General features: G+C 57.5%; 106 protein-coding genes and 3 pseudogenes (1 of these 109 cut by a window edge). 49 read left to right on the top strand and 60 right to left on the bottom strand.

Annotation, left to right across the window (positions count from 1 at the left end; genetic code table 11):
* From GV827_RS15730 to fliF, 5 genes are all read right to left on the bottom strand, one after another.
* Nucleotides 1-380: the 5' end (the start) of a flagellar motor switch protein FliG gene (locus tag GV827_RS15730; RefSeq protein ID WP_235930385.1), read on the bottom strand. The gene continues 652 nt to the left of window position 1, outside the view; the window shows 380 of its 1,032 coding nt (coding positions 1-380); it begins with the start codon at nt 378-380; the stop codon falls past the left edge of the window.
* 94 nt (nt 381-474) lie between these two features.
* On the bottom strand, nt 475-1,296 hold the full coding sequence (fliP, locus tag GV827_RS15725) for a flagellar type III secretion system pore protein FliP (RefSeq protein WP_164354766.1): 822 nt from the start codon (nt 1,294-1,296) through the stop codon (nt 475-477).
* A 1-nt stretch (nt 1,297) separates the two neighbouring features.
* A complete protein-coding gene (locus GV827_RS15720; RefSeq protein WP_235930384.1) occupies nt 1,298-1,669 on the bottom strand; it encodes a FliM/FliN family flagellar motor switch protein in 372 nt (123 codons plus the stop codon).
* Nucleotides 1,670-2,323 carry a FliH/SctL family protein gene (locus GV827_RS15715; RefSeq protein ID WP_164354765.1) on the bottom strand — a complete coding sequence of 218 codons (654 nt, stop codon included), beginning with the start codon at nt 2,321-2,323 and terminating at the stop codon, nt 1,670-1,672. It abuts the gene before it with no gap.
* A complete protein-coding gene (gene fliF, locus GV827_RS15710; RefSeq protein ID WP_164354764.1) occupies nt 2,320-4,023 on the bottom strand; it encodes a flagellar basal-body MS-ring/collar protein FliF in 1,704 nt (567 codons plus the stop codon). Before fliF ends, GV827_RS15715 begins: the two co-directional genes overlap by 4 nt.
* 134 nt (nt 4,024-4,157) lie before the next feature.
* Here fliF and GV827_RS15705 point away from each other — a divergent pair, with 134 nt between their 5' ends.
* From GV827_RS15705 to GV827_RS15690, 4 genes are read left to right on the top strand one after another with little or no spacing between them, the layout of a single operon-like run.
* A complete protein-coding gene (locus GV827_RS15705; protein ID WP_164354763.1) occupies nt 4,158-4,889 on the top strand; it encodes a flagellar basal body-associated FliL family protein in 732 nt (243 codons plus the stop codon).
* Nucleotides 4,890-4,900: 11 nt separating this feature from the next.
* Nucleotides 4,901-5,854, top strand: coding sequence for a flagellar motor switch protein FliM (locus GV827_RS15700; RefSeq protein WP_328823163.1), 954 nt, complete (start codon nt 4,901-4,903; stop codon nt 5,852-5,854).
* Nucleotides 5,838-6,203: a flagellar motor switch protein gene (locus GV827_RS15695; RefSeq protein WP_164354762.1), complete on the top strand. Its 366-nt coding sequence runs from the start codon at nt 5,838-5,840 to the stop codon at nt 6,201-6,203. The genes GV827_RS15700 and GV827_RS15695 overlap by 17 nt, the downstream gene beginning before the upstream one ends.
* Nucleotides 6,204-6,215: 12 nt before the next feature.
* Entirely contained in the window at nt 6,216-6,866 is a 651-nt protein-coding gene (locus GV827_RS15690) for a MotE family protein (protein ID WP_164354761.1), read from the top strand.
* 12 nt (nt 6,867-6,878) lie between these two features.
* On the opposite strand, the gene flhB is transcribed toward GV827_RS15690, so the two are convergent.
* The 8 genes from flhB to GV827_RS15650 are packed head-to-tail and all read right to left on the bottom strand — an operon-like array spanning nt 6,879 to nt 13,068.
* Nucleotides 6,879-8,006 (bottom strand): flagellar biosynthesis protein FlhB, encoded by a 1,128-nt coding sequence (flhB, locus tag GV827_RS15685; RefSeq protein WP_164354760.1) that lies wholly within the window; start codon nt 8,004-8,006, stop codon nt 6,879-6,881.
* A 1-nt stretch (nt 8,007) separates the two neighbouring features.
* Nucleotides 8,008-8,763 (bottom strand): flagellar biosynthetic protein FliR, encoded by a 756-nt coding sequence (locus tag GV827_RS15680; protein ID WP_164354759.1) that lies wholly within the window; start codon nt 8,761-8,763, stop codon nt 8,008-8,010.
* 3 nt (nt 8,764-8,766) lie between these two features.
* Nucleotides 8,767-10,869 carry a flagellar biosynthesis protein FlhA gene (gene flhA / locus GV827_RS15675; RefSeq protein ID WP_164354758.1) on the bottom strand — a complete coding sequence of 701 codons (2,103 nt, stop codon included), beginning with the start codon at nt 10,867-10,869 and terminating at the stop codon, nt 8,767-8,769.
* Nucleotides 10,870-10,871: 2 nt separating this feature from the next.
* Nucleotides 10,872-11,654: a lytic transglycosylase domain-containing protein gene (locus tag GV827_RS15670; protein WP_235930383.1), complete on the bottom strand. Its 783-nt coding sequence runs from the start codon at nt 11,652-11,654 to the stop codon at nt 10,872-10,874.
* A gap of 1 nt (nt 11,655) precedes the next feature.
* Nucleotides 11,656-11,925, bottom strand: coding sequence for a flagellar biosynthesis protein FliQ (gene fliQ, locus GV827_RS15665; RefSeq protein WP_164354757.1), 270 nt, complete (start codon nt 11,923-11,925; stop codon nt 11,656-11,658).
* A gap of 36 nt (nt 11,926-11,961) precedes the next feature.
* Nucleotides 11,962-12,276, bottom strand: a complete 315-nt coding sequence (locus GV827_RS15660; RefSeq protein WP_164354756.1) for a flagellar hook-basal body complex protein FliE — start codon at nt 12,274-12,276, stop codon at nt 11,962-11,964.
* A 9-nt stretch (nt 12,277-12,285) separates the two neighbouring features.
* Nucleotides 12,286-12,696 carry a flagellar basal body rod protein FlgC gene (flgC, locus tag GV827_RS15655; protein WP_164354755.1) on the bottom strand — a complete coding sequence of 137 codons (411 nt, stop codon included), beginning with the start codon at nt 12,694-12,696 and terminating at the stop codon, nt 12,286-12,288.
* Nucleotides 12,697-12,714: 18 nt separating this feature from the next.
* Complete coding sequence (locus GV827_RS15650; RefSeq protein ID WP_164354754.1) at nt 12,715-13,068, bottom strand: flagellar basal body protein; 354 nt, start codon at nt 13,066-13,068, stop codon at nt 12,715-12,717.
* 75 nt (nt 13,069-13,143) lie between these two features.
* Here GV827_RS15650 and GV827_RS15645 point away from each other — a divergent pair, with 75 nt between their 5' ends.
* A complete protein-coding gene (locus GV827_RS15645; protein WP_164354753.1) occupies nt 13,144-14,535 on the top strand; it encodes a FliI/YscN family ATPase in 1,392 nt (463 codons plus the stop codon).
* A gap of 119 nt (nt 14,536-14,654) precedes the next feature.
* Here GV827_RS15645 and GV827_RS15640 read toward each other — a convergent pair whose 3' ends face one another.
* From GV827_RS15640 to GV827_RS15625, 4 genes are all read right to left on the bottom strand, one after another.
* Nucleotides 14,655-15,479, bottom strand: coding sequence for a flagellin N-terminal helical domain-containing protein (locus GV827_RS15640; protein ID WP_164354752.1), 825 nt, complete (start codon nt 15,477-15,479; stop codon nt 14,655-14,657).
* Between the two features lie 129 nt (nt 15,480-15,608).
* Complete coding sequence (locus GV827_RS15635) at nt 15,609-16,094, bottom strand: flagellar biosynthesis protein FlgI (RefSeq protein ID WP_164354751.1); 486 nt, start codon at nt 16,092-16,094, stop codon at nt 15,609-15,611.
* A complete protein-coding gene (locus tag GV827_RS15630; protein ID WP_164354750.1) occupies nt 16,091-16,405 on the bottom strand; it encodes a rod-binding protein in 315 nt (104 codons plus the stop codon). Before GV827_RS15630 ends, GV827_RS15635 begins: the two co-directional genes overlap by 4 nt.
* Entirely contained in the window at nt 16,405-17,589 is a 1,185-nt protein-coding gene (locus tag GV827_RS15625; protein WP_164354749.1) for a flagellar basal body P-ring protein FlgI, read from the bottom strand. Before GV827_RS15625 ends, GV827_RS15630 begins: the two co-directional genes overlap by 1 nt.
* Before the next feature lie 159 nt (nt 17,590-17,748).
* On the opposite strand from GV827_RS15625, the gene GV827_RS15620 reads away from it, so the two are divergent.
* Nucleotides 17,749-18,453, top strand: coding sequence for a response regulator transcription factor (locus tag GV827_RS15620; RefSeq protein WP_164354748.1), 705 nt, complete (start codon nt 17,749-17,751; stop codon nt 18,451-18,453).
* On the opposite strand, the gene GV827_RS15615 is transcribed toward GV827_RS15620, so the two are convergent.
* From GV827_RS15615 to GV827_RS15600, 4 genes are all read right to left on the bottom strand, one after another.
* Nucleotides 18,454-19,536: a flagellin N-terminal helical domain-containing protein gene (locus tag GV827_RS15615; protein WP_164354747.1), complete on the bottom strand. Its 1,083-nt coding sequence runs from the start codon at nt 19,534-19,536 to the stop codon at nt 18,454-18,456. It abuts the gene before it with no gap.
* 10 nt (nt 19,537-19,546) lie between these two features.
* Nucleotides 19,547-20,965 (bottom strand): flagellar hook-associated protein FlgK, encoded by a 1,419-nt coding sequence (gene flgK / locus GV827_RS15610; protein ID WP_164354746.1) that lies wholly within the window; start codon nt 20,963-20,965, stop codon nt 19,547-19,549.
* 23 nt (nt 20,966-20,988) lie between these two features.
* The gene (locus GV827_RS15605; protein ID WP_164354745.1) at nt 20,989-22,290 is read right to left on the bottom strand and encodes a flagellar hook protein FlgE; all 1,302 of its coding nucleotides are present in this window, start codon (nt 22,288-22,290) and stop codon (nt 20,989-20,991) included.
* A gap of 126 nt (nt 22,291-22,416) precedes the next feature.
* Entirely contained in the window at nt 22,417-24,219 is a 1,803-nt protein-coding gene (locus GV827_RS15600; RefSeq protein WP_164354744.1) for a hypothetical protein, read from the bottom strand.
* Between the two features lie 129 nt (nt 24,220-24,348).
* On the opposite strand from GV827_RS15600, the gene GV827_RS15595 reads away from it, so the two are divergent.
* Genes GV827_RS15595 through GV827_RS15575 form a run of 5 tightly spaced genes read left to right on the top strand, consistent with a single transcriptional unit; the run spans nt 24,349 to nt 27,796 of the window.
* Entirely contained in the window at nt 24,349-25,083 is a 735-nt protein-coding gene (locus GV827_RS15595; RefSeq protein ID WP_235930381.1) for a flagellar hook-basal body complex protein, read from the top strand.
* Nucleotides 25,084-25,103: 20 nt separating this feature from the next.
* Nucleotides 25,104-25,889 carry a flagellar basal-body rod protein FlgG gene (gene flgG, locus GV827_RS15590; protein ID WP_164354742.1) on the top strand — a complete coding sequence of 262 codons (786 nt, stop codon included), beginning with the start codon at nt 25,104-25,106 and terminating at the stop codon, nt 25,887-25,889.
* A gap of 12 nt (nt 25,890-25,901) precedes the next feature.
* Nucleotides 25,902-26,591 carry a flagellar basal body P-ring formation chaperone FlgA gene (gene flgA / locus GV827_RS15585; protein WP_235930380.1) on the top strand — a complete coding sequence of 230 codons (690 nt, stop codon included), beginning with the start codon at nt 25,902-25,904 and terminating at the stop codon, nt 26,589-26,591.
* On the top strand, nt 26,588-27,319 hold the full coding sequence (locus GV827_RS15580; protein WP_164354741.1) for a flagellar basal body L-ring protein FlgH: 732 nt from the start codon (nt 26,588-26,590) through the stop codon (nt 27,317-27,319). Before flgA ends, GV827_RS15580 begins: the two co-directional genes overlap by 4 nt.
* Before the next feature lie 12 nt (nt 27,320-27,331).
* Complete coding sequence (locus GV827_RS15575; RefSeq protein WP_164354740.1) at nt 27,332-27,796, top strand: flagellar biosynthesis protein FlgH; 465 nt, start codon at nt 27,332-27,334, stop codon at nt 27,794-27,796.
* A 4-nt stretch (nt 27,797-27,800) separates the two neighbouring features.
* Here the strand turns inward: GV827_RS15575 and GV827_RS15570 are convergent, their stop codons facing one another.
* The 4 genes from GV827_RS15570 to GV827_RS15555 form a co-directional block, all read right to left on the bottom strand.
* Nucleotides 27,801-28,472: a flagellar hook assembly protein FlgD gene (locus GV827_RS15570; protein WP_164354739.1), complete on the bottom strand. Its 672-nt coding sequence runs from the start codon at nt 28,470-28,472 to the stop codon at nt 27,801-27,803.
* A gap of 14 nt (nt 28,473-28,486) precedes the next feature.
* Complete coding sequence (locus GV827_RS15565; protein ID WP_164354738.1) at nt 28,487-30,169, bottom strand: hypothetical protein; 1,683 nt, start codon at nt 30,167-30,169, stop codon at nt 28,487-28,489.
* A gap of 6 nt (nt 30,170-30,175) precedes the next feature.
* Entirely contained in the window at nt 30,176-30,856 is a 681-nt protein-coding gene (locus tag GV827_RS15560) for a sigma-70 family RNA polymerase sigma factor (protein ID WP_164354737.1), read from the bottom strand.
* A gap of 295 nt (nt 30,857-31,151) precedes the next feature.
* The gene (locus GV827_RS15555) at nt 31,152-32,138 is read right to left on the bottom strand and encodes a response regulator (RefSeq protein ID WP_164354736.1); all 987 of its coding nucleotides are present in this window, start codon (nt 32,136-32,138) and stop codon (nt 31,152-31,154) included.
* Nucleotides 32,139-32,800: 662 nt separating this feature from the next.
* On the opposite strand from GV827_RS15555, the gene GV827_RS15550 reads away from it, so the two are divergent.
* The 4 genes from GV827_RS15550 (at nt 32,801) to hemF (ending at nt 36,999) form a co-directional block, all read left to right on the top strand.
* On the top strand, nt 32,801-33,733 hold the full coding sequence (locus tag GV827_RS15550; RefSeq protein ID WP_164354735.1) for a Hint domain-containing protein: 933 nt from the start codon (nt 32,801-32,803) through the stop codon (nt 33,731-33,733).
* A gap of 376 nt (nt 33,734-34,109) precedes the next feature.
* Nucleotides 34,110-34,508 carry an IS200/IS605 family transposase gene (tnpA, locus tag GV827_RS15545; RefSeq protein WP_164354734.1) on the top strand — a complete coding sequence of 133 codons (399 nt, stop codon included), beginning with the start codon at nt 34,110-34,112 and terminating at the stop codon, nt 34,506-34,508.
* Nucleotides 34,509-34,655: 147 nt separating this feature from the next.
* Nucleotides 34,656-35,480 (top strand): flagellin N-terminal helical domain-containing protein, encoded by an 825-nt coding sequence (locus tag GV827_RS15540; RefSeq protein WP_164354733.1) that lies wholly within the window; start codon nt 34,656-34,658, stop codon nt 35,478-35,480.
* 637 nt (nt 35,481-36,117) lie between these two features.
* A complete protein-coding gene (gene hemF, locus GV827_RS15535) occupies nt 36,118-36,999 on the top strand; it encodes an oxygen-dependent coproporphyrinogen oxidase (protein ID WP_164354732.1) in 882 nt (293 codons plus the stop codon).
* Nucleotides 37,000-37,088: 89 nt separating this feature from the next.
* On the opposite strand, the gene GV827_RS15530 is transcribed toward hemF, so the two are convergent.
* The 6 genes from GV827_RS15530 to GV827_RS15505 all read right to left on the bottom strand — a co-directional run bounded on the left by GV827_RS15530 (nt 37,089) and on the right by GV827_RS15505 (nt 42,481).
* On the bottom strand, nt 37,089-38,051 hold the full coding sequence (locus GV827_RS15530) for an ABC transporter ATP-binding protein (RefSeq protein ID WP_164354731.1): 963 nt from the start codon (nt 38,049-38,051) through the stop codon (nt 37,089-37,091).
* On the bottom strand, nt 38,051-39,031 hold the full coding sequence (locus tag GV827_RS15525) for an ABC transporter ATP-binding protein (protein ID WP_164354730.1): 981 nt from the start codon (nt 39,029-39,031) through the stop codon (nt 38,051-38,053). Before GV827_RS15525 ends, GV827_RS15530 begins: the two co-directional genes overlap by 1 nt.
* Before the next feature lie 69 nt (nt 39,032-39,100).
* Nucleotides 39,101-40,063, bottom strand: a complete 963-nt coding sequence (locus GV827_RS15520; RefSeq protein ID WP_204325917.1) for an ABC transporter permease — start codon at nt 40,061-40,063, stop codon at nt 39,101-39,103.
* A gap of 1 nt (nt 40,064) precedes the next feature.
* Nucleotides 40,065-41,045 carry an ABC transporter permease gene (locus GV827_RS15515; RefSeq protein WP_164354729.1) on the bottom strand — a complete coding sequence of 327 codons (981 nt, stop codon included), beginning with the start codon at nt 41,043-41,045 and terminating at the stop codon, nt 40,065-40,067.
* 148 nt (nt 41,046-41,193) lie between these two features.
* A complete protein-coding gene (locus GV827_RS15510) occupies nt 41,194-41,646 on the bottom strand; it encodes a hypothetical protein (RefSeq protein ID WP_164354728.1) in 453 nt (150 codons plus the stop codon).
* 337 nt (nt 41,647-41,983) lie between these two features.
* On the bottom strand, nt 41,984-42,481 hold the full coding sequence (locus tag GV827_RS15505; protein WP_164354727.1) for a flavodoxin domain-containing protein: 498 nt from the start codon (nt 42,479-42,481) through the stop codon (nt 41,984-41,986).
* 357 nt (nt 42,482-42,838) lie between these two features.
* Between GV827_RS15505 and GV827_RS15500 the strand changes: the two genes are divergently transcribed.
* Together GV827_RS15500 and GV827_RS15495 are read left to right on the top strand one after the other, a co-directional pair.
* Nucleotides 42,839-44,209, top strand: coding sequence for an aspartate aminotransferase family protein (locus GV827_RS15500; protein ID WP_164354726.1), 1,371 nt, complete (start codon nt 42,839-42,841; stop codon nt 44,207-44,209).
* Nucleotides 44,210-44,311: 102 nt separating this feature from the next.
* A complete protein-coding gene (locus GV827_RS15495; RefSeq protein ID WP_164354725.1) occupies nt 44,312-45,112 on the top strand; it encodes a hypothetical protein in 801 nt (266 codons plus the stop codon).
* A gap of 14 nt (nt 45,113-45,126) precedes the next feature.
* On the opposite strand, the gene GV827_RS15490 is transcribed toward GV827_RS15495, so the two are convergent.
* The 3 genes from GV827_RS15490 to GV827_RS15480 form a co-directional block, all read right to left on the bottom strand.
* The gene (locus GV827_RS15490) at nt 45,127-45,981 is read right to left on the bottom strand and encodes a DMT family transporter (RefSeq protein WP_164354724.1); all 855 of its coding nucleotides are present in this window, start codon (nt 45,979-45,981) and stop codon (nt 45,127-45,129) included.
* A 128-nt stretch (nt 45,982-46,109) separates the two neighbouring features.
* On the bottom strand, nt 46,110-47,666 hold the full coding sequence (locus GV827_RS15485) for an AMP-binding protein (RefSeq protein ID WP_164354723.1): 1,557 nt from the start codon (nt 47,664-47,666) through the stop codon (nt 46,110-46,112).
* 457 nt (nt 47,667-48,123) lie between these two features.
* Entirely contained in the window at nt 48,124-48,588 is a 465-nt protein-coding gene (locus tag GV827_RS15480) for an MAPEG family protein (protein ID WP_164354722.1), read from the bottom strand.
* A 101-nt stretch (nt 48,589-48,689) separates the two neighbouring features.
* Between GV827_RS15480 and GV827_RS15475 the strand changes: the two genes are divergently transcribed.
* Nucleotides 48,690-49,274 carry a TetR/AcrR family transcriptional regulator gene (locus GV827_RS15475; RefSeq protein ID WP_164354721.1) on the top strand — a complete coding sequence of 195 codons (585 nt, stop codon included), beginning with the start codon at nt 48,690-48,692 and terminating at the stop codon, nt 49,272-49,274.
* A 188-nt stretch (nt 49,275-49,462) separates the two neighbouring features.
* Nucleotides 49,463-50,260, top strand: coding sequence for an SDR family NAD(P)-dependent oxidoreductase (locus GV827_RS15470; protein ID WP_164354720.1), 798 nt, complete (start codon nt 49,463-49,465; stop codon nt 50,258-50,260).
* 146 nt (nt 50,261-50,406) lie between these two features.
* On the opposite strand, the gene GV827_RS15465 is transcribed toward GV827_RS15470, so the two are convergent.
* On the bottom strand, nt 50,407-51,795 hold the full coding sequence (locus GV827_RS15465; protein ID WP_328823162.1) for a hypothetical protein: 1,389 nt from the start codon (nt 51,793-51,795) through the stop codon (nt 50,407-50,409).
* Nucleotides 51,796-51,883: 88 nt separating this feature from the next.
* Between GV827_RS15465 and GV827_RS24200 the strand changes: the two are divergent.
* Nucleotides 51,884-51,989: pseudogene (locus GV827_RS24200) on the top strand (helix-turn-helix domain-containing protein); the annotation flags it as partial.
* Nucleotides 51,990-52,028: 39 nt separating this feature from the next.
* Here the strand turns inward: GV827_RS24200 and denD are convergent.
* Complete coding sequence (denD, locus tag GV827_RS15460; protein WP_164354719.1) at nt 52,029-52,994, bottom strand: D-erythronate dehydrogenase; 966 nt, start codon at nt 52,992-52,994, stop codon at nt 52,029-52,031.
* A gap of 211 nt (nt 52,995-53,205) precedes the next feature.
* Here denD and GV827_RS15455 point away from each other — a divergent pair, with 211 nt between their 5' ends.
* The 6 genes from GV827_RS15455 (at nt 53,206) to GV827_RS15430 (ending at nt 59,557) form a co-directional block, all read left to right on the top strand.
* On the top strand, nt 53,206-53,967 hold the full coding sequence (locus GV827_RS15455) for an SDR family oxidoreductase (RefSeq protein WP_328823161.1): 762 nt from the start codon (nt 53,206-53,208) through the stop codon (nt 53,965-53,967).
* Nucleotides 53,964-55,763: an IlvD/Edd family dehydratase gene (locus GV827_RS15450; protein WP_164354717.1), complete on the top strand. Its 1,800-nt coding sequence runs from the start codon at nt 53,964-53,966 to the stop codon at nt 55,761-55,763. The genes GV827_RS15455 and GV827_RS15450 overlap by 4 nt, the downstream gene beginning before the upstream one ends.
* A gap of 14 nt (nt 55,764-55,777) precedes the next feature.
* Nucleotides 55,778-56,626 carry a fumarylacetoacetate hydrolase family protein gene (locus GV827_RS15445; RefSeq protein WP_164354716.1) on the top strand — a complete coding sequence of 283 codons (849 nt, stop codon included), beginning with the start codon at nt 55,778-55,780 and terminating at the stop codon, nt 56,624-56,626.
* The gene (locus tag GV827_RS15440) at nt 56,619-57,542 is read left to right on the top strand and encodes a 2-hydroxyacid dehydrogenase (RefSeq protein ID WP_164354715.1); all 924 of its coding nucleotides are present in this window, start codon (nt 56,619-56,621) and stop codon (nt 57,540-57,542) included. Before GV827_RS15445 ends, GV827_RS15440 begins: the two co-directional genes overlap by 8 nt.
* 12 nt (nt 57,543-57,554) lie before the next feature.
* Complete coding sequence (locus GV827_RS15435) at nt 57,555-58,163, top strand: LysE family translocator (protein WP_164354714.1); 609 nt, start codon at nt 57,555-57,557, stop codon at nt 58,161-58,163.
* A gap of 191 nt (nt 58,164-58,354) precedes the next feature.
* Entirely contained in the window at nt 58,355-59,557 is a 1,203-nt protein-coding gene (locus GV827_RS15430) for an acetate/propionate family kinase (protein WP_164354713.1), read from the top strand.
* Nucleotides 59,558-59,659: 102 nt separating this feature from the next.
* Here the strand turns inward: GV827_RS15430 and GV827_RS15425 are convergent, their stop codons facing one another.
* Nucleotides 59,660-60,241 (bottom strand): HdeD family acid-resistance protein, encoded by a 582-nt coding sequence (locus tag GV827_RS15425; RefSeq protein ID WP_164354712.1) that lies wholly within the window; start codon nt 60,239-60,241, stop codon nt 59,660-59,662.
* 104 nt (nt 60,242-60,345) lie between these two features.
* Nucleotides 60,346-60,831: an Hsp20/alpha crystallin family protein gene (locus tag GV827_RS15420; protein WP_164354711.1), complete on the bottom strand. Its 486-nt coding sequence runs from the start codon at nt 60,829-60,831 to the stop codon at nt 60,346-60,348.
* 165 nt (nt 60,832-60,996) lie between these two features.
* Here GV827_RS15420 and GV827_RS15415 point away from each other — a divergent pair, with 165 nt between their 5' ends.
* Nucleotides 60,997-62,445, top strand: a complete 1,449-nt coding sequence (locus tag GV827_RS15415; protein ID WP_164354710.1) for a M81 family metallopeptidase — start codon at nt 60,997-60,999, stop codon at nt 62,443-62,445.
* Here the strand turns inward: GV827_RS15415 and GV827_RS15410 are convergent.
* Nucleotides 62,442-63,857, bottom strand: a complete 1,416-nt coding sequence (locus GV827_RS15410) for an amidase (protein ID WP_164354709.1) — start codon at nt 63,855-63,857, stop codon at nt 62,442-62,444. The genes GV827_RS15415 and GV827_RS15410 overlap by 4 nt on opposite strands.
* A gap of 335 nt (nt 63,858-64,192) precedes the next feature.
* Here GV827_RS15410 and GV827_RS15405 point away from each other — a divergent pair, with 335 nt between their 5' ends.
* From GV827_RS15405 to GV827_RS15395, 3 genes are read left to right on the top strand one after another with little or no spacing between them, the layout of a single operon-like run.
* Nucleotides 64,193-65,365, top strand: coding sequence for a M20 aminoacylase family protein (locus tag GV827_RS15405; protein WP_164354708.1), 1,173 nt, complete (start codon nt 64,193-64,195; stop codon nt 65,363-65,365).
* A gap of 3 nt (nt 65,366-65,368) precedes the next feature.
* On the top strand, nt 65,369-65,590 hold the full coding sequence (locus tag GV827_RS15400; protein ID WP_164354707.1) for a hypothetical protein: 222 nt from the start codon (nt 65,369-65,371) through the stop codon (nt 65,588-65,590).
* Nucleotides 65,575-65,712, top strand: coding sequence for an amidase family protein (locus tag GV827_RS15395; protein ID WP_328823160.1), 138 nt, complete (start codon nt 65,575-65,577; stop codon nt 65,710-65,712). Before GV827_RS15400 ends, GV827_RS15395 begins: the two co-directional genes overlap by 16 nt.
* A gap of 102 nt (nt 65,713-65,814) precedes the next feature.
* On the opposite strand, the gene GV827_RS15390 is transcribed toward GV827_RS15395, so the two are convergent.
* Together GV827_RS15390 and GV827_RS15385 are read right to left on the bottom strand one after the other, a co-directional pair.
* Nucleotides 65,815-66,144 (bottom strand): VPLPA-CTERM sorting domain-containing protein, encoded by a 330-nt coding sequence (locus tag GV827_RS15390; protein WP_164354705.1) that lies wholly within the window; start codon nt 66,142-66,144, stop codon nt 65,815-65,817.
* A 319-nt stretch (nt 66,145-66,463) separates the two neighbouring features.
* A complete protein-coding gene (locus tag GV827_RS15385; protein ID WP_164354704.1) occupies nt 66,464-68,125 on the bottom strand; it encodes a caspase family protein in 1,662 nt (553 codons plus the stop codon).
* 292 nt (nt 68,126-68,417) lie between these two features.
* On the opposite strand from GV827_RS15385, the pseudogene GV827_RS24195 reads away from it, so the two are divergent.
* From GV827_RS24195 to GV827_RS15370, 3 genes and pseudogenes are all read left to right on the top strand, one after another.
* A pseudogene (locus GV827_RS24195) lies at nt 68,418-69,051 on the top strand (IS6 family transposase).
* 289 nt (nt 69,052-69,340) lie between these two features.
* Nucleotides 69,341-70,540, top strand: coding sequence for a calcium-binding protein (locus GV827_RS15375; protein ID WP_164354703.1), 1,200 nt, complete (start codon nt 69,341-69,343; stop codon nt 70,538-70,540).
* A 296-nt stretch (nt 70,541-70,836) separates the two neighbouring features.
* A complete protein-coding gene (locus tag GV827_RS15370; RefSeq protein WP_164354702.1) occupies nt 70,837-72,156 on the top strand; it encodes an ArgE/DapE family deacylase in 1,320 nt (439 codons plus the stop codon).
* Here the strand turns inward: GV827_RS15370 and GV827_RS15365 are convergent.
* A complete protein-coding gene (locus GV827_RS15365) occupies nt 72,136-74,430 on the bottom strand; it encodes a penicillin acylase family protein (protein ID WP_164354701.1) in 2,295 nt (764 codons plus the stop codon). The genes GV827_RS15370 and GV827_RS15365 overlap by 21 nt on opposite strands.
* Nucleotides 74,431-74,443: 13 nt before the next feature.
* Nucleotides 74,444-75,256 carry an IclR family transcriptional regulator gene (locus GV827_RS15360; protein WP_164354700.1) on the bottom strand — a complete coding sequence of 271 codons (813 nt, stop codon included), beginning with the start codon at nt 75,254-75,256 and terminating at the stop codon, nt 74,444-74,446.
* Between the two features lie 102 nt (nt 75,257-75,358).
* Here GV827_RS15360 and GV827_RS15355 point away from each other — a divergent pair, with 102 nt between their 5' ends.
* The 10 genes and pseudogenes from GV827_RS15355 to GV827_RS23620 all read left to right on the top strand — a co-directional run.
* Nucleotides 75,359-76,945, top strand: coding sequence for a M81 family metallopeptidase (locus GV827_RS15355; RefSeq protein WP_235930379.1), 1,587 nt, complete (start codon nt 75,359-75,361; stop codon nt 76,943-76,945).
* Nucleotides 76,946-77,012: 67 nt separating this feature from the next.
* On the top strand, nt 77,013-78,635 hold the full coding sequence (locus tag GV827_RS15350) for an ABC transporter substrate-binding protein (RefSeq protein ID WP_235930378.1): 1,623 nt from the start codon (nt 77,013-77,015) through the stop codon (nt 78,633-78,635).
* Between the two features lie 65 nt (nt 78,636-78,700).
* Nucleotides 78,701-79,645 (top strand): ABC transporter permease, encoded by a 945-nt coding sequence (locus GV827_RS15345; RefSeq protein WP_164354699.1) that lies wholly within the window; start codon nt 78,701-78,703, stop codon nt 79,643-79,645.
* Nucleotides 79,642-80,535: an ABC transporter permease gene (locus GV827_RS15340; protein ID WP_164354698.1), complete on the top strand. Its 894-nt coding sequence runs from the start codon at nt 79,642-79,644 to the stop codon at nt 80,533-80,535. Before GV827_RS15345 ends, GV827_RS15340 begins: the two co-directional genes overlap by 4 nt.
* On the top strand, nt 80,532-82,160 hold the full coding sequence (locus GV827_RS15335; protein WP_164354697.1) for an ABC transporter ATP-binding protein: 1,629 nt from the start codon (nt 80,532-80,534) through the stop codon (nt 82,158-82,160). Before GV827_RS15340 ends, GV827_RS15335 begins: the two co-directional genes overlap by 4 nt.
* Nucleotides 82,161-82,174: 14 nt before the next feature.
* Nucleotides 82,175-82,468 carry a zinc-binding metallopeptidase family protein gene (locus GV827_RS23425; protein WP_204325916.1) on the top strand — a complete coding sequence of 98 codons (294 nt, stop codon included), beginning with the start codon at nt 82,175-82,177 and terminating at the stop codon, nt 82,466-82,468.
* A gap of 12 nt (nt 82,469-82,480) precedes the next feature.
* Nucleotides 82,481-83,617: a M20/M25/M40 family metallo-hydrolase gene (locus GV827_RS15325; protein ID WP_164354696.1), complete on the top strand. Its 1,137-nt coding sequence runs from the start codon at nt 82,481-82,483 to the stop codon at nt 83,615-83,617.
* A 228-nt stretch (nt 83,618-83,845) separates the two neighbouring features.
* Nucleotides 83,846-85,378, top strand: a complete 1,533-nt coding sequence (locus GV827_RS15320) for an acyl--CoA ligase (protein ID WP_164354695.1) — start codon at nt 83,846-83,848, stop codon at nt 85,376-85,378.
* A gap of 4 nt (nt 85,379-85,382) precedes the next feature.
* Nucleotides 85,383-86,360, top strand: a complete 978-nt coding sequence (locus tag GV827_RS15315; protein WP_164354694.1) for a 2-dehydropantoate 2-reductase — start codon at nt 85,383-85,385, stop codon at nt 86,358-86,360.
* Between the two features lie 153 nt (nt 86,361-86,513).
* A pseudogene (locus GV827_RS23620) lies at nt 86,514-86,710 on the top strand (IS6 family transposase); the annotation flags it as partial.
* Nucleotides 86,711-86,873: 163 nt separating this feature from the next.
* On the opposite strand, the gene GV827_RS15305 reads toward GV827_RS23620, so the two are convergent.
* Together GV827_RS15305 and GV827_RS15300 are read right to left on the bottom strand one after the other, a co-directional pair.
* Nucleotides 86,874-87,122, bottom strand: coding sequence for a hypothetical protein (locus tag GV827_RS15305; RefSeq protein WP_164354692.1), 249 nt, complete (start codon nt 87,120-87,122; stop codon nt 86,874-86,876).
* Between the two features lie 46 nt (nt 87,123-87,168).
* Complete coding sequence (locus GV827_RS15300; RefSeq protein ID WP_164354691.1) at nt 87,169-89,019, bottom strand: Na/Pi cotransporter family protein; 1,851 nt, start codon at nt 89,017-89,019, stop codon at nt 87,169-87,171.
* A 173-nt stretch (nt 89,020-89,192) separates the two neighbouring features.
* On the opposite strand from GV827_RS15300, the gene GV827_RS15295 reads away from it, so the two are divergent.
* Together GV827_RS15295 and GV827_RS15290 are read left to right on the top strand one after the other, a co-directional pair.
* A complete protein-coding gene (locus GV827_RS15295) occupies nt 89,193-90,758 on the top strand; it encodes an inorganic phosphate transporter (protein WP_386334476.1) in 1,566 nt (521 codons plus the stop codon).
* Nucleotides 90,759-90,864: 106 nt separating this feature from the next.
* Nucleotides 90,865-91,740, top strand: coding sequence for a lysophospholipid acyltransferase family protein (locus GV827_RS15290; RefSeq protein WP_164354815.1), 876 nt, complete (start codon nt 90,865-90,867; stop codon nt 91,738-91,740).
* 309 nt (nt 91,741-92,049) lie between these two features.
* Here the strand turns inward: GV827_RS15290 and mazF are convergent, their stop codons facing one another.
* The 14 genes from mazF to GV827_RS15220 form a co-directional block, all read right to left on the bottom strand.
* Nucleotides 92,050-92,376, bottom strand: coding sequence for an endoribonuclease MazF (mazF, locus tag GV827_RS15285; RefSeq protein WP_164354690.1), 327 nt, complete (start codon nt 92,374-92,376; stop codon nt 92,050-92,052).
* 1 nt (nt 92,377) lies between these two features.
* Nucleotides 92,378-92,620, bottom strand: coding sequence for an AbrB/MazE/SpoVT family DNA-binding domain-containing protein (locus GV827_RS15280; protein WP_164354689.1), 243 nt, complete (start codon nt 92,618-92,620; stop codon nt 92,378-92,380).
* Between the two features lie 141 nt (nt 92,621-92,761).
* The gene (locus GV827_RS15275; RefSeq protein WP_164354688.1) at nt 92,762-94,039 is read right to left on the bottom strand and encodes a branched-chain amino acid ABC transporter permease; all 1,278 of its coding nucleotides are present in this window, start codon (nt 94,037-94,039) and stop codon (nt 92,762-92,764) included.
* Nucleotides 94,040-94,123: 84 nt separating this feature from the next.
* A complete protein-coding gene (locus tag GV827_RS15270; RefSeq protein WP_164354687.1) occupies nt 94,124-94,540 on the bottom strand; it encodes a VOC family protein in 417 nt (138 codons plus the stop codon).
* Between the two features lie 174 nt (nt 94,541-94,714).
* Nucleotides 94,715-98,605, bottom strand: coding sequence for an acetoacetate decarboxylase family protein (locus GV827_RS15265; RefSeq protein WP_164354686.1), 3,891 nt, complete (start codon nt 98,603-98,605; stop codon nt 94,715-94,717).
* Between the two features lie 365 nt (nt 98,606-98,970).
* Nucleotides 98,971-99,726 carry a tyrosine-protein phosphatase gene (locus GV827_RS15260; RefSeq protein WP_164354685.1) on the bottom strand — a complete coding sequence of 252 codons (756 nt, stop codon included), beginning with the start codon at nt 99,724-99,726 and terminating at the stop codon, nt 98,971-98,973.
* A 10-nt stretch (nt 99,727-99,736) separates the two neighbouring features.
* Nucleotides 99,737-100,543 (bottom strand): metallophosphoesterase, encoded by an 807-nt coding sequence (locus GV827_RS15255; RefSeq protein ID WP_164354684.1) that lies wholly within the window; start codon nt 100,541-100,543, stop codon nt 99,737-99,739.
* On the bottom strand, nt 100,540-101,310 hold the full coding sequence (locus tag GV827_RS15250) for an ATP-binding cassette domain-containing protein (protein WP_164354683.1): 771 nt from the start codon (nt 101,308-101,310) through the stop codon (nt 100,540-100,542). Before GV827_RS15250 ends, GV827_RS15255 begins: the two co-directional genes overlap by 4 nt.
* Nucleotides 101,307-102,257 (bottom strand): ABC transporter ATP-binding protein, encoded by a 951-nt coding sequence (locus GV827_RS15245; RefSeq protein WP_164354682.1) that lies wholly within the window; start codon nt 102,255-102,257, stop codon nt 101,307-101,309. The genes GV827_RS15250 and GV827_RS15245 overlap by 4 nt, the downstream gene beginning before the upstream one ends.
* A complete protein-coding gene (locus tag GV827_RS15240) occupies nt 102,254-103,072 on the bottom strand; it encodes an ABC transporter permease (protein WP_164354681.1) in 819 nt (272 codons plus the stop codon). Before GV827_RS15240 ends, GV827_RS15245 begins: the two co-directional genes overlap by 4 nt.
* Nucleotides 103,069-104,013, bottom strand: coding sequence for an ABC transporter permease (locus tag GV827_RS15235; RefSeq protein WP_164354680.1), 945 nt, complete (start codon nt 104,011-104,013; stop codon nt 103,069-103,071). Before GV827_RS15235 ends, GV827_RS15240 begins: the two co-directional genes overlap by 4 nt.
* A 46-nt stretch (nt 104,014-104,059) precedes the next feature.
* Entirely contained in the window at nt 104,060-105,553 is a 1,494-nt protein-coding gene (locus GV827_RS15230; RefSeq protein WP_164354679.1) for an ABC transporter substrate-binding protein, read from the bottom strand.
* A gap of 180 nt (nt 105,554-105,733) precedes the next feature.
* Nucleotides 105,734-105,949: a WGR domain-containing protein gene (locus GV827_RS15225; protein ID WP_164354678.1), complete on the bottom strand. Its 216-nt coding sequence runs from the start codon at nt 105,947-105,949 to the stop codon at nt 105,734-105,736.
* 564 nt (nt 105,950-106,513) lie between these two features.
* On the bottom strand, nt 106,514-107,557 hold the full coding sequence (locus tag GV827_RS15220; RefSeq protein WP_164354677.1) for an acetoacetate decarboxylase family protein: 1,044 nt from the start codon (nt 107,555-107,557) through the stop codon (nt 106,514-106,516).
* Between the two features lie 288 nt (nt 107,558-107,845).
* On the opposite strand from GV827_RS15220, the gene GV827_RS15215 reads away from it, so the two are divergent.
* The 3 genes from GV827_RS15215 to GV827_RS23870 all read left to right on the top strand — a co-directional run bounded on the left by GV827_RS15215 (nt 107,846) and on the right by GV827_RS23870 (nt 110,063).
* Entirely contained in the window at nt 107,846-108,256 is a 411-nt protein-coding gene (locus GV827_RS15215) for a transposase (protein WP_386334496.1), read from the top strand.
* Nucleotides 108,257-108,391: 135 nt separating this feature from the next.
* Nucleotides 108,392-109,303 carry a hypothetical protein gene (locus tag GV827_RS15210; RefSeq protein ID WP_164354675.1) on the top strand — a complete coding sequence of 304 codons (912 nt, stop codon included), beginning with the start codon at nt 108,392-108,394 and terminating at the stop codon, nt 109,301-109,303.
* 631 nt (nt 109,304-109,934) lie between these two features.
* Entirely contained in the window at nt 109,935-110,063 is a 129-nt protein-coding gene (locus GV827_RS23870; RefSeq protein WP_268895744.1) for a hypothetical protein, read from the top strand.
* Between the two features lie 90 nt (nt 110,064-110,153).
* Here GV827_RS23870 and GV827_RS15205 read toward each other — a convergent pair whose 3' ends face one another.
* On the bottom strand, nt 110,154-111,116 hold the full coding sequence (locus tag GV827_RS15205) for an IS630 family transposase (protein WP_164354674.1): 963 nt from the start codon (nt 111,114-111,116) through the stop codon (nt 110,154-110,156).
* Between the two features lie 110 nt (nt 111,117-111,226).
* Here GV827_RS15205 and GV827_RS15200 point away from each other — a divergent pair, with 110 nt between their 5' ends.
* Nucleotides 111,227-112,261 carry an IS110 family RNA-guided transposase gene (locus GV827_RS15200; protein WP_164354673.1) on the top strand — a complete coding sequence of 345 codons (1,035 nt, stop codon included), beginning with the start codon at nt 111,227-111,229 and terminating at the stop codon, nt 112,259-112,261.
* The last annotated feature ends 333 nt before the right edge of the window (nt 112,262-112,594 follow it).

Here is a 112,594-nt window from a genome sequence, read left to right as displayed (position 1 = left end):
TCGACCAACTGTTTTGCGTCCAGTTCCGAAAGGTCTTTCCAGACATTGCCGACAGTGTTGCTGCCGATCTCATCAAGGATTTCGGCCACGCGTTCTTCAGGCAGGAACTCTTTCAACAGACCTCGCGCCGCTTCGATGGAGCCGACAACGCCCCCGTCGTGGCTGATCTTCTCGTCGAATTCGAGCAGGATTTCCTCGACGATGCTCGCGTCAATCTCGCCCATCGTTGAGATGGCCGTGGTGATGTTGCGGATCTCTGACACATCAAGCTGCTGCATCAGCGCCCCGCCGCGTTCTTCGCCCAGACACAGGAACAGGATCGCGGATTTCTGCGCGCCTGACATGCGACGGTGTTTGCGGAAGGGGACGAACTGGTTCATCTGACGGCGATTCCGGGCTTTGGGCGTTTCGGGTTAGCTTAAGGATAAATTAAACTATCCTTGAATAACATATCTTTCTTCATGATCAGGCGTATTATCCACCCAGATATGACCCGATCAGGGACCCGGCCAGCATGTACCACCCGTCGATGAGAACAAAGAAGATCACCTTGAAGGGGAGGGACACCAATACGGGCGGTAACATCATCATGCCCGCGCTCATCAGGACAGAGGCGACGATCAGGTCGATGGCGACAAAGGGCAGATAAATCAGGAAGCCGATGGTAAAGGCCGACCGTAGTTCTGAGATCATGAAGGCCGGGATCAGGGTGCGCCAGCTGGGTGGGGCATCGGGGTCATCCGCGGGTGTGGCTGTTTCGCCGGATATGTCCTGAAACAGCTGAAGGTCCTTGTCGCGCACATTGACCATCATGAATTCGCGGAAGGGTTCGGCAATGGCCATCATGGCCTGTTCTTCGGTGATTGCATTGGCGACCAGCGGCCGCACACCGCCGTCAAAAGCATCTTCGAACACGGGTTGCATGACAAAGAAGGTCATGAAAAGCGCCATGGCATTCAGCACGATGTTGGGCGGTGTCTGGTTCAGGCCCAGTGCCAGGCGCAGCATGGAAAAGACGATGACAAAGCGGGTGAAGCTGGTCATCACGACCAGCAATCCCGGGGCCACGCTGAGCGCGGTCAGCACCGCGAAAAGCTGGATCAACCGACCGGATAGGCTGGCCCCCTGATCACTGCCGGGGGTGACACCGCCCAGTTGCGAGGACAAATCGCGGATCAACCCGCCAATCTCTGTCTCCTGCGCCAAAGCGGCGCCGCTGCCGGCGATGATCACCAGCAGGGCAACGCTGACAAGCGCCGCTGAACGACAGAAATAGGGCAGGGGACGGGTGATCATTTCAGGTTTCGGACACGAAATCTTTGACGATTTCACGCAGAGCAACGCCCAGCATATCGCCCTGTACCCGCACCAGATCGCCACGCGCGACCATGCGGTCGTTGATCATCAGATCAACCGGTTCGCCCACCCGGCGGTCCAGTTCGATCACAGAGCCTTTGGTCAGGTTCAGGAGTTCCGAAATAGGCATCCGGTTGCGTCCCAGAACCACACGAACCTCCAGCTTGACGCCAAAGATCGCATCAAGGCTCTTTCCGCCGTCCTTGGCCTCACCCTTGGCAATTTCCTTTGGCTTCGCTTTGGATTGAGCGGCGTCGCCCTGAGCGTTTTCTGGCTTTTCGTCGGGGGTAGTCTCTTGTTCGTTTTCCAACATTTACCCTGCTTTCTGAGTGGCTTTTTCGTAGTCTTCTGCGGCCTTGGCCAATCCCTTGAGCATGGCAAGGCTTGCAGCCTGGATGTCATAGTCCAACCGTCCGCCCTTCCAGCGCACCTGCGCGGCCCCGCGGTTCATGGACGGATCGGCCTGTAAATCAATCTGTGTGTTGCGCGACGCGTTGCTGAGCCAATCGGGCGCCTCGTTCTGTAGAACGGCAATCACGTCCGGGCAGGCGCGAACAATCAGAACCGGATCGGTGCGCGATTGCTGGACGCTTTGACGGATCCGCGCGATGGCCAGATCGACGCCGTAGGTGTCCAGAAGTTCGGGCACCAGACGTTCGGCAATGCCCGAGAACAGCTCGATGATGTCGCGCTCGGTATCAAGGCGGAGCTGGGTGTCAGATGCGGCAAGTGCCTCGAGTTGTGTACGAATGGCCTCGCGTTCCAGTTTCAGGCGTTCGGTCTCGGCGGCGTCGAACTCTGCTTTGGCGTCCTGTTTCCCGATGGTGCGGCCTGCGTCGAACCCTTCTTGGCGGGCGGCTTCCAATTGGGCCTTGAGATCGGCAATTGCCTCTGCCGCGGCGCTGGCGTCTCCGTGGACAGACCGTTTGGCATCGGTGTCAAAGTTGCGCTGAAAGAGGTCGATCATGCCTCAGCCTCGGTCTTGAGCCAGGATCTGAGGACACGCAGCACCTCGTCCGGTTTTTCATCGGCAAGGCGCTGGATCCTGTCGATTTTCTTTTTGTGCAGATTGCCGCGAATGCCTTGCTTGGTGACATATTCGGGCACGTCATCACCATAATCGGACTCAATGATCCCGACTTTGCTGGGTAGCGGGTCCTGACCATCGACCCCACTGAGAGTCTGCGCGTTGGGCAGCATTCTGGGGCCATCCTGACCTTCTGCGCGGTCAGGGTTGTCCTGAGCGGCGGCGGCCAGGTCAGGAGCATTGCTGTCCTCTGGCGGGGGCAGTTGTTCAGGTTCGGCAAGGCGGTTCAGGACAGGCCGGACACCAAGGATCAGCGCCAGACCAACGATCAGCAGGGCAAGCACGCCGCGCAGGATCGGGACGATGCTTTCGCTGAGCCGATCCATCATCGACATTCTGAGCGGATCCCCCAGATCCATGGAGTAATCCATGAAGCGCATGCTATCGACTGAAACGCTGTCGCCGCGTGCCTCTTCAAATCCGACGGCGGATTTTACCAGTTCTTCGAGCCTTGCAAGCTCGTCTGGTGTGCGTTCGGCATAGGCGACGTCAGAGCCGTCGACGTTGTAGATCCCGTTGATCAGCACGGCGACGGTCAGCCTGCGGACCTCGCCTGCCTCGCGCACGATTTCACGGCGGGTATTGCCGATTTCGTACTGGACGACTTCGTCCGTTTCCGAACGGGTGTTCGTCGCACCGGCTTCACCATCGGTAAGGGCAGCGGGAATGTTGTTCTCGACCCCGACATTGCCACCACCTTCGTTGCCGCTTTGGTTTTCGGACTTGGTTTCAGTAGAGCGCACCACCTGCTGATCGGGGTCAAAGCTTTGTTCGATGATCACTTCGCGCTGGGTGCTGAGTTCAACGTTGACCCGGACGCGGGCGTTCCCGGCGCCCACACGCGCCGTCAGGATGCTCTCGATTTCCCGCGATAGCCGGTCCTCGATATTGGACTTGGCCGTTTGCATGGTGCCCTGGCCTTCGCCATCGGCCCCTTCGGCCAGAATGGTCTCACCGTTCGCGGAAAGAACGGTCACGCGTGACAAATCAAGCTCTGCCACCGCCGAGGCGACAAGGTTCCGCACGGCAATGGCCTGCTTGCGGTTGACTGCGCGACCCGGTTCGGGGCGGATGATGATGGAGGCGCGTGGGGCAGGGGCCTCGCGCGAGAAAGGTTCCCGGTCTGGCAGGACAAGGTGCACGCGCGCGGTTGAGATGCCGTCGAGTGTCTGGATGGAGCGGGCAAGCTCTCCTTCCATGGCGCGGGTGCGATTGATCTTTTGCAGGAAGGAATTCATCGCAAGGCCGCTTTTCTCGTCGAAAAGCTCCCAGCCTGGATCGCCGTCGATTGATACACCGCTTTCCGCCAAGACCATTCGCGCACGGGCCGCATCCGCGCGGGGGACCGAGACCGAAGATCCGTCTTCGGAGACCGTGACGTTAAAGCCGGCGTTCGCCAGCGTTGCCTCAATCGAACTGGCGGATGTCACCGACAGGTTGGAATAGATCGGTGCGTAGTCTGGCCGGGACAAAGTCCCCAGACCTAAAAGCATGACGGCGATCACGGCAATGGCGGTCCCGCCAAGGACCATCAGCCTTTGCCGTCCCAAGGCACTTAGATTTTCAAATAATCCTTGCACAGAGCACTCCGTGGATTGTCTTTTGTACTATACATCATTAAAGGAAGGTTAAGAGCAAGTATAGATAGAAATATAAACTTGTAATCAATGAAGAACGCGATGATTATTCTTGCGTAGGAGATATCGAGACAGCCATGGCCAAGAAACCGAAGGCGAAGGCAAAAGAGGCAGCAACTGACGAGGACGCCGGTGCAAAGCCGCGCGGGTCACGCAAGCTTCTTTTGGCTGCGGCGTTGATGTGCCTGTTGTCGCTTGGCGGCGGATTCTTTCTGGCGCGCATGGCCTACATGCAGGATGCCGAAGCCTATGCGCCTGATTACAAGAGCGAAGAGGAAGACCACGGCGATGGTCAGGGCGACGATCACGCAGAGGCCAAGGATGACGATCACGCAGAGGCCAAGGATGATGGTCATGGTGGAGAGAAAAAGACCACGTTGCGGACCGATATCACGGACCCTCTGGCCAAGGCTGGCCATGATGCCGAGAAGGCATATGCCCTGCAGGCAAAAGAGGATGAGTACGGTGGCGACAAAGGTGACGTGCTTGACACCGGTTTGCTTAACTTCGGGGACATGACGACGAACATCCAGAGCTTTGATGCGCAGGGGTTCGAGAAAACGGCGTTTCTGAAGATCAACCTGGTGGTGGCCTATCGGCCCGACGAGGGATCGGGTGCGCTGATGGAGGAACGTGAACCGTTCATGCGGGACCTGTTCAACGGATACCTGCGGGGTCTGTCCGAAGCCGATGTGCGTGGCATGGCGGGGATTCTCTACATCAAGGGAGAGCTTTTGAAACGCGCGCGGGCGGCAGTGGGCAGTGATCTGCCGCAGGAAATCCTGATCAACGACTTGATCGTGCAGTAGGAGATGTACCGGTGAGTGAGGTGCTGTCAGAAAGTGAGATTGAGTCAGAGGGCGCCAGCCTGATCGATGAGATCATCCGGCTGTCAGACTTCACCTTTGACCGGCTTCCGATGCTTGACATCATCGGTGAGCGGCTGGTTGAAAATCTGTCTGTCTCGCTTCCTGATCTGACCCGCGCCATCTGCGAGTCGTCGCTGATGTCACTGGACTATGTGCCGATGGGCCAGATCATCGAAACCCTTCCGTCACCTGTCTTGCTGGCTGTCAGTACGGGCGTGCCGTTCGAAGGCGAGATTCTGTTAGTCATCGACCGGACGCTTTTGCTGACGGCAACGGAACTGATGCTGGGGGGCAGCGCAAAGCAGCTCAAAGAAGATGAAACTGGCGAATTCACAGCGATCGAGCTTGGCTTTGGCGAACGGGTCGCGGCTGCGATCCTTGCGGAGTTACAGCGGGCGCTGTCTGTTGTTGGCTCAGCTGAATTGTTGTTGGACCGGGTGGAAACCGATCCCGATAGTGCCGGCATCGTCAAGAATGCCAGCTTGTGCGCCCGGATGAAATTCTCGGTCGCGATGGCGGGGCATGTTGGCATTCTGGAGGTTGTGATCCCTTATGACGCGCTGGAACCGATCCGGCCCGCCCTGAGCAAGATCTATTTTGGCAACCGGGGTGAAGACCAGCGGACATGGCACGATTTGATCAGTGGCCAGATCGAACGCGCGCACATGGATCTTGAGGTTGTTTTGGCCGAAGAGGCGATCCCCATTCAAAAGATCATGTCATGGCAACCCGGCGATACCATTGATTTTGGTATCGAGGAGGGAGAGCAGGCGACGCTTGTCGGCGCGGATGAGCCGATGTTCAAAGTGTCACTGGGCAAACGAAATAACGGCTTTGTCGCCGTTCAGATTACCGAGAAGATTTCAAAGAAAGAGGAGCTGGAAGAAGATGGCAGCGATAATTGACGGTGTAATCATTGTGCTTTTGATCGGCAGCATCACCTACGGCTATCTGGTCTCTCGCAAGGTTCGGTTGCTGATGGCAACGCTTCGGGAGCTTGAGCCGCTGGTCGATGAGTTTTCTTCTGCTGTTGATAAGTCGCAAACCTCTGTGGCGGAGATGCGCAGGAACATCGAAGTTGCCGAAGAGGCACCACAACCACAGGCGGCCCCGGCGTCCGCGCCCGAAGAAGCGGCGTTTTCGTCGCGTCGGGCGGCGCCACCGGCGCCCGAAATCCCCGGTCTTCGCAGGGTGCGTGACAAGAAGGAATTGGTCCGCGCATTCTTTGATTCAGCCGATACGGCGAGGGTCTGATCCGTGCGTAACATGCTAAGTGGGAAGTTGATTGTTGGCGGTTTGGGGCTGACCTTGTTTGCCAAGGCGGCGATGTCGTTTCCGGAACTGCCGATGTTTCAGGGCACCGGTCCTGTTAATGACCAGATTGTTGTTCTGGCTGCTGCCGGCAGCGGAGACAAGGCCTCCCCGGAGCCAGCTGACGACATTCCACCTTTGGTCGAAGACCTGCCGGAGAAGACCGACAATTATGACGCGCCCGAAGAGGTTTTGAGGTCTTTGAATCGCGAGCGGGAGCTTGTCGAGCTTCAAAAACAGGAGATTGAACAGCGAAAGTCAGAGCTGGCGCTGGCGATGGAGCGCCTGGAGATCGAAAAAGCGTCACTGACAGAACTTCAGACATCAATCGAGGAATTGTTGGCCCGGGTTGAGGCATCGCAGACCGAGGATTTGAACCGCCTGATCGAATTCTACAAGAACATGAAACCCGCAGATGCGGCGAGGATCATCGATGATCTGGACATCGAGACAACGATCATGATCCTGGGCGAGATGAATCCACGCGCGGCGGCGCCCATTCTTGCAAAGGTGTCGGATGTTCGGGCGCGGGCGATTTCCAAGATCATTCTTGAGCGGTCTCAACTGCCCGGCGATCAGGACCTGAACGGGATCAGACTGAAATAGCCCTTCCTGAGTTTACTGAAGCGACGTTTGCAGCACAGAGCCCTCAGGAGGTTTGCGCCGAATGTTCTTCTTGAGGTCAAAGACAAAGCTGATGATCTCGGCCACGATCTCCCAATGCTCGACGGGCACGGCCTGATCAACCTCGACCGTATCATACAGAAGGCGTGCCAGCGGCTTGTTCTCGACAATCGGGATATCGTGTTCGAAGGCGATCTCGCGGATGCGCAGGGCGACCATATCAGCACCCTTGGCGATACAGACCGGTGCCATGTCCCGCGCTGGATCGTATTTCAGTGCTACGGAATAGTGGGTCGGGTTGGTCAGGATCACATCAGCAATCGGAACGACCGCGATGGTGCGCTGCTGGGACAACTCGCGCCGACGGCGGGCACGTTTGTTGCGGATTTCCGGGGATCCTTCGCTTTCCTTGATTTCGTCCTTCAGGTCTTTCTGGCTCATCCGCTGCTTTTTGCGCCAGTCAAAGCGGCGCCACAGAATGTCGGCAATGGCGACGGGGAGCAGCAGGATGGCGGCGGCCATCAGAAGTTTCTTGGCCGCTTCGACAAGGTAGCCGGGCAGGTATTCGGGTACGAATCCGGAGGTGTTCCAGATGTCACGCACCGCCTGATTGGTGAACCAGATCGCCAGGAACCCGATGGCGAACACCTTGACGATGCTTTTCAGGAATTCGACCAGTGAATTTGCCGAGAACAGACGCTTGAGACCCTCGGCAGGGGAGATCTTGGACAGCTTCGGCTTGATCCGTTCGAAGGCAATTACGGTTTCGCCCTGAACGATCGCACCGATCACCGCACCCAACAGCAAGACGCCGAACAGCGGGGCGATACCCCAGACCAGGTTCAGGGTGAATTCACTGGTGATTTGACCCAGTCGCACCAGCCCCGGCGCACCCGTGGCAACCGTCATTGTGCTGGCCTGTTCGATCAGGCTGGACAGAGCATCGACCACACGAGGCGTCTGAAACGGCAGGACAAAGGCAATGATGCCCAGAAGGGCGATGACCACGACCATGTTCCCGGTTTCCTTGGAGGAGGGAACATCACCCTTTCGGCGGGCATCTTTAAGCCGTTTCTCAGTCGGTTCTAGGGCTTTTTCCGTGCTGTCGTTGTTCTCTGCCATGTCAGAACCTGAAGCCCACAAGCCATTCGCTGAACCGGTCGATAAAGAAATCAAGCACGGCAGGCATGGACACAGCCAAGATCAACAATCCCGCGCCAATCAGCAATGAGGCGGCGACAAAGAAAACCGGCAATTGGGGCATCATCCGGTTTGCCAGACCCATACCTAGGTTCAGAACCACGCCCATGACAAAAAAGGGTGCCGCAATGGCCGTCCCGATATAAAGGCTTTGCGATCCGGCCTGCAGAATCTGGTTTGTCATATCGGCCAGCATGACCTCACCGGGGGGAAAGATCATGTAGCTGGACATGAGCGCGCGCAGGATGATGTGGTGGGTGTCGGTGATAAAGATCATCGCAACCGCGCTGATCATCATCAGGGTTGCGACCATCGTGGCCCCTTCGAACGATCCGAAAGAAGGACCAAAGGCGTTGGCAAGGCCGGAAACTTGCCCGGCCTGAAAGCCCGCAAATTGCAGGGCGGCCAGCAGGATCCGTGCGGTAAGTCCGATCCACAGACCAATCGTCACCTCGGCTCCCAGAAGCAGCACAAGGGCAATGGGATCTGAGGGCATTGCCGCCTGTACCGGTGTCGCGGGCAATAGAGCGGCGCACATCACCAGCGCGAAGGACAGCCGCGCCCGGATGGGTATCTGCACCTCACCAAAAGACGGCATGAAGATCAGAGCCGATCCCAGCCGCGCAAAGACCACGAGGTAGGAAAAGAACAGCGTGCTGACATAGGTCTCAAGCGACATGGGTCACTGCCCCACTGTGCCGACCGTCCGCAGCGATGCTTTGCGGTGCACCTCGTTGTGCGAAATGACCTGTGTCATCGGGCTGACCCGCTCAAGGATTGAGCGGACATAGGGTCGGGCCTGTGGTGTCACGAGGATGGCGGGCCATTCATCAGCAGATGAGAACTTCTGGATTTCCTTGCGCATCGCCAGCACGAACTCTTGCACGCGGGAGGGTGACATGAGGAAGGTTTCCTCCCCATTGGAGCTGGAGATCGAGGATGTCAGCTCACTTTCCCATTCGCCCGACAGGTTGATCACGGGGACATAGCCCTGTGCGTCTTTCAGCGACTGGCAAATCTGCTTGGACAGCTTGCCACGTGCGTGTTCGATCACGGCACGGATGTTCTTGGTATTGGCGCTGGCTTCGGCCACCGCTTCGATGATCTTGGGCAAGTTGCGGATGGAAACCCGCTCGGCCAGAAGCGCCTGAAGGACATGTTGAAGCATCACGGCGGGGCTGTTGTTGGAACTGTCGGCCAGCAGCTTCTGGTAATCCTTGTCCTGCCCTTCGATCAGTTCCTGTGTCGCGGCATAGGTCAGGATTTCCGGCATATGCTCCTTGATCACCTCGGTCAGGTGGGTCGTGATGACGCTTTCAGGATCGACGACCGTCATGCCCAGCAATTCCGCTTCGGAGGCGCGGGCCTCATCCACCCAGATCGCTTCAAGCCCGAATGTGGGCTCGCGGGTACGCTTGCCGGGCAGGTCGATGTCTTCGCCCGTGGGGTTGATGACCATCATCATCATCGGTTCAATCTCGCCCCGCGCGGCCTCAACCCCCTGCAGTGAAATGGCATAGGTGGTGGCGGGCAAGTCGGCATCATCCTTGATGCGCACTCCGGGCAGGACAAATCCGAAATCCTGAATAAAGAGGGACCGCAGGCTTTTGACCTTGCCGGGCAGGGCGGCATCGACAGAGGTGATCATCGGCACAAGCGCCGTGCCCAGATCAAGGCGCACGTCATCGACACGCAACATATCGGCGACGGGATCACCTTGCACTTCGTCTTTTGCAATCGCGGCATCGGCCTCGTGTTTTTCGTCGGCCAGGCGCTCCGCAGCCTGCTTCTGCATGAAGTAGCCGAAGGCAGCCATGCCCGCCGACAGCGGCATGAAGATCATCAGCGGGAAGCCAGGCAGCCAACCGATGGCGAACATCAGCGCTGCAGCCATGTAAAGCGCCTTGGGGAAGTTGCTGAGCTGGCCCAGCACCGCCTCGTTCGCGGCGCCGTGCGTGCCACCCTTGGTCACCAGCAGCCCGGCGGCCAGCGACACGATCAGCGCGGGAATCTGGGTGACCAGACCGTCACCGATGGTCAGCACCGTGTAGTTGTTCATCGCCTGCCCGACGCTCAGGTCATGGCTCATCATGCCGATCAGGATGCCGCCGAAGACGTTGATCAGCACGATGATCAGACCGGCTACCGCATCGCCACGCACGAACTTGGAGGCACCGTCCATCGCGCCGAAGAAAGAGCTTTCTTCTTCCACGGTCTTGCGGCGGGTCTTGGCTTCTAGCTCGTTGATCACCCCGGCGGCAAGGTCGGCGTCGATCGCCATCTGTTTGCCGGGCATCGCGTCCAGAGAGAAGCGCGCGGCAACTTCGGCAATCCGGGTCGAACCCTTGGTGATGACGATAAAGTTGATGATAACGAGGATCGTGAAAACGATGATCCCGATCACGAAGTCCCCGCCGACGATGAACCGGGCAAATCCTTCGATCACATTGCCCGCAGCCGCAGGTCCTTCGTGGCCGTTACTCAGGATCAGGCGTGTGGACGAGACGTTGAGCGCAAGCCGCAACATCGTGACGACCAGCAACAGGGTCGGGAAAGAGTTGAACTCTAGCGGGGCACCGATCCAGAGCGCCACCATCAGGATCAGCACCGACAGTGACAGCGATATCGCAAGCCCCAGATCAAGAAAGAACGGGGGCAAAGGCACAAAAAGCATGGCCAGAATTAGGACCATTCCAATCGCAAAACCGATGTCACGGTTGCTGTGCCCCAGCTTGGCAAAGCTAAAGACAGGGCGGCCTGTGATATTGGTGTCCGGCGTCGCCATGTTCAGTTCGCCTCGACGTAGTTGGGCAGGATCGGTTGCAACGGGGTTGCGGAATAGATTGACACGACCCTGCGCATGACCTGCGCACCGCTACCGGTCATGTCAGAACTCCAATGGATGCCGGGCTGCTTGCGCGTTGATTGCGCGCGTATCGGTGCCTGCCCTTGCAGGTCGGCCAGCTGCGCAAAACTGGCATTGGCGAGCCGCTGGTTCTGCGCCAGTTTCCTCAGGTAGATGTCCTTGAACTCTTTGGTCGAGGAATGATAGCGGCCTGCCGCCTCCCACCAATCGCCGGTCTCAGCGTGCAGTCTGCGCAGAAAGCGGGCGGCGTAATCAACGTTTGCCGTTGGATCGGTTGCCTCTGAAAGGGATGCAAAGTGATGCGCGTGCCATTTCTGGTTCACCTGCATACAGCCTACGTCGATGGACCGTTTGCCGGTTGATTGCGTCTTGCGCACCCAGTCTTCCAAGGCATCCTTGCTGTCAAAGAACGCGCCCCGACCATCTGAATTGGCAGTCCATGGCCAAACGGTCAGCTTGCCGTTGACCTGACGGCCCGCTTCCTGAATGCCGATCGCGAGCAGCAGATTGTCAGGGATGCCATGCCGATCTTGCGCCTCAAGGATGGCCCGCAGGCAGATGTCTGCGCCGCCGGGAGCGGTTCGGTGTGCGGGCGATGTGCTTGGAAGATAAAACCCGGCCCAGTTCTCTGACCCTGCCGCGTCGGCGGTCAGAGTCAGATAGAGGATACCCAAGCCAACCAGGATCATGCGCGCGCGCTTCATTCTAGATCCCGCCACTGGAGATCAGGTCAAAGACGCGATCTGACAGCTGGGTCAGGGTTGAGAAGATAAACGGCAAAGACAGGGCTAGCGTCACAAAGATTGCCGCGATCTTGGGCACGAAGGTCAGGGTCATTTCCTGGATCTGCGTCAACGCCTGGAAGAACGCGATCACAAGACCCACGCCAAGGGCAACAATCAGAACGGGCGCCGAGGATATCAGCGTTGCCATGATGGTCTGGCGGATCAGTTCGTATGTGGTGACCGGGTCCATGCGGTGTCCCTGCTTGCTGAAAAGAGTTGCCGCGGCCTAGATCGGCATTCTCATGACGTCCTGATAGGCTTCGACCAGCTTGTCGCGCAGGGCGACGGACACTTGAACCGTGCTTTCCATCGCCATGGTCGCCTCGACCACCTGCTGCAACCCGGCCTGACCGTTCAGACCGGCAATCGCCATCGTGTCACCGGTACGAACCGTTTCGACGGCCTCTTGCGCGGCATTGGCGACCATTGTCGAAAAATCGGGGCCTGCTGGTTTGACATCGGCCGCGGCAGGTTTGTTTTCAGCCGCCTTGGAATAGGCAGCCTGCACATAGGAAGACCGGATGGCAGAGAAATCAGTCATATCAGTCCCTTACCGCAACATATCGACAAGCTGACGACGCATATCGCGCGCATTTTCGACCATTGATAGGTTTGCCTCATAGCTGCGGGACGCCTCGCGCATGTTGCTCATTTCGATCAGGGGGTTCACGTTTGGCAGCTTGATGTAGCCGTTCTCATCCGCGGCAGGATGCGAAGGGTCAAAACGAAGGGTGAAAGGGGCTTTGTCGCGGTCGATATCGCCTGCGGTCACAATGGCGGCCCCGGTACGTTCGTCAGTGGAGGAGTCGAAAGAGATCGTCTTGCGCTGGTAAGGGTCACCGCCCGGCTCCTGCGCGGTCGAGCTTGAGTTCGCTACGTTCTCTGACACGATACGCAAACGCTCGGCCTGCGCCCGCATCCCGCTGGCTGCTGTTGTGCTGATACTGCTGAGAGGGTCCATTCGTCAGTTTCCTTGGGCTTAGCGGCGGCCGGCCACGGTGTGCAGCATCTCATGCGCCTTGCGGTAGAGACTTGCCGCAATCCTGAATTGGCCAGCGGTCGCATTTGCTTCCATGATTTGCTCTTCCAACACCACGTTGTTGCCTGACATGTCCTCACCCCAGTTCACCTCGGCTTCGGTCACGTCCGCATCCGGCAAACCACCAGAGCCCCGCGCGTCGTCGAGGTAGCTGGCGAAACTCTCGATATCCTTGGCCCGGTATTCGGTCACATCGGCGTTTGCGATGTTCTCGGACACGACCTTTTGCCGGGTGGCGAGCCACTGCAGGCGCTTGGGGGCGAGGTCAAAGATTGATGTTGGTTCTGTGTTCATCATGGACTCATTATTTATTCTTGGTATATAGCAAGAATAGCAAGAATAGCAAGATTAAGGAAGGTTTAAATCCTGATGTCAACGTTTTTAGATTTGCAGGATACCATCTATTCATCCTCCAGCGCAAAGACCGTTGGCAGCGTCCGCGCCATCGTCGGATTGACCCTGACCGTGAACGGGCTTGAGGCCGTTGCCGGGATCGGCAGCCGCTGCCGGGTGCAGGGGCGCAAGGGCTTTATTGACGGTGAGGTGGTTGGCGCGCAGGGGTCAGACCTGTGCCTTTTGCCGTTTGGCAACTGGGAAGGCGTCGCTGTGGGTGATCCGGTCGAGCTGCTTGAGCTGGATGACATGGTTTTCCCCGACGAGAGTTGGATCGGGACGGTTGTCGACGCCCTTGGCAGACCGTTGTCAGAGTATTCGCGCCTGCCACGGCCGCGCAGGAAATCCTCGGTCAAGGCGCATCCTCCGGGTGCCTTTGAGCGCAAGCAGGTGGGGGCAAAGCTGGAGACGCAGATCAAGTGCGTCGATGTCTTTACACCCATCTGTCAGGGTCAGCGCATGGGTGTTTTTGCCGGATCGGGCGTGGGCAAGTCCACGCTTATGGCGATGCTGGCGCGCAACACGGACGCCGACGTGATCGTCATCGGCCTGATCGGTGAACGTGGGCGCGAGGTGCAGCAGTTCATCAAGGAAGATCTGGGCACCGAAGGGATGGCGCGAGCCGTTGTCGTTGTGTCGACCGGTGATGAGGCACCGCTGTTGCGCAAGCAGGCGGCGCTGACCACGACGACGATTGCGGAGTATTTCAAAACCCAAGGCAAGCAGGTGCTGTTGCTTTTGGACAGCGTGACTCGGTTTGCGATGGCGCAGCGCGAAATTGGTCTGGCGCGGGGCGAGCCGCCGACGCTTCGGGGATACCCGCCGTCCGTATTCAGCGAATTGCCGCATCTGCTTGAGCGCGCCGGGCCGGGCCGGGAAGGGGAGGGCGACATCACCAGCCTTTATACGGTGCTGGTGGATGGTGACGATATGAACGAACCGATCGCGGATGCGGTGCGTGGCATCGTCGATGGCCATTTGGTGTTAGACCGCCGGATTGCCGAACAGGGGCGGTTCCCGGCGATTGATCTGCAGCGGTCGTTGTCGCGGATGCTGCCGGGCTGTCATTCCCCTGAGGAGTTTGAGATCACGAAGGCCGCACGCAAGGCTTTGGGACGTTATGCTGATATGGAAGATCTGATCCGGCTGGGGGCGTATAAAGAAGGGTCTGATCCGCGTACCGACGAGGCCGTCCGTTTTTTCCACGCGGCCAGTCCGTTCCTGTCGCAGCAGCGTGGAGAAATGATACCGGCAAGCCAAAGCTTTGCCGAAATGTACCGTATGGTGCTGGAAGCGGGGATCGAGGATCCTCTGAAAGAGTTCTTCGAGGCAGCTGAACGGGCGGCGCTCGAAGCCCCGGTGCAATAGAAAACCGGCCATCTTTGCAGATGACCGGCTGAATTCAGGGAGGGGGTCGTCATAACTCCGCCCGGTTTGGATTACGTTCGCAGGGCAAACCTACCTGGTTATCTCAGCCTTGCTTCGAATTAACGGAACAGGCTCAGGATGTTCTGTGGAGACTGGTTCGCAATGGACAAGGACTGCGTCGCGAGCTGCTGCTGGACTTGATAGGCCTGCAGGCGTGCCGCTTCTTCTTCCATGTCCGCATCCACCATGGAGCTGACGCCGGAATCCAGTGTATCGGTCAGGCTGTCGAGGAACTGCATCTGACCTTCGAGGGTGTTTTCAGTCACACCAAGCGATGTCGCCGCCGCAATGGCGTTCTGAAGCTCGGCTTCGGCGGTGACCAGATCGGCCTCAAGGTCAATTGACGCTACCAGATCAATGGCTGCAAGATTTGTCTGAATAGTTTGTAGGTCAACTGAAGTGAATGAGATCGTTGTTGTTGCGAATGTTGGGCCTGCGCGAGAAATTCCTGTCACAACGCTCACGGATGCGGCGGCACCGCTTACAAGATCATCACCGTTGAATGTCGCCTGGTCAATCGCAGATTGCATGTTGTTGACAAGAGCATCGAGTTCTGTCTGAACAGCGTCTTTGTCGATACCGTTGCTTTGAGCAAAGGCGATACGCTCGACTATCTGCTGTGCCAGATCGCTGACTGTTTCGGCACCAAGGCGGGCTGTAGCAACAGAATTCTTTGTTGCTGTCATGCCTTCGTTGATGGCCTTGAACATGCCGCTGTCGCCCTTCATCGTCTCAGAGATGGCGAAGTAGGCGGCGTTTTCTTTACCGGAACGAATTGCGAGGCCGCTGGAAACACGGTTCTGGGTCTCGTTCAGACCACGGTTAATATCATTCAGGGTGGCAAGGGCCACCATTGCGGAACTATTGGTGAGAATGGACGCCATTTAATGCTCTCCTCGTTTCTCTTATTTCTTCAGGCTTCTGACTGAATGTGGCTCTGCGGCCATCAGGGGCTAAGTAGCTGCTGAGGTTAAAGGCAGGTTAAAGAAAATAGAGTTTTCGGAAAAAAGCGATCAGAGTTCTTCGTCCACGTTGATCCTGCCGCCCGAAGCGTTACCGATCTTTTCGCCTGACTTACCGTATACACCACCCAAGGTATTGCGATTGTTTATTTTTTCGATCTCGCGCAAGACCGTCCGAGCGGCGACAGCCATGCGTGACAACATGGCACCATCTTCTTCAATATATTTTCGCAACTCGATCAAATGGCCTTTGATATTCAATTTTTGCGCGAATTCGTGGTTCAGAAATGGCTCAACCAGCGGTGTGCGCAGTTCGAGCCATTTCAGCACTCTGGATTTTTCGTCAAAAAGGTTGCTGACCGCCTCAAGCTCCCCTTCCTTGATCGCGTTCATTTCCTTGCGGAGGATCGTAACGGTCTCTTTGATCTTGATGACATAGGCGTCAAGGTTCTGTTCGTCCTCCGCTGTCAGCTGAATTTGCGCCGAAGGTTTGCTGGCGTCCCGTTCGCCAAAGCGGAATTTCTTGCGTGGGATCATGGCTCCTGACCTTTTGTCGGTGTCTGCACATAGGCGTTGATCATCTTTTCAACGTGACCTGTCAGCCCAAGGCCACCCTGTTCCACCAGATGCTTTGCCACGGCTTCGGACATGAACGACCGCCACATCTCGGCCTGCTTTTCTCCGCCAAAAGCGGTGTCGCCCGTCGTTTTCATCATCTGGTCTACAAACTGGGTCAGAAAGACCGCTTCGAAATCACGGGCCGTTTCGACGGACTTGGCGGCGTCAAGACTGCCCTTCTCCTGCAGGGGCAGGGGGGCTTGCCTGAAAAGGTCGACAGGGTTTGTCATCAGATGATCTCCAGATCTGCATGCAAAGCACCGGCGGCCTTGATGGCCTGAAGGATCGCGATGGTCTGCCGCGCGCCCACACCGATGGCGTTCAACCCGTCCACCAGTTCCTGAAGGCTCACGTCACCGCGCAGGATGGTAAAACTGCCGTCGATTTCCTCGATCTCAATTTCGGTCTCTGGCACAACGACGGTGGTGCCGCCGATGTTGATCGGGCTGCCGGAGATCACGGTTGTATCTCCGCCAACACTGATTGGACCGGGCTGGCTGACCTGATAGTTCTCTTTCACGCGCACGGTCAGGCCACCCTGGCTGATGGCGACCTGCGCGATACGGACGTCCGCCCCCATGACAATGGTGCCTGATTTTTCGTCCACCACAACACGTGCGATGCTATCAGGCGTGAGCGTCAGATTTTCGACGGCAGTAATGGTGCCGGGGACATCGCCCTTGTCCCCGATCCAGACCTCGACAGTGCCTGAATCCAGCACCTCTGCCGAACGCGGCCCCAGCTTGGCCACAATCGCGTCACGCATCCGTGCTGCCGTTGTGAAATCAGGCGTCCGCAAGGCGATGCGGACACTGTTCATCTGGTAGAGATCGAAATCGACCTCGCGTTCCACGATTGCCCCGTTCTCTATCTTTGCGATGGTCGCCACACCCTCGACAACCGAAGCCGCGTTGCCTTCGACATTGTAACCTGACGTGGCAACCGCGCCTTGCGCAACCGCATAGACCGCGCCATCAGCCCCGGTCAGGGGCGTGACCAGAAGCGTACCGCCCCGCAGGCTGGTCGCATCGCCCAAAGATGACACAGTGATATCGATCGGTGAGCCGCGTCGCGCGAAGGGAGGGAGTTTGGCCGTGACCATCACAGCAGCCGTGTTTTTTGTCTTGAGTGTGTCGCCTTCCAGATTTGCGACGCCAAGGCGTTCCAGCATGCCGCGAATGGATTCGCGGGTGAACGGGCTTGAGCTGAGCTTGTCGCCGGTCCCAAGCAGGCCAACAACTAGACCGTAGCCGATCAGGTGGTTTTCGCGCACGCCTTCAAAGTTTGCGATGTCCTTGATCCGCACCTCTGCCGTCGCAGGCACTGCAAGCCCCAAGACAGCACAGGTCAATACAGCCAATTTCAGACTGTGGAGCCATCGCAAGGCGCTCAGATCAATCCATCGTCCAAACATCATCAGGATCCGAAAGTTAAAGTACAGTTTACTCTGTTTTTGTACATCAGTTATTAATTCATGGCAAACATCAAAATTAAAGAATAATTAAGGATTGATTGCATAATCTTTCCTTGCTAACACTCAAGGATAGAAAGAATTGGGCAGGGTTGGCAAATTATGCGTGTGTATGTCTTCGAACAGCAGGAAGAGCGGCGCAAAGGATTGGCGTCAGAGCTCCGCAGCGTCGGCATTGAAGCCCAGTTCGTTACGGCAGAATTCTTTCAATCGGGCTTGGGCGCTTTGCGGCAGCCGGGGCAGGAAATTTACTCTGTGTTTCTGGGCGAAAGCGAAGATGTACGCGACCATATACGTGCAATCCGCAATGCAGGTTGCGCCAATCCGGTTATCGTGCTGCGGAATTTCCGCAATGCACAGGATACTTCCGAACTTCTGAACCTCGGTGCCGACGATGTGATCGTCAGCCCTATCCGGGGTACCGAGCTTTTGTCACGGACAAACTCGATCATTCGCAGGCTGTGTGGACACGCCGCAGATAGTGTCGTTCTGGGAGAGCTGACCGCATATTTTGACGGGCGTGACCCGGTGGTATCCGGCAACCGGATCAAGCTGTCCAAGCGCGAACACTCTGTGTTTCAGCACCTCGCGCTGAATTCCAACAAGGTGATCTCAAAGGACGCGATCTATGACGCCGTTTATGGTGCCAGCATAGATCAGCCCTTTGACAAGGTGATTGATGTCTACATCTGCAAACTGCGCAAGAAATTCGCATCCGCATCTGAATGTGGCTGGCAGTATATCGAGACGGTACACGGTCGCGGCTACAAGCTGAGCGTGCCGGAGCCGATGTCCGAGGCGGGTTGATCAGCGCAGGAAGTTGAGGATGGACAGACCTGACAGCCTTGATGAAACTTGGTAGCTTGCCTGAAGCTGTGTTTCCAGACTTTGCATGCGGGTGATTGCCTCGTAGGGGTCGACGCTTTCGTAGTCAGATATTTGCGTGCGCCTGACCAGTGACAGGTCAGTCAGCTGCGATTGTGTGGTTTCCACAACCTGCTGGTTGAAACCAACGCGGGCAGAAACACCCAGCATGCCTTCCTGGGCACTGCTTAGCGCGTCGACCACACGGTTCATCCATGTGCTGTAAGCGGCCTCGTCCATTTGGCTCACATCCGTGACAGCCAGCATCGCAAGTCCCTTGATCGCCTCGCGGAAGGGTTCGTCATTTGCCCGCGCGCCATAAACAACTTCCTGGCCGTTGTTCACCCATGCATTCACCTGCTTGGTCGGCTGACCGCCGCCATCCAGTTCCGGTGATCCATTATAGAAGGTGGCCTCGTAATTGCGGGCAGGGTTGCCGGTGTCGTTTGACGCAAAGGCCTGATCGATCTGATCCGCTATCGCCGTGGCACTTGCGGCATCCACAGGTCCACCTCCAAAGATTGAGGTCATCGCATCCTCTGGTGACAGACCAGTGGTCGCATTGATCTCGGACCAGCGAACCAGCGGCGGGGTATCAGATTGCAGACCCGCAAACAGGTGATCGCCGTTAAAGCTTGTGTTAAGTGTGGAAATCACGCTCTCAAGCGCGGACTTTGCCTGATCCTGCAAAACCGCGGCTCCGTTCTGAGGGGTGGCCACATTTGCAATTGCTGTCTGCAACACGCCCTGCAAACGATCGCGGGCAGAATCGATTGTGGTCAGCATTGCTTGCAGCTTGTTGCCCAAGACATCGTTCGACTGCATGAATGTCTGATTGTCCGCCTCGCTTGCCCTCAAGCGCATGACAGATGTGGATCGCGGTCCCAGATCGGCATAGATATCCGCCTTGCGCCCGGTCGACACCTCTTGTCCAGCGCGCTGAAGCTCAAGCGAAGTGCGCTGCACGTTCTGGCGACTGAACAGATTGAACTGATACGAAGAAGTGCTGGCGACGTTCCAAACCATAGTGCGACCCTCAGAATGAAGCGATCAGCGTGTCAATCATCTCGGATACCGTGGTCAGGATCCGGGAGTTTGCCGCATAGCTTTGTTCAATCAGCAACAATTGTTGCATTTCATCGTCGATGTTCACGCCTTCCGTGTTGCGCCGTGCGGCCAGAACCACCTCTGCAGCAGAGCTTGCGGCATTAAAGTCGTTCTCGGCGCGGGCGCGTTCGCTGGCCTGACTTGTCACCATCTCAGCGCCAAAATCGCGCAATGTGACGGTGACCGGAATGCCAGTATCGACGGCAGCACCAAGCGGGTTGTTCAATGCCGCGACAAAGGCTGAAATTTGCGCTGAATCCGCGACATCGCCCGGTGCGGCGGCACCAAGGCCGTCCCGGATGCGCCAAACCTCGGCATCACCCTGCAGCGATATCTGGTCGTTGACCTGAAGCCGCGCGGCCAACCCGTCAAGGTTTGCAGGGTTGAACGCCATACCATTGTCCGTAAACAGACCGGGTTGTCCTGCTGTGACGGTCGCATCAGCGTTTTCAAAGGTTTCAATCAGGCCGCGCGCGTATTCGTCCAGTTGCAGCTTGAACCGCGGGATCACCTCGCGCTTCAACTCAGACAAACCCACAAGGCTGCCTTGTTGAAGGCCACGGACTCCGTCCTTGAACGGTGTGATGTCCTGCATACCGGCCATCAGCGTGCCATCGCCCTGATTAAAGGTCACATCCTGGACCTGATCCCCTTCAATAAGAGCGGCCCCGCCCCGGGTATAGATGCTGACCGATCCATTGGATGACACGGTAGACCGAATGTCTACGATGCCCGAGATCTGATCGAGTACAAGATCGATTTGTTCATCGTATTGTGCGGATTCCAGCGTCCCCGGACGAAAATCACGCCGCTGGATGTTCAGCTCGCGCATTTGATAAAGCGCCTGGTTCAGATCCGCGACTTCGTAGCGTATTTCCATGTCCACTTCCGTGGCCGTGGTCCCAAGAGTCTGTGCAGCATTGCGGATCGAAAGCGCAAGGTCTTCGGCCGCCAGAACCGCCCCCGATTGCGCCCCGTTTGATGATGGCATGTTCACAAGCGTCGTCAGGCTGTTCTGAAATGCGCTGAACTTGTCAGCGGGTGAAGACCCGTCGCCGGGTTGGCCAAGGTATGCGGTGTAGCTGCGTAAACCTTCCTGAACCACTTGATAGCGCGCCATCTTGCCGGTTTCGTGTCGCGACATCCGTTGCAGGGACGCGTTTACCTCGCGGCGGATCTCACTCACCATTGCACCGCTTTGGTGGGTGCCTGGTGTCACCAGCAAAGCGCGACGCCGCACATATCCCGGGTTTAGCGCGTTGGAGACATTGTCAGCCGCCACGCGCGACAGGGTCTGCGTTGTCCGCAAACCCGACGTCGCTGAATTAAGGGCTCCAGTCAGACTCATCTATTGCTCCGGCGATACCAAACCTAGCGCTTCAATCTGGTTGTTTCTTCCATCAGTTCGTCTGCGGTTGTGATGATTTTGGCGTTCGTTGAAAACGCGCGTTGCGCCTTGATTAATTCGGTCATCTCTTGCGCGATATCCACGTTGGCGGACTCTAGAGCACCAGCGTTGATCGAACCAACTGTTGAAGATTTGGCCTCAAGCGCTGAGAACGAGCCACTCTCACCAGATAGCTTGTAGGCGTTGCCCTTGGCTTCGATAAGTCCATTGGGATTGTCCACGATGGCGACAGGAATCTGATACAGCGCCCGCCGCATCCCGTTGTCAAAAACGCCAAAGAGTGTGCCGTCTTCGGAAATCTCGCTGCGCACCAGCTCTCCCACGCTTGAGCCGTCGCGGTCGAACGATAGGCTGAAGTCCCCGGCAAACTGCGTGATCCCATCGAAGGAGTTTGGCGCGCCAAGATTGATATCAAGGACCTGCGGCACGGTCCCGTTGTTCAGGGTGATCGTTGCAGCGCCGGTCAGGGGGTCAAACACAAAGTCCGCAGGTGCCGTGGCCACAGATGCAGCGCCGGTATAGGCAAGTGGCGAGCCGGCCTCTGGTCCTGAGTCATTGAATTCAACTGATACCGTTCCAAGTGGGTCGCCGTTCTGATCCGAGATCGACAAATCCCACATGTTGGCCGTCGTGGTGGGAGCCCAGGAAAAGGAAATTCTCTGGCTTTCGCCGAGAGGGGTAAAATACTCTGAAGAGGTAGCAAAGGGCGCGCCGGGTGTTGCGATGCCGGTATCTTGCGACGGCAGGTTGCCGAAGGCAGAGATTTCTGTCGAGACACCGGCGGAAATATTAAAATTGCCGATGTTCACGGTTTCCATCTGATCAAACGAGCTGCGGTCAACAGATCCGATTGTTCCGTCCAGCCCAAAAGGGAAACCCGCAAGATAGTATCCGGCGGCATTGCGCAGATCGCCGTTTGCATCCGGCAGGAAAGATCCCGCGCGCGTCAGCAGATAGTTCGTAGAAACAGTTTCGTTCGGATTCATCGAAACGGCGAAAAACCCGTTGCCGCCAATCGCCATATCGGTCGCTGAATTCGTGGAGATCAGGCCGCCCGCAGTGGACATGTCCAGTTGGCCCACCGCAGCGACTGACAGGACGCCATCACCATTTACGCCCGATGCCGTTGTCGTGACCATATGCGCAAACCCGCGTCGATATCCGACGGTATTTGCGTTCGCGATGTTCTCAGAAATGCTTCCAACAATCTTCGAGTTGGCCTGAAGACCGCTCACACCTATCTGAAGCGCGCTTGAGATGCTCATTGTACCACCTTTATTGTTTTTTTCTGCCTCACCGATAGACATACACAGATGGGTTTTAAGGAAGGTTAAAGTTCAATGAATTATTTTTGTTTTTGAACTTGGTGTAGTATTTTTCTCATCAAGTTTTCAGGGTGATATTCCGGAATTTTTGATGCTTTCAAAAGCCTCGTCCAGCTTGTCCAGACGCGCGGCGGCCTGATCGTGGCTCAGTAATAGAAGGGTTGGTACTTCGGCACTCAAACTTTCAGCCAGTTCAACTAATGTTTTGTTATTTGTCAGTCCCGGAAAGGCCCGGATGACCCTGTCTCGGGTCTGCGCGTCGTTGGATCTGTTCGCCGCGATCAGCAGATGCGTGGCATCCTGCACCGAAAACGCGCTTGGCTGCTGGGCCCAGAACTCCGCCAGAATGTCGCGCGATTTATCCCATTGACCCTCTTCGGCCAATGCCATCGCCATTCTACGCTGATGATCAGAAGATGGTGTCGGAACCACCGTATCCAGTAGCGCCTGCCTGTCGCCCAGTTCGGCGAGCACAGACGCCTTGATCGTGGCGTGATCTTGCGCGTTCTGCGGGCCGGGCGCCACATCCATCAGCTCAAGGGTGGTGCGTGCGTCTTGCGGGAGACCCCCGCGCATCTGTGCGGTTGCCAGCTTTAAGTTAAGACGAAACAAATCTTGCAGCGCTGTCTCTGATGCGGCGCTCTCCACTTCCTGCAAAAGCCGGATTGCGCGCTGAAACTCCTTTGCGGCAAGGTCGGTGGCACCAAGCGCCAGAAGGTAGTCGGCAAAGGTTTCTGTGTGGCGGGCAAAGTCTGGCAAGGTGCGAAAGAAAGGCAGAAATTTCAGATGCGCCTTCATCCAGTCGGCCAGCGCATACTGCCCTTCGCCGCCTTTGCTATAAAGTTGCTCCAACAACTTTTGTACCTCAGCTTTTGCAACCTCGGCTTCCTTCGCAGCAGGAAACCGCGCGATCAGTTTTCCAAGTGTGAGAAGGCCTGCGACATCGTCCCGGCGTGCAGAAAGAACCCGCGCAAGGCGCTTGAGGATCTCCACCTCGTGCTGGCCCCCACGCCACGCCTCAAGTCCGTCGGCCAAAATGCTTTGTGCCGCCAGAAGCGCCCCATCAGTGCCATCGCTCAAGGACATATCTGCGACGGCAAGCCGTGCGCGGGCCGCGTACTGATCCCATCCTTTTGCGGCTTCAAAATATGCCGTAAGCGCAGAAGAATTGTTGCCCTGCCTCTCTTCTTGACGGCCTCTCAGAAAATAGCCTGTCGGTGAATAATCCAGATCCGGCAGTTCATACATCAGCTTCAGCGCTGCCTCAGCATATCTAAAGTGTTCTGTTTCAATCGCAGCTTCGATAAAGACAGGAAGCATGGCGCGCAGAACCGCGCGGGATTGCAGGCCAAGACCAGTAAAGCTGGCCTCGATGTTATCGTTCAGCATCCCGACATCCCCGACAGCGATCGCCTGAAGAGCACGCCAGAAAGCACTGTCAGGCCGGTCCGGATCTGCCAGCGGCGAGGCATCAAACGAAGAAACCGCCTCGCCGCCCAGCAAGGTCTGCGCATGGCTTAACGCAACATAGCGCCTCGTATGGTCAGGAAGGGTCGGATTGATCCCGGCAAGCGTCGAAGATGTTTCGTAGAGCAGCATGTGTGTCAGGTAGAGCTCTGCGGCATCAAGCATGACGCCAATCCGCTCTGATCCATGCGCAGCGCTCAGGTTCTGAATTGTCTCGACCAGATCACGATGAAAAGTACCGGTCGACCAGTGCTGCAAATCAAGGTCGCCACGCCATCCGCCTGCTCGGGCGGAGGTGCGCGCGACAGGGGCGGTCACGGCCTCTTCTTTTGTTGCCGCGCCTGCATCGATTCCCGCAAATGCAAGAACTGTCGCCGCGATAAAGAGTGATATGGTTTGCATGCTCAATTTTATTCTTGGTTAAAGACAATATAACTTGCCTTATCCTTGTAGATATGAAAATTTGTTTTTGCAACAGACTGCCATCTGACCCAAACACCTCCGGCACCTGCTCCGCCGATGGAGGCCTTAATGAGCAACATCAGCTATGTGTCCCTGTCACAAGCGACGGCGCTTGAGCGCAGCTTGAACATGACCGCGCACAACCTTGCCAACGCCTCTACGGCGGGTTTCAAGTCAATCAACCCGCTCCTTGAATCGATTGAGGACAGCTCGACCACCCGTGACATCAGCTATGTTCAGGATCGCGGCACATATCTTGATCTGAATGCAGGAACGCTGGTCCCAACAGGCAATCCGTTTGACATCGCTTTGGGCGGGGACGGCTGGATGTCCTTTCAACTTGATGGCGGCGGAGCAGGCTACAGCCGTCATGGCCGTCTGATCCTGGATGTTGACGGCCAGCTTAAGACAGCAAGCGGTCAGCCACTGCTGGATGCGGGTGGCGGACCAATCACCCTGCCTGACGATGTCGGGCAGGACATAACCATAACCACCGGCGGCACCATAACCGACCGGACCGGCGCCGTGCTGGGCACCATCGGCGTAGTAACAATCGAGCACGGGGCAGCAATGCTGTCCCTGGGCGGCGGCATGTATCATCTCCCAGACAATGCCGCCGCCCCACAACAGGCAACCGATCCCAAGGTCAAACAGGGCTTTGTCGAAAACAGCAATGTCGAAGCAGTTCTGGAAATGACCCGCCTGATCGACATTCAGCGCGCATATGAAAATTCAATCAAATTGATGAACCAGGACGACGACCTGACAAAAACCGTGATTCAGCGGCTGGGTCGTAGCGGCTGATCTGGCGGTAGGAGCATGAGATGAAGGCACTTGGCATTGCAGCAACAGGTATGTTGGCGCAACAGACAAACGTCGACGTGATCGCGAACAACATCGCCAACGCGAACACGACAGGATTCAAGAGCGGCCGTGCGGCCTTTCAGGACCTGATTTATCAAAGCGTGCACAACGCGGGCACGCTGACCTCCGAAGAGGGTACGGCACGGCCAGTGGGCACCGACATTGGTTTGGGCGTTCAGGCGGCGGGTGTCATCCGGCACAACACCCAAGGCGGTCTGATCCAGACAGAGAACCAGATGAACCTGGCCATCGACGGGCGTGGATATTTTGTAGTGAACCGCCCGGATGGGTCTCAGGCCTATACCCGCGACGGCAATTTCCAACTAAGCGCCGAAGGTCAGATGGTTACCCTGAACGGCTACGAGATCGAGCCCGCCATCGTCGTGCCAGAGCTGACCCGGCAAGTTGAGGTCAATCAGTTTGGCGTCGTCATGGCCTATATCGAAAACGATCCCAACCCGGTGGAGCTGGGCCAGCTGACCTTTGCGACATTCCTGAACGAAGCTGGTTTGAAACCCGTCGGGGACAACCTGATGGAAGCCACAGGCGCGTCCGGTGAACCGGTCGAAGCGACGCCGGGTTCTCCCGGCGTGGGCATCACCCGCCAAGGGTACCTTGAGAATTCGAACGTGAACATCATTCAACAGATCACGGATCTGATTTCGGCCCAGCGGGCGTATGAGATGAATTCCAAGGCGATCGAGACCGCAGACCAGATCATGACCACCACCAACCAGATCAAGTAGTGAGGCATTGAGATGAATATGCGCCACGCTTTGTTGACCGGTTTCCTGAGCGCGCTTCTGACCGCTTCGATCCTTGCCGCGCCACCCGCGATGGCCAGCGTCGAAAAGGTGACGGACCTGATTGAAGAACGTGCGCTTGAAGAACTGGAGCAGATCATCCCCACGAACGGGCGCATTGACGTGCGACTGGCCGATGGCGTTTTGCGCGAAGGCACATTCATTCAGGAATTCTGGATTGATCCAAAGACCGGCCAATTCATCGCCAACATCATCTCTGAATATGGTGAAACACACCGTGTCTGGGGCCTTGCCGTGATGACGGTCAAAGTCCCGGTTCCCGCACGCCGGTTGCTGCCCGATGAAATCGTACAGGACAGCGACATTATGATGATCGAACTTCCCATTCAGCGGCTTGGTGTCTTTGCCATTCAGGATGTGGATGATCTGGTCGGGCAGCAGGTCCGCCGCATGTTGGTTGCCGGCAGGCCCGTACCCAGACAATCCGTGATCCCGCCGCGGATCATCGAACGCGGTGACAAGGTCAAAATCCTGCTGACCCACGGTGGGCTGTCGCTTTCTGCGACGGGCCGGGCGATGGCAGATGCGCACGCGGGACAAACGTTGCGGGTTGTGAACCTGTCCAGCAACAAGGCGATTTCCGCCGTCGCAACCGCAGAAGGTATTGTCGAGGTAGAGCAATGATAGCGCGCGCTCAACGCACCGCTGCAGCCCTTGGGCTCGCGTTTTTTGCAATCGCGGGCTGTTCCGAACTGGCCGATGTACGCAATCCGCAAGTCAGTGATCTGGTCCTTGACCCTGCCGCCATGAACGAGGTCAACCGCATCAGTGTGCCGATGCCAATGGTTGAACCGAAACCTGCGCCCAAACGCGCGGAAGCCTCAAGCCTTTGGTCATCTGAGACCACTAGCTTTTTCCGGGACCGGCGCGCGCAGAACGTCGGCGATCTTGTCACAGTCCTGATCGACATTAACGACCGCGCACAGCTGCAAAACGCTACCGAACGCAGCCGCGATGCCAAGCAGACAGTGGCCGACCCGGACTTTTTCAATCTGGATTTTTCAACCGACAGCGGTACCGCAATTGGGCTGGAAAGCAGTTCTGAAGCCGCAGGCGCGGGCAGCATTCGGCGCAACGAAAGCATCCGACTGCGCGTCGCTGCGCTGATCATTCAGGAATTGCCGAACGGTAATTTCGTCATTGCGGGCCGTCAGGAGGTGAAAGTGAACGCAGAACTGCGTGAGTTGCGCATCGCTGGCATCATCCGCGAATCTGACATCGATGTGGACAACACCATCGATTACGACAAGGTCGCCGAAGCGCGTATCTCGTACGGGGGTCGCGGGCAGATTTCCGTCGTGCAGACCGCGCGGCCCGGTCAGGACATTCTTGAAATTCTCTTACCCTACTGAAACGAGGTTCTGATGATCAAACTCCTGATCATCGGTGTTTTCGTCGCCGGTGCCGGCGCACTGGGATATTTTGGCGAGCGTTTCATGCGCCCGACCGATGCCCCCGTTCCCGAAGGGACAGTTGCGGAAACCAAGCCAGAGCATCTTTTCAAAATGCCGTTAGGCAAATTCACCATGCAGCTTTTGCAGCCCAGAAGCACTTTGCACCTTGTCTTTGACATCGATGTCTACGTGATGGGGTCAGCAGCCTTTGAGGCCATCAATGGTTCGGTTGGCCGCGCCAGGCTGCGCGACGCCACTGTCACTGCGATTGCTGAACTGGCCGAAACCGACCTGAGCCTTGCAGCTCCGATGGACGCAGAAGAACGCAGGAAAAAACTCGCCGCTCAGATCGTGCGCAAGCTGTACGTGGACTTTCCGGTGATCAGGACAGCGCGGATCAACACGTATAAATCAAATCTCAGTCTGCGCGATTGAAATCTCAGCTGGCCGAAAGCACGGTTACGGACGATACAATTTCATCCCCTGTCAGGGTAAATAAAATCTCGCCATTCTGGAAAATGACCTCTTTCACCTCGGCTGTGCGCGACACCTCTGCGCCAATCGGCTCACCTTTTTCATCCGTCGCGAACAGTTGCACGGTGTACTTGCCTTCAAGTTGAGGCTGGCCTGCATCGTCTTTTCCATCCCACACCAGCGGGAACTCCTCAAACGGTTCAGATGACAGACCCTGTATCGTGCGCACGACGCGCCCCAGAGGATCTGTAATCTTGGCCTCAACCTTCACCGCGCCATCCGCAACCGCATAGGTGGAGTTGATGCCTCCGTCTTCCAGCCAGACAACATTCGAACTTGTCTTGACGTCTCGTCCGATCAGATCAGTGCCGCTCAGGTTCATCAACCCGGCAACCTGATTGGTCAGCATTTCAATCCGTTGATTTGTCTGAACCGCCTGTTCAACCTGTGACAACTGGGCCAGTTGCGCGACGAACTGAGTGCTGTCGACAGGTGCAAGCGGATCCTGGTTTGATATCTGGGCGGTCAGCAAGGTGAGGAACTTGTTGTAGTCATCCCCCAGCTGCGACAGGGAGTCGTTGCTGCTTGCCTGATTGGCGGTATTCACATTGTTCAGCAGGGCCGGGGTGGTCAACATGATCTGGTGCCTTCCTAGGTGAGAATATCTAGCTGACCGTGATCAACGATATCGCGGCGCTCGCGGTGCGCCTCTTCCGTGCCGGAGCCGTCAAAGACACCGCCAGATTTTGCGCCCTGATCCTGTCCGCCATCAGATTGTGTCCCGGTTTCGTTGTCTCGGAACTCAAGAACGCTGCTGTCTGCCACGCCAATGGTGTGGGCCAGCAGTTGGCGTTCATCGCGCAGCGCCTGCAGAACCGCAGGGTTTTCAACCCGAACAACGACCTTGGACGCCAGATCTTTTTCGCCAATCACTTCAACTTCGATCGTACCCAGACCGCGCGGGTGCAAGTTTACGACGGTCCTGTTCTGGCTGACGTCAACCGATTTGATTTGTGAAATAAGGGCGTCCGCAAATGGTTTGGGGGCTGCTTTCGGACCTGCGTCTTCTGCCCTTGATGCAGAGGCCACAGCAGAGTTTTCCGCGCGGTGCGGCGGCGACGTGTCAACAGGGCGTGCGGCAGGGACATCCTGCAGATGTTCATGAACCGGTGCGCCGACAGGTGCGGCTGCTTTGGTGCCCGGCTGATCTGTTAGAAAAGTGGGTCTGACACCCTCTGACACCTTCACCGTCTCTGGTCTTGTCTGATCAGCCAATGGCAGTGTCTCTTGCTCTGCCTGAGTGGCCAAAGGTACGACCGCACTTTTTGACGAGGCAGCAGGGGAGAGCGCAGCGGTTTCGGTTTTAATCTGTGCCAAGCGTGATTTCAGATTTGTCCGGCGCGGATCAGCGCCAGCCACATCCACCGCCACATCAGGTACAACTATAGTGGCCGCTGTCTGTGCGGTTTTCACCGGACTATCTGGAACACCTTGCTGAGCGGGTGAAGGTCCGGTTGATGCCGAAGGAACTGGCGGCATTTCTGTCTTGACGGAAGCCGTCTGGGCAGGCTTGTCCGCCGGTACAGGCGTTTGCTTCACTTCAGTAGTGACCAGTTTAGCTACATTCTGATCTGCCGTTTCAGCACTTGGCATCATTGGTGATGTACCGCCCGTGTTCTGCGCGCTGGCCTCTCTTCGTCCCGACGTCAAAATGCCTGCTGTTGGCTCAACATTTTGCAACCCGTCAGGCTGAACTGAAATGGCGGCCGAAGGTTGCGATACCTGTACCGTGGGCGAGGGGCCAAAAGTGACGACCGACTGCCCGCCATTGCTGGCAAGCGCAGTCGCAGGTTGAACAGCCGGGCCGCCGTTCTGAAACTGTGGCGGCCCTTTATCCGCTGGCGCTGACGGAACAAGCTGTTCAGCCACTGTTTTTACCACGGCACTCAATACTGAACCCGCAGCGACAACTCCTTTGCCATCCGTCGGCGCAGGCGCGGGCAGGACCGCTGCCGGAACTCCGGTAACAGTGCCGGGATCAACCACACCCAAAGCATCACCAGAAGCAAGAAGTTCATCCGTGGCTTCGGTTGGTTGCACGGCTGCCAGTGTCGATCTCTCTTCACCAGAACCTGAAAGCGACGCCAGCAATTGCGCCCCGCTGTTGTTGTTGATTGGCGTCTGACCTTCAGACACGACAGACATCATAGCTGCCGGGCCTTTCACAATGGCACGCATCAGCAAGGCAAATCCATCCGGAGCCTTGCCGCCGCCCTGTGGTGCCGCAGCCTGCGCGGTCGTCGAATTCGGGGTCATTGGAAAAAGCAGGTTCATTCGTTCTCAAACCCTGCTTGTCATGACGCCACGGGCGATCAGTTCGTATTTAAGCCGCGCCATCGCACGACGCTCAAGCTGCCGCAATTTACTGGTATTCATACCCAACCGGTTCGCCAGATCACTGATCGTGTCGGGGGGTTGTTTGAGACTGCGGCAGGTCAGCACCTCGCGGTCAATATCGTTCAACCCGGTCATTGCGTCCGTGATCCGACGGCGCATCGCATCACGAGAAGATTTCGCAATCATGTGTTCTTCGGGCGTCGGATCATCCGACACCAGCCCTTCAAAGTTGTCCTCGTCATCAATTGATCGGTTGATTTGCTGGGGTGCGGACTTGCGCGCATTCGCCGGGGTCTCAACAACAGATCGAAGACGGTCAAGCGCTGTCAGGACACTGTTCTTGACCCACCAACGCGCATATGTCGAAAACCGAACCTCGCGGGTGACATCAAACAAGTCAGCAGCGCGGATCAACCCGATGATACCTTCAGACACAAGCTCTTCTTGTTCGACCTTGTCCCGGCTCAGTTTCCTGGCCCAGTAGTGGACGATCCGCGCATGCGAAAGCACCAAAGCCTCAAGGGCATTGGCATCCTGTCGCAACTGCCAATTCTCGATCAACAGGCGTTCGTCCTCCCATTCCAGAAGGGGCGCGCTCCTTGCGGCCGCGTAAGAATAAGTCATGGTCCTGCCCAATAGATTTATTATTTTTTTTGACCCAAGCATAAATTCATGGGAAGGCAAAGATTAATCTGATTAAAGCTGGGTTAATCTAAGTATATACAGGCCTTTAGACTGCTCTTTCTCAACAAGATTTATGGAGCAGGGGGTCAAGTCATGAAAAGGCCAAAGAAACCGCTTAGGCAGATCTTGAGGTATCAAGGCCGCTCAGCCACCCGGTCATTTGAGAGGATGCCAAAACCAAAACATCGTGCCATCCGAAATGTGCACGTTTAAAAAGGTTCTGAGGGTCGGGTGGTCAGGCGCTGTTCTGGGTCATCCAGATACTGCCGCGCTCACGCTCTTTGCGGATTGCTGCTTCTTCGGCGCTGTTGTGTGCTTCGGCCAGTGCTGAATAAAGTGAGTTGCCCGATTTCCAGACCAGCCGAACCGCGTCTCCCGTAACAACACGCACATCAAGCCGGTCACCGCTGTTGTTGTAAAGCTCGGTCCGAACAAAGGCGAGGTTCACATGATCGGTCAGTCTGTCCATCTCGGGGCGCCAGCCGCTTTCGGTGACACACACAAATATTCCGTTACCGGCGTAGGACATCAAGAACTGGTGGCCATGCATCGTATCAGAAATGACTTCGGCCGCATCTGAAATCAGGCTGCAAAATTCGAAGGGGCTGAGGGTCTCGAAAAACCTGTCTGCGCCACGGATCGCAAAAGCAAAGAGTGTCGAACCGAAGAGCGAACTTCTTGAAAGCTGTGCAAGGTAATTCTCGAATGCGGTGTGGTCGATGACATTCTCAACATCGTAGATTGAGATCGGTTCATAAAGCTCAAACTGTGGCTGTTCAGCGGGCAAACCGCCGTCGCCCAAGGCCTGCGCCGCAAAGATCTTCTTGGCATGAGGCTGGCGTTTCTGGGCAAGCGTTTGCAACAGGTTCAGACGAGTCTCCAGTTCCGAGACCTCGAATGGTTTCGTCACGTAATCGGTCGCGCCGAACGCAAAGGCACGGTCAATGTACCGCTTGTCCGACATCGCCGTCAGCATCAGCACAGGCGTGTCGAAATAGTCATCAATCGACCGCACCCGCTTGACCAGTTCGATGCCATCCATGTTGGGCATTTGGATATCAAACATAAAACAATCGAAGGGAGCGCCTTCGTTCTGAGCAATCACATCCAACGCCTCGGCACCGGATTCCGCCATGGTCAACTCGTGACCACCCAGCGCCAGAATGATCTGATCGAGCAACTTAAGAATGATTGCGTCGTCGTCGACTGCCAGGATTTTCATCTTTCGCTCCAGAGTTTTCGATGGAATCCACCGATCCAAACACGTTTCTGAAAACAACCTGACCGTGAAGTATGGCGAAATTTTGACTATTGGCTACAATCATTTAGAAATTTTGTAACTGTTTCCCGCCAGTGCAAAAGTTTTGCGTGTTAGCAATGCTGGCACAGATCACCGAATGGCTGTCGGCACGGCAGGGGGCAGACTTGCCTTTGCCGGAAATCCCAGCGCCGGGCACGTCAGCCAAGTCATGGACATTATAGTGTATGCGGGTTTGACCTTTGAACGCCTTGTCGCTGTTTATCCACACCTCCGACACAATTCTGCCAAGATAGCTTGGTTGAAGTCGGTTTAGAGAGTACAAGAACTGTACTGGACTATTGGATCAAGAATGTATCCGATAGAGTAACCGAAAGAAGTTTTCTTCTTGTTTGGTGTCCGAAAACAGGATGTCAAACACCGCCCTTGAGCCTCAGAAGAGGTGCTCACAGGTCAATACACCGTTCGTTTCAGGCAGAATGAGCGATCAGGTGTAAGTAGAAATCATAATAATCATGGTAGAGCTCCAGTTTTCAGGACTTCAAATCGCGACGTTTGCCTCCTTCGAGCAGATCGAAGACAACTTAAGCGGCGAACTTTCTATTAAAATCAGAGGTGTGCGATCGATGGGAACGTCTTCGGACCAGTTCCGGCTTCGTGCGCAGCATGCCACCGGCGATACAGACTTAACGGATCCGTCATGGGAGGTTATTGCCCACGATGGCACAGTGATTGCCAGTGGCCTTGCACCGGTCAACGACCTTTACAAGGACCACGAGACCACCGGCGAATACACGATCTTTCAATCGTCCAACTGTCATAACGTTATCGTTGGTGCGGACGAGTTTCCGACAATTGCAACGACACGGACATATTCGCTCTATGACGGTGCGGCCCAACTGGCAGACAGCACGGTCAAAGGAACTTGCGATTTCGCCGAAGTTGCCTGTCTTTCAGAGGGATCGTTGATCGCAACACCTGCTGGCGAACGCCCGGTCGAAACGCTTGAGGTGGGTGATCTGGTCAGGACACTGGATGCTGCGGATCAGCGGATCATCTGGAAAAGCCAGAGCCATATAAAGTTCGGTCCGGACAGCAAACATCTTGCGCCAATCCATATTTCCAAGGGCGCTCTTGGCTTTGGCTACCCGCACGATGACCTGCTTGTGTCACCGGACCACCTGATCCTTGTGACAGGGTGGAAGATCGAACTCCATTTCGGCGCAGACGAAGCATTTGTTCCGGCAAAGTACCTAGTGAATGGCACGACCATCAAACAACGGCACGAACTGACGTCAGTGACATATCATCATATCCTTCTGGAAAACCATGAGGTGATGTTTGCCAATGGTTTGGAGTGCGAGAGTCTTTTCCCTGATACACAGACCCTTTCAGCACTGCCCAGCAAGGCAAAGCTGAACCTGCTCAAACTTGGATACATCTCTGGCAGCAGCCAAAAGGCCTATCCGGAAATCCCAGAGTATGTGGCGCAAGCCTGCTTTGGCACTCAGCATGGCACCGCAGATCAGAACAAATCTGCGAAAAGACTGGCGGCATAATCAGGGCCCCCCGGCTTCTCAACCGCAATACCCATCCAGTAAGGCCCTCGCACAACTGCGGGGGCCTTTGGCATTCAGTGGGCTAAGAGACAAGGCATCAGGCCCTGGGCCTCTCTTGGCACAAGCAACATCGGTGCACAAAGCCGCTATCGCACTGTCCCGACGGCCACAAGCTTGTGTTTTGTGGCGCTGGTAGCCTTCCCAATGGGCGACCAATCAATGTTCTTTTGGAGCCAAAAAGCATTGATTTTCAATCTATTGGAGATAAACTACCGGCTTCCAGCCGGTCCGCTTCAGCGTCTTTGTTGATGATCTCTCCTCCTGAATGTTGAAACCCGCGGAGGTGGTATGGTTTCAACATTCAGGAGGAGAGATCATGCGCTACTCGTCATCCGCGCACACGCGATTTTACCATAGGTTCCACGTCGTTTGGGTCACGAAATACCGGTACGCTGTGCTACAGGGTCCGATGCGTGAACGGCTCAGGCAGATCATCCGGCAGACCTGTGACGAATTGGGCGTTCACATCGTGCATGGCGTGCTGGCCCGGGATCACGTCCATATGTTCCTGTCGATCCTGCCAAAGCTGTCGCTTTCGGATGTCATGCAGCGGATCAAGGGACGGTCGTCGCGTCGCATCCAGATGGAGTACCCCGAATTGCGCAAGCGCTACTGGGGCAGGCGGTTCTGGGCGCGTGGGTACTTCTCGACCACCTCGGGCAATGTGACCGACGACATCATCATGCAGTACCTGGAATTACATTCCGCCAAATGATGCCACCGGCCTCAGCCGGTGTGTCATTCACTTAAAGATGTCTACTATTTGCCCAAATTTTTTCCCATTTCGACGGTACCCAGATCGTGGCTCAAAGAAGCCCTTCGGTCAGAAGACTGAAAATACTTGAGAAATAAGGAGAGCAGTATGTCGTCCATTCTCACCAATAATTCCGCAATGGTGGCCCTTGCAACGCTTAAAGACGTTAACCGTGGCCTGAACGAAACCCAAAACCGTGTGTCCTCTGGCCTGCAAATCAGCTCCGGTAAAGACAATGCTGCCTACTTTGCCATCTCTGAGACGATGAAGGGCGACAGCGGCATGTTCAAGGCCATCAATGAAGGCATGACCGCGACGAAGAACTCTGTCGCGACAGCCCGCCTTGGTGCCGAGACGGTCAGTGATCTGGCACAACAGATGGTCGAGCGTATCGCCTTTGCGCAAAGCGATGGTGTCGACAAAGCCGCTGTTCAGTCAGAACTCGATGCTTTGGCTGAAAACATGCAGGCCGCGATTGATCAGGCAACTTTTAACGGTGACGACCTTGTCAGCGGTGCAGCCGCCGCTGTGACCGTTGTAACGGGCATTTCCCGTGCAGGCGGCACGTTTGGAACAACGACAATGTCATTCAACTCTGTTAATCTGCAGGCGATCCAGGACGCGTTGTCGGCTATTGACCTGACAACATCCGGAAACGTTGCGGCCGATTTGGTCACCGCCGAAGTCGAACTTCAGAACGCCATCTCTGCGGCAACCTCGCTAGGCGTTACCGAAAACTCGCTCGACGGTCAGATGCAGTTCGTAGAAAGCCTGACAGACACCATCGATTCCGGTGTCAGCTCGATGGTGGATGCGGACATGGAACAAGAAGCAGCGCGTTTGCAGGCCTATCAGGTCCAGCAGCAGCTGGCGACACAGTCCCTTTCGATTGCGAACCAGGCACCACAGAATATCTTGAGCCTGTTCCGTTAATCAGAACTTTCCCTAAAAATGACTCCTCCCGGACACAGAGCCTGACGCAACAGGTGAGCCGGGTGGGGCACAAATCTCCGCGTTAAACCCGCTTGCGATACGAAGATGACGCCCTTGGCCGGTCTGTCAACGTCGGAGTAAAACTGCACCAAGGACCGGAGCATATGTGCTGTAACTGGCCGGACTAGAAGTCCGCCACTTTTTCGCATCCGGTTTGTCTAACGCCCGGCACTGCGGAGTATTGTCAGAAGTGACAAGACGGACAGTTTCAAAACCGACTTTTGACATGATGGCCCCTGTGGTTGCCGCCACGCGAGCCTTTTGTTTTAAGGTGCAAATGCTGCTAGGATTGCGCCTCCTGTCTCTTGGCAATTTCGGATTGCTCGTCGGAAAACCGCGGGAAAGGGGTCGATACGCTGCCTCATTGGAGATTTTTACCTCCTCATGCTGATCAAAAGACCCCATTCAGCGCAAATGCAGTGACTAATGCATTTTTGTCCTGTCTGGTTTCCTGTGGTCCCGTTAAACGCCAGTTCGATGTGCTGAGTTGCATTAAGAACAAAGCACCCGTTGTCACTTTTATCTGACATGAGCAAACGCTAGGTTGCCGCTGGAACAGAATCGAGAACACACTTCAATGACAGAGACTTTTGAGACCGAAAAAGCGCAGGCCGCCGCGTGGTTCCGTCAGTTGCGTGACGATATCGTTGCAGCCTTTCACGCGCTGGAAGACCGGCATGAAACAGATGCGCCCGCAGGCCGGGTGGAGGTGCGCAAGACCTCCCGCACGGCCGAGGATGGATCAGACGCCGGTGGCGGCGAGATGAGCGTGATGCGCGGTGGCCGCGTGTTCGAAAAAGTCGGCGTGAACATTTCTACCGTCTACGGCACGCTGGGAGAACGCGCGCAAATGGCGATGGCCGCGCGCAAGGGCATCCCGGGCATGGCGGACGATCCGCGCTTCTGGGCATCGGGAATCTCTTTGGTAGCACACATGCAGAATCCGCATGTCCCTGCCGTGCATATGAACACGCGCATGTTCTGGACGCCGCATGCCTGGTGGTTCGGGGGCGGGGCCGATCTGAACCCCTGCATCGAATATGACGAGGATACCGCACATTTTCATGCTGAGATGAAGCGCGCCTGCGATCCGCATGGAGAGACGCTCTATGATGAACTCAAGGCCTGGGCGGACGAGTATTTCTACATTCCGCACCGCAAACGCGCGCGCGGGGTAGGGGGGATCTTTTATGACGACCGCAACACAGACGATTGGGAGGCGGATTTTGCGCTGACCCGCGATGTCGGCGCCGCGTTCCTGCCTGCGTTCGTTCCCTTGGTCGACAAGCGCCGCGTGCAGGACTGGACAGATGAGGACAAGGAAACGCAACTACGTCATCGCGGGCTCTATGCGGAGTACAACCTTGTCTATGATCGGGGCACGAAGTTCGGGTTGGAAACCGGCCATGACCCGGAGGCCGTGCTGATGAGCCTGCCGCCTGTGGCGAAGTGGTACTAAGGTACCAGCCTGCCATTTTCATGTGATCCTGAGTTCTCAGAACAAGGCGTAACGGGCCTTGCTAATCGGCATTTCGGCCTTGTTAGAGCCTACTTCGCCATATGGCAGGCAACCTTTGCCTCCCGCAGTTCCCGCATCTGTGGCCGCTCTGCCTTGCAGATGTCGGCCGCCAGCGGACAACGGGGATGATAGGCGCAACCCGTCGGCGGATTGATCGGGTCCGGGATTTCGCCCTTGGGCGGCGGCACATCGCGGCCAAACTCGCCCAGCTTGGGCGCCGCTTCGAGCAACATCTGGGTGTAGGGGTGCTTGGGGTCGTCAAACAGCTCATCAGGTGCTGCTTCTTCGACCAGCCGCCCGAGGTAGAGCACGCCAACACGGTCGGAGATATGCTGCACCACCGTCAGGTCATGGCTGATGAAGAGATAGGTCAGCCCCAGGTCGTCCTTTAGATCGCTCATCAGGTTCAGCACCTGGGCCTGAACCGACACGTCCAAGGCGCTGGTTGGCTCGTCACAGACGATCAACCGTGGCTCTGACGCCAAGGCGCGAGCGATACAGATGCGCTGGCGCTGGCCGCCGGAGAATTCGTGGGGGAACTTGCCGGCGTCACGGGCAGACAGGCCCACCTGTTCGAGCAGTTTTTCAGCCAAGCCTTTGGTTTCGCCACCGCGTGCGGCGACGGGTTCGACGATGATGTCGCGCACACGCCAGCGGGGGTTCAAAGAGGCGAAGGGATCCTGAAAGATCATCTGGATATCGGCGCGGACCGCGTCAATCTTGGCAGCATCGGTTTCGCGGGCAAGATCCACGTCGCGGATCTTCACCGAACCAGAAGTGGGCCGCTGGAGGCCCACAAGCATCTTGCCGATGGTTGATTTGCCGGATCCCGATTCGCCGACCAGCGAATAAACGGTCTTTTCCTCGATCTCGAAAGACACATCGCTGACAGCGGTCAGATATGCCTTTTTGCGCCGCTCGATCAAGCGATTCAGCCAGGGCTTGGAGACGTCAAAGATACGGGTGAGGTTGGCGACAGAAACAAGGGCCATCAGGCGACTGCCTCCGCATGAGAGAGCGGGAACCAGCAGGCGGCGCCGTTCCCGTCGCTGAGTTTCGGTGCGGGGTCGGCGCGGCAGGTGTCCTGCGCGAAGGGACAGCGTGGATGGAAGGCACAGCCGTCGGGCAGATTGTCGAGGCGTGGCATGGCACCGGGGATCTGGTGCAACCGTTTCTTGCCGCGAGAAGCGAGGGGGGTCGAGCCCATCAGGCCGTCCGTGTAAGGATGACGCGGCGTGGTCAGAACGTCTCTAACACTGCCCAATTCGGCCAGTTTGCCCGCATACATGACCGCGACGCGGTCCGCGGCTTCGGCAATCACGCCCATATCGTGGGTGATCAGCATGACGGCAGTGCCGCGTTCCTTGCAGAGGCTCTTCAGGAGCGCGATGATCTGGGCTTGGACCGAGACGTCGAGGGCCGTGGTCGGTTCATCCGCGATGATCAGGCTGGGTTCGGCACACAGGGCGAGCGCGATCACCACGCGCTGGCGCATCCCGCCTGAGAATTCGTGCGGGTAGGAAGTGATGCGTTCGGCGGCACCGGGGATGCCGACTTCATCAAGTGCCGCAACGGCCCTTTTCTCGGCCTCTGACCGGCTGACGTCGAGGTGGGCAAGGATGGTCTCGGTCAATTGGTCGCCGATGCGCAGGAGCGGATTGAGAGAGGTCAGCGGGTCCTGAAAGACCATGCCGATTTCCTTGCCGCGCAGGCGGCGCATGGCATCGCCCTTGAGGTGGTCGATGCGTTTGCCGTTCACGTGGATTTCGCCCTTGGCGATGCGGGCAGGGGGGCTGAGCAGGCCGATCACGGCGTTGCCCGCCATGGATTTGCCCGCGCCGGATTCACCGACGACGCCGAGGATCTCACCCGGTGCAATATCATAGGAGACACCGTCGACAGGGCGCAGGATGCCATGGCGCGTTGGGATTTCGACGGTAAGGTCGCGGATGGAGAGGACGGATTGGGTCATTGGCTACTTTGTATTCTTAGCAGGGCACGGCGCGCTGGCGCCGGGTAGTGTGTTGGATAGGCTGAAGCACTAGCGGAGCCTCGGATTCAGCGCATCACGCAGCCAGTCGCCCAGCAGGTTCACCGATAGCGCCAGCGCCAATAGCGTCACCGCAGGGAATAGCAAGATCCACCACTCGCCGGAGAACAGGAACCCTTGGCCAATGCGGATGAGCGTCCCGAGTGAGGGTTGTGTGGGAGGGGCGCCGACACCGAGGAAGCTCAACGTGGCCTCAGCGATGATCGCCAGCGCCAGTGAGATCGTCGCGATCACCAGCACCGGGGACAGCACGTTGGGCAGAATGTGTTTGAGCATGATTGACGGGCTTGTCCGCCCGATTAGCCGGGCGGCCTGTACGTATTCCTTGTTCTTCTCCACCAGCGTGGCACCCCGCACCACGCGGGCGAACTGTACCCAGTCAGATAGGCCAATCGCGATGATCAGCACCCAGATCGCCATCTGGTCGCGGTATTCGACCGGCGTGATGCCCTTGGCCACGCCGAAGATCAGCATGGCGACAAGGATCGCGGGGAAGGTGAGCTGTACATCAGCCACGCGCATGATGATGGTTTCGGTCCAGCCGCCAAGGTAGCCTGCCAAAAGACCCAGCGTGATGCCGAGGACCATTGCGAAAAGCACCGCCGCCGCACCCACAAACAGCGAAATGCGCATGCCGTAAAGGATGGTCGAGAACACGTCGCGCCCCTGATCGTCGGTGCCGAGCCAGAAGGTGTCTCCGGTAAAGGCGTTGGGCTCCATCGGTCTGGAAAACCCGTTCATCAGGTCCAGCGACGCAGGATCGAAGGGGTTATAGGGCGCGATGAGGGGGGCAAAGATTGCTGCCAGCACCATCAGCACGACCACGACGAAGGAAACGATTGCGACGGGCGAGTGCTTGAAGGTGTAGATAAAGTCCGATTGCAGTGCGAGGCTGAGCCGGGAAGGGTCTTTGACGGCAATGGGCGCGTCGGGGGGCAGGGGCATTTCGGTCATGTCAGTGCGCCTTTGTCCGGTCCGCGCGCAGGCGGGGGTCGATGGAGAAATACAGAAGGTCCACGATCAAGTTGATGCCCACGAACATGACGGAGATCAGCATCAGGTAGGCGGCCATCACGGGGATATCGACGAACTGGATCGCATTGATAAAGAGCAGGCCCACACCGGGCCATTGGAACACGGTTTCGGTGATGATCGCGAAGGCGATGATGCTACCCAGTTGCAGGCCAGTGACGGTGATGACGGGCACCAGCGTGTTCTTTAGCGCATGGCGGAAATTCACCGCACGGTCGCGCAATCCGCGCGCGCGGGCAAAGCGGATATAGTCCTGACGCAGGACCTCAAGCATTTCGGATCGCACCAGCCGCATGATCAGGGTCATCTGGTAGAGACCAAGGGTGATGGACGGCAGGATCAGGGCCTTGAGGCCGGATTCGGTCAGGAAACCGGTGGTCCAGCCCCCTATTCGGACGGTATCGCCCCGCCCAAAGCTGGGGAGCCACCCTAACTCCACAGAAAACAGGTAAATCAATAAGATACCGATGAGGAAGGTGGGCAGAGAGACGCCTATCAATGACAGCGACATGATGGTGTTAGCGGCAAATCCGTCCCGCCGGATCGCGGTAAAGACCCCCAATCCGATGCCGATCGCGATGGCGAGGAAGCCGGAGACAGCGGCGAGTTCCAGTGTCGCGGGCGCACGTTCCATCAGGATATCAGAGACGGGGCGGCCCTGCCGGTAGCTGACGCCAAAGTTGCCCTGCACGGCGCCGGTCAGGAATTTCACGTATTGCACCGGAAACGGCTGATCGAGGCCCAGCTGCGTGCGCAAGCGTTCGATGTCTGCCTGGGTACGTTCCTGCCCCAGCATGTTGTCGATGGGATCGCCTACGAAACGGAACATGGAAAACGCCACCAGCCCCACGATCAGCAGGACAAGGGCGGACTGGGCGACACGTTGAATGATATAGGCGAGCATCCCAGCAGTGGATAACGGGCAGGGGGGCGGGGTCAAGGGGCAGGTTGCCTGATTGCGGACTAACCTTGTGGAAACCTGTCGACTGGCGGTTTCCAATGCACCTGCACCATCTGCCAGTTTCGATCGCTTTGGATAGTATGGTGCAAATTCACCGCCCCACCGTTTCGCACAGGTCGTATCCGAACATGTCGTGCAATTGCTGGCCGGTCAGCTTCTTCGTGGTGAATTGAAGGTGGCGCGCATTCTTGTCGTACCATGCTCTTAAGGCAGGGTTGTAATGCTTTCTCATCTGGTTATCGCCCATCTCTTTGGTCTCGCCCGGGAGAACGGGAATGCAGCCATGAAACCCGAATTCTGCCTTTGGATGTACGCAAACGCCCGGCACGCCCAAAAGCATCGTCGCGGCAGAGCAATGTCTGCCGCGCAGTTCAGGTCGTATGCCGCGTGCAGTCAGGTCTTTGACCTGATCGTCGTACCATTGGATCCAGCCGCCTTCATCAAACAGCACGACATGCTTCTTGTCGGTCGTCCAGGCGATATCAACGCAGGAAGATGTGGCTGCCAAAGCCAGGGACGCGGCGGCAATTCGAAAAAATGGCATCAAGCGATTCCAGGATAAACACACTTCGCAGAGCTATAATATGAGAAGCTTCAATAATTTATTGAAATGTGTCAATAATTTAAGTGGTTTGATACCCCTCTTTTGACGCAGTGTCAGGCGTCTTAAGTAACCATGCTGCGATTTCTTGTTGATCACCCAGCGCCTGATATAGATTTTATCGGGCCGCTGCGAAAATTCGATGAACGCTCGTGTGTCTTACCTGATGTGCTGCATATCACGCGCCGGATAAGATACCTCTTGATGTGCGATTTTGGACAAGGAAACCGTAGCGCGTCAGCCGCCCCAGACCTCCGCTGTCGTTATGGGAATTTACCGGTTATTTCAGGCTCTCAATCATCTCGACAATTGGCGCTATGCTTGACTTGTCCATGTAGTCGAATCCATGCATCTCATCTCGGGCGGCGACCCTGTCTCGGTTCAGCAGACCAGCGATGATCAGCATGGTTCGGTCGAAAAAGGTCAGCTTTGCAGGATCCTGCCTGCCCCGCAGCGCGAAATGACGCACATGCAGTATGATGTCTGTGGGCAGGCTGTTTGCAATCCAATCGTCAAGTTTGTTGCCAGGACCGGCGCCCGACACTGTGAACAGAATGGTCGGCCTGGTCTTGATCAATGCGGCGTGTTGCTTGGCCCATGTGTGAAACATCAGCCTATTGTACAACACGGGGCATCCGAGAACGAGAAAGTCGTAGGCCGACAGATCCGGCGTTTCCTTTGCGATGTTATACACCGGCAGATGTGTGGCAATACCGATCCAATGCGCATATTGTCCGGTACTACCATATTTCGTCGCATAGAATATCGCACCGTTCATGCCGTTCCCCCTCTTGCGATACTTTGGATGGTAAGGAGCGGCGGCCGAAGATGGATTGATTAAGATCAGGAAAACGACAATTTGTGCAGGTATGCCCTTTGCGCCTTGCGCATTAAGATTGAGCCGCTGATCTCACGCTCTTCCTTTGATTGCAGCGGAAGGCACATCTGCCCCTAGCGCCGGCAGGCGAAACGATTTACCTTTGCTTCGACCCGGCAATAAAGGCATTGCGCGCTGCTGCCTGGGTTGGGCGGAGCTTTCCCGTTCGACAGGCCGATATTTCTGCTTCGGTTTGCGCGCAGCAAGGCTCCCTATCAACGACAACGGCGGCGCGCCGCCTGTGACAAGAGGTGAGCCATGCTCAAGAACGACCAACTCGACGCCTGGGACCGCGAAAATTTTTTCCATCCCTCCACCCATCTTGCCGATTTTGCCCGGGGCGATCTGCCTAGCCGGATCATCACCGGCGGCAGCGGCTGCCATATCGAGGACCGCGACGGTAACCGACTGCTAGATGCCTTTGCCGGGCTTTATTGCGTCAATGTCGGCTACGGTCGGCAGGAGATCGCGGAAGCTATCGCCGATCAGGCGCGCGAGCTGGCCTATTACCACGCCTATGTCGGCCACGGGACAGAGGCGTCGATCACCCTTGCCAAGATGGTCCTTGATCGCGCGCCAGCGCATATGTCCAAGGTCTATTTCGGGCTTAGTGGATCAGATGCGAATGAAACCAACATCAAGCTGGTGTGGTACTACAACAACATCCTTGGACGCCCAGAAAAAAAGAAGATCATCTCACGCTGGCGCGGCTATCACGGCTCAGGACTGATGACAGGATCGCTGACCGGGCTTGAGTTGTTTCACAAGAAGTTTGACCTGCCCTTGGCGCAGGTTCTACATACCGAGGCCCCCTATTACTATCGTCGCGCGGACGTTGATCAGTCAGAGGCGGATTTCGTCGCCCATTGTGTGGCCGAACTGGAAGCACTGATCGAACGGGAAGGGGCCGACACCATTGCGGCCTTTATCGGCGAACCTGCGCTTGGCACAGGGGGCCTTGTGCCACCGCCCGATGGCTACTGGCCCGCGATTCAGGAGGTTCTGGACCGCCATGACATCCTGCTGATCGCAGACGAGGTGGTGACAGGTTTTGGGCGCCTTGGCAGCATGTTCGGATCAGATCACTATGGCATGAGGCCGGATATCATCACCATTGCCAAGGGCCTGACCTCGGCCTATGCGCCGCTTTCGGGCTCCATCATCGGAGACAAGGTTTGGAAGGTGCTGGAACAGGGCACAGATGAAAACGGTCCCATCGGCCATGGCTGGACCTACTCGGCACATCCCATTGGGGCGGCAGCCGGGGTTGCGAACCTCAAGCTGATCGACAGTCTGGGCCTGATCGACAATGCGCGTGACGTGGGCGCGTATTTCAAGTCTGCGCTGCAAGCGGCGGTTGGGGAACATGCCCATGTGGGCGAGGTTCGGGGTGAGGGGCTTTTGTGCGCCGTGGAATTTGTTGAGGACAGGGAGAAACGCCAGTTCTTTGACCCGTCACGCAAGATCGGCCCAAAGGTGAACGAAGCGCTGTTGAAGCATAGCGTGATTTCCCGCGCCATGCCGCAGGGCGACATTCTGGGCTTTGCGCCACCGTTCTGCCTGACGCATGCCGAAGCTGACGAGGTTGCCGGAAAACTCGCACATGCGGTGAAGGACGTTTTGGGGTGATCCTGCGGATCGTCTTGCATAGCCTGTGTTCGGCCGTGTCAGGCTGATTGCCTTGCTGGGCCCTGTCGGCGATGGTGTGCGTTGATGGAAGGGAGCCCGCGCATGACCGGAGCCGATAGCCCGGTCGTGCCGGGACCCGGAGTAGCCAGCTATCGCCTCGTGGTCCCGTCCCGGCTTGGCAAAAGTGCGCAGGACACCTTGGCGCGCAAGCTCTATGCCGTGCATTGCCGGATCTTTTCGGGCGTGACCTATGATCAGTTTGTCAGCCACGTGATCGAACCGCCTGCGGAGACCACGGTCATCCAGCTTTTTGTTTCGGCCGGTGAGGATATCATTGGGTATTGCGCGGTGCATCGCTATCGCAGGACCGTCGCGGGGCGCGAGGCGTTGGTTCTGCGGGCCGAGGCGGGTCTGTTACCGGACTACCGGGGGCGGGGGGCGACCTATGGCTTTGGTATCCAGCGGGCCATCGCTGAGAAGCTGAGGCACCCGAGGACACCAATCTATTACCTTGGAACGCTGGTGCACACCTCAAGCTACCACCTGTTCTGTAAGTATTTTCCGGTGCTTTTCCCGTCCCCCTCGCAGGATCACACGGCACAGGACGAGGCCATCGCCATCGAACTGGCAGAGAGCTTTGCCGATCCGGCTGTGATGCCGGACGATCCGCTGGTGCGCGAGGTGGGGTGGATCACGATCGAAACGCAAGGGGAGCGCAAACTGAACACACGGGATGATCGGCCTGATGTGGTCTTCTTCAAGGCCTGCAACCCGGGTTACATCAAAGGCCACGGATTGGTCGTTGTGGTGCCGATCACATTTGGCAACGTTCTGGTTGCTCTGCTGCGGCGGCTGACCGAAGTGCTGCGGATCAAGACAGGGCGGCGCAAGCCGGACTTCTAGCCGACAACGCCCTTTTAGCGTTTGCCATATGTTTCGCGGTGCCAGACATAAATGCCCGCGCCCGCGATCACGACGCTGCCGAAGACTGTCCAGAAATCAGGGATTTCGGCAAAGAAGACAAAGCCCCAAAAGGCGGCAAAGGCGAGGCCAACATAGGAATAGGGGGCCAGCATGGCGGCTTCGCCCTTTGAGAATGCAAGGATCAGGGCAAGCTGTCCTATGGTCCCTGCCAATGCGATTACGACCATCAGGGACAGGCCAAAGAGATCCGGTGTCTGCCATTGAAAGGGTACAGCAATTGTCAGGATAACCGTGCCGACCAGCCCGGTGTAGAATAGCGACGTCCAGACGTCCTCATCCGCCCCCACCCGCCGCGTCAGCAGCGCATAGCCCGAATAGCATCCCGCAGCCGCAAGCGGGAATAGCGCGGCGGGGCTGAAGACATCGCTGCCGGGACGAATGATGATCATCGCCCCGATCAGTGCCGCCGCGATCCCGGCCACCCGGCGCACGCCAAGGCGCTCTCCTAGAAACAGGGCGGCACCCAGCGTGATCAGCACTGGGTTCGTCGCCATGAGGGCGGCGGCGTCGGTCAGTGGGATCAGACTAAGCCCGGTAAAGAAGAAGGCTGTGGCGCTCATCAGCAGAATCGAGCGCAGGAACTGGAGGGTCGGATATTGTGTTCGCATCACTTGCCGTATTCGCGGCAGGACAAGCAGGACGACCAGCACCATTTGACCAGCATAGCGCGCCCAAAGCGCTGGCAATACGCCAATGCTGGGCGCGACAGCCTTGACCGTCGCATCCATAATGGAAAAGCAGAAGATCGCCCCGATCATCAACAAGATCGCGCGGTTCTGCGCCGTCATGCAGTGACACCGATGACAGCACGCCGTGCTATGTTCGGCACATCAATGTCATAGTGCCTTGGCAGTGCTGATGCATCCATCTGGTTTCCTGTTCAGGTGTGTCTATCGATGCAGGGAGGGACGCGCGCTCAGGCGCTCCCTTGGTCCCGAAGCATTCTTCGGAGGATCTTGCCCGAAGCAGATTTCGGGATCTCATCAACCACTTCCAGCAGACGCACCTGTTTGTAATGCGCCAACCGGTCTTTGAGGTAATCCTGAATATCCTCCAGGCTGGGCGCGGCCTGTCCCTGTGTCGCGACAATGAAAGCCTTGGGCAGTTCGCCCGCCTCGTCATCGGGAATGCCGATCACGGCGGCATCGGCAATCGAAGGGTGGGTGACCAGTTCCGCTTCCAGTTCAGCAGGTGCGACCTGGAATCCCTTGTACTTGATCAGCTCCTTCAGGCGGTCGGTGATGAAGAGATAGCCGTCACTGTCGAAATGCGCGATATCGCCGGTGCGCAGCCATCCGTCCTCGACAATCGTCTCAGCGGTGGCCTTGGCGTTGTTCAGATACCCTTTCATCACCTGTGGCCCGCGCACCCAAAGTTCTCCGTCTTCTCCCGGCGACACGTCCATGAGCGTCTCCGGGTCAACGATCCGGCTTTCGGTGCTGGGCAGCGCTACGCCGGATGCACCGGCTTTGCCCTTGCCGTTGGGAGAAATGTGGCTGACCGGGGAAAGCTCCGTCATGCCGTAGCCCTGTGTCGCGCTTGTGCCCAGACGCTTGCCCATGGCCTCGGCCACGTCCGCGCCCAGGGGGGCGGCGGCTGAGTTGACTTGCTCAAGGAAAGACAGATCATATTTCTGGACAAGTGGATGCATCGTCAGCGCCAGCGCAACCGGCGGCACGATCCACAGCCGCGGCGTCTTATACTCGGTCACAAGGTTCAGGAACATCTCCAGATCGAAGCGCGGCATGGTAACAAGGCCACCGCCTGCGGCGAGGTAGATGTTCTGCAGGACCTGCAGGCCGTAGATGTGGAAGAACGGCAGGAAGGCCACCGTCATTTCCTGCGGTGTGACGTCCGCCGGGCCAAGCGACTGATCGATGTTCACCACCAGATTGCGGTGGGTCAGCATCACGCCCTTGGGCAACCCCGTGGTGCCAGAGGAATAGGGCAGCGCCACCACATGCTCAGCCACATTGACCGGCGCCTGTTCAGCCAGGGGCGGGCCCATGACATCCGTAAGGGGGATCATTCCCTCGGGTGCATCGCCGATGATGACGATCTCCTTGACCTTGGTGCCTTTGATGGCTTCTTTCGCGGTTTCCGCAAACATCGCGATTGTCACCAGCACATCGGCCGCAGCATCCTTGAGCTGGTGATTGACCTCATGCGCAGTGTAGGTCGGGTTGATCGTGGTAATCGTACCACCGGCCCAGGCCGAGGCATGGAAGACCACGCAATACTCCGGAATGTTCGGCGCCATGAGTGCTAACACCTTGTCCGCCCCCCATCCGCGCTCCTCAAGCCCGCCAGCGAGCGACTTGACCCCGCCCATGAACTGCGCACCGGTCACCTTGCGCCCCGTCGGCCCGTCGATCAGGATCGTCATCTCTGGATCGATGCCTTCGAATATGCGCTGCGTGACAGTTTTGTCGCTCAGCGCGACATCTGGAAACTGGCTTTTGTAAATGGTCATGTGGGCTCCCCTTTGGGGGCGAGATTACACCGCCAGATCAGAAGGCCAACCGGTTTATTGCAAAGTTGAACCGCGCTTGGTTTGTCGGAACCTCCAACCCTGGAACAAGATGGAGCACCATGAGCAAAACGATGAAGAGAAATGTTCCCCAAGTGGGCGGGCGTGCCGTTCCCAGATTGCATCGTCGTCTTCTTGTGTCTGAATGCGTCACGAGCAGCCAAGCAAGCCGGTCCTCAGCTCGGATCGGGTGTCGAGTGGTTGTCGGTGAAGGTAGTGCGGCTCGGCTTCCTGAGAGCCCGGACATCAGTTCCCACTCGTAATCCTCCTACCGAACCAACCGTTCTCTGGGTGGCGACCATTCCTTACATTCGGGACAGTTTCGCCGTTTGCTGCGGAGCGGGATCGAGAAAACGGATAAAGGTCTTTTTTGCAGGCGAATCAGTCGTGGGTCGATTGTTCATGCGAGAACGGCCAGTAGAGCGTGGCACGCCATGTAAATCACGATCATAGACCCTATTGAATAAAAGGTTGCTCTGATCTCATGGGTCTGCTTCGTGGCATATGCCCAGAAATGTCCGAGCCGCGCTGCTACAAATCCGTACATCAATACTTGTGCAAGCCAGAGTGCAGGATTGACAGCGACGAAAAGTAGGCCAGCGATCCAGAATGCGGGAATATTCTCCAAGTCATTTCTGTGCATCCGCCGGGAGCGGTCGACGTATTCGTCAACTTCAAGCTGCGATGGATCGGGGGAGGTGTTAATCATACCTCGTTGTAGGTCCTCGGGGCTTGCGTAGCCCGCACCGACTTTCAACATGCGGTATACAGTTATCCAGCCTTGCCCCATGACTTTGAGCACCATGATAGCCGATGCGATCAGATAGGTGATAAAGACAGGGTTTTCTAAATTCAATTCGACCATTTTTGTTCCGTTCCTTTGAACGTCTTAACGTTAGATCACGCTTTACTTACCATTGGTAAGTGAGATAGCTTACCAATGGTAAGTCGTCAAGGATTATGTAGATGTCTGGGAAAAACACCAAGGATCAGATTCTGATAATTGCCCGCGAACTTCTCGCATCGGACGGGCTGGCAGCGGTTTCCTTCGATGCGATTGCCCGTCGTCTGGGGCGAACAAAACAAGCGGTGCTATACTGGTATTCAACGAAGCACGACCTTTTGGCTGCATTGTTTCTGCCTTGGCTGGAGGCGGAGGCCGACATCGCGGTGCAATCGGTCTCCCGTTCATCCTCACGCGATGAGGCAATTGATTCGTTCGTCAGAGCTATCGCGGCTTTTCACCTTGATGATCTTGACCGATTTCGGATGATGTACCTCTTGCCACAGACGATTCCGCCAAGCGCTTCGGAGCCTCATTCTGTCAAGCTGCTGGAGAAGGTACATCCCGTGACTGACAGGATGTATGCCGTTCTTGCCGACAAGCTTAGCAATGAACCCGTTGCTGTGCGCCAGGAAGCATTTGCCATCCATTCGGCGGTATTGGGATTGGTTCTCATGTTTGGTCTTTCAGACAGATTGAAAGATCCGTTGAAACATTCCGCGTCTGATATGATTGACGCGCTGATTGCGGCTCTCACATCAAAATAGAGTTTGTCGCGACCCGGTCCAGCATGTAGCGGCAATTGTTCCGGTCCGTCTGTCGATCGGACGCTGTCAAACTATGAAATTCCCACATCCGTCCACTTCCTCGGATCAAACCTCTCTGAAAAGACTCTTTGCTCATGTCTTCAGAAAGGAGGCAGAGTGGTTATGAGAGAATTTGAAAGGGTGCAAAAATGGATGATTTGGAAGGGCGCGTGGCCTTAGTTACCGGGTCTGCGACAGGTTTGGGGCGTTCAATCGCGATCAAGTTGGCTGAACGCGGTGCAGACGTCATCATCAACTATTCCCGTTCTTCTGTTGAAGCTGAGGAAGCTGCTGATCAATGTCGGACAGCCGGAGCGAAAGTAGTCGTGGTGCAGGCAAACGTGGCGGATCAAGAGGGGTGTCAGGCGCTTGTTGATGCGGCAGGGCCGTGGGGCAAGCTGGATATTCTAGCCAACAATGCTGGTATCACGCGGCATGCGCGGGACCATGCTGATCTGAACGCGCTCACAAAAGATGATTTCCTCGATATCTACGAAGTGAATGTGGTTGGATCCTATCTGATGCTGCAAGCTGCCAAGGTTTTGCTTGAGGCGGCGTACAAGCAGACCGGAAGGGCCAGCACGGTACTCAACACCTCTTCGATTGCCGGGGTAAAAGGCATCGGATCATCTGTTGCCTATGCTGCCTCGAAAGGTGCGCTCAACACGATGACACTTTCACTGGCCAGAGCGTTGGCCCCGGCTATCAGAGTGAACGCAATCTGCCCAGGTTTTATTGGTACGCGCTGGTTCAAGGATACCATGGACGAGGATGCATTTGAGAAAACGCTTCGCGGCATTGAGGCTGCAACCCCGCTGGCCGTAGCGTCCGGCCCGGATGACATAGCCGAGACGGCACTCTTCTTCCTCTCTGACGCTTCCCGGCATGTGACCGGGGAACTGTTGCTGGTAGATGCGGGCCTTCATCTGGGTAAGGCGCGAAGCTAGGCCTCTCGCACAGATCAGAAGTTCACCAAAACAGCCCCCCATTTGCGTGTTCGATACGTCGCCCCGATAGAGTCTTGGGACGGCGGGACGGGCATCTTGTTGGCACTGGGATGAGGTATTTGCCCTATGTCTGACGCCTGAAGCGCTCAAAACGCAAAGGCAAATATCACGACCCAAAGCGACAAAGCACAACCACAGATCAGGGTATAAGCACCATTCCACACCAGCCCAACACGGTGTGCGGTAATGTTGGCAAAGGATCCAATCAGGAGTGTCGTCGCAGTGAACGGCGAACTCGCGCCGCTCAAAGCCCATCCTGACGTGATTGCGACCACAATCGCGGTGGGCTGTACCCCAAGGTCGGCTGCACCCGGAATGAGCGGAGCAGTGAGCGTGACGGCCAGAATCGGGTTCATGCCGATCTGCCCTGCCAGGGGAATAATCCAGACGAATGAGACCAGTATCATCCAGGCCGGTATCGAAGATGGATCAAAGCCGGCTGCTTGCACCAGCGGCCCAAAGAGGTGCGAACCCGTCGTTCCGATGAAACCCGCCATCATTAACAATGTCAGTTCTCCACGATAACCGGGCAGTTCCCGCAGCACATAGGTTTTGAGGCGGGATCCCGCTGTGGCGAACGGCCGATCCGTCCAATGCTGAATAAGCAGCCAGGCCATTGCAATACAGGGTACCAGAACGGCGACAATCCCAACAATCCGTACGTTTGTCAGACTATTCAAGCTCACCACGCCAAGGACGAGAACAACCAGCAAGAAGGCCAGCGGCAGCATTGTTGCCCATGTGCCCTCCGGCTTTGTCCGTACTGGTGTCACAGTCAAACGGGGCTTGAACACCGTATCAAGTCCCCAACCGATGCCCGCCAGTAGGCATGATGACACCAATCCAGGAAGCAAAGCCTGGGCCCAGCTGGTATCCGGTATGACGCTGATGGTAATTGCCATGGCGAAAGAAAGGGGCGACCAAGGTAAGGTCGAAACAAAAGCACGCTGCACTGCGAGCAGCATCCGCCGCATACGGTGTTCGCGGATTTCTTCGTTAGGCTCTGTCTTTGCGTTGGCAGTTGCCAGCGCTCCGAGTAACTGGAGAGACCCATAGTTGAGCAACAAAGCGAATGCCTGACCGCCACCAGTAAGTGCAGCATAGCGCCTGCCTGGTGGTTGGCCCGCCAGAAACCTACCGGCCCGCTGGATTGCGGGGGAGGTCTCAGCAACATTTCGAAGTGTAGACAAAGCGGCAAAGAACGCTCCGATAAAAGCTGCCGTTTCAAGACCACGGACCACAATCCCGAGCCAATCAGAATCTGTTACGGCTAATGCGATGCTTATGAGCAAGGCCACGGCGATGAAGGCTTTACGCGACCACCGCACTTGAACAACAAAGATCGAAACAAGAGCCAGTGTGAGCACCGGTTTGACCGACTGCGTCCAGTCCGCAAGGCCCCACTCCTTACAAACAACGAGCGCTGTGATTACGCATAGCAGAAGGCCTGCTACCTTGTTTGCAAGGGTATCCACTTTGATGACTTCCGTTACTCGGCGCACGCTACCTTGAAGTGCGAATCCTATTAGAAACCAATGGGTTATCTAATGAAGAGATTGTGCCATGGGAGCCGTCTACACGCAACTGAGTCTGAGAGAACGATCAAAGGATCGAGGATTGGTGGCACGCCAAGGTCCCCGTCCAACAGATGGCGCGCGTTCTGCAGCGCTCACAATGGTTTCACCGATGTAGACAACGCGCAGAGGTGTCAGGTGTTCAGGTCATCTTCCATGTAGACCGCGATGATCTCATCAAAGTTCTTTTCCGCCTCAAAGCCTAGTGCGATAGCGCGGTCCGGTGCGAAATCTCTTGGCCAGCCGTCGACAATGGCCATGATCGCGGGGTCCGGGACCGGCTTGATCAGATCGACCGCTTTCTGTCCGGCCGCGCGGCGCAGCGCTTCGATCTGTTCGGCCACGGTGCAACTGAAGCCCGGCAGGTTCAGTGCACGGCGACCTGCGAGCAAATCGGTGTCAAGCGTCGCGGCGTGGGTCAGGAACCGGGCCGCGGCGCGGGGGCTGGCGTGCCAGTGGCGCACGGTGTCGGGGACCGGCAGGATCGCCTCCATCCCGTTCAGGGGTTCGCGGATGATGCCCGAGAAAAAGCCGGAGGCGGCAGCGTTGGGTTTGCCGGGACGCACGCAGATCGTCGGCAGGCGCAGGGACAGCCCGTCGATGAAGCCCTTGCGGCTGAAATCGCTGACCATCAGCTCGCAGGTGGCCTTTTGCGCGCCGTAGCTGGTTTGGGGGGCCGACAGGAAGTTATCGCCGATCTTGTCGGGGTAGGGGGCCCCGAAAACCGCGATGGATGAAGTGAACACAAGCTTTGGGCGGTAGGTGCGGCCCGATTTCTCATGCTCTGCCTTAAGCGCATTCAGCAGGTGCCATGTGGCCATCATGTTGACGTCCCAGCCCAGCTCAAACTCGGCTTCGGCCTGACCAGAGACGATGGCGGCAAGGTGAAAGATCACGTCAGGATGATGGGCGGCAAGGTGCCGGGCGGTGTCGCGGTCCGTGATGTTGCCGGTGATGGATTTGGCAGGCACGCCGCCTTCGGGGAATGCACGGTCGAACAGGGTGAGGTCCGCGCCGGGAAAGATATTTTCGTCAAGGATGCGCCGGGCCAGTTTCTGCCCGATCATGCCACCACCGCCGAGGATAAGGATCTTGGTCATGGTTGTGTGGCTCCTGTGGAGGTGGCTCTTGCGGGATCGTGCATGGCAATTTTCCTGTCTTCAAGCGGGTGGTTATGGTCAAATCAAAAGCTGTGACATACGCTAACGATTAAGAATGAAAGGGCCAGTCTGGCTTTGCGTGGGATGCGATTTTTCTGGCTATGGCCAAACGCATCCCGCGGCGTTTCTGAGCGGATGGGGGAAAATATACGTGACGGGACAGAGGCTTGCAGACAAGCGGGTGCTGGTGACGGCAGCCGCGCAGGGGATTGGGCGTGCCAGTGCGCTGGCAATGGCGCGTGAGGGCGCGACTGTCTTTGCCACGGATGTGAACACCGATCTTCTTGAGACATTGAAAAACGAAAGTGACGGCGCCATCGAGATTGCCAAGCTGGACGTGCGCGACGATGCCAGTGTTAAATCCCATGTTGAACGCGCCCGCCCGGATGTCCTGTTCAACTGCGCGGGGTTTGTGCATCACGGGACAATACTCGACGCGACCGATGATGAGATCGACTTTGCGATGGACCTGAACCTGCGTTCGATGGTGCGCACGATCCGTGCGGCATTGCCCGGAATGCTGGTGCGGGGAGGGGGGTCAATCATCAACATGTCCTCTGCCGTGGGGTCGGTGATCGGTGCGCCAAACCGGTTTGTGTACGGCACGACGAAAGCGGCAGTCGTGGGGCTGACGAAATCGGTGGCGGTGGATTACGTCACCCAGGGCATACGCTGTAACTGCATCTGCCCCGGCACGGTGGAATCGCCAAGCTGGCATGACAGGGTCAAGGCACTTGGCGAAAAGCTGGGGAGTTATGACGAAGCACTGCAGCAATTCGTGTCGCGGCAGCCGATGGGACGGGTGGCAGCACCCGAAGAGATCGCGGCGCTGGTTGTCTACCTAGCCAGTGACGAAAGCGCCTTTACCACCGGGCACACACATATCATCGACGGAGGCTGGTCAGGCCAATGACAAAGAAGATCACAAAGGACGACCTGCGCTCGCGCCAATGGTTCATGAACCCTGACAATCTGGAGATGACCGCGCTCTACCTGGAACGTTATCTGAACTACGGGCTGACGCGGGAAGAGTTGCAATCCGGCAAGCCGATCATCGGGATCGCGCAGACAGGGAGCGACCTCAGCCCCTGCAACCGGCATCATCTGGAACTGACCAAGCGGGTGCGCGACGGGATCATCGCGGCTGGCGGAACGGCGATTGAAATTCCTGTGCATCCGATTCAGGAGACGGGCAAGCGGCCCACCGCATCGCTGGACCGAAACCTGGCCTATTTGTCCTTGGTAGAGACGCTTTTTGGATATCCTATCGACGGCGTGGTTCTGAACATCGGCTGTGACAAGACCACACCTGCGCTGTTGATGGCCGCCGCGACGGTGAACATCCCGGCGATTGCGCTGTCTGTCGGGCCGATGCTGAACGGCTGGTGGAAGGGCGAACGGGCCGGGTCAGGAACGGTGATCTGGAAGGCGCGGGAGCAACTGGCAGCGGGCAATATTAATACCGATGAGTTCATGGAGATCGCAGCGGCCTCCGCCCCCTCCGTCGGGTACTGCAACACGATGGGGACGGCCACGACGATGAACTCGCTGGCCGAAGCGCTGGGGATGCAACTGCCCGGTGCGGCGGCAATTCCGGCGCCCTACCGGGAGCGGGGGCAGATCAGCTATGAGACGGGCAAGCGGATCGTGGACATGGTCTGGGAAGACCTGCGGCCCTCCGACATCATGACGCGGGAAGCCTTTGAGAATGCCATCGTCATCAACTCCGCCATCGGTGGGTCGACCAATGCGCCCATTCACCTCAATGGTATCGCGCGACATCTGGGCGTTCCGCTGGACAATGACGACTGGCAGAAGATCGGCCATCACGTTCCGCTCTTGGTGAACATGCAGCCGGCGGGGGAGTATTTAGGCGAGGATTATCAGCACGCGGGCGGGGTGCCTGCGGTGGTGGGGGAATTGATCGCGGGTGGGTTGCTGCCGCATCCGGGTGCCGTGACTGCGAATGGTCAGAGCATGGGAGCGAATTGCGAAAGCGTTCGGTCAAATAATACGGCTGTGATCAAACCCGCAAGCGATCCAATGAAGGAACATGCGGGGTTCATCAACCTTTCGGGCAACCTCTTTGAAAGTGCGATCATGAAAACCTCCGTAATCTCGCCCGCGTTCAGGCAGAAATACCTGTCTAACCCCGATGACCCGGATGCGTTTGAAGGCCGCGCGGTGGTTTTTGACGGGCCGGAGGATTTCCATCACCGCATCGATGATCCGTCGGAAAATATCGACGAAGATTGCGTTTTGTTCATGCGCGGGGCAGGGCCCAAAGGATACCCCGGCGCGGCGGAGGTCGTGAACATGCGTCCGCCATCCTACCTGATCAAGAAGGGGGTCGAGGCACTGCCCTGCGTTGGCGACGGGCGGCAATCTGGCACCTCTGGCTCGCCCTCGATCCTCAATGCCTCGCCCGAGGCGGCGGATGGCGGGGGGCTGGCCCTTTTGCAAACCGGCGACCGGGTGCGCATCGATCTGGGCAAGGGGACCGCAGACATTCTGGTGCCGCTAGACGAGTTGAACGAGCGGGCCACGCAACTGGCCGCCAACGGGGGCTATGACATGCCCGCCAGCCAATCGCCGTGGCAAGAGATTTTCCGCGAAAAGGTCGGGCGACTGGATCACGGGATGACCCTTGAGGGGGCCGACAAGTTCAAAGACATCGCACGTCAGTTCATGCCGCGCGACAATCACTAGAGGACAATAGCCGAATGATACTGCTGCGATACGGTCCGGTGGGGGCCGAGAAACCCGGTATGCTGGATGGCAATGGAAACCTTCGCGATTTGTCGAATCATGTGCGCGACATTACAGGGGCTGTGCTGGATGACGCGCAGCTTGCGACGTTGCGCGCGATTGATCCTGAGAACCTGCCGCTGGTTGAAGGCACTCCGCGTCTGGGTCCCTGGGTTGGAAGTATCGGCAAGTTCATGTGCATCGGGCTCAATTATTCCGACAATGCCGAGGAATCCGGGATGCCGATTCCGAAACACCCAATCCTGTTCTTCAAGGCGAATTCTGCCATCGTGGGACCCAATGATGACGTGGTGATGCCGCGCGGATCGACGCAGACAGACTGGGAACTGGAACTGGGCGTGGTGATCGGCAAGGCGGCGAAATACGTTGATGCCAAGGATGCGCTCGATCATGTTGCGGGGTATTGCATCGTGAATGATGTGTCGGAGCGGCACTTTCAGAACAACCTTACCGGCCAGTGGACCAAGGGAAAATCCTGCGACACCTACGGGCCGACCGGCCCGTGGCTGGTGACGCGGGACGAAGTGCCGGACCCACAGAACCTGTCAATGCATCTGGACGTGAACGGCACGCGGATGCAGACGGGGAACACGGGCACGATGATATTCTCGGTCGCCGAGATCATCGAACACCTGAGCCATCTTTTCACGCTGCACCCCGGTGATGTGATCAGCACCGGCACCCCGCCCGGTGTGGCGATGGGGATGAAACCCGCGCCGGTGTATTTGAAAAAGGGCGATTTGATGGAACTGCATATCGACGGTCTGGGAACGCAGCGGCAAAAGGTCGATCAGGATGCCTGAACTGCTGCAGATCGGGGGCATCACCGCCACGATGCGGGATCGGTTGGAGCAGGCGTTCACCATCCGCCAGTTGGATGACTTTGATCCTCAAAAGATCAGCTATGTGATTACAAACGGGGCGGATGGCATCAAACCAGAGCTGATGGCGTCATTGCCAAACCTCAAGCTGATCAGCGGCTATGGCGTGGGCTATGATGCTGTGGATGCGGAGGAGGCGGCGCGGCGGGGGATCATCGTCACGCACACTCCGAATGTGCTGAACAAAGAGGTTGCGACAACAGCAGTCATGCTGTTGCTGGCCTGCTACCGCGAACTGCTGCGCGATGATGCTCATGTTCGCTCCGGCGCATGGGAGGCGGGCGGCAACCCGCCGCTGACGCGCACGGCGGACAATCAGACCGTGGGCATTCTGGGGTTGGGCCGGATCGGGCAGGCGATTGCAGACAAGCTGGCGCCGTGGAACCCGACGATCTTGTATCACACGCGGACAAGGAAGGATGTGCCCTATCGGTATTACGATGATCTGACTGCAATGGCGCGGGACGCGGATGTGCTGATCTGCATTACGCCCGGTGGCCCGTCGACTCATCACATCGTGAACGCGAATGTGTTGGAGGCTTTGGGCCCGCAGGGCAGGCTGATCAACGTCAGTCGCGGGTCCGTGGTGGATGAGGCCGCGCTGATCACCGCGCTGGAAACCGGCACGCTGGGGTGGGCCGGCCTTGATGTGTTCGAGGATGAACCGCGCGTGCCGCAGGCGCTGCGCGATCTGCCCAACACGGTGCTCTTGCCCCATGTCGGCAGTGCCACGGTTGAAACGCGCGGGGCCATGGGGGCGTTGACCGTGGATAATCTGTTGCAGCACCTTCAGGATGGGACGGTTCTGACCCCGGCGCCGGAATGCGCGCATTTATGAAGCGGCGCAGGCATGATTGAATTCGCCTTCGCTGTTTTCTTTTTGTTGATCACACCGGGGCCGGGGGTTTTGACCACGGCGGGGATCGGTGCGGCCTACGGCTTTCGCGCGGGGCTGGGGTTCATGGCGGGGCTGTGTCTGGGTGGATTTGTCACGATGGTGATGGTGATCACCGGGATCGCCGCCGTGATCCTTGCCGTGCCATGGCTGCGCGCGGTGCTGTTGTTCGCCTCCGTCGCATACCTGACCTATCTGGCGTGGCGCGTGGCAAGTGCCGGATCCAAGGTTGGGTTTATCGCAGCAGAAACCCCGCTGGGGTTCTTAAACGGCTTTGCGATGCAATTCATCAACCCCAAGGCCTATGTGGTCGCGACGACGCTGTTTTCGGGATTTGCATTTATGTCCGACCACCCCGGTTGGGAGATCATTACCAAGCTGATCCTGTTCAACGCGATCTGGATACCCGTACACCTGATCTGGCTGGGGGCGGGGGTCAAGCTGCATGAATTGAACCTGAGCCACCGCACGCAGCGCATGATCAATATCGGCATGGCAGGCGCCATGCTGATCGTCGTGGGGATTGCCGTGATCTCAACAGGCGGAACGGTCGCGCTGAATTGATATCGATCGCGGGTGAAATGGGGCATTCATGCAGCCGGATGCTATGCGATCTCAAGTGTTAGTAGTGGCTTCCCATTCAACCTCCTCCATGCAAGCGTTATTTCTAATATAAAATCCGCAGTTTTGTCAGCCTGATGAACATTGTCAGCGATGATCTGCAGTGGCCCAAAGCAGTGCTAGGAGAACAACCCATGTATGACAAACTGGTAGTGACCTTTAATGCCGGGTCTTCAAGTTTGCGTTGCGCGGTTTACAAGCTGGTCAAGGATGGGCCGTTGCAGATCCGAAGTTTCGGCATTCGCGGTCTGCCCAACGGCATGATCCTGACGGCGCGCGACCCTATTGCGGGCACGCAGACTGAGACCGATCTGGGTGCGCCCTCAAGTCCTGACCGGGCGCATCCCGAAGCGTTGAGCCATATGTTTGAGCGGCTTGATGATCTGACCGACCTTGGCACGATTTGCGCGTTTTCGCATCGCATCGTGCATGGTGGGGCGGATCACGCGGCACCTGTGTTGGTCACGGATGATGTCATCGCGAAGTTGAGCGCGCTTGAGACGCTCGCCCCCAGTCACCAGCCTCACAATCTGCGTCCGATCCGTCGTTTGCAGGAACATTATCCCGGCATCCCGCAGGTCGTCTGCTTTGACACCGCGTTTCATCGCACTCAGCCCCGTCATGCGCAGATATTTGGCCTGCCCCGCGATCTGAGCGATCATGGGGTGATCCGCTATGGATTCCACGGATTGTCCTATGATTACATCGCGCACAAGCTGGAACGGTCCTATCCGGACCTCGCCGGTAAACGTGTGATCGTGGCGCACCTTGGGCACGGGGTCAGCATGTGTGCGATGCAAGGCGGGCAGAGCATGGCCACCACGATGGGGATGACGGCGCTGGACGGATTGCCGATGGGGCATAGGTCGGGCGCGCTTGATCCCGGCGTGGTGCTGCACCTTCTGTTGGACCGGGGCTATTCCCCTGAGGCAGTGCGCGATCTGCTTTATACAAAGTCGGGTTTGCTGGGCGTGTCCGGGATCAGCGACGAGATGAATGATCTGCTGGCCAGTGACCGGGTTGAGGCGGCCGAGGCGGTGGATTTCTTTGTCTACCAGTGCCGCTGCTATTTTGGATCGCTGGCCGCAGCCCTTGGCGGGGTGGACGTGGTCGTGTTGACCGGGGGCATGGGGAAATACATCCCGGCCTTGCGGGCACGGCTGGTAGAAGAATTGGGATGGCTGGGGGCCAAACTTGATGCTGCGGCCAACACCAGCGGCGGTCCGTTCCTGACAACGGCTGACAGCCGCTTGCCGGTGATGATGTTGCCCACGGATGAGGAACGCGTACTGGCACGGCGTGCCTATGCGCTGCTGGCGGCAGGGAAGGGCGGTTGACCTGACCGATGATCTGAGCTGACGCGGCAATTTTCTACTGAATCTGACGGACAATGATGGCGATGCGCATCCGTTCTTTTTCAAGCTGGTTTGGAAAGCGGCCTAAATCGATCGCGTGGCGCGACCAATAAACAAGGCGGCAATACCGGTCGAGATCAGGTCAATCCCAAGCAGCAGACCCAGAAGCACCCGCGATACTTCGGGCAGGGCGGCAAAGATCAGCAATGCCAATACCACACTGATCAGCCCGGATAGCAGCGCCCAAAGCCAGCCTCCCGTCCCGCGCAGGTCAAGGGCAAATATCACTTGAGTGATCCCGGTCAGCAGAAAGATCAGCGCCAGCAGCGTTGTCAGCGCAATCAGGCCTGCCGTTGGAAAGAACAACAGGTAAAGACCGATCAACAGCGGAAAAAGCCCGCTGACAAGTGCTATGGCAAACACGGCCGATCCGCGAAACGCGAGGGCAAAAAGAACCGACAGCAACCCGATGAAGGTCAGCACAGCGCCGATCAGGAGCGTGACAGCGAACGAACTGACCACAGGCATGATGATGGCAAGCACGCCAATCGCGATCATGACCACGCCGGTAATGGTCAGGCCCCGCCGCCATTTCTGTACGGCCAGTGCTGTGGGTCGTTGGGGATAGGCAGGGGGCGCATTAGATGTTGCGATATCGTCCGTCATCTGAAGGTCCACTTATTTCAGGCGTTCATCAAAGTGTTGCGGGACCGATTCAGAACAGCCCCGCACCATATCAGATGCCTCCTACAGAGCCATGCCGCAATAGCTCATTTGGCGTGGGCGACCTTGATCTTTTTGGTGTTCTCTACAACTTCCGGCGGCTTTGGGATCGTGACCGTAAGGACACCGTCCTTTACGACCGCCTCGACCTTGTCAGCGTCGATGGCAAACGGAAGAGTCATCACGCGTTGGAACATGCCGGAGCTACGTTCAATCCGATGAAACTCGCGCCCTTTTTCTTCGCTGCGTTCTTCTTTCTCGGACTTCTTTTCGCCCTTGATGATGATGCGGTCGCCAGTGACGGAGACATCGACGTCTTCTTCGGTCATGCCCGGAAGTTCGGCGGTGACGCAGAACTCCTTGTCGGTCTCGCTCACATTTGACCGAACGCTGACTTCTTTGTTGCCGCCAAAGAATCCGCTGCCGAAATCGTCGAAAAGACTGTCGACTTCTTTGCGCAGGGACACCAGCGGATGCTCGTCAGACTGGCGGTTCTTGACCCAGTTGGACGGCAGATAATCCTGATATGACATGGCACTCTCTCCTTTCATCTGATGAGATTGCCAGAGAATATCAGCAGCCGCAGCGGTGCTATTGAGCCAAATCAATGGCAATAGAAAGGTCGGCATTTTTCGGCTTGGACCTGGCGCGGCTTGTCCTGTTTACTGCGGATACCGGAATATCCACGAGGCGCTGTCATGAAAGTTCTGATTGCCGGTCTGGCGACTGAGACAAATTCATTCTCTCCAATCCCGACGGGACACCTGGCCTTTGAGGATACTTACGTGTCGCGGCAGGCCACGCAGGAGGAGCCGAACCTGTTTTCGGCACCTTTGCACGAGTGGTGGCGCATGGCCGAAGAACGCGGATGGGCGGTCAGCGAAAGCCTGTCTGCCTTTGCCCAGCCTGCGGGCCCGACGATCCGCGCGACCTATGAAGCCTACCGCGACGAGATCCTTGCCGCAGTCAGGGACGTGCGGCCCGACATTTTGTTGCTGTCAATGCATGGGGCGATGATCGCCGAAGGCTATGACGATTGCGAAGGCGATCTGTTGACCCATGCGCGGGACATTCTGGGGCAGGGGGCCGTGATCGGGCTTGAGATCGACCCGCACAGCCATCTGACCGACGCCATGATGACAGCTGCCGACCTGATCATCTGTTACAAGGAATATCCGCACACTGACACGCCGGACCGTGCGCGCGAGTTGTTCACGCTGGCCGCAGATACGGCAGCGGGCAAGATCAAGCCGGTGATGCGCGACCATGATTGTCGCATGATCACAATGTATCATACGACGCGCCCGCCCATGCGCGCGTTCGTTGACAGCATGACGGCGCAGGAGGGGCTGGACGGGATTTTGTCTGTCTCGTTGGTGCATGGATTTCCATGGGGCGACTGTGCGCGTGTAGGCTCCCGGATGCTTGTCATCGCCGATGGGGATGCCGCCAAGGCCGAAAGCGTGGCGCGCGAGTTTTCGGCAAGGCTTTGGGGGCTGCGGGATCAGTTGCTGCCGGATTGGCCGACCATATCGGAGGCTTTGGACCACGTGGCAGCAGCCAATGCCACGCCGGTCGTTGTGGCGGATTTTGCCGACAACGCGGGCGGCGGCGCGCCAGCGGACAGCACCTTTGTTCTGCGCGAAGTGCTGGAACGTGGCATGACGGATATCGCCCTGGGCATCTTCTGGGACCCGGTGCTGGTGCGGATGTGTCAGGACGTGGGCGTCGGCGGGACGATGAAAGTGCGGCTCGGCGGCAAGATCGATGTGACCTCGGGCGATCCTGTCGATCTGGTGGTCACAGTGCGCGGGGTGCGCGAGGATATGTATCAGTGGATGGGAGAGACCAAGATGCCGATGGGCACCGGTGTCTGGCTTGAAGCGGATGGTGTGCACATGGTGCTGAGTGGCAAGCGCACGCAGGCCTTTCACCCTGTGGCCTTTACCGAGCTGGGGTTGGACCTGTCGCAGATGCGCGCCGTTATCGTAAAATCATCGCAGCATTTTCACGCTGGGTTCGCGCCTATCGCGTCCGAGGTTCTGTACATCAACGGGCCGGGCGCAATCACGCCGGATTACGCCAATATCCCCTACACCAAGCGGGACGGGAAGTATTGGCCCAAGGTCGAAAACCCGTTTGACTAACCGCGCTCGAACAGGCGTTTCGCCATCACGCCTGCGCGGCTTTCCACCGCATCGCAGGCATCAAGGATCATATCCTCGCGGAAGCGCCGTCCGACGATCTGTACTCCCACGGGCAGGCCATCGTTATAATTGGCAGGGACATTTCCCGCTGGCAGACCCATAAAATTCATCGCGAAAGAGTAAAACCCCTTGAGCATGATGTCTTCGGCCCCTTCGCGCCCTTCGTAATCGCGGGCGTGGGCATAGGTTGGCGTCAGCAGGAACGGGGTCAGCACTAGCGGATAATCTGCCAGCAGTTCGAGCCATTGCCGCACGTAGCCCGCGCGGCGTGCGTATGCAGCCAGCAATTCGTCACCTTGGTAGGGCGGGGCGATCCCAAGGCAATGCGCCCAGTAGGTATTAAAGTCTGCGCTGCCGTAAGATTGCATCAGCTCGCCCATCAGGGCGGAGGTTTCACCGAAAAGCGTGCGCGTGGCCTCACGCCCGATCTCGAACATGTTGGGCGTTTCGATTTCCTCGACGACATATCCGGCATCCTGCAGTGCATCGCGCGCGGTGGTGAGTGCTGCGAGGACAGCCGGGTCCATGTCAAAGCCATAGGAGTTGGTGGTGAAGCCAACCTTGATCGGACTGTCCATTGCGGGCCCGTTCCAAGGCATCGGCACCTGCCATGGGTCTTGCGGGCTGTAGGCAATGGCGCTTTGCATTGCCAGCCGCACGTCTCGGACCTCGCGGCAGATCACGCCCTGAACGGATGTGATCTGGGCCAGCATGCCGCGTTCTGCGGTTTGAGAAGGGTTGTAGGCGGGCGTGCGGCCCAGCCCAGGTTTCACGGTCGCGGCCCCTGTACAGGTCGCAGGAAAACGCAAAGAGCCGCCGATGTCATTGCCGTGGGCGATGGCCCCCATGCCTGACATCACCGCCGACGACGCACCGCCCGAAGAGCCACCGGCGCTGGCCCAGTCATTCCACGGGTTGAACGTGCGCCCATGCAGCGGGTTGTCGGTGGTGCCGCGAAAGGAAAATTCAGGCGTGTTTGTCCGCCCGATGACCACGGCGCCCGCGTTTTTGAGGTTGGTAACAAAGGGGCTGTCGGCCGGCGCGATCAGATCTTTGAGGGCGGCAATGCCGTTGGGGGTGGCATGTCCCTTCTGGTCAATGTTTTCTTTGATCGTGACTGGAATGCCGTGCAGCGGACCGACAGGCCCGGATGCCGCAAAGACCTCGTCCAGCCGTGCCGCCTCGACCATCGCTTCTTCGGACAAATCGTCAACCACCGCGTTCATCGCCGGGTTACGGTCATGCATACGGGCAATGTTTGCGGCAACCGCGTCGCGGGCCGAAATTTCACCAGCGGCGATTTTCTGAGCTAGGTCGGATGCTGCCATCTGCCAAAGTGATGCGTCTGTCATCGTATCTTCCCCAAGGTGAAGTTTTCTGTATCCAGTATACCTGCAACATTTGACTCAACAACGATCACTCTGGATATTCGCAATATGCGAGGTCCAGTCCGTGCGACACAATAGGGGCCTCAAATGCTGCATTTTTTCGTCTCAGAGCCCTGACGGGGGTAGCCGGTTCGGCTATTGAACATGCAAAACGGTGTCGGGGTCGAGCAAGGGCCCACAAGCGAAGTCTATTCCAATCCCGCGCATGCCTGCACCCAGCTGCTGCTTGAGGCAACGCCCGGCACGAACGTCGAAGTCGGATTAGGCCGATCGACGTATTTCAATCAAGGAGAAACTCCATGGGAATTCTACCCGTTATTGACGCTGCTACAGAAGAGCTGACCGAGATCTTCAAAGACTTGCACGAACATCCCGAAATCGGGTTCACTGAGGCGCGGACGGCCAAGGTTGTCGCCGAAAAACTGCGCGCCTACGGCGTGGACGAAGTGCATGAGGGAATTGCGAAAACCGGTGTAGTCGCACTCATCAAGGGCAAGAGCGACAGCGGCCGCCGCGTGGGCCTGCGCGCCGACATGGATGCGCTGCCGATCCACGAGGAGACGAATCTTCCCTATTCGTCCAAGAACCCGGGCGTGATGCATGCCTGTGGCCACGACGGCCATACCACCATGTTGCTGGGTGCCGCGAAACACCTGGCCAAGACGCGGGATTTTGATGGCACCGCCGTGCTGATTTTTCAGCCCGCCGAAGAAGGATTAGGCGGTGCGCGGGGTATGCTGGCCGAAGGGCTGTTCGACAAGTTCCCCTGTGACGAGGTTTACGGAATGCACAATTTTCCCAATGGCGCGCCGGGCAAGCTGGGCATTTGCAAAGGCAAAGCGATGGCGGGAGCGTCGTTCTTTGACATCAAGGTGCAGGGCAAGGGCAGCCATGCGGCGATGCCGCAACAGTCCCGCGATCCGGTGGTAATCGCCTCGGCTTTGGTCGCGCAGATCCAGACTATCGTCTCGCGCAACGTCGCACCGCTTGACAGCTGTGTGATCTCGGTCACCCAGATCCACGCAGGTTCCGCCTATAACGTTGTGCCGGACACCGCGATACTGGCCGGCACCATCCGGTATTTCAAGGACGAGGTCTACGAGATGGCGGCCGAGCGGATGACCGCGCTTTGCGATGGTTTTGCCAAAGCCTACGGCGTCGAGATCGGCATCGATTTGCGCAACATCTTTGACGTGCTGGTCAATGATGCCGACCTCTCTGATGCCTATCTTGAGGCGGCGGCGGATATCGTCGGAACCGAGAACGTGAGCGACGGGATTGAGCCCGCCACCGGATCAGAGGATTTCGCCGATATGCTCAAGGCAGTGCCGGGTGCCTATATCGTGGTGGGTCATTCCGGCACGGTGCCGCTGCACAATCCGGGGTTTTTCCTTGATCCTGAAGTCTTGCCCGTGGGGGCCTCTGTCATGGCGCGCGTACTGGAACGGCGTCTGCCGCTGGCTGCAGGGTGATCCATGCTGAGCGCCATTGAAATCACCGCCACCATCCTCGAAGGCAAGACAACCGCCGTCGAACAGCTTGAGACGCATTCCGCACGGGTCGATGCGGTGAACCCCAAGTTCAACGTCCTGGTCTGGCAGGACCGCGAAGGGGCGATGGCCGAGGCACGGGCTGCGACGCGGAAGCGGCCAGAGGGGAGAGCAAGGTGTGGCTGCACGGTGTGCCAATCACCGTGAAGGAAAGCTTTGATCCTGCCGGGTCCCCCACGACTTGGGGCATTCCGGAACTGAAGGATGACATACGGTCTGAGGATTCCGACGCGGTTGCGCGGTACCGCGCGGCGGGCGGGATCGTTTAACCTCGCATTCCCCAGATAGGCGATAGCAGCTGATCTAAGCCAACAAACGAAAACGGCCGGTCAAAGCCGCCCGCGCGATACCAGGTAGAAGCTATGGATGTATCAGGCGACCTTGCGACGGCGGGCTGCTAGACCCAAACCGCCCAGAGTGACTAGAAGAAGCTGCAGGGCCGCCGGTAGAGGTACTGGGCCGGTTGGTCTCGTATTGACGGTGATTGCATCGATACTCAACGTGCTCTGAAACCCGCCTGAGACAAAGGTCATCCCGACAACGAAGGGATCGGTCGGGTCAACCATCTCTGCCACGTCGATCCCGAAAATGGTCAACATGCTGATGCCGAGAGGGTCGTAGGAAAGGAAATCGAAGGTCGCGCCTACGCTGATCGTGCCCAAAAAGCTCCGGCCAGTATAGTCGAACATCGTCTGGGTCATACTCAGCGTCGTTGGGATGGTCAGCGAAGAAAAATTCTCGCAACCGGCACCATGCGTGTACGTGAAGCCTGTTGCCAACACCGGGTCCACCTAGATTGGTGCGTCTACGCCCAGCCCGTTTAAGATATTGAGCGCGATTTCGTTCTAGCCGTCCTGCGTTAGTGGCTGTTAAAGGCGCGAAAACGTCGGGTTACTAGGGGAATGTGGGCTCAGAGTAGCCTCAGCTTTGTTGGGTATGAGTTTCGGTATTTGGCGGAAAACGGAAACTGGTTTGAGTCCGTCTGAAAGCACGGACAGCAGTCAGACCTCGGCGCCCGTGCTATCTGAAGATTTGCGATGCCACGAAGGTTGCGCCGTTCGCGGTTAGTGAGCCCGAGCCGGATGACACCAGCGTCACAGGCCCGTAGGTGCGCGTTCCGGTTCGGCTGCGTGTGAAGACTGAGGTATTGAGCGGTAAGCCCGCTTGCTGACGCTGGGAGACGCGGTATCGGATTTGCGCGCTGTTGAGGGACAGCACGGTGATGCACCAGATCGGCCGGTCGGAGAGGTTGCGGCCATTCAGCGTCTTACCATTCTTCGAGCGGCAGTAGGATCGGCCTACATAGCCCGCGAAACTGCCCTCTGGTGGGGCGGGTTTGGTCTTTTTCCGGGGGGCGGCGTTGGTCTGTTTTTTTGGTTTCGGCGCCCCCTTGCGGTGCGCGGCGAGCTGGGCCTCTGGTATCTCGGACGTGATCCTGGCCATCAGCGCGGCGTCGATCAGGGTTTCATTCGCCATGGCGCGAGCGGATTTGTAATCCGCTACGGCCTGCAATGTGCGCCGTCCTACGATTCCGTCCTCAACACCTGCACCGTAGTTCAGGATGTTGAGCCGCGCTTGCAGGTCTCGTGCGTCGCTGCGCGACAGGCGCAGGTTCTGTTGGGCAGGGTCCTGGTTTGCTTCGGGTTCGGAAGTGGTAGCAGGTGGTACGGTCGCCGTTTCCTTTATGGCGGAGCGGAGGGGTTTCTCAGGTGCTTTCAATGCAGCGAGCCTGCGTTGGGCAAGCGGCAAAAACTGACCCGCTGGAAAGCGGCTCAGGTAATCCTCAAAATCGGAACGCTGATCGCTGTCTTTGATGCTTTGCCAGAAGGCGAGATCGATGGCGAGCAGTGTGTCGGCGGAGGCACCGGTTCCTTGCCGCGAAGGCGCAGTGTTTTGCGGTTCTGGAGCGGCGGGCGTGCCCTGGAGCTGAAAGAACACCGGGTCCGCACTGAGCGAGCCATAAAGGAACGGCTCCTGCTGGCCATTCGTCTGGCGAATGACTGCGTCGCGCACCTGCCGGAAGAAGTGGCCGATCTCCAGACCGGGCCTTTGCAACGCCGACAGGAAGGCCATCGCATAAGGGCTGTTCTCGCCGGTGCCGTCTAGGGCGACGGTACCCTCGCGCGCCGAATAGGCCACCAGCGAATTGCCTTCGGGCTCGTAGATGGCGAGGCCGCGCCCGATGGACCGGGTGGAGAGCGTGCGGGTCATCTGGGCCAGAAAGGGATTGTCCCGGCACGCATCGAGCACCACCAGTTGCAGACCCCGCGCGCCTGAGGTGGCGGCGACCAGAAGTTGAAGCGGGACGGCCTCATATTCGACGTCGATATCCGCCTTTAGCTCGGCATCGACCGGGATGACGAAATTCTGACGGTCAATCTCAACCCCGTGGCCGGCGTAATAGATGATCGCGTGTTCCGCCCCAATGCTGCGCGTGCGAAAGCCGCGCAGCGCGTCCAATAGATCGGCGCGGGTGGCGTCCTCGACCAGTTCCACCTGGTAGTCTAGGCTCGTGAAGGCTGTTGCGATGTCGCGCGCGTCATTGGCCGGGTTGGGCAGCATGGTGGCATGGGAGTAGTCGGAATTGCCGATTACCAGCGCAACGCGGCGCGCTTCGGCCGCGGTCGCGAGGCCGAAGATTGCGAGGGAGACAACTAGGACGTATGAGGCGAATTTGACCATGACCAAAGCCCGCTTTCTGCCTGCCTATTCTGAATCGGAATGGCCTCTAGGACAAGGAAAGACGCAAAGGCCAGTCGACGGCCCCAGAGAATTTCTGCGTTTTGCTCGGTCGCGCAGCATTATCTGGGAACGGATTTAACGGATTGCCTGTGCCTTGGCCCGCGTCAGGCAGGGCGGGGGGCATGTTTGATCTTGGCACTGTCCGAGCGAACCTACTCTAGGCGGGAAGCGCACGCTCTTAGCGTTCACTCATGAGAAAAGTGACCCTTTCACGTACTTTCAAAGTTGTCTCATAATCATCCGCCTTGCAGTGATGTTGTACGTCAGGTTTCCGTTTTCGCCCCGGAATGCAGAGGGCCTGCTACCTGGGCGCGGGATCAACATTAGCCGTGAGACAGTTCGGCTCTGGTGAAACCGGTTCGGCCCGATGGTTGCAACAGTGAGCTGGCGACACTGGGTCACCCGGGTGCGCGGATACTCGAACTGACAGTGGCATCTGGATGAGGTTTTCCTGAAGATCAAAGGCAAGACGCATTATCTCTGACGGGCAGTGGCCCACGAAGGCGAGGTCCCTGAAAGCCAAATGACCAAACGCCGGGATCGCAAAGCCGCGTTGAAAGTCCTCAAGAAATCAATGAACTGTCACGGTCGCCCGCATATTCTGGTGACCGATAAGCTCCATTTATATAGGGCAGCAATGAAAGTTAGCGGGAACGCCCGCAGGCAGGAAACCTGCCGCTGGCTGAACAGTCGCGCCGAGAATTCAAACCTGTCGATCCGACAAATTGAAAGAGCGATGCAGCGTTGCTGGTAAATAGGAAATTTACAGCCTGTTCAATTCAAAAAGAAGCCTACACTCATGACCCAACTTCAAGCTCAACTGCGCCGTTGCTCGCGCTGAATGGCGCCAACTTTGTTCCGGGTAGGTTCAGGCTCTTCGCCGGCAACTGAGACTGGTTCGATTCCGCCGGACGCCACCCTTTGCTGGGTTACTCCGAATCATGTCCATAACGAGAAGGAATACGAACGGGCGCGACATGCCGAATTAGTTCGACGAGCAGTACATTCCCGCTGATCAAACCCGACTGTTTCCAAGATCGATATTGCTTGCCGCAAAAAAGACATGAAAATTCCAATTTTGAAATAAATCCGCACACTGTGCGGCGCGTGAGGTCGGCCTCAACAAAGCAGGTTCAGCAACTACTGAGAGATAAAATGGGTACCGAAGCAGCACTTTTCGGGATGTTAGGCATCAGTTTTCTGTTCAACCTTTTTTCTGGATCTGCGGAACACGACGAATATTCAGAAGGCGATTCCTTAGAAGTGGAGCGGACATCGGATCAACTGGTGGCTGTCATGGGGACAGATGTTGAGGGTCAGACAGAGGATGCTGAAGTGAGCGACGTAGTTTCCGACCACTTGGGTAATAACGAAACCACCGACGGTCGCAGTGGCAACGATATCGGTGGAAATGAAGGCAACGCGGCACTTACCGGTTCGGAAGAAGACGAAAGCAACACCATAGTTATGGGCAATTCGACGGCCAATCCTGGGGCCGACATTACCGACTACAATGCATCCGAGGATCAACTACTCGTCGAATACGATGTCGCTGTTTTCCCTGACCCGGATGTGACCGTTGAGACCGTTACTGACGACGCAGGCACCTACTCGACCATAAGCTTAAATGCGCAAGAGATCGGACGTGTGGTGATCAATGAAGGTAGCCCTGCCTTATCCTCCGCCGAGATCGGCTTGGTGCCGATCACGATCAGTCTGACAGACAATGATGATTATCATCTTGGTACGTCTGCGGCTGAGCACATTATTGGCGGGCGAGGCGATGATACAATAGTTGGAAATGGAGGGGCTGATAGGTTGGCCGGATGGGGCGGCGATGACGAACTCATTTCCCACGGCAATGGCGGACGACTATCCGGCAATCAAGGAGACGACTATTTGGAAGCCAGGAAAACTTCCTATGGCCAATATCATCTATACGGCGGGGATGGCGAAGACACATTTGTCATGCACCTCGATAATAACCCAGGGTGGGGACATCAGGGATTTCACGCATATGGCGGTGATCAATCCGATGAGTTTCGGTTTGTCGGTGTTGGAACAACAAACGCTCCCATGATGGCGCGGATCGAGGATTTTGATGCATCGCTTGATAGTATTTGGGTGGATGATGAAGAAATTGACCTAAACGCTTTACCCGCCGACATGCGCATCGTGAATTACCACGATCAGCAATGGTTGGTTATCGAAGAGAACATCATGATTGGCTTGGAAGGTGCTCGAACGCCTGCGCCGTCCGGCGTTCCAACGATGATGGGAGGCGCTGAGGAAATGCACTTCCACGCATTCCCGGCCAATCTAGCCAATTTGCCAGCTGTGCAATTCAACAACTGACCTTCCCTATCCTATTGAAGAGCGCAACAAAGGGATCGAAGGGCTTTTTCAGGACAGGATGGTTCGAGGCGAGCAGGCCGGTTCCGAAGGATGGCTGATCGTTTCGTGATGGCGTCAACACACGTCCAATCAGCAGATTGCGATGCCGTCGGGAGGGGATATCTGCGCTCTTAACGAGATCCTCAAGAACAATCGGCGGTGCGCAGAAGGATCGCATTTGTGGCGATCTTTCTGCAATTGGCTTGACCGACGAAAGGCCCTACTCAAAGCTGCACCCAGGCAAAATAGGTTGAACCATGGCACATGAGAGCGCAACACATCCCGTTCCTGCAGATCTGCGGGAACGAATTCTTCGTCAAATTGATAATACTTTTGCCGATCAAACCAACTTCCTCGCTGACTTCGTCGCGATCCCCAGCTTGCGCTTTGAAGAAGCCGCGGCGCAGGATTTCATGGCCGCGGCGCTTCGTGCGCGCGGCTATAGCGTGGATGACTGGACCATTGCGCTAGGGGATCTGGAGAGTCTGCCGGGTTTCGGGCCGATTGACGGGGATTTTTCGCGGGCGCGCAGCGTGGTGGGCAGCTTGCGGCCTGAGGTTACGCAGGGGCGGTCGCTGATCCTGCAGGGGCATTTGGATGTCGTACCAACCGGTCCGGCAGAGATGTGGCGCCACCCGCCGTTCGATCCGGTGATCCATGACGGCTGGATGTACGGGCGCGGTGCGGGGGATATGAAGGCTGGAACAGTGGCCGCGTTATTTGCGCTCGATGCGATCCTGGACAGCGGTTTAGAGCCTGCAGCGACTGTGCATTTCCAGTCCGTTATCGAGGAGGAGAGCACTGGCCTTGGGGCGCTTTCGACCCTGCAACGGGGATATCGCGCAGATGTAGCGGTGTTGCCCGAACCGTCAGATCTGAGCATCAACCGCGCACAGGTCGGGGCCCTATGGTTCCGGCTTCGGGTGCGGGGCAAACCCGTGCATGTGTCTGTCGCGGGCGAGGGTTCGAATGCAATCCTTGCGGGCTATGACATGATTGAAGAGCTAAAAGTGCTGGAAGCGGAATGGAACGCGCGGGCGGCAGAAGATCCGGTTTACCGCGACGTTGAGCACCCACTGAACTTTAACGCCGGGAAGATTGCAGGTGGTGATTGGGCATCAAGCGTGCCTGCGTGGTGCGATATTGATTGTCGCATTGGCGTACTGCCCGGTCAGGATCTTGCGCAAGCCCGCGCCGAGATCGAAACCTGTGTGGCTGCTGCGGCGCGCAATCATCCATTTTTGTCCAACAGCCCGCCTGAAGTGATCTGGAACGGGTTTCAGGCCGAAGGATATGTTCTGGGCCCAGACGCGGATCCAGCGTTGCAGGTGATGCAGGACGCCTATGGCACAGTTTTCGAAACGGACGCGAAGATTCCTGAAAATAAGATGACCGCGCTAACAGATACGCGGTTCTACGGACTTTATTACGGTATCCCAGCGTTTTGCATCGGGCCGCGGGCGGAAAACATCCACGGTTTCGATGAGCGTGTAAACTTGGAATCCATGCGCGACACGACGAAGGTACTGGCGTTGTTCATTGCCCAGTGGTGCGGTCTAAACCGCCGCAGGGATTAGATTAATCACCGTCTCTGTCTCGGCGTCGACGGCCTGTGTGCTATAGAGCATCGGTACATAGTCGCCGCAGGCCCAGAGCGGCATGAGATCGTCATAATGGGGATGACCAGGAACACCTGATTGGCCCGGCACATTGATCCAGACGCTGTTGTCCCATGCGCCCACATCCACGACCATGCGGACGGATGCCCCGATGCGCACCCGGTAATCCGCGCCCTCGTAGTAGCCCATCATCACGGTGGTGCCGCTGCCGCCGGTCTCGATCGGTCCAACGTGATAGTCAGGCGAGACTGCATGGCCGAACCAGCCCTTGTGAAGATCACCCCAGCGCCAGCTGCCGGGATCGACATCGAAGCGCGCGCAGGCATCGTCGAAGGCGGCTTGCAGCGTCTCGGTCAGCAATGCATTGCGCGCCTTTTCGGTTTCCAGCCCGGCGAGTTCTGCAAGATTCGGGTGCTGACCTTGCATCAGTCGTACCAAGGTCGGCACGCTGCCAGGGGCGAGCAGGCGCCGCAGTTTTGCGTCGGGGGCCACGCGGCTCAACAGGGCAGGGCGCAGATGTTCTGTCAGCCAGATCTCGTAGAGCAGGGTCGGGGCAGAAGCGGTGTCAGCCATGCCGTCCCAACCGCGCAACAGTTCCTGCGCTGGGGTGCCGCCGGGCAGTAGGGCGACGAGATCCAATGCAAGGGCAGAATGCGTGTCGTTTTGCAATCGGCAGTTCGCCGCGATATCGCCTGCGCCGCCCTGCGCGATCACATGGGCGATACGGTTGGCGCGACCGTCCTCGAACCATTCAAATCCGACTGGGATTGCATCATGGTCCCAGCTGGCGGGCAGGTTCATATTGTTGGCGGAATGGACAAAGCCCGTGTCGGGGTTTTCGAGTGCAGGCAGGTCTGTGGCGGTTAGATAGCCATCCCATTCATAGCCGCCCGCGCCGCTGACGGGCACAAGTCCATGCCAGCCTGTGCGTTTTGGGACGTAGGCCGCGCTTTGCCAGCAAATGTCGCCCGCGGTGTCCGCGTAGACCATGTTGACAGAGGGCGCACCCCAAGTGGTGAGTGCGGCGCGAAAATCGGGCATTGTGGTTGCGCGCATGGATTTGAGGCTGGCCATGTAGGGCGAAGTACCGGGATCGGTAAAGACAGTGCGAATGGCCAAGGCGGTCGTGTCTTGGTTATAGATCACCGGGCCGTGACGGGTGAAGTGTAGGGGCAGGCTCTGGTCCGGGTGGTCCTTGACCGCAAAGGTTTCGGTGATTTCGCTCATCGTCTCTGCCCCATCGCCATAGCGGTAGTGCAGGGGATCGTCAGCGGCGGTCTCGTAGACCATCACGTCTTCCTGATCAGCGCAAAAGATCGTGAGGCTGAAAGCTGCGGTACCGTTGTGTCCCGCCATGATGCCGGGGGACGAAGGCTCTCCCGCACCGATAAGGTCTAGGCCGGGGGCACTGAGGTGAATCATATAGCGCAGGGACGGGGCCGCATGGGCGCGGTGCGGATCACTTGCCATAATGGCGCGTCCCGTGGTGGTCTGCGTTGGTGCGATGGCCCAGTTGTTCGACCCTTCCATTGCCGCCGTACGGCACACCTGTTTGGCCGCGTCGATGGTTGACCAGAGCGAGGCATCCTTGAGGGGCGCATTCAGACGTTCGGGCGAAAAGGTGACGGGAGCGGTCGCCAGTTCGTAGACCGCTAGCGCATCCGGGGGCAGGGGGACCGACGGGTCTGTAGTGCTCAAAGGGGGGGTCAGGGATTGGCGCAGCAGGTCGACCTCAGCATCGGCAAGGGCATGGACCTGCGCGCGGGCGTGTTCGGAAAGGGCGTTACGGGCGAGACAATGGGTGCGAATGCGCACGACGTCCTCGGGGGCCCATTCTGCAGGTGCTGTGCTGAAGTGTGCAAATTCGGGGGGCAGGGGCCAGACACCCGTGCGCGTAAGATCGACGCCGGCATTGATGCCCGCAGCGAAGGCTGTGCAGATCTCTTTGGCGTCGTCACCATAAGCTGCCCATTCGGGCGCCATCTCTCCTCGGTACAGAAACAGGCGCGCGGCGCGGTCCTGCATCAGGTAGCCGGGTCCGAAATCAGCCGCAAGCAGTCCGAGACCACGCTTGCGCCAGAGATCAATCTGCCAAAGCCGGTCGCGCGCGGCGTTCAGGCCCTGAACAAAGAAAGCGTCTGGCGTGTTTTGCGCGCGGATGTGGGCGAGGCCCCAGGTATCAATTGAGATGCTGGCAGGCGCACGGAGGCCCGAGAGTGAAATCGTGTTCATGATAAAAGCCTTTTCAGTATTTCGAGAGCGTGCGTGCGGCCTGCAATCCGAGCGGAGCCATGCGTGCCGAGAAGGCTTCGGGTTTCCATTCGGACAGCGAGCCTGCGATGTGGATGGCGGCGACGGGCGCCCCGGTGCGGTCAAGGATGGGAAAACCCATGGCGATTTCGCTCGACAGGATCTGGCTCGTGGCAAGCGCGAAGCCGTTTTCGCGGGTCAACGCAACCTGTGCCATGGTGTCCTCTACTTCTGTGATTGTATGGGGTGTGAAAGGACGGCGGTCGGACCGGTTGAGAATTTCGCGCGCATGGCTCTCTCGCAGGTGTGACAGGATTGCCCAGCCGCCTGCACTGCAAAAAACAGGGACGCTGTGCCCAACAATCGAGGCATTGAAGGTCTGGCGCTTGGTCTGAAGGCGGATGGCATAAATGACGCGCAGATCGTCAAACAGCGACAGATCGATCCGCTCGCGCGCCTCGGAACGCAATTCCTGGAGCACCGGCATGGCCTCACGCACCACAGGATTAAGGCGCAGATAATCAAGCGTATGATCGAGAATGCGCAGACCGGGGCGGAAGCCGTGACCGTCTACGTCGCGTTCGATGTAGTTGAGCGCACGCAGGGTGTGGACCATGCGCTGCGCCGCGCTTCGGTCAATGCCGGAGCGGGCTGCAATGTCTGAGAGGGTGAGCGGGCCGTCGGCATGGTGAAAGGCAGCAAGGACCGACATCGCCTTTTCGACCGACTGCACGAAAAGTGCGCCCGCGCGGTCTGCTTCGCTCAGGTTCCGCTTGCCGGGTTCGGCCCGTGTCGTGTTTCTTGTCATGGGGTCCCCTTCGGCCGAGAGCCATTGACTAAACGTCAACGAACACCCTACGATTTCTATACGATGCTGCCGTATTGCATTGCAATATTTTATGGTGGGGCAATGTGCAGGTATGGAAACCTGCCGCGTCTGCTGCCGAAATGGGAAAATGACATGGTAAAGCGCGTGGCGCTGGCGGGATTTCTGCATGAAACAAACACCTTTGCGCCCACGAAAGCGCGGATGGATGATTTTGTGCAGGGCGGGGGCTATATGCCGCTGGCCCGCGGCGACGCGCTTATAACGCGAGGACGCGATATCAATCTTGGGATTGGCGGTGCGGTCGCCTTTGGCGAATCGGCGGACTGGAACATGGTGCCGATCCTCTGGGCAGGAGCAATTCCCTCGGCGCATGTCTGCAAAACCGCCTACGAAAGTATCACGGATGATATTATTTCGGGCATTGTCGCCGCAGGGACGCTGGACGGGATTTTTTTGGATCTGCACGGCGCGATGGTGGCAGAACATGAGGAAGATGGCGAGGGCAGGCTACTGTCGCGGCTACGCGCGGCGGTAGGGCCTGCTGTACCGATTGCGGCCGCACTTGATCTGCATGGCAATATCACCTCCGAAATGGTCGAGGCGGCGGATGTGCTGGTGGGGTTCCGTACCTATCCGCATGTAGACATGGCCGAAACGGGCAGGCGCGCCGCGCAGCAATTGGATGCGGTCATGGCGCGCGGTGCGCCCTTTGCCAAAGCGTTTCGCCGTCTGCCGTTTCTGGTGCCGATCGCCTGGCAGAGCACACGGTCAGAACCGGGGCAGGGGCTCTATGATCTGGTTGCCCGTACGGAGAGGGGAGAAGTGGCCAGCACGTCTTTCTTTTTCGGGTTCCCTGCGGCAGATTTTCCCGGCTGCGGGCCAACTGTGGTCTGCTACGGTGAGACCCAGAGTGCAGCAAATGGTGCGGCGGATACGATCGAGCGTGCAGTGCTGGACGCAGAGCCTGCGCTGGCGGGCAAGAGTTTTGACCCCGATGCAGGGGTGATCGAGGCGATGCGGCTTGCGCGCAATGCGCGCAAGCCTGTGATCATCGCGGATACGCAGGACAACCCCGGCGCGGGGGGCGACAGCAACACAACTGGCATGCTGCGCGCGATGGTGCGGCACGGCGCCTCGGGTGCGCTCGGAATCATGGTTGATCCGGCGGCGGCGGCGGCGGCTCATGCAGCGGGGCAGGGGGGCAAAATCGAGATTTCGCTGGGCGGCCACTCTAAAATCCCTGGTGATGCGCCTTTCGAGGGGCGGTTTGTTGTTGAGGCGCTTTCAGACGGAAAGTTTATCGCCAGCGGACCGTTTTATGGTGGCGCGCCGTTGGATTTGGGACCATCGGCCTGTCTGTCGATAGGGAATGTGCGGATTGTGGTGACCAGCCACAAAGCACAGATGGCAGACCGTGAAATGTACCGCTTTGTCGGGATCGAGCCTGAGAGTGAGGCGATACTGGTCAACAAAAGCTCCGTGCATTTTCGCGCCGATTTCGACGCCATTGCCGAGACAATACTGACCTGCACCGCCCCGGGCCCGATGCCGGTGAGCCCAGCAAGTTTGCCGTTTACCAATCTTGCGCGCGGCATGCGGCTGGAGCCGCTGGGCGCAGAGTTCGACCCCGATTCAACAGAAACAAGGAGAGCCGAAACGACACACTAGACGCACGCGCAACAAAAGGGGTGTTTCAGCCCGGCGCATCACCATTCAACACTCAAGGGAGTCTCCAATGAATTTTCCGTTAAACATGAAACTAAAGCCTAAGGGTCTGACCGGTCTGCTGCGCGGCACGATGTTTGCCGCAACCGTAGCGAGCCTTGCAATGATGGCCGGGATGGCCGATGCGCAGACCCTGCGCGCAGTGAAACACTCGGATTTGCGGGTGCTGGACCCGATTTTGACCACCGCCTACATGAGCCGCAACCACGGCTACATGATTTTTGACACGCTCTATGCACTGGACGAAAACCTAGCGCCGCAGCCGCAGATGGTGGACACTCATACGGTGTCAGAAGACGGGCTGACATATACTTTCACGCTGCGCGACGGGCTGATGTTCCACGACGGCGCACCGGTGACAGGCGCGGATGTGGCCGCGTCGATTGCGCGCTGGGGCGAACGCGACGGCATGGGGCAGGTCTTGATGTCCTTCGTCGACAGCATGGATCAGGGCGGATCGCCGAATGAGTTCGTGATCAACCTCAAGCAGCCCTATGGCCTTGTGATTGACAGTCTGGCCAAACCATCGTCGAACGTTCCTTTCATTATGCCTAAGCGTCTGGCCGAAACGCCTTCGACCGAAGCGATCCCCGAGCAGATCGGATCCGGCCCGTTCAAATGGGTCGCTGATGAGTATCAGCCGGGTGTGCGCGCGGTCTACGAAAAGAACGAGGATTATGTGCCACGCAGCGAGCCAGCAAGCTTTGCCGCAGGTGGCAAGGTGGTCAAGGTGGATCGCGTCGAATGGGTTGTGATGCCTGATGACCAGACGGCGTTCAACGCACTGCAAGCCGGAGAGATCGACTATTGGGAGAGCCCACCATCCGATCTTCTGCCAATTCTTGAGGCGAACCCGGATGTCACGGTCAAAAACCTCAATGCACTTGGGATGCAGACGATCATGCGGCCCAACACGCTGAACGCACCGATGGATGACGTGCGCATCCGCCAGGCGGCGATTGCCTCGGTCAACCAAAAGGACGTTCTGGATGCGCTCGTCGGCAACCCTGAGCTTTATAACCTCTGTGGTGCGATGTTCGTGTGCAACACCCCGCTGGCGTCCGATGTAGGGTCCGAAACGCTTGTAAAAGGCAACGGAATGGAGAAAGCTAAAGCGCTGCTGGCAGATGCCGGATACGACGGCACTCCCATCGTGATAATGCACCCAACCGATGTGGGCACGCTGCGCACGCAGCCGGTGGTCGTGGCACAGGCCATGCGGGACGCGGGCTTTGTCGTGGATCTGCAGGCCATGGACTGGCAGACGCTTGTGGGCAAGCGCGCAAGTCAGGCGTCGATTGCTGATGGGGGCTGGCACATGTTCATGACCAACTGGGTGGGGGCTGACGTCTTCAACCCGCTGGTCAACAACATGGTCAACGGCAAGGGCCCAGATGGTGGCTGGTTCGGCTGGCCCGATGTGCCGAAGCTCGAAGAACTGCGCACGGCCTATGCCACTGCGCCAACGCTCGAAGAGCAGCAGAGCCTTGCAGAGGAGATCCAGAAGATCGCCTATGAACAAGGGGTGTATGCGCCGATCGGCCAGTACTTTGTGCCAAGCGCCTGGTCCAACAACATTGAAGGCGTGCTTGACGCGCCAGCGCCATTGTTCTGGAATATCTCGAAGAACTAATGCGCCCTCCGGCCCCGTGCATAAAGTGCGGGGCCGGTATTCTTTTCATGTGAAAGGCCCGGCAGATGGTCCTCTATATCGTGCAGCGTATTCTGGCCGCGATCCCGGTGATGGGTTTCGTGGCTCTTTTTGTGTTCCTGCTATTGCGGCTGACACCGGGCGATCCGGCGGCCATCATCGCGGGTGACACCGCTACGCCCGACCAACTTGACGCAATCCGCGAGTCTCTTGGCCTGAACGAGCCCTTGTTCGTGCAGTTCTTTTCCTGGATCGGGCAATTGTTGCAGGGCGATTTTGGTACTTCGATCTTGTCTGGCAAACCCGTACTGGAGCTGATTGCCGACCGGATGGAACCGACGATCAGCCTGGCACTGACCACAATCATCCTGTCTGTGCTGATCGCTGTGCCGCTCGGCGTGATTGCCGCGTGGAAGCAGGGCACGCTTATTGACCGCTTCGTGATGCTTTTGTCGGTGTTGGGGTTTTCCGTGCCCGTCTTTGTGATTGGCTATCTGATGATTTCGGCCTTTTCGATGCAGCTGGGATGGTTCCCGGTGCAGGGGTTCAAGCCACTTGGCGAAGGGGTGGGGCAATTCTTCCATCGAATTGCATTACCAACCTTCACGTTGACGCTGCTTTATATCGCGTTGATTGCGCGTATCACGCGCACTTCAATGCTGGAAATTCTGGGGGACGATTACGTGCGCACGGCCCGCGCCAAGGGTCTGCCAGAGCGCAAGGTGCTCATGCGCCACGCGTTGCGCAACTGTTCGGTGCCAATCATCACGGTCATCGGAATCGGGTTCGCGCTGATCATCTCGGGGGTTGTCGTAACTGAAAGTGTTTTTAACCTGCCTGGACTGGGGCGGCTGACCGTTGATGCGGTGCTGAGCCGGGATTACCCGGTCATTCAGGCTGTGATCCTGTTGGCCTCGCTCATCTACGTCGTGATCAACCTGTTGATCGATATCGCCTATGTACTGCTTGACCCGAGGATCCGTTACGCATGACCGATCAGACTGTTGCAAATATTGCCCCGCCCGACCGCCCCTCGGCGCTGTCGCGGGTGCGTGAGATCGTCTTTTCCAGCCCGCTGGTGTTTATCGCCACAGTCGTTCTGGCCTTGATCGCGCTGTCGGCGCTGTTCGCGCCCTGGGTGGTGCCGCATGATCCGGTGCGGCTGCAGCCTGCGGTGCGCCTGAAGCCGCCAAGCGATACATTCTGGTTGGGTACGGATGCCTTTGGGCGGGATCTGTTTTCGCGGATCATTACCGGCGGGCAGATCTCTCTGGTTGTGGGGGTGCTGGCGGCGATTTGCGCAGTGCTCTTTGGCCTGCTTTTGGGCTTGTTTGCGGGCTATATCCGCTGGGTCGACGCGGTTCTGATGCGCATGGTTGACGGTCTGATGGCGATCCCGTCGATCCTCCTGGCCATCGCGATCGTTTCGCTTTGGGGGGCGAGCCTGTGGACTGTGCTGGTGGCGATCACCATACCCGAGGTGCCCCGGGTTGTGCGTCTGGTGCGTTCGCTGGTGCTGTCGGCCCGCGAGGAACCTTATGTTGAGGCCGCGATCGCGGCAGGCACGCCAACCTGGCTGATCATGCGCCGGCACCTTGTGCCCAACACGCTGGCACCACTGATCATTCAGGGAACTTACATTTGCGCCAGCGCAATCTTAACCGAGGCGATCCTCAGCTTTCTTGGTGCGGGGATAAACCCAGAAACCCCAAGTTGGGGGAACATTATGGCTGAGGGCCGCATCTACTTCCAAATCAATCCCGGCATCGTGCTGTGGCCCGGTCTCGTGGTGTCGGTGGCGATCCTGTCGATCAATCTTTTGGGGGATGCGGTACGCGACGCGCTGGATCCACGCATGGCAAAGCGGGGGATCGAAAGATGAGCCTTCTAGAAATCAACGATCTACGCATTGCACTGAATGGTGAGCATGACAAACAGGTGGTCAAGGGTCTGAACCTGAGCATAGAGCCCGGCCAGACCATGTGTCTGGTGGGCGAAAGCGGCTCTGGCAAATCGCTGACCGCGCTGGCGGCAATGGGTTTGCTGCCGCCGGTGCTGAAACCTATTTCCGGAACGATCAACCTCAAGGGCGAGGACATGTTGAAGGCATCTGCATCGCGCATGCGTGAGTTGCGAGCGGTGTCGATGTCGATGATCTTTCAGGAGCCAATGACCGCGCTGAACCCTGTGGCACGGGTGGGCCAACAGATCGAGGAGGTGCTGGAGTTTCATTCCAGCATGTCCAAATCCGCCCGCGCCAAACGCGCGAAAGAGATGATGGAAGCGGTACACCTGCCCGACGTGGATAAGATGTACCGCAGTTTTCCGCACCAGCTGTCTGGCGGGCAGCGCCAGCGGATCATGATCGCAATGGCGCTGGTGATGCGCCCCCAGTTGTTGATCGCGGATGAGCCGACGACGGCGCTGGATGTTACGACACAGGCACAGATCCTCAGTCTTATTCGTGAGCTGCGCGAGGATCAAGGCGCGGCGGTGTTGTTCATCACCCATGATATGGGCGTCGTCAGCGAGATTGCAGATGACGTGACCGTGTTGAAGCTGGGCGAGGTGATGGAGACACAAAGCGTCGACAACCTGCTGCGCCACCCGCAAACCGACTACACCCGCGATCTGTTGCAATCAGTGCCCAGCCAGGTGCCGCGATTGGCGCGGGCGCAGACCTCAGACAATATTGTGCTGGCGACGCAGGATCTCAACAAGACCTACGGCGGCGGAGGGTGGTTCAGCCGGGGCCGCGAGGTGAAGGCAGCCCAGGACGTAAGCATTCATCTCAACAAAGGGCGCACGTTGGGGATTGTCGGAGAAAGCGGCTCTGGCAAAACAACAGTGGCGCGCTGTATCATGCGGCTGATTGATCCAACCTCGGGCAAGGTCATGGTGGACGGCACAGACATCGCTACCATGTCGCAGAAAGAGCTGAAGCCCCACCGCAAGGATATCCAGATCGTATTTCAGGATCCGATGCGCTCGCTTAATCCACGTATCGAAGTGGGGCAGTCAATCATCGAGGGGCCGCTGAATTTTGGCACGCCGCGTCACGAGGCACTGGCGCGCGCGCGCGAGCTGTTGGAGCTGGTGGGGCTGCCGGCAAGCGCAGTAGACCGTTTCCCACATCAGTTCTCTGGTGGGCAGCGTCAGCGCATCGCAATCGCACGCGCGCTGGCGATGGATCCCGATGTGCTGGTTGCAGATGAGGCAGTGAGCGCGCTCGATGTATCCGTTCAAGCGCAAGTGCTTGATCTGCTGGCCGAGCTGCAGGAACGGCTTGGACTGGGGATTCTCTTTATCACCCATGATCTGGGCGTCGCGGCACAGATTTGCGACGATGTGCTGGTAATGCAGTACGGGCAGGTTGTTGAATACGGCCCCGCAGCACAGGTGCTCGGCGCACCTAAGCAGGACTACACCAAGGCACTTATTGCCGCCGCCCCTGGGCGCCACTGGGATTTTGCGAACTTTCGCCCCTTTGCCGAGATGGCTGATTAGTTCAGGAGAACTCCATGACCCTTCCGCCGGTCATCGAGGCGCATACCGACGCGCTGACCGAAATTTTCAAGGACCGACACGCACATCCGGAACTGGGCTTTGAAGACCGTTGCGGCACGGATGAGCCCGCGACCGGGCCTGAAGATTTCGCCGATATACCGCAGGTCGTGCCAGGCGCCGCCTATTCCCGGGTGGGCCACGCGGCCACCGCGGGGCTGCACGATCTGGCTTTCACCCTTGATACCCCAAATCTGCCGATGGGCGCGTCGATCATGGCGCGCATCGTTGAGCGGCGTCTGACTGCCTGAGGAGAGAATGAGATGAATCCGTTGCAATTGCCTTTTGATACCGAAGACATGTTGGCCGGTCTGCGCCCCTGGATTGAGTGCGAAAGCCCGACCCATGATGCGGCAGCTGTAAACCGCATGATGGATATCGCTGCCTTCGATCTGGCCACATTGGGCGCCAAGGTCGAGCGGCTCCCCGGCCGCATGGGCTTTGGCGGATCGGTGCGGGCGCGGCTCCCGCATCCCGATCAAGGTCGTGTGCCCGGCATCCTGATTGCGGGCCATATGGACACGGTGCATCCGATCGGCACGCTCGAGGTGCTGCCGTTCCGCCGCGAGGGCAACCTCTGCTATGGGCCGGGCCTGATGGACATGAAAGGGGGCAATTACATCAGCCTCGAGGCGATCCGCCAGCTGATGCGCGCGGGGCTCGAAACACCGCTGCCTGTTACGGTGCTGTTTACCCCCGACGAAGAAGTCGGCACGCCCTCGACCCGCGACCTGATCGAGGCGGAAGCAGCACGTCACGCCTATGTGCTGGTGCCAGAGCCTGGCCACGACGACGGTGGCGTGACCATTGGGCGTTACGCCATCGCGCGGTTTAACCTGCGTACGGTCGGCGCACCCAGCCACGCGGGGGCGCGGCTGTCGGATGGTAAATCCGCCATCGCAGCCATGGCGCGCCGCATCATCGAGATCGAGGACATGACTGGCCCGGACTGCACTTTCAGCGTCGGTGTAATCCATGCGGGCCAATGGGTGAACTGTGTCTCATCGTCTTGTGACGCCGAGGCGCTGAGCATGGCCAAAAAACAAGAGGATCTCGACGAAGGTGTGGCCCGGATGCTGGCCTTGCAAAGTGAACGGGATGGCGTCACCTTTGAAGTGACGCGCGGTGTGACCCGCCCCGTCTGGAAGCCGGATACCCCTGGCACGGCAAAGATATTCGAGATCGCAAAGAGTATCGCATCGGAGCTGGGGTTCGAGATGACGGGCCGCAGTCAGGGCGGTGGGTCGGATGGCAATTTCACCGGTGCAATGGGCATCCCGACGTTGGATTCGCTAGGGGTACGTGGGGCAGGGCTGCACACGCTCAACGAACATATTCAGGTGGACAGCCTGGTAGAGCGGGCGCGTCTGATGGCTGGTTTGCTGATGCGATTGCAGTAAAATCCGACTGGGGGGATGAGAGGCAAAAAGCTTACTGGCCTTGTCAGAGCAAATTTGCTTGAACGCGGCGGTGAGTAAGTCCTGTCGCATTCTCCGAAGCAATTTGCCAGGCACCCAAACCATCTGTGTCTGACTTAGTTGCCGGGAGTCGACCTGTTGAAAAGGATTGCGCCTCAGGCGCCTGGCGCAATGGAGCCAGTCGGGACAAATGATCAGGGGGAAATAAATATGAAACAGACATTGGCCGAATTGATTGCAGCGCAGGACAAAAGCGCGCCTGCGATCGGGGCAACGGGGCGCGCGTGGCTGAGCTTTGGCGGCCTTGGCGCGCAGGCCGCGCAGGTGGCCGATGCTCTCCACGCCGCTGGTATAGGTCGCGGCGACCGGGTGGCAATCGTCCTGCCCAACGGGCCCGAAATGGCCGCAGCCTTTGTCACCGTGGCAGGGGTCGCAACAACCTGCCCGCTGAACCCTGGTTACAAGGAGGATGAGTTTTCCTTCTACCTCAAGGACCTCAAGGCGAAGGCAATCATCCTGGCCGACGGTGAGACCGGTCCGGCGCATGCTGCCGCAAAGGGGCTGGACCTGTCGATCATACGCCTTGCCTTTGATCCGAAACAGCCCGCGGGTGTCTTTACCCTGACAGTTGAAGAGGCTGCTGGAGAGGCGGACCGCGGGGCGCCCGGGCCGGATGACGTGGCACTAATCCTACACACCTCGGGCACCACGTCGCGGCCCAAGATCGTGCCGCTCTTGCAGTCGAATCTCGCCGCCTCGGCGCTGAACATCGGCACTTCACTGGCGCTCACCCCGGATGACCGATGCATGAACGTGATGCCGCTTTTCCATATTCATGGTCTGATCGCGGCCGTCTCCTCATCGCTCGCCAGCGGCGGGTCGGTCTGGTGCGCACCGGGTTTCAACGCCATGAAATTCTTTGGTTGGTTGGAAGAGGCGCAGCCAACCTGGTACACCGCTGTGCCAACCATGCACCAGACCATCCTCGCCCGCGCGAAAAGGAATGCTGAGACCATTGCGGAGGTACCGCTGCGTTTCCTGCGCTCCTCCTCCGCATCTCTGCCGGGACCGGTGATGGAGGCCTTGGCCGATGTATTCGGCGCCCCCGTGATCGAGGCCTACGGCATGACCGAAGCGACCCACCAGATGACATCAAACCCTTTGCCGCCCCGCGCGCAGAAGCCCGGTGCCGTGGGTGTGGAGGCGGGGCCGCTGGTACGGACCGCGCACGAGGTCGAGAACCGGTTGGTCGAGGGTCTGGGCGAGGTGGTAATCTCTGGCCCCAACGTGACACTGGGCTACGAGGGCAACCCGGAGGCAAATGCCATGAACTTCTTCGAAGCGGAGGGCCGCCGGTGGTTCCGCACGGGCGATCAGGGCACCTTCGACGCCGAGGGCTATTTGACCCTCACCGGCCGTCTGAAGGAGATCATCAACCGCGGCGGAGAGAAGGTTAGCCCGCTGGAGGTTGATGGGTTAATTTCTGAGCACCCCGCCATCGCACAGGTCGTGACCTTCGCGCTGCCGCACCCCAAGCTTGGTGAAGAGGTGGCTGTGGCTGTGGTTCTGAAAGAGGGTCAGACAGCCACGGAAGCGGAAATCCGCACCTTCGCAGGCGAGCGGCTGGCGGACTTCAAGGTGCCGCGCAAGGTTGTGATCCTGGAAGAGATCCCCAAGGGTGCAACCGGCAAACTGCAGCGGATCGGCCTGGCCGAGAAGCTGGGACTGGCAGAGGAAACCTAGGCACATGAAAATCTGCATATTCGGCGCGGGCGCGATCGGTGGCTATTTGGGCGCGAAGTTGGCCGAGGCGGGCGCGGAGGTGAGCCTTGTTGCGCGGGGCCCCCATCTCGCAGCAATCAAGAAGAACGGTCTCAGCCTTATCGAAGGCGATGAGACAAAGACCTTTTCAGTTAAGGCGGCGGAAGACCCAGCAGAACTGGGTATTCAGGATTACGTCATCGTCACGCTCAAAGCCCATTCCGTGCCTCCGGTGGTTGGCAAGATGCAGCCGCTGATTGGACCGGAGACAACCATCGTCTCGGGCGTGAACGGTGTGCCCTGGTGGTACTTTCACAAGATCGGCGGCCCACTGGAGGGGACCCGACTGGAAACCGTCGACCCGGGCGATGCCCAGTGGAACGGATTCGGCCCGGACCGGGTGCTGGGCTGTGTCGTCTATCCGGCTGCGGAGGTCACCGAACCGGGCGTCGTCAAGCACATCGAGGGGAACCGCTTTTCCCTGGGCGAACCCGACGGGTCTAAGTCTGAACGGGTGCTGGCCCTCTCCAAGGCCCTGGGGGCCGCAGGCCTGAGGGCGCCCGTGCGCCCCCGGCTGCGAGATGAAATTTGGGTAAAGCTATGGGGGAACATGTCATTCAACCCCATTTCGGCCCTCACACATGCAACACTGGACGTGCTCTGCACCGATCTTGGGACACGAGAGGTTGCGCGGAAGATGATGCTGGAGGCGCAGCAGGTCGCCGAGACGCTGGGGGTAAAGTTCCCCATCGATGTCGAACGCCGCATTGACGGGGGTGCCGCGGTGGGGGCACACCGCACCTCGATGCTGCAGGACCTTGATGCGGGGCGGCAGATGGAGATCGACGCGCTTCTGGGGTCGGTGCAGGAACTTGGCGGTGTGACAGAGACGCCCACACCGACCATCGACACCGTTCTGTCACTGATCAAACTGCGTGCCCGTGTGGCGGGGCTTTACTCTTAATCGAGGTCGACCCAGCCTCTTTTGCATCCCTTCTCCCGCAAGAGCGGAGCGACGCCATTGGACCGCAAATTGAAAACTATCATGGTTGGCGAAGATGATTTTGTCAGATTTACTTCTAATGCGAGGAGCGGGGCGGGTGCGTAGCGTTTCGCTATGATCAAACCTGCCTCCTTCAAATACTTCAACACCAGCTCCGAGATCATCCGCCTGGCGATGATGTGTACATCCGGCTCCCACTTTCGCTTTGGAGCGTCGAAGACCTGCTGCACGAATGCGGGATTGATGTCAGCCACGAAACGGTCCGCGACCGGTGGAACCGGTTCGGGTCAATGTTCGCCTCAGAAATCCGTCTCAACTGAACGCCATGAAAGTGTTTTCGGTATCAACTCCTAAAGAAGTCTTCCGGGCAAAACTGGTGGAACAAGAGCTCTGAGACAGACAAAATAACCCTAACGAAATTGCCCTTCACCGCGAGCCCACACAAACCATCTTTACCCGGACCGCTTGTAGTTGCTAGCTGATTTCCTTCAACAACCATTCGGCACGTTCAACATGTGCGCGGGCCACGCCAAGTTTCTTCTCTAAGCGGGCTTTCTTATCCGCTGACCGTGCAGTTGCGATATTGGCCTCAAGCTCTTCCGTTTTACTCTCGAGCTTTTCCAAGACCTTCTCAATGTGGCTTGGCGTGATCTTGCTCGCCTTTCCACTTTCCAGCCGTTCATTGTATTCGATGACTTTCGCGGCAAGCTTTTTCAGACCCATCTGCGCTTCTCCAATTCTTGTCCTGGGATGTAACATGAGGGGCGCTTCATGACGTTTCCTTAACGGCGCCCTTTGAAAATTTCGTGGCGTGTCGCGTGCCCTGATCGGCCCTGGTGTCTTCGAGTTCTTCTTCGTCGAGCGACAGGAGGCGTTCAACTTCGGCCATCGAGCTGTCGCGTTCGATGTAGTAGCGACGAGCCGCTTCGATCAAATCGCGCATGGCGCTATACGCATAGGTTGAATCATTCATGAAGGACGTCGCAGCAGTCGCGCTCAACTGTCCACTGCGGATAAGCATATCGACACGATCTGTGGTCGACCGGGATGCATCCTCGATCTGGGCGCGTTCCTGATCAAGCCACAGAGCACTCCGGTTCTCGGGCTCGGTAAGCTCCAGTTTCCTGATTTCGACCGAAATCCTCGCAATCTCAGTGCGCAGGTTATCGTAAAGCTCGGTCACCGCGCCCTGAGGCCGTGTCGTATACCGGAGGATGTTTTTGCGCAGGTGCTTGATCGACTTAACCGCTTTCACGATGTCGCCCGCAACGTCGCGCAATGCGTAGACACGTTCGGCGGTCTCTGCGGGAAGTTCCTTGTCTCCAGCACGCGTGGCAAATTCGACGATGGCCGAATAGAGCGTCTTAACCCGCGCTTCATAAGCCTCGTCGATGTCGAGTTCGAGTGGCGATCGGCTTTTTCGAACTGCCCCTGCAATGTCATCTGTCGAAAAGATTTCATCTCGGTGCAGGTTCAGACCATGAAGGATCAGCTTGGCGGCATTCTCGTAGAGATGGAGCACCTCTTTACGCAATGCGGTCTCCAGCGTTTGGGGAAACTCGTCGATAGCTTCGTTCAGGTAGCGGGGACGGCTGACATCGGGCAGGGGTTCGGGAATACGGCGCTCAAGCAGGGCAACGAGTACTTTCAGGAAGGGCAACATGAGCGCAACACCAAGTACATTGAAGATCGTGTGAAAGACGGCGAGCTTCATCGCGTAGTCATCCGGGGCAATCCCCACCGTCGCGCTGATCCCGTCAACAGCGGCGCGCAGTTGTCCGATCAAGATCAAAGCCACACCAGCAGTAATGATATTGAAGATGAGATGAGCCAGCGCCAACCGCTTGCCCTGGAAGTTCGCGCCAAGCGAGCCGATGATCGCAGTGATTGTCGTTCCGATGTTGGCGCCAATCGCTAATGCCAGCGCGTTTTCGTAACTGATCTGTCCGGCAGAGAGCGCTGTCAGGATCAGGACCATGGTCGCATGGCTTGATTGCATAACGACGGTCGCAATCGTGCCGATGAGGGAATAGACGATCAGGCCGATGAGCCCAGTAAGAGCAAAGCGCGTCAGATCGATCTGATCCTTGAACGCGTCAAACCCTTCTTTCATGTGATGGATGCCAAGGAACAGGAAGCCGAGGCCCGCCAGCACATATCCGACGCCGCGCAACGGCTTGGATTTCTGAAAGACAAGCACGATGCTGAGCGCGATCATCGGCATCGCATAGGCCGCTATGTTAACCTTGAGTCCGAGGCCCGCGACCAACCAGGCACCGGTTGTCGTTCCGATGTTCGCGCCAAAGATGATCCCTATACCGCCAATCAAAGAGATCAGTCCCGCGCTGAGGAAGGATATTGTGATGATGGAGACAAGTGAGCTTGACTGCAGAAGAGTCGTCGCAATGACCCCAAAGCTGATCGCGCGCGGGGTTGAATCTGTCGCCCTCTCCAGGAGACTTTCCAGCGTCCCACCACCCAGCAGCTTGAAGCCATCTTCGAGCATCAACATGCCGAACAGGAAAATTGCGACCCCGGCGGCAATTTCCTGCGCGTCTGGGCTGAACCAGAAGGCCAGGATAAGTACGGCAATCGTGACGGGGAGATAATACCGGGTCATCCGCGCTCTTGATCCTTCTTTCCCATGATCTGTCGATCTATGCAAACGGCGTTGCACTTTTGAGACGTATGGATCCCTGAATATGCTGTCCTTGATCTGCATCATTTCGAATCTTGCAAGGCACCTGATGATCGCTCCCGTCGATTGCGCACTAATACTGGGGGGACCTGAACTTGCTACGAACCGAGAACGTCGAATCTGCCGCTCAACGAAATCGCGATGAACTGTTCCGCTTTGGGACCGCGCTGATCTTTATTGTGGGGATCATGCTTTTTACAATCGTTCGGACCGATGGGGGTATCGACGGTATCCTCTTGGTAGCCGCGGCCATGATCGGCGGCTACATGGCGATGAATATCGGCGCAAACGACGTCGCCAACAATGTCGGCCCGGCTGTCGGGTCCCATGCCATTACGCTGACCGGCGCGATTTTTATCGCTGCATTCTTCGAAGCAGGCGGTGCGATGATCGCCGGCGGCGATGTTGTTGGCACGATCAAGAGCGGGATCATCGATCCTGACCTTGTCGCAGATCGCGATACGTTCATCTGGCTGATGATCGCGGCACTTCTGGCGGCGGCGGTCTGGCTCAATTTCGCAACCATCGTTGGCGCACCGGTGTCCACCACACATTCCATCGTTGGTGGCGTGCTGGGGGCAGGGGTCGCGGCAGCAGGCTGGGGTATTGCAGACTGGTCCGTCGTGGGCCAAATCGTTGCAAGCTGGGTGATCTCACCGGTGCTGGGCGGGCTGATTGCCGCTGTTTTTCTCTACATCATCAAGCGCACCATTACGTACAAGAAGGATGTGCTGACTGCGGCCAATCGCATGGTGCCAGTTCTTGTCGCGATCATGGCCTGGGCTTTCACCACGTACCTCATGCTCAAGGGCGTCAAGAAGATCGTGACCGTCTCCTTTCCGGTCGCGCTCCTTATCGGGCTTGGCGTGGCTGTTGCTGTGTACCTCATTTTGCAGCACTTTATTGTCCGCAGAACAGCCAAGATGGAAAACCACAAGGGAAGCGTTAACGATCTATTCACGATACCGCTGATCTTTGCCGCCGCCCTCCTGAGTTTTGCACATGGCGCCAATGACGTGGCGAACGCGGTTGGCCCGCTCGCCGGTATCAACGAGGCCATCGTTGGTGGCGGCGTCATTGCAAAGGCCTCCATTCCCCTTTGGGTCATGGCGGTCGGTGCGATCGGGATTTCTCTTGGCCTCGCGCTTTATGGGCCAAAGTTGATTCGGACCGTGGGCAGCGAGATCACCGAACTGGATAAGATGCGTGCATTCTGCATTGCGCTGGCGGCCGCGATCACCGTTATCATTGCCTCGCAATTGGGCCTGCCCGTCAGCTCGACCCACATCGCGGTCGGCGGTGTCTTTGGCGTTGGTTTTCTGCGTGAATACATCAAGTCGAGCTATGCACGCATGCTCGACCAGATCCGCGAGCACCACATCAACCATGATCCGGAGGCTGTCGACGACTTTCTGGCGCGGTTCGAGGCTGCCGATGTGGCAATGAAGGGAGAGATGCTGCGCAACATGAAAGCTCAAGCTGCAAGTGATCGTCTGCTTGGTAAACAGGAAAGGCGAGATCTGGGCCGCGTGCATCGTGTGGAGCTTGTGAAGCGCAACCTTCTTTTTCGGATTGCAGCTGCTTGGATCATCACGGTTCCGGTCGCGGCCACCCTCTCCGCGATGTTCTTCTACATGATACGCGGCATGCTGTTGCCCTGAGGCATGTGCCAGAAATCGCGATCAAGTGATGAGGCTATTTGTACTCAAGTAAATTGCCCACTTTGATTGCGATTGGCATTCACGACGAACCTCTCCATGCGGAATGATGCTTTCAACCTCTCTGAAATCGCTCCTTCATCACGCAAGATATTTTCCCTTGTGGTCTGCGCTGACTGTTTTTCGCTGGCGGACGTTTGATGCACGATCCCGCGGTCTAGGAACAACTTTGGGATTGATCGTACGTTGGTTCCGGCCGGCAAGAAACCGATTTGACCGCGAGGCAAAGAGGGTCTTTCCACAGATGGAACCCAGCCTGCGCAGGAAGCTTGGTCAAGACATGGGCCGACAGATGGGGCGCACGCGTTTCGAGATTTACTATGATGCCGAATTTCAAAAGCAGCACCACAAGTTCAAAGCGGCAGGCCCGGGTCTTGAAGCCCTGAAGGCAGCAAACGCGGCTGGCAAGGGCGCGATTATTATCTCGGGGCATTTCGGTCAGTGGGAAGCGATCCGCGCGGCAATCAAAATGCACGGGATGGAAAGCGGTGCGGTCTATCGTCCAAACAAGAACCGTCGTTACGAGCGCCGCATATTCAATGGCATTCAAGCTGGGGGAAAACCGATCCTCGCAACCGGCCACGTCGGAACGCGCGCACTTGTTCTGCATCTGCGTGAAGGGGGCATCATCTCTATCCTTATGGATGAGAAGTACTCTGAGGGTGTCTGGATTCCCTTTCTCGGCTATGACGCGCTCACATCCCTTTCAGCAGCCCAATTGGCATTGAAATACGATCTGCCCATGATACTTGCCTATGGTATTCGTCGTGAGGACGGGAACACCTTTGACGTGATCTTCGAAGCCCCGATTGAACACACAGACGCTGTGAAAATGACCCGTGCATTTAATCAAAGCCTATCTTCACAAATAATGGCAAATCCGCAGCAATGGTATTGGCTTCTGAGGCGTTGGGACGTGGTTTGAAAGCCTGTAAAGCCTCTGCGCTACCAGCCGCGCGCGCAGTATGACGCATCCAAGATGTGCAATGCGGGCGAGGTCGTAGTTGAGAAAAAGTTGTTCAATCGCGTCGTCCGGTCAGCGACCAAGCGTCCTTGCTGTAAAGTAGTCAACGCCCATTCCAAGTTCTTGCTGTATTCTAGCAGGTCTGTGACCCTAAGTAGGTATTTAACATAAGGAAGATTACAGGTGACTTATTAAGATATTGAATTTATTGAAATATATACATTTTCGCCCTGAGTACTTGGGACTGCGCTGCTTGCTTACAAGCAGGGCTCAACCCTGAATCAGCGCCACGGACTTGGCGCGCACTTCTGCAAGCTCCGATGAGGTAACCTGGCCCTTTCGCTTTGCTTTTCTAACTTTCCAATCCAAGCTCTTGACCTGATCGGCAAGCGCCGCGTTGGTTTGCGACCCTTGGATAACCACTTCGAACGGATAGCCCTTTATCTTGGTTGTCATCGGACAGCAAAGCATCAAGCCAATCTTGTTGTACTTTGCTGGACTCAAGACGAGTGCTGGTCGGTGTCCGGCTTGCTCGTGTCCGGCTTGCGGATTGAACTGCAGCCAGACAATGTCACCGGCCTCTGGAATGTAGGCCATATCAGAGCGCTTCTTGGCCCAATGGTCCGCCCGTCTCGATCGCTTCATGAGTGTTTTCGCTGGTGATGCCATCCAACAGATCATCCAACAAGAACTCTGGCGATTGATCCGGTTCGATGATGATACGCCCGTTCTCTTCGCGTACATCGACTGGTGTGTCGAGCGACAGCTTCGCCGCCTGCATAATGGCTGCAGGTATCCGAACAGAGGCACTGTTGCCCCATTTTTTCACAATCACGCGCATCTCTCATCCTCATCTTGAGCCCAAGATATAAACATGAGGCGTATGCGTGTCAACATTGTTGATACATTTGGGATCCGTCTTATGTTGAATTTTTTAGCTCAAGCTCTTTATTGCTACTCGACTCACGCTGCACACGTTTTGTTACGGGTTAATGATGTGAGGTTGCCAAACCTTCGACAGTTGAGGCGCATTGCGTTTGCTGATCCAAATCCCGGCGGTTGCCACCCCAGCCGCAATTAACCAGGGGGCCGGATGGACGGTTTGAAACGTGATCCAGAACAAGGTCATTTCTTGCCCCCCGCGCGCAAGATGACGGCTGTGAAATACCAACTCAACCAAGGCGCAAACGCCCAAAATCCCGATCGCGGCAGGCCCTACGGTTCTGAAATACGGACCAAGCAATCCATACAATCCGTTCTGCCGGATTACAGATACATGCATCATCAGAACACCAGCCAGACCTGACGGGAAAAACATCACTGTGACCAGAAACATCGCCCCGACATAGAGCTGCCACAGATCTGTATGTAGGCTAAGTACAGTTTGAAGTAATGTGAACAAGACCGCCCCGAGGATTGGCCCCCAAAAAACCCCTATCCCTCCCAGAAACGCAATCATCAGTATTGCACCTGACGCTTGCACGCTGAGGTTTTCAGCGGAGGCCAGTTCATAGTTGATAGCAAACAATCCTCCGGCCACACCGGCGAAAAATCCCGCAGCGCAAAACGAGAAAAATCGGACCCACCGCGCTGAATAGCCCAGAAATTCCGCGCGTTCGGGATTGTCTCGTACGGCATTGGCCATCCGTCCCATGGGCGTCTGGGTGAACAAATACATTAGACTGACAGAGGCAACCAACCAGAACGAGATCAGATAATAGACTTCGATCTGGCGCAGGAACTCTATGCCGAAAAACGGTACACCGAGTGTCCTGTCGCCGCCGACCCCGCCGCCACGGAAAAACGAATACCCAATGATCGAATAGGATGTGACCAGTTCGACCACGCCTAGCGATATCATCGCGAACACGGTGCCTGACCGGCGGGTCGAAAAAGACCCGATCAGCATTGCCATACCCATAGAAAACAAACCGGCAAACAAAGGCAGAAAGGGAAGCGGTATCGGGACACCCGCCGCCTGTAGATAGTTCATCACGTGAATGCAAATGAACCCGCCAAAACCTAAATAAATCGCATGACCAAAACTGAGCATGCCTGCCTGACCCAGCAACATATTATAAGAAAGAGCAAAAATGATGGTGATCGCCATTTGGTTCATAATGGTGATCGTCGAGTTTGCCGCAAAAACGTGTGGTAGCATCAGCAAAACCACAATCGCCGCGGCCCATGGTAACAGGCCTTTCGCCAAGGAACGAAGGGCCGCGCCCTCCTCACGCAATCTATGGTAGGTATTTTTCATGTACTTAGGCAGTTTGATTCAATTTGACCTGAGCGCGCAGATGCATACGCAGCGCTCCTGAACCAATCGACACCACCCGTAGCGTCACTCAACAGCTACAAGTTGATGAACTTCAATCACATTTCCTTCGGGATCATAGAAAAACACCTGATGCCATCCCTTCACAGCATTACTGCCCCAGTCTGAGTAAGGTATGCCCTGGGCATCTAAATGGGCCATGAAGGCCGCGATATCATCTGTGCGGTACGCAATATGACCGCGTTCGAGCGGGTTAACGACCTGGCCGGACCGAAATGAATTCAAAACGTCACGCGGCGTCAGATGCATCTGGATATCGCCGTCAGTCACAAAAGAAACGTCACCGACCAACCCCTTTTCTCTGTTCAAGGGCGGTAATTCTGCAGGGTCTTCATCCCCCAACGTAAGAACCTCGCGGTAAAAGCGGTCCATCTCGGGTACATTGCTCGAGCATAGATTGATGTGATGCAGCTTGAGTTTCATACCAGCAGCGTGGCCCAGACTGCTTCAGCAAGCAAGGGACCTTCTGATGCGGTGGCACCTGAGCTACTGTCGGCCAATCCCGGGTCAAATTCGCAACGACCGCAAAACGCCTATCGCTCCTGCGCCTCTCTTGAACGAATTTCTGCAGCAGCCGAAAGATTGAGCGATACTGACTTAGATGAAGTCCTCATCCGGCAGCACGCCTCCGGTCATTATCTTTGCCAGTCGAGCGCGCATGAGCCCTTGGGGATTCATGAGCTCGTTTCGACTGGAAAAATCACTTTGAGCCACCTCGAATTCGCTCACCTTTTCAAAGTTGCGCGACGTCCGCTCTATCAGATCGAAAAACGCCCAATTGAAATTCTCGGCCGCACGATGGTCAAGGATGCCTTCCTGCGTAAGAATCGACTGGAGCCGTTTCAATGCCTCGCGCAGGTCCCACAGGTCAAAGGAACATGCCGCCTGACGCTCGAAACTATAGTCAGAAAGCTTCGCAAATTCTTCGCGCGTGTTTTCTTCGCGGAACGGTTCGGGAAGCAGGGCTTTGGCCAAGGCTTCTATGAATCTGGCGATGTCCCCGAGCGCCTCTTCGTCCAGGCCGGCTTCTTGGCGTGTGAACGCAGAAACGGCCGCGCGCTCTGCCTCGGTGAGTGCGTTGCGCATCCTTTCAATCTGCGTGTCGACGAAGGCGTGCACATCATAATCTTCAACTGTCCAGGAACTGGCAGATTTGGTGCGCATGGACGATTGCGCCAGACTCCGCAGTGTATGCCAGAGTTCGGATTTCAAACCCAACATTTCAGTATGACGGCGCTGCTCCTGATATCGCGAACGCTGGATGCTATGAGGCCAGAAACCATGCTGAAGTTCCGACGACGGGAACAGAAGCTTCGCAAAAGGAGTCGGCACCGTTGACCTTGGTACGCAGAAATCGGGTTTGCAGTATTTGTGCCTTTCCGATCCGGGTGCATGCCCCCATTGCTGTGACAAGACGGAATCCAGAACTGTTGCCGGGCTGATCCATTCTATCTTTCCCGCGGCCCTTGCCTGAGACATCCGGGTTTCCTTTCGGGCGAGGCGCATTTCGGAAATCCACGCAGAAATATCCAGCATGGCATCTGAAGTCTGACTGAATAACAGTAAGGGATCGGTGACCATTCCAACCTCATCCCCCATGAAACGCCCCTTTATCATGAGGTTGCTGATGTCACTCGTCTTGAGTTGGCGCGCGAATTCGCCGGAAACGTATTCCGCCCCCACAAGACCGGACTGTACCATGATCGGCGGGGACATTCCGTCGTCCTTGAGGCAATAGCAAAGCTCGATGTCGTCTTGCAGCAGGCCCGTGGCTGCTTGCTCGACAAGCTGCTCCGCCTCTCCCTGTCTCGCATAGCGCCAGCCAAATATCTCGCCGAACGTATCCACTTTCTTCCATTCCGGGCTGCCGACCCGTTCGTAGAGCGTGGAACCTGAACCGCGGTGAACGTCGGCATGCAGGGAAAGTGGCCGGATCGCCTCGAACACATTCACGAGCCGATCCTTGCCGGGATAGGTGAATTTTGGGATCAGACCGAGCACCTTGCAGATGGGCTGCGTCGGGTAATCGGTGATCGAAATATGTATGGGCATTTGGATCTCGCGCATGTCGCGTAGCTTGTTGATCCGGTGCTGTCGCGTGACCAGGCCTTGATAGCAGGCGGCTGTCGTGTGGCGGCTATCGCGAAACTGCTTGAGCGCAAATTGATTGAGCGGCAGCTCTCCACCCAGAATTTGCAGAGCAAAGCCCTGACCAACATTGAAAGGCAAAGGATCATCGCCAAGGAGATCCCCGAGAGCCGTTGGCTTGCCATTATCTTCAAACGGATCGTCAGGTTCGTTGTCTGAATAGGCCTCAGGTCGGTCAGTCCCAGCGATCACGGATTGCCTGCTCTTCTCTTCCAGATCGTCTGCCAATAACCGAATCCAACGACCGACGCTCTCGCGCTGGGTCTCGGGCACATCGCGCTGCTTCGGGGCATGCGTGTGAAGCCGTATCAAATCCCGCTCTTGCGCCTCGGCCCCGGCCATCAATGCGGGCAGAACCTGTGCGCTGGTGGTGAGCAGGTCGTGATGCGCTTCCTTCTTGCTGGGATCGGCAGAGACCCAATCATTCGACGGGGACAAGATCCGTGATCCCATCGAGGGAATACCTGACACCTCGCTCGCCGTGATCGCTGTCGCCGCATCATCCACATAGGAAAACGCAGAAACAAAACCGGTGGTCACGAGATGCTTTTCACCACGCAGCGCGCGCATATTTGCATCCTCGAACTTGGTCTCGTCGCGGTGTTTCTCAGGGAAGGCATCGTCCGCGTACCAGTCATAGGCCTTGACCGGGACCATCATGTTCACCTCGCGGGCGCGCCGCTTTGCGATGGCATTGACTTCGGAGTTGACCTGGTCGAAATCACAGATCACGAGATACACGAAATCGCCCCAGGCTTTGAAACGCATGTGACCCTGAACATGCAGGTAGTTGCTCACGAAAGCCTGCAGCGCCGCCGGGTCCGCTTTCAGCGGAAGGACCCGAACAGATGCATCGGGCATGTAGAACGCGCCGCCGATCGCCTCGCTGCCGCCGCGGGCTGTATTGAAGAAATTGATCGCCTGTATGTAGTCAAGGCGCATGTTGTCTTCGAGGTCGGCGTCCCCAATCGGTTTCCTGTCTCCGATTGCGGAATGGATAGACTTGGGTGCGGGCACTTCCTCGGGGCTTGGCGGTATTTCTTGGGCAGGCGTTTCAGGTTCGGCGACAGCCGCGGGTGTTGCTGCGGCGGCCTTGTTTTGTGCTTCCTTACGAATGTCCGAGAGTTCTTTGGTCTCATGCCAGGCCCCGGAGCGTGAACGCCAAATCAAGGTATCAGCCAGCCCATATGTCATATCTACCTGAAGCCAGAATGGGCTGACGGGCGCCAGTGAAGAAACCCGGGCACCACCGATTTCGCGCTCTTCCGACACTTCCAACCCCAGCGATTGGACGATCGGCAGACCGGCCAGATGATGCACGTCGATCCTGAAGCCTCCGTCCAGCTGGCCCAGCAACATGTTCTGCGGCCCGAGAAAACCTCCCGCCTTGACATTCGTCACGGGCATTTTGGCGGATGTTACGGCCTGATAGCAGGTTGCAAATGGATCGCGTGCATCACGGAACTGTTTGAAATTTATAGTATTTGCATAGGCCCTGGGAAACAGGGACCACAGTACGTCCTTCAGCCCCGGAATCCAGCTCTTGGGGTCTCTCCAGTTGCGCAACCGTTCTGGATCCAGCTGTTCTTTGAACGTTTTCATGTCTAGCAGGTTGGGCATCACCGATGATCCGGTGATGCCGTCACTGGCCATCCCCGTAAAGGTGCGGGCCAGATCAACGCTCAGTCGGGACAGTCCTGTCAGGGATTGAGACATCTGGCTGAGGGGCTTGATCAGCGCGTCAAGGTTCGGCGGGACATCCAGAAGTCCGGCGGTCCGATGCTGATAGACCGATACAAAACTGCGGTATTCCTGAGTTTCGCCAACAAACGCTTCATTGGCCTGCTGCGTGCTGACCTGGAACACGCGCCGCGACCCATGCGGATCGCGCACCCATTCGCTGACGGAGGGGTCAAGACGGGAAAGCAGTTTCGGCCAGCCGTAGACCTCGCGTCCCGTGCTCATCGACATTTCGTTGTCGACGAAAATGAACGGAGAGGTGAACGCCCAGTCATGGAACTGCAGCCCACCGTCCTGGGCGTTGAGCCAGCGTAACGGGATGCCAAATGCGACTTCGCGCTGGGACACCCATCCCATGTTTGCCGCTTCAAGCGACATGCGACCGTAGTCAAGGATGACCAGGTAGACAAAAGGCACAAAGGGGCTGAACTGCACGAGGTTCGGCGCATGGTTGAGGTAATTACGGCAGAAGGCTTCCAGTGTCGGCAGACTCGCACGCAACGGAAAAACCGACATCGTGACATCATTGAACGCAAAAGGCGGGCTCATCTGCAGCGAACTGGCTGCTCCCCGCGCGATGTTGAATGGTATCGTGGACATCGTCTCGGCACCCCGCCTAACCCAACCCATTTTACGACGGTACAGGCGCTTAACGTTTCGAACAAGCGCGGCGTACTCTGTAAGAACAAACTGACTCGAGGCCGACGTAGCGCCAATATGATGCGACTGATGAGACTTTCCTTTATTGTTGATTTCGTTTTAACCCGGTCTGCACCGCGGACGAAGCTGCCTGATGCAGCGAGACAGGCGGCGCAGTGAGGGCAATTCCGGCTGGGCGCAATGGTGTTCGACGTTGATGACAGCACACCAGCGGATCTTTTTTCGCGATCTCTTACGGCAATGCTGGTTGGATATTCAGATTTGAAGACCGCCAAGGATACTCACGCAAAACAGAAATGTGTGTATCAGTCGGCAAGAAGACGATCGCGCAGGGCTGACAGATCTCCGAGTTCGAGTCCGATATCCGTGAGATATGCAGAAACAGAACCGTGACGCCGATCGATTTGCTCAAGCGTCGTGGCCATCGTCAGTGGTGCGCAAGCCAAGAACTGGGCGTGCCGCTCCGCGTCGCCACCGCTTTCGCGGGTGCGTTCCAACAGCTCCTTGACCAGATCGGCAATGAATTCTCGGGTCAGAGAATAGTCGGCGAGGATGGTTTGCCGGTCCACCCCGGCTGCCTCCAGCAGAAGCGCGGCGACCAGGCCCGTGCGGTCCTTGCCTGCGGTGCAATGAAAAAGAATGGCACCCTTGGGAGCTGAGGCAATGGTCGCCAGAATGTCCCGCATCGCCTCTGCCCGGTCAATCAGGGCAGACAGATAGAAATGCACAAGCGGGTCGTCATCGTCAGCCCCCTGCCCGGTCGCCATCAGCGCGGGCGCAAGGTCATCGTAGATTGGTTTGTGGTAAAAGCCGACCGGACCCTGATCCACATAGGGGTTCGGCTCCTCTTCAAGTTCAGCCTGCGAGCGCAAGTCGATTACAGAAGTCAGACCTTCGGAATTCAGCAACTCCATTCCTTCGGGGGTCAGACGGTGCAGCCCGTCGCCCCTCAGCAGGCGCCGCCATCGGGTGACAAGCCCGTTTCTGGCTTGATAACCGCCCAGATCCCGGACGTTCTGTACCCCGGGCAGTTCGAGACGGCGGCGAAGATCCTTTTTCATTCCCAATGCCTCACTTGAACGCGCGCAGGCGCGCCTCTTCCAGCAGACCAAGCTGGCGGCGCTCGGGTGTCAGCGGCACGAAGGAAACCGAAAGTCCCGAGGGCCGCAGAACACAAAGCCCCATGCTTGTCCCTTCGACGATGCGCATGTCGCGTTGCTCAAGGATATCGACGGTAGAGTTGAGACCCATGCAGGTGATGACGGGCACCCCGTGCCAATGGTGAACCTGGTCGAGATGAACATGACCCGACAGCACCCCGATGACCCCCCGCCCCGCTATCGTTTCACCGAACCGGTCAGAGCTTTGCTCATCCAGGCTGGCCCAGGGAAGGGTACGGTCATCCATGCGCGGCGGGTGATGGGCCACGACCAGCTTGGGCAGGTCCGGTTCCCGCTCCAACGCGGTATCGAGAAAGGCAATCTGACCTGGATCCAAGCGCCCGGCCACGTGGCCCGGAACAAGGGTATCGAGCGTGATGACATGTAGATTGCCAAGGATCCTCTCGTGCATGAAAGGAGCGTCGCCCGTCCCTGTCGCAAAGACCTCCGCGAAGGGTGTGCGCTTGTCATGATTGCCCAAGGCCAGCACGACGGGCGGCGCCAGATCCGCCAAGATCTCCTGAAGGAGTCCATAGGACGAGGCAGCGCCGGTGTTGGTCAAATCGCCGCTCGCCACTACCAGATCCGGCAGGGGGTCCATCGCGTTGATGGCCGCAACTGCGCGACGCAGTGTGTCTGTCGTGTCCGTCTTGAGGGCAGCGTCGCCGACGTCGGGATGAGAGATGTGAAGATCGGTCAGATGGATTATTCGGGTCATATCAATCCGGCGGCTGTCATGAGTGAACGCGTATATCCCTTCTCGGGCGCGCGCATGATCTGTTCGGCAGCACCGTATTCGACGATCTTGCCGTGTTTCATCACGATAATGCTGTCGCAAATGCTGCCCACCACTGAGAGATCATGGCTTATGAACAGAATTGCAAGCCCCAGCTCATCCTGCAGATCCATGAGCAGGTTGAGGATCTGGGCCTGCACGGACATGTCGAGCGCCGAGACCGCCTCGTCCGCAACAAGGAGCGATGGGCGCGTCACGATGGCCCGGGCAATGGCCACGCGCTGCCGCTGCCCGCCGGAAAACTCATGCGGATACTTCTCCGCATCGGCTGGACGCAGACCCACCTGGTCCAGAGCCTCGGAAACCCTGTGCCGTTCCGCCTGCCCCGTGGCGCGCAGGGGTTCGGCAATGGACCACCCCACGGTCCGGCGGGGATTCAAGCTGCCATAAGGATCTTGGAAGACCAGCTGGAAGTGCGGGCGCAGGCTGCGCAGCGTGTTTGGGGAAAGTGCCGCAAGGTCGTTCCCTTCGAAAAGGACGCGGCCCGCGTCGGGTTTCTCAAAGGCCATGACCATACGAGCAAGGGTCGACTTGCCCGAACCGGATTCGCCTACAATCCCCAGTGTCTGCCCCCGTTCCAGGGTGAAGCTGGCCGCATCGACGGCGGTCAGGACTGCGGGCGGTTTCAGCAACGCCCGGCGGGGCAGTCGGTAGCGTTTTGTCACATTCTCCACCGCCAACAGGGTCATGTCGCGGCCTCCAGCTGGTGGCAAATCGTTCCCTCGCGCTCGGCGGGCCTTACGGTTGCGCATTGGGACATTTCAACGGGGCAGCGCCCGGCAAAGCGGCATCCGGCGGGCAGGTCGGCCAAAGGCGGCACTGCACCCGGTATCGTCGGCAGCCGCTTGCGCCGGCCATCGGTTTCCCGCACGTTTTCGGGACGCGGCCGGGCGGATAGGAGACCCTGCGTGTAAGGATGACGTGGGTCGGACAGAACCGCAGCCGTTTTGCCCCGTTCAACGATATCGCCCCCGTACATCACAAGCATGTCTTCCGTCGACCGCGCCACGGCGGCCAAATCGTGCGAAATAAAAAGCAAGGCCATCGTCCGGTCGCGGGCCAGCCGGGCCAGCAGTTCGGTGATCCTCAGGGCTACGTTCGCGTCAAGCGCGGTTGTCGGTTCGTCTGCAATCAACAGGCCCGGATCACAGGTCAGCGCGAGCGCAATTAGAACCCTTTGCCGCTGCCCGCCGGAAATCTCGTGCGGGAACTGCCTGAAGCGGGCCTCCGGGTCCGGGATACCGACCTCTTCAAATAGGGAAAGGGCGCATTCACGGGCCTGGGCACGGCTGAGGCCCATGTGGATGATCAGTGGTTCCATGACCGTGTCACCCACCCTCTTGATTGGATTAAGCGCGGCCATGGGTTCCTGGAAAACCATGGCGACGCGGCGGGCGCGCTGGACCTGCCAGCTTTTCTCGTCCGCCCCAACCATCTCGGCATTGTCCAGCCTTAGGCTTCCGCTTACCTTTGCCGCGGCGGGCGTCATGCCGATCATCGCAAGGCCCAGCATCGTCTTGCCGCACCCCGACTCGCCCACGACACCTATGCGATCTCCGGGCCGCACCAAGAGCGAGACATCCCGAACGGCCTGTCCCGCGCCAAGAGAAACGCTGAGTTTGCTGGCCTTGATCATCGCTCGCGCACCAGCCGTGGATCGGTGACATCGCGCAGACCATCGCCCAGAAGGCTGAACCCCAGAACCGCCACGACAATGCAGAGGCCGGGATAGATCGCCAGCTGCGGTGCAAGGTACATCAGCGTCTGCGCCTCCGACAGCATCCGACCCCATGAGGGCGCGGGCGGTTGCGCGCCCAGTCCCAGATAGCTAAGGGCCGCCTCGGCCAGAATGGCAATGGCAAATTCAATCGTTGCCTGCACGATGACCGGTGCGGCAATGTTGGGAAGGACATGATCGCGCGTGATCGCAAAACGCCCCATACCGGCTGCGCGCGCAGCAAAAACATATTCCCGCGTCCAGATCTGGTTGGCCGAGGCGCGGGCGACGCGGGCAAAGACGGGTATGTTGATAAAGGCGATGGCCACGACCGCGACGGTCAGGGAGGGTCCGAAGACCGCGGCCAGCATGATTGCGAAAAGAAGCGCCGGAAAAGCAAAGCTGATGTCTGCCAGGCGCATCACGATGTCTTCGACAAGCCCGCCAATGGCAGAGGCCAGAAGCCCCAGCGAAACACCGATTGAGCCACCGATGAAGACCGCCGTTAACGCAACCGCGACCGAGTTGCGCGCCGCGGCCATCAGTTGCGAAAAGACGTCCCGGCCAAGCTGATCAGTGCCCAACCAGTGCACTGGCGAGGCGGGCGCGAACTTGTCCCGGATGTTGAGCAAGGTGTGATCGTACGGTGTCCAGACCAGAGAGAGCGCCGCCGTAGCCACCACCAGGCCGACAAGCACCGCACCGATCATCAGGTTCACGGGCAGGCGCGTCATGAACGGGCCTTCAGGCGCGGATCGATCGCGAGATAAAGGAGATCAACAATGAAATTAGCCGTGACCACGATGGCTGCAAAGAGCATCACAAGGGCCTGAACCGAGGGCAAATCGCGGTTCGCAATGGATTGAAAGATCAGCCGGCCCAGTCCCGGCAGATAAAAGACATTCTCGATCACGATGGTCCCGGTCACCAGTGCCGCGAATTGCAGCCCGACGATGGTCACGATGGGGATCAGGGCATTGGGCAGAACGTGCCGCCAAAGGACCCTTTGGCGGGAAAACCCCATGGCCCGCGCGGTGCGGATATAATCCAGTCGCATCACCTCGAGCGCGGAGGATCGCGTGACCCGCGCAAGCACGGCGGCCTGTACCAAGGCCAGTGCAACCGTCGGCAGGATGAGAGCCCGTATCGCACCCAAAGGCTCAGACCAGCCGGGAAAACCGCCGGGAGGCAGCCAGCGCAGTTTGACCGCAAAGAGAAGCACAAGCAGGATCGAAAGCCAGAACGCGGGAACCGCGATGCCAAGCTGGCTGAGAAACATCACTCCCCAGTCCCCGGCCTTGCGGTGGTGCGCTGCCGCGCCGATCCCCAGCACAAGCGCGAGGATAACCGTCACCACCATACCGGAAATCGCAAGCGATATGGTCAGGGGCAGTCGTTCGACCACAAGCTCAGACACGGGCACACGAAAGGAGTGGCTGACCCCGAAATCGCCCCGGAGCGCGCCCCAGACCCACTGCCCATAGCGCGTGATCACCGGATCATTCAGCGCCAGCTCTTCACGCAGGGCGGCCAGCGCATCGTCGGTCGCGTCCAAGCCCAGGATGGTCAGCGCAGGATCACCCGGCAGAATGTTCATGACCGCAAACACAACTGCGGAAACCACAAACAGCGTCACGATGAAACTGATGGTACGTCGGAGGAGAAAATAGCCCATGGCGGAGAACCTGCGCGCCGACCGGGTCGGCGCGCAGGCGATCCAGTCAGTTCATGGTCACACCCGCCAGCGGCTGGAACAGAACTGCGCGCGAGGGCCAAAAGCCATCGACACCGGTCTTGTAGACGCCAAGCTGTGGCAGCTGGAACAGGAAGCCGTGCACGGCCTGACCAGTCAGGTATTGCTGGGCCTCCTGCAGCAGCGCGTTGCGCGCCTCCGGGTCCACCTCACTGCTGATCCGGTTCCACAGATCGTTATAATCCGCATCATCATAGCCATAGAAATACTTTGGCCCACGCGCGAAATTACCCAGATCGTTAGGCGAAGTATGGGCGATGATAGTCATGTCGTAATTCTGCTTCTTGTAGATCTCGTCGATCCAGAAGCCCCACTCGACATTCTCTACCTTCGCGTCGATCCCTGCCTCGGCAAGCTGGGCCTGAATGATCTCAGCCGAACGCGTTGCGTAGGGAAACGGCGGCACGCGCAGTGTCATGGTGCTGCCCGCCACGCCGGCCTCTTCGAAAAGCGCCTTTGCCTGCTCAGTATCGTGGGGGTACGTGCTGGTCAGATCCACATAAGCCGGCCCATGCGGCGGGTAGAAGCTGCCGATGGGCACGGCCTGACCGTACATCGCACCGTCGATGATCTCATCCCGGTCAAAGGCATGGTTGATCGCCCGCCTGACCCGCACATCGTTGAAAGGCGGCTTGGAATTGTTCATTGCCAGGATCACCTCACCTTCCGTAGAACCAACGACAACATTGAAACGGGGGTCGGCCTCGAACTGCGGCAGCAATTCCGGCGCGGGGAACCCCGGGAAGGCATCGATCTCTTCAGAAAGAAGCGCAGCCGAGGCGGCGGCAGCGTCTGAAATGAACTTGAACTCAACCCGGTCCAGCGCAACGGACCCTGCATTCCGATGGTTGGCATTCTTTGCAAGGACCAGTTTGTCGCCCCGGGTCCAGCTGTCATATTTGAACGGCCCGGTGCCTACGGGCGTGGCATTGTTGGTCTCATAGCTCTCTGATGCGACGATGGAGGCATCGCCTTGGGCCATGTTGAAAAGAAAGAAAGCATCCTTCTTTGACAGCTTGATCTCGACTGTGCCAGAATCAACTGCTGAGACGCTTTCGATTGACTTGAAGAGCCCCTTGGACGGATTGACGGAGTCTTCTGCCATCGCACGGTCAAAACTGAAGACGACATCCTGGGCATCGAAGGCCGTGCCATCATGATAGGTGGCGCCCTTGACCAGTGTGAAAGTGTAATTCAGCCCATCATCTGAAACCGTCCAGCTCTCAGCAAGCTGCGGCAGCACCTCGCCTGCTTGGTTTACTGTGGTGAGTGATTCATAGACGTTCTGTGCCAGCATACCGTCGATCGACGCCGTCGCGTCGGAAGTCGGATCAAGCGACGTTGGTTCCTGCTGCAGACCAATCACAATGGAGGATTCCGCGCTGGCGATCGCAGGCGTGATTGCGCCCGAAACTGCGAGCGCCACAATAGCCATGGCTGACTTCCAGATCTTCTTCGGCATCGTCATTTCTCCCAGTAGATTTTGGGCGAACACGCAGTTGTTTGCCGTCGGCCCCATCCGGGAAGGGTGCCCTAACATTCGCGCTCACGTCAAGACGACGGCAATTCAGTCTTATTCAAAAAGGTCTGGCTCTATCAAAAATGCTGCGCGGACAGCTGTCGGCTTGGTCCCATGGGGCCCCTACTGGTACCCGCGCTTGGCCTTTTTCATGTGATGATCAAAGCGGGCCTGTTTGGCTTCCGCTTCATTGTCAAACCAATCCGTGCGGACTTGCCCGGAACTTCCTATTCGTCCCCATTCACGTTCCAACGCCCAGTTTCCAAAAAGCCCTTGAAGGATATCCATCCGGTAGAACCGATTGAGGTTTGCTCCTTCGTCAGTGCGGGTCAGATACATGCGCTCTGGTCTCCAACATTTGATAGTAGCCAAGAGTAGCAAACCAAACGATTGGTGTCTGCAGCGCGCTTGATTTCTACTTAGAAAGCTTAACCTCGGGCGGGCAACTGGGACCCCAAATTGCTCAATAAGAATCAGCCACAACCATCTGGCGAACCGCCGTATTTGGCTGTCACCTCTAACGGCTACCTTTTCGTTCATCACTCTTTGATAGGAAAGGGACTGACCAAGATCTGTCTGAATGAACCGCCCCTTGTTTGCCGGAGATCCAGAAGTAAGGATACTAGGTGTTCAGCACAGCCATCAATTCCTGTTCAATTCTATGCGCTTGTGGTTCATTTCAAGCGAAACTGAAGTGGTCCTGTAAAAACTGGGCAGCGTGCTAAAGTGTGTCCAATAGGAATGAATGGATACGGGAATGACGAAGCGACGGAATTTTTCAGAGAGGTCTAGAGCGTCGGTTACGCTTGAGGAGTTTAATCGGGGGGAAACGTTGCTTCAGCACAGCAGAGGCGGTGCTATCTGGGGAATGTCTGTTCCGGCCGTTATCGTTCGCCGACCGTTTTAGCAGTGGCAGGTCAGCAGCTTCGTGTCAGCAATCCGAAAATCCAGGTCGATCCAATAGGGGTGCCAGACAGGCACCTTGCCGAACACCGTTGGCATGCCAAAGCTGTCGATCATATCGAGCGGATCGTAACGGTGGATTGTCAGCGGGCCTGCAGCAACCATCCCAGCACCCGCGAGGGCCGTTGTTTGCGATATCGCGGAAATGCGCGCTTGATAAGCAGCTTGTTCCGGGGCGGGCGCCAACACCGTGGTGCTGTCGATCTGTTTCAGTGTCTCAACAGCGACCTCGGTGAAGATAATGGGCGTTGCTGTGCTGTCGAAAAGATGTCGCCAGGCGACTTCATCCAACTCAAATGGTGGCTCTTCGTCGTCAACGTCCATGCCGCGACCGTCCTCTTGACGAAACAGCCTCTTAACCGGCCCAAGGGGCCAGGTGACCTCAGGCTCCTGTGTGAGAAAGGCGGGGCTGCGGGTAAAGGCCGGTTGGCGGAGCAATGGATGCTCAGCCAGTGTGGCATCGGCATCCTGCGTTGGTGTCAGCCAGTTGCTTACACTGATGTCGCTGTTACTGACCTGAAAGTTGCCGAAGGTTTTTGCAAATCCAAAAACCTCTCGTCCTACGGTCAATGACATAGGGTTGTCGACCACGAGGTACGGCGAAAAAAATCCCAGCTTCGGTTCTGTCGTCTTGAAGGGTGAAATGATCGGGATTTGAAAAATCAGTTCGTTTTGCCGGATAAAACCGAATTGAGCATAGGATTCTGACACGAGCCGGTCGTACTGCAGGACTTGCACGTAGATCATCGATGTTAAAGGCCGCCAATCAGGCGCGCCCGGATCGGGGTTGTTTAGATACCTGTCACAAAGGGCGCCCAGTTTGGCAAAGGAGGCGGTGACGGGAAAGGAAAGCATCCGCACTCCCGTCGCGACGAAAGGCGGGACGGAACGCGTACCGGTTAGGTCAGGGACAAGGTCGGCCGGATCGCAGCCACAGCCGCTGCTGCCCCCTTGTGCTGTCGCATTGCGTTGGATGTCGGACATGAGGCCTCGCTTTCCGGCAATAGGCGTGTGAGAACGGGTTGAAATGTGAAGCTTTACCCTGGCGATTAACGATAGCATGGGAAGGGAATTCAGACCAACTATGGGTCAGGTCGGCTTTGTTGTACAAATCAGAATGAGGATTCACCTCACGAATCCAGCATGATAGCTGGTAAACATGAACAGCTGGTCCCCTAAGGTGTTGAGCTGGCGACTGTCCAACACCATGCACACCGACTTTTGTGTCGACGCATTGAACGAGGCCATAGCCAAACACGGCCGCCTGAGATCATGAATACGGATCAAGGCAGCCAGTTAACCGGATCGGCCTGGATCACAACGCTGACCGAGGCCGGGGTGCGCATCTCAATGGACGGGCGCGGCAGGTATCTCGACAACATCTTCATCGAGCGCCTGTGGCGATCCCTGAAGCAGGAGGCGGTCTACCTTGAGGAAATCAAAGACGGCTTCCAGGCCCGGCAGGTAATCAACAACTGGATGACATTCTACAACACCGAGCGGCCCCATTCTTCCCTTGAGCGCAGAACGCCGAAGGAGGCATACTGGGCCGGTCGAGAAGAGAAATTGGCGGCACGAAAACCAACCCGGATACACCTTAGATCAGCCGCTAAGCTGTCCAAAAAGGTGGGACCACTTCAGTCAAACACCCACAACCCAGTTCAACCCCGCCGTCGAACCTAGAAATCGGGTTCAGTTCCTGCGCCATACGACCGATCAAAGGAGCAGATGCCAAAGAGATTAAAAACACCAGCAAGATTGAAGAAACGGCGCTCCACTTAGGAACGCCGTGATAAGTCTATACGGGGGGAAGAATCGATGGCCAATTCAAAGCGCTACTACAAACTCAAGAAAAACGACACGCTTGATGCTCTTGCGAGCAAGCACAAGTACAAGAACTGGAAACAAATATGGATGGCGAAAGAGAACGCCAACCTGCGCAAGAGACGTAGCAAGCCCGAACAGCTGCAGGCAGGCGACATGGTCTATATGCCGGTGACTGATGCAGAACGAAAACATGTGGACAAGACCATATTGGAGCTCAACCTGGCCCGAAATGATCTGATCGTTGTGCGCAGCGATTTCGAGGCGGACATTAAGCGTCTGGAATACAATTGCACGAACTTGACGAGGATTGTCGGCGAGATCAAAAAAGTTTCAGCAGGAATGATCTCCGAGATCAAAGCGGCGAAGAAAGGGATCAAGAAAGTCTCAACCGCTGTAGACACGGCGGCAACGTTGGTTAATCTGACCCGTTCGCTCACCAAGCTCGCGCAAACTGGCTACAAGGCCAGCAAGGCCAGCGGCGATGCGTTGAAGAAGATCAACAAAGACTTGACTAAGGATGTGAAAAAGAAAATCCGCGATGGCCATATTGATGCCGCGCGCAAAATGTTGGTTGGGCTTAAAGACACCTCACTCGAGGCAATCTGGATCGTCAACGACAGTTTCGACAAGATGACGTCACCCTCGTTCTGGGCGATGACTTTCACGCAGGTCTGGGACGGCAAAAGCTGGTCCGATGCGGTAACTTACGACCTCGATGCCGATTTCTCTAAAAAAATCAAGAGGGTGGAGCGTGATCGCGACACCTATATAAAGGATATAAGTGCGGAAATAGCCAAACAAAAGGCCACCATCAAGACGCTGCAGACCACTATCAAACAAGTCAACTTGAGAATCGGCCAAAACGAAAAGGCCGCCGTGCAGCTAATGGAAGCCATCGAATAACCCTCGCGATCAGGAGGAAATTCAAACATTTTTCTAAGCTTTGCCTGAAGAAGGGAACCGATCGGCTGTGCTTTGCGTCGTAGTGGTTCAGATGTGATCTGACAGTTTCCCGCATTGGACGTACAGGTGACCACGGCTTTGAAGATCATCCATGATGTCGAGCACGACTGGTCTGGCTTGTCCTCTAGGCCGATATTTGCGTGTGCGAAATCAGAGGCGCTCTATCCAAATATCGTTAAGGCATCAACGCAAACGCTTTCTGCATCGCCTCACAAGCCACCTTCAACTTGGCATCGCAGCTTCCCTATGAACGGCTGATAACGTGGAATATCGGTACCTCCTGTGTGCTGCGTTATCAGGACTTAAGACGGCGATACCGAGCGTTTGCTGGCGGACGCGCTCTCGGACGCTGCGCCGCGTCCTCTGCTCACGGCGCCTCTCAAAGGGCCGGACGCGCCCGATGATCGATTGCGGTCAGAGCGCGAGCAAATCTGCAAGCTGAGCCTCTCCCGTTCGTGTCCGTCTTTGAAAGAAATTGCGCTTGTGTAACCCGGTTCACAGACGATCACAGACTCACATGCCATAACGTATCGGTAAGGCCAGTGATGGCACACAAACTGAGGATGAAACCATGCAGACCCTTCAGAAGTCTTTCTCACCCCGCGACGCGTTCAAGGTCGCACGCGCAATGGTCGACTTCGTTCGCGGTACCCTGCAGGATGGGTTCGCTATGCAGTCAAAGGTAAATCTTTACCACTGACAGGACTACGACGGCCCGCCCCCCTTCCCGGGCGGCGGGCAGCTACTGAACCACAGTCCGTAAGAATAGAATTCTTATAGCGTCTCGCCTTTAACTTGGGGCATATCCAGCCTGACAGAAGAAGTTCCAGCATTCTTCTGGTGTGAAGAGACCGCAGATTTCAGTAAGAGCGTCGAACATCTGATCGAATGTTCTGGCTCCAATTCTTCGCAGGTGTGCCTTGAGCTTTGAGAAGGCCACCTCAATGGGGTTGAGGTCGGGAGAGTATGGCGGCAGGTAAAGAAACCAGCAGCCTACATCTCGCAACACCGCTGCCGCCGCTTTATTGTAGTGTGTGGCAAGGTTGTCGCAAATAACGACCGTGCCGGGCTGTAATTCCGGTGCAAAGACGTTTCGGACATAGGCTTCAAAGGCTTCACCATCCATTGCCCCTTTGATCACCCAAGGCGCGACCAGATCGGAGGCCGCCAGCCGGGCAATCAGGGTCTGGGTACCCCACGATCCAAACGGCGCGGATGCTGTCAGCCGGGTGCCGCGCAGGGACCGCCCTCTTGTTCGCGTAAGGTTGGTTTTGACGGATGTTTCATTAAGGAAGACAACACGTTCAGGCATCGTGCTGATCGCCGGGACGCGATGGTCAAACCAATCGGCGCGGGCGCGCCTTACCCTTACCCTTGCGCGTTTGCGCTCATCCGCAATGAGGCTCTTTTTGTACGTGTAACCCAGCCGCTTGAGCGCCTGATCAATGCCGGAAACAGACGCGGTAACGTCATGCGCATCTGCAAGTGCGCCTTGCAGTTCCTTAAGCGTGATGTCCGGGTCCTGGCGGATCAACTCGATCAGGAAGCCATGGTACGGGGCTAGCCGACCATGTCCGGTGTTCCGCGGGTTCTTGGCAGGCGTCAGGCATCGCCCCTGCCTCAGCCGCTGCGACAGCCGAGAGGCAGATGCCGCTGAAATCATAAGGCGGCGGCCAATCTCCCGGCCTGACAGACCCTCGGCAAAGAGACGTTCAAAACGGGCGCGAATATCAACAGAAAGTGGATTGGGCATAAACTGATCCTCCTGAACAGGATGATGAGGTGGACGCCCCCTCAACCCGGCATCGATGTGCCATATGGTGGTGTTGTTAACGTCGCCATATCAGATGAAGGAGCGTCCACATGATAGTTAGTACAATCGGCCTCGACATTGCGAAGAGCGTTTTCCAGATTCATGGAGTTGATGAAACGTGCGAGGTTGTCCTGACCCGCCGGTTCAAACGCCGCAAGTTGCTTCCATTCTTTGCCAAGTTGCCGTCGTGCCTGATCGGGATCGAGGCCTGTGCTACCGCGCATCATTGGGCACTCGAACTTGCGGCACTCGGCCATGAGGTCAAGTTAATGCCGCCTGCTTCTGTGAGGGCATACATCAAGCGATCCAAGACCGACGCCGCCGATGGGGAAGCGATCTGCGAAGCGGTATCCCGCCCCTCGATGCGGTTTGTGCCGGTTAAGTCGCCCGAACAGCAAAGCCTCCTGATGCTCCACCGCACGCGGTCATTGATCGTGCGTCAACGCACGATGGCTGCAAATGCTCTGCGCGCACATCTTGCGGAGCTCGGGCTTGTGACCAATCCCGGTATACGCAATCTGATGAAGCTGATCGCGCGCGTGTTTAATGAGGCAGACCCCGATCCTGCTGTACCAGAGATGGCCCAGATCGCCCTGTCCGTGTTGGTGCGCCGCCTGGAGGAGTTGGACACCGAATTGCGCACGTTGGAAAAGGAGTTGGACAACTGGCACAGGCGTAATGAAACGAGCCAGCGTCTGGCCGCCATCCCTGGTATCGGTGTTATTACAGCGCCCGCGCTCGTGGCCACCGTGAGCGATATCCATGCTTTCCGATCGGGTCGGCAGTTTGCGGCCTGGTTGGGGCTGGTGCCCAGGCAGAACTCTAGCGGTGATAAGGTTCGGTTGGGTGGCATATCAAAACAGGGTGACCGGTATCTGCGCAGACTTCTTGTGATCGGCGCGACAGCTGTTATCCGACATTCCAGGAGAAAGGATACGCCGATGACCGCCTGGGTCAGGGGCATGCTGGAGAAAAAGCCAGCACGCCTAGTCTCCGTCGCTCTGGCAAACAAAACCGCGCGGGTCGTCTGGGCTTTGATGGCGCATGGCAGATCATACCATCCCTATCACGCGGCTCTGAGCTAAGAAAAAGAACAAGGAATTGGGAATGGCAAAACCATGATGCGAGACGATCAGTCCAAGACCCAGAACACCCCGTCTGATTCAATGCGCCCCACAAGCGCGCCAGGTTGATCAGGGACCTCTCCAGCGGATTTCCATCAGGGCCAGCGGCGCCTTCGAAGCTGCACAAACAGATCCCATGGTGAGTGGCGCAGAACTGATAGGCTGTATCATGCCAAAAAGAGGAGATCTGATAATGACACATTCGTCCGACACGCTGAATTCTATTTCATATGATCACACGCTCGTTCTCGCGATTGAGTTGAGTAGCAGATCCTGGGTTTTAGCGGCGCAAGT

The sequence above is a fragment of the Sulfitobacter sediminilitoris genome (genome assembly GCF_010667575.1).
Taxonomy (GTDB): Bacteria; Pseudomonadota; Alphaproteobacteria; order Rhodobacterales; family Rhodobacteraceae; genus Sulfitobacter; species Sulfitobacter sediminilitoris.
The sequence above is the reverse complement of the archived record's forward strand: the minus strand, read 5'-3'. Positions and strand labels throughout refer to the sequence as shown.

What these genes read in the sequence shown, in the direction of transcription:
- fliP (WP_164354766.1), bottom strand. Translation starts at nt 1,296, where the DNA reads ATGATCACCCGTCCCCTGCCCTATTTCTGTCGTTCAGCGGCGCTTGTC.
- GV827_RS15720 (WP_235930384.1), bottom strand. Translation starts at nt 1,669, where the DNA reads ATGTTGGAAAACGAACAAGAGACTACCCCCGACGAAAAGCCAGAAAAC.
- GV827_RS15715 (WP_164354765.1), bottom strand. Translation starts at nt 2,323, where the DNA reads ATGATCGACCTCTTTCAGCGCAACTTTGACACCGATGCCAAACGGTCT.
- GV827_RS15705 (WP_164354763.1), top strand. Translation starts at nt 4,158, where the DNA reads ATGGCCAAGAAACCGAAGGCGAAGGCAAAAGAGGCAGCAACTGACGAG.
- GV827_RS15695 (WP_164354762.1), top strand. Translation starts at nt 5,838, where the DNA reads ATGGCAGCGATAATTGACGGTGTAATCATTGTGCTTTTGATCGGCAGC.
- GV827_RS15690 (WP_164354761.1), top strand. Translation starts at nt 6,216, where the DNA reads ATGCTAAGTGGGAAGTTGATTGTTGGCGGTTTGGGGCTGACCTTGTTT.
- flhB (WP_164354760.1), bottom strand. Translation starts at nt 8,006, where the DNA reads ATGGCAGAGAACAACGACAGCACGGAAAAAGCCCTAGAACCGACTGAG.
- GV827_RS15680 (WP_164354759.1), bottom strand. Translation starts at nt 8,763, where the DNA reads ATGTCGCTTGAGACCTATGTCAGCACGCTGTTCTTTTCCTACCTCGTG.
- flhA (WP_164354758.1), bottom strand. Translation starts at nt 10,869, where the DNA reads ATGGCGACGCCGGACACCAATATCACAGGCCGCCCTGTCTTTAGCTTT.
- GV827_RS15670 (WP_235930383.1), bottom strand. Translation starts at nt 11,654, where the DNA reads ATGAAGCGCGCGCGCATGATCCTGGTTGGCTTGGGTATCCTCTATCTG.
- fliQ (WP_164354757.1), bottom strand. Translation starts at nt 11,925, where the DNA reads ATGGACCCGGTCACCACATACGAACTGATCCGCCAGACCATCATGGCA.
- GV827_RS15660 (WP_164354756.1), bottom strand. Translation starts at nt 12,276, where the DNA reads ATGACTGATTTCTCTGCCATCCGGTCTTCCTATGTGCAGGCTGCCTAT.
- flgC (WP_164354755.1), bottom strand. Translation starts at nt 12,696, where the DNA reads ATGGACCCTCTCAGCAGTATCAGCACAACAGCAGCCAGCGGGATGCGG.
- GV827_RS15650 (WP_164354754.1), bottom strand. Translation starts at nt 13,068, where the DNA reads ATGAACACAGAACCAACATCAATCTTTGACCTCGCCCCCAAGCGCCTG.
- GV827_RS15645 (WP_164354753.1), top strand. Translation starts at nt 13,144, where the DNA reads ATGTCAACGTTTTTAGATTTGCAGGATACCATCTATTCATCCTCCAGC.
- GV827_RS15640 (WP_164354752.1), bottom strand. Translation starts at nt 15,479, where the DNA reads ATGGCGTCCATTCTCACCAATAGTTCCGCAATGGTGGCCCTTGCCACC.
- GV827_RS15635 (WP_164354751.1), bottom strand. Translation starts at nt 16,094, where the DNA reads ATGATCCCACGCAAGAAATTCCGCTTTGGCGAACGGGACGCCAGCAAA.
- GV827_RS15630 (WP_164354750.1), bottom strand. Translation starts at nt 16,405, where the DNA reads ATGACAAACCCTGTCGACCTTTTCAGGCAAGCCCCCCTGCCCCTGCAG.
- GV827_RS15625 (WP_164354749.1), bottom strand. Translation starts at nt 17,589, where the DNA reads ATGTTTGGACGATGGATTGATCTGAGCGCCTTGCGATGGCTCCACAGT.
- GV827_RS15620 (WP_164354748.1), top strand. Translation starts at nt 17,749, where the DNA reads ATGCGTGTGTATGTCTTCGAACAGCAGGAAGAGCGGCGCAAAGGATTG.
- GV827_RS15615 (WP_164354747.1), bottom strand. Translation starts at nt 19,536, where the DNA reads ATGGTTTGGAACGTCGCCAGCACTTCTTCGTATCAGTTCAATCTGTTC.
- flgK (WP_164354746.1), bottom strand. Translation starts at nt 20,965, where the DNA reads ATGAGTCTGACTGGAGCCCTTAATTCAGCGACGTCGGGTTTGCGGACA.
- GV827_RS15605 (WP_164354745.1), bottom strand. Translation starts at nt 22,290, where the DNA reads ATGAGCATCTCAAGCGCGCTTCAGATAGGTGTGAGCGGTCTTCAGGCC.
- GV827_RS15600 (WP_164354744.1), bottom strand. Translation starts at nt 24,219, where the DNA reads ATGCAAACCATATCACTCTTTATCGCGGCGACAGTTCTTGCATTTGCG.
- GV827_RS15595 (WP_235930381.1), top strand. Translation starts at nt 24,349, where the DNA reads ATGAGCAACATCAGCTATGTGTCCCTGTCACAAGCGACGGCGCTTGAG.
- flgG (WP_164354742.1), top strand. Translation starts at nt 25,104, where the DNA reads ATGAAGGCACTTGGCATTGCAGCAACAGGTATGTTGGCGCAACAGACA.
- flgA (WP_235930380.1), top strand. Translation starts at nt 25,902, where the DNA reads ATGAATATGCGCCACGCTTTGTTGACCGGTTTCCTGAGCGCGCTTCTG.
- GV827_RS15580 (WP_164354741.1), top strand. Translation starts at nt 26,588, where the DNA reads ATGATAGCGCGCGCTCAACGCACCGCTGCAGCCCTTGGGCTCGCGTTT.
- GV827_RS15575 (WP_164354740.1), top strand. Translation starts at nt 27,332, where the DNA reads ATGATCAAACTCCTGATCATCGGTGTTTTCGTCGCCGGTGCCGGCGCA.
- GV827_RS15570 (WP_164354739.1), bottom strand. Translation starts at nt 28,472, where the DNA reads ATGTTGACCACCCCGGCCCTGCTGAACAATGTGAATACCGCCAATCAG.
- GV827_RS15565 (WP_164354738.1), bottom strand. Translation starts at nt 30,169, where the DNA reads ATGAACCTGCTTTTTCCAATGACCCCGAATTCGACGACCGCGCAGGCT.
- GV827_RS15560 (WP_164354737.1), bottom strand. Translation starts at nt 30,856, where the DNA reads ATGACTTATTCTTACGCGGCCGCAAGGAGCGCGCCCCTTCTGGAATGG.
- GV827_RS15555 (WP_164354736.1), bottom strand. Translation starts at nt 32,138, where the DNA reads ATGAAAATCCTGGCAGTCGACGACGACGCAATCATTCTTAAGTTGCTC.
- GV827_RS15550 (WP_164354735.1), top strand. Translation starts at nt 32,801, where the DNA reads ATGGGAACGTCTTCGGACCAGTTCCGGCTTCGTGCGCAGCATGCCACC.
- tnpA (WP_164354734.1), top strand. Translation starts at nt 34,110, where the DNA reads ATGCGCTACTCGTCATCCGCGCACACGCGATTTTACCATAGGTTCCAC.
- GV827_RS15540 (WP_164354733.1), top strand. Translation starts at nt 34,656, where the DNA reads ATGTCGTCCATTCTCACCAATAATTCCGCAATGGTGGCCCTTGCAACG.
- hemF (WP_164354732.1), top strand. Translation starts at nt 36,118, where the DNA reads ATGACAGAGACTTTTGAGACCGAAAAAGCGCAGGCCGCCGCGTGGTTC.
- GV827_RS15530 (WP_164354731.1), bottom strand. Translation starts at nt 38,051, where the DNA reads ATGGCCCTTGTTTCTGTCGCCAACCTCACCCGTATCTTTGACGTCTCC.
- GV827_RS15525 (WP_164354730.1), bottom strand. Translation starts at nt 39,031, where the DNA reads ATGACCCAATCCGTCCTCTCCATCCGCGACCTTACCGTCGAAATCCCA.
- GV827_RS15520 (WP_204325917.1), bottom strand. Translation starts at nt 40,063, where the DNA reads ATGACCGAAATGCCCCTGCCCCCCGACGCGCCCATTGCCGTCAAAGAC.
- GV827_RS15515 (WP_164354729.1), bottom strand. Translation starts at nt 41,045, where the DNA reads ATGCTCGCCTATATCATTCAACGTGTCGCCCAGTCCGCCCTTGTCCTG.
- GV827_RS15510 (WP_164354728.1), bottom strand. Translation starts at nt 41,646, where the DNA reads ATGCCATTTTTTCGAATTGCCGCCGCGTCCCTGGCTTTGGCAGCCACA.
- GV827_RS15505 (WP_164354727.1), bottom strand. Translation starts at nt 42,481, where the DNA reads ATGAACGGTGCGATATTCTATGCGACGAAATATGGTAGTACCGGACAA.
- GV827_RS15500 (WP_164354726.1), top strand. Translation starts at nt 42,839, where the DNA reads ATGCTCAAGAACGACCAACTCGACGCCTGGGACCGCGAAAATTTTTTC.
- GV827_RS15495 (WP_164354725.1), top strand. Translation starts at nt 44,312, where the DNA reads ATGACCGGAGCCGATAGCCCGGTCGTGCCGGGACCCGGAGTAGCCAGC.
- GV827_RS15490 (WP_164354724.1), bottom strand. Translation starts at nt 45,981, where the DNA reads ATGACGGCGCAGAACCGCGCGATCTTGTTGATGATCGGGGCGATCTTC.
- GV827_RS15485 (WP_164354723.1), bottom strand. Translation starts at nt 47,666, where the DNA reads ATGACCATTTACAAAAGCCAGTTTCCAGATGTCGCGCTGAGCGACAAA.
- GV827_RS15480 (WP_164354722.1), bottom strand. Translation starts at nt 48,588, where the DNA reads ATGGTCGAATTGAATTTAGAAAACCCTGTCTTTATCACCTATCTGATC.
- GV827_RS15475 (WP_164354721.1), top strand. Translation starts at nt 48,690, where the DNA reads ATGTCTGGGAAAAACACCAAGGATCAGATTCTGATAATTGCCCGCGAA.
- GV827_RS15470 (WP_164354720.1), top strand. Translation starts at nt 49,463, where the DNA reads ATGGATGATTTGGAAGGGCGCGTGGCCTTAGTTACCGGGTCTGCGACA.
- denD (WP_164354719.1), bottom strand. Translation starts at nt 52,994, where the DNA reads ATGACCAAGATCCTTATCCTCGGCGGTGGTGGCATGATCGGGCAGAAA.
- GV827_RS15450 (WP_164354717.1), top strand. Translation starts at nt 53,964, where the DNA reads ATGACAAAGAAGATCACAAAGGACGACCTGCGCTCGCGCCAATGGTTC.
- GV827_RS15445 (WP_164354716.1), top strand. Translation starts at nt 55,778, where the DNA reads ATGATACTGCTGCGATACGGTCCGGTGGGGGCCGAGAAACCCGGTATG.
- GV827_RS15440 (WP_164354715.1), top strand. Translation starts at nt 56,619, where the DNA reads ATGCCTGAACTGCTGCAGATCGGGGGCATCACCGCCACGATGCGGGAT.
- GV827_RS15435 (WP_164354714.1), top strand. Translation starts at nt 57,555, where the DNA reads ATGATTGAATTCGCCTTCGCTGTTTTCTTTTTGTTGATCACACCGGGG.
- GV827_RS15430 (WP_164354713.1), top strand. Translation starts at nt 58,355, where the DNA reads ATGTATGACAAACTGGTAGTGACCTTTAATGCCGGGTCTTCAAGTTTG.
- GV827_RS15425 (WP_164354712.1), bottom strand. Translation starts at nt 60,241, where the DNA reads ATGACGGACGATATCGCAACATCTAATGCGCCCCCTGCCTATCCCCAA.
- GV827_RS15420 (WP_164354711.1), bottom strand. Translation starts at nt 60,831, where the DNA reads ATGTCATATCAGGATTATCTGCCGTCCAACTGGGTCAAGAACCGCCAG.
- GV827_RS15415 (WP_164354710.1), top strand. Translation starts at nt 60,997, where the DNA reads ATGAAAGTTCTGATTGCCGGTCTGGCGACTGAGACAAATTCATTCTCT.
- GV827_RS15410 (WP_164354709.1), bottom strand. Translation starts at nt 63,857, where the DNA reads ATGACAGACGCATCACTTTGGCAGATGGCAGCATCCGACCTAGCTCAG.
- GV827_RS15405 (WP_164354708.1), top strand. Translation starts at nt 64,193, where the DNA reads ATGGGAATTCTACCCGTTATTGACGCTGCTACAGAAGAGCTGACCGAG.
- GV827_RS15400 (WP_164354707.1), top strand. Translation starts at nt 65,369, where the DNA reads ATGCTGAGCGCCATTGAAATCACCGCCACCATCCTCGAAGGCAAGACA.
- GV827_RS15390 (WP_164354705.1), bottom strand. Translation starts at nt 66,144, where the DNA reads ATGACCCAGACGATGTTCGACTATACTGGCCGGAGCTTTTTGGGCACG.
- GV827_RS15385 (WP_164354704.1), bottom strand. Translation starts at nt 68,125, where the DNA reads ATGGTCAAATTCGCCTCATACGTCCTAGTTGTCTCCCTCGCAATCTTC.
- GV827_RS15375 (WP_164354703.1), top strand. Translation starts at nt 69,341, where the DNA reads ATGGGTACCGAAGCAGCACTTTTCGGGATGTTAGGCATCAGTTTTCTG.
- GV827_RS15370 (WP_164354702.1), top strand. Translation starts at nt 70,837, where the DNA reads ATGGCACATGAGAGCGCAACACATCCCGTTCCTGCAGATCTGCGGGAA.
- GV827_RS15365 (WP_164354701.1), bottom strand. Translation starts at nt 74,430, where the DNA reads ATGAACACGATTTCACTCTCGGGCCTCCGTGCGCCTGCCAGCATCTCA.
- GV827_RS15360 (WP_164354700.1), bottom strand. Translation starts at nt 75,256, where the DNA reads ATGACAAGAAACACGACACGGGCCGAACCCGGCAAGCGGAACCTGAGC.
- GV827_RS15355 (WP_235930379.1), top strand. Translation starts at nt 75,359, where the DNA reads ATGTGCAGGTATGGAAACCTGCCGCGTCTGCTGCCGAAATGGGAAAAT.
- GV827_RS15350 (WP_235930378.1), top strand. Translation starts at nt 77,013, where the DNA reads ATGAATTTTCCGTTAAACATGAAACTAAAGCCTAAGGGTCTGACCGGT.
- GV827_RS15345 (WP_164354699.1), top strand. Translation starts at nt 78,701, where the DNA reads ATGGTCCTCTATATCGTGCAGCGTATTCTGGCCGCGATCCCGGTGATG.
- GV827_RS15340 (WP_164354698.1), top strand. Translation starts at nt 79,642, where the DNA reads ATGACCGATCAGACTGTTGCAAATATTGCCCCGCCCGACCGCCCCTCG.
- GV827_RS15335 (WP_164354697.1), top strand. Translation starts at nt 80,532, where the DNA reads ATGAGCCTTCTAGAAATCAACGATCTACGCATTGCACTGAATGGTGAG.
- GV827_RS23425 (WP_204325916.1), top strand. Translation starts at nt 82,175, where the DNA reads ATGACCCTTCCGCCGGTCATCGAGGCGCATACCGACGCGCTGACCGAA.
- GV827_RS15325 (WP_164354696.1), top strand. Translation starts at nt 82,481, where the DNA reads ATGAATCCGTTGCAATTGCCTTTTGATACCGAAGACATGTTGGCCGGT.
- GV827_RS15320 (WP_164354695.1), top strand. Translation starts at nt 83,846, where the DNA reads ATGAAACAGACATTGGCCGAATTGATTGCAGCGCAGGACAAAAGCGCG.
- GV827_RS15315 (WP_164354694.1), top strand. Translation starts at nt 85,383, where the DNA reads ATGAAAATCTGCATATTCGGCGCGGGCGCGATCGGTGGCTATTTGGGC.
- GV827_RS15305 (WP_164354692.1), bottom strand. Translation starts at nt 87,122, where the DNA reads ATGGGTCTGAAAAAGCTTGCCGCGAAAGTCATCGAATACAATGAACGG.
- GV827_RS15300 (WP_164354691.1), bottom strand. Translation starts at nt 89,019, where the DNA reads ATGACCCGGTATTATCTCCCCGTCACGATTGCCGTACTTATCCTGGCC.
- GV827_RS15290 (WP_164354815.1), top strand. Translation starts at nt 90,865, where the DNA reads ATGCTTTCAACCTCTCTGAAATCGCTCCTTCATCACGCAAGATATTTT.
- mazF (WP_164354690.1), bottom strand. Translation starts at nt 92,376, where the DNA reads ATGGCCTACATTCCAGAGGCCGGTGACATTGTCTGGCTGCAGTTCAAT.
- GV827_RS15280 (WP_164354689.1), bottom strand. Translation starts at nt 92,620, where the DNA reads ATGCGCGTGATTGTGAAAAAATGGGGCAACAGTGCCTCTGTTCGGATA.
- GV827_RS15275 (WP_164354688.1), bottom strand. Translation starts at nt 94,039, where the DNA reads ATGAAAAATACCTACCATAGATTGCGTGAGGAGGGCGCGGCCCTTCGT.
- GV827_RS15270 (WP_164354687.1), bottom strand. Translation starts at nt 94,540, where the DNA reads ATGAAACTCAAGCTGCATCACATCAATCTATGCTCGAGCAATGTACCC.
- GV827_RS15265 (WP_164354686.1), bottom strand. Translation starts at nt 98,605, where the DNA reads ATGTCCACGATACCATTCAACATCGCGCGGGGAGCAGCCAGTTCGCTG.
- GV827_RS15260 (WP_164354685.1), bottom strand. Translation starts at nt 99,726, where the DNA reads ATGAAAAAGGATCTTCGCCGCCGTCTCGAACTGCCCGGGGTACAGAAC.
- GV827_RS15255 (WP_164354684.1), bottom strand. Translation starts at nt 100,543, where the DNA reads ATGACCCGAATAATCCATCTGACCGATCTTCACATCTCTCATCCCGAC.
- GV827_RS15250 (WP_164354683.1), bottom strand. Translation starts at nt 101,310, where the DNA reads ATGACCCTGTTGGCGGTGGAGAATGTGACAAAACGCTACCGACTGCCC.
- GV827_RS15245 (WP_164354682.1), bottom strand. Translation starts at nt 102,257, where the DNA reads ATGATCAAGGCCAGCAAACTCAGCGTTTCTCTTGGCGCGGGACAGGCC.
- GV827_RS15240 (WP_164354681.1), bottom strand. Translation starts at nt 103,072, where the DNA reads ATGACGCGCCTGCCCGTGAACCTGATGATCGGTGCGGTGCTTGTCGGC.
- GV827_RS15235 (WP_164354680.1), bottom strand. Translation starts at nt 104,013, where the DNA reads ATGGGCTATTTTCTCCTCCGACGTACCATCAGTTTCATCGTGACGCTG.
- GV827_RS15230 (WP_164354679.1), bottom strand. Translation starts at nt 105,553, where the DNA reads ATGCCGAAGAAGATCTGGAAGTCAGCCATGGCTATTGTGGCGCTCGCA.
- GV827_RS15225 (WP_164354678.1), bottom strand. Translation starts at nt 105,949, where the DNA reads ATGTATCTGACCCGCACTGACGAAGGAGCAAACCTCAATCGGTTCTAC.
- GV827_RS15220 (WP_164354677.1), bottom strand. Translation starts at nt 107,557, where the DNA reads ATGTCCGACATCCAACGCAATGCGACAGCACAAGGGGGCAGCAGCGGC.
- GV827_RS15215 (WP_386334496.1), top strand. Translation starts at nt 107,846, where the DNA reads ATGAATACGGATCAAGGCAGCCAGTTAACCGGATCGGCCTGGATCACA.
- GV827_RS15210 (WP_164354675.1), top strand. Translation starts at nt 108,392, where the DNA reads ATGGCCAATTCAAAGCGCTACTACAAACTCAAGAAAAACGACACGCTT.
- GV827_RS23870 (WP_268895744.1), top strand. Translation starts at nt 109,935, where the DNA reads ATGCAGACCCTTCAGAAGTCTTTCTCACCCCGCGACGCGTTCAAGGTC.
- GV827_RS15205 (WP_164354674.1), bottom strand. Translation starts at nt 111,116, where the DNA reads ATGCCCAATCCACTTTCTGTTGATATTCGCGCCCGTTTTGAACGTCTC.
- GV827_RS15200 (WP_164354673.1), top strand. Translation starts at nt 111,227, where the DNA reads ATGATAGTTAGTACAATCGGCCTCGACATTGCGAAGAGCGTTTTCCAG.